This window comes from Arenibacter certesii DSM 19833 (genome assembly GCF_000429545.1).
Classification (GTDB): domain Bacteria; phylum Bacteroidota; class Bacteroidia; order Flavobacteriales; family Flavobacteriaceae; genus Arenibacter; species Arenibacter certesii.
In genome coordinates this window covers 1-115,343 of sequence record NZ_AUCB01000014.1, presented here as the reverse complement: position 1 = coordinate 115,343, position 115,343 = coordinate 1, and the positions used below count along the sequence as shown (strand labels likewise).

Genomic DNA, 115,343 nt, shown 5'->3' with positions numbered 1-115,343 from the left:
GCTTCAGAAAAGCTGTAAAACCGTTGAATATAGTGTCCTTGTCCTTCTGGTTTAATTTTAAACAAGAGATGTTGCCCAGGTTTAAAAGGGGCTAAGGACTCATTGTTTTCCGAACATAAGTACAATGAGGAGACAAGTTCGCTCTCCTGAACCTTTTTAAATAATTTATATTTTTTAAGCATTGGACCTAGTATTTTTTAAGCATTTTTTGATCTGCACGGGCATCTTCATAACTCACATTATATGCTAAAACTTTTGGGTCAGGTACAACACCCATTTTTCCACAGGTATCCGAGTATACTTTTGGCCACCAATTTTGGTGCTCTGTCAGGCCCTCCTCCTTCCATTTCCCCCAATCTTCATAAGCCTTGTCCCAGGCACAGCTACCGAATTCCATGGTTTGTTTTTGCCCCCCTATTTCGGGTACAATCCATTCCCTTCCTATTTTGGCATGTAACACTTCATCTGCCCAGTCGTAATCTTGAATCAATTTTGCCAACTGATTTTCCGTTGCCAACGCAACTTCCCATTCATATTGTTTTCCTGTTTTAGCAGGCATCAATCCTTGTTCTATAAAGAACAAAATGGCATGACGCTCTTTAGGAGTACATTTGGTATTTAATTGATAGGACCAATTCCAGGTAATGGGAATTTTGGTCCAATCGATTCCCAAAGATATAAAACCAAGTTCCCCCATCATGGCGTGTCTAGATTCATCCCATAACTGGCGAATCATATCTTTGTAATAGCTCCATGGTTTATCTTTGGTTTCTTCTATTATACTTGCCATCATTTCCGGCACATCTATCTCGCGTAACCTTTTAAAATACAGCATTATTAGCTTAGGGAAATGTGGTTGCTCTGTATCTAATAAAAATGCTTCTGCATTGACCCCCATGTTGTATTTATCAATGAACCGTTCATCGCGCTGTGGTATAGGGTCGTATTTATAAGGAGTTTTCGAGAAATAGGGTGATAACTCATGATTTACTCTAGTCTTTGTTCCATCTAGATCTCCACTTGCTTCTAAACATTGGTCTAAGAAAATCAACCAAGGTAATAATTCATTCTTGTGTGTTTCTTTTATCAAACTCTCCAATGTCTTTTTACCATAATTTTGAATGTCCATAATTTCCAATAAAGCAAACCTCAGAACCCTATAAGTTGGGTGTTCAAAAAGTTTATTAATTTGTTCTAAACTATTTTCAAGTCCTCTAACCAATGCAGGGATAACCTTCTCATACAGACCTAAAACCAAAGCTTCGGTTGATGGTGCGCATTGGATTTCATCTAATAACAAATCAAGGTATTCATCTGGAGTAGAATCCAGCCCATATGGAGGCTCTCTCATTTCACGTACCCTTTCATGGACAGAATTAACATGCTCTGCACATAAATGGGCATGAAGTCCAAAGGCCATTTTCAATTCATAAATTGGCATAGCGGTAATTCTATTCGTGAAAATACGCGATAATCGTTTTAAGGCCCAGTGATATCTTTTTAACTGATCAACACTTTCTTCAGTAGTTTGCCCTTTCTCCAAGGCATCTTCGACACTTAATAAATCGGCAAAAGGAGGCAGCCCCTTATACCCCAAATACGAACTATTGTCAAACTTTTTCATTACTGTTATTTATTCAAATTATTCGGTCAAAGATCTTAAATAGCCCTCTGTATTTGGTTTCCTACATTGAGCAATTATTCAACTATATTGCTAATCTCATGGTTTAATTCGAAAATTTGCGATAAATTTGATGACTATATAGTCCGTCTTTGAATAATCAAAATTAACTGGACGTTTATTCCCTTTGCTTAAAATAGAATTTTCCATATACTATGAAGCCTGTATTTCAGAAATTGACTCCATCCCATGAGACCCCTTTTTTATTAAACAAATTAGAATTACCACGTTTTGATGCGCCATATCATTTTCACCCAGAGATAGAGCTTACCTATATTCTGGAGAGCAACGGCAGACGATTTGTGGGTAATAATATTAGTAGTTACCAAGCCGGTGATCTGGTTCTATTAGGTAAAAACACACCTCACTCTTGGTTCGACTCCCCAGACAGCAAAGGGAAAAGAAGTGCAATCGTTATTCAGTTCGACGAGAATTTTCTTGGTCAAACATTTTTCAATAAAACTGGATTTACCCATTTAGATCAATTGATGAAAGACGCCCAACGAGGTGTCTTAATAATGGGAAAGTCACAAAAACAAATTGCCAAAAAGATAGATGAACTTTTTGAGTTAAATACCTTTGAAAGAGTCCTCTCCCTACTTACAATTTTAGACCAAATACAAAAAACCAACGAGAAGGAATTTCTAAACATAGAGGGATATACTGCTAATTTCAACAATAAAGACTGTAACAGAATCAATGCCATTTGTCAGTTTGTAGCACTGAACTATTCAACAGAAATTAACCTAGATTATGTAGCAAAAGAAATTGGCAATCTTACGGTTTCGGCATTTTGCAATTATTTTAAATCTAAAATGAATCGAACTTTTTCCGAGTTTGTAAATGAAATAAGGATTGACGAAGCGAAAAAAATGATTATTGAATCAAATAAGGATATTTCTGAAATAGCCTATAATTGTGGTTATCAGAGTAAATCAAATTTTTACAAACAATTTTTAAAATCCAACGGGATTTCACCACTTAATTACCGTAAGAAAGCGAGACTAGATTAATAATCTAAAAAAACAAATTCTGTATATCGCTAGAATAGCAAATTAATCAAACTTGTCAAATTTAATCCAAAATAAATATTCTATTGACAATTAACGTACCAGTTAAATTTCCGTCGCCATAGCCGGATCACTAACACTGTCTAAGCCGGTTTCTACCCTACCCGCAAATCTGTGTAAATATCCTTTCTCCGTAGTTACCGAAAAATCGTACCAATTGCCACTGTCTTTTAACAGCCAGCTCTTCTTCTTTGTTTTCCCTTGTGCTATTCTGAATGGCCATGGCCCTCCATAATTGTAAGCATTTGAAGTTATCATGGCCAAAATCGTGAAATTATCCGGGTTATATAAGTTAACTATAATCCCACCCCTTCTATTATCATACTTCAAAGAGATTTGAGGTTCTCCCGAATTATTTATATTTCCCATAAATTTATGGAAGTATCCATTAGGACCATAAACCTCAAGATCATAGTTTCCCTTATCCTGTGTTACGTCCCAGATGTCGTCCAGCGATTTACCCGACTCTACCGTATAGCGCATAGGAATTCGGTCTAAATGTTTTAGGTCATAGACATGGTATACCACTCCTGCATCACCTTCATTTTCAAAAACCAACTTAATTTCCTGACTCTTTAGCAGCTTGTTTAGTCGTACGTTCAGCCGATAGGGAAGTGCCCTCGAATACCGGGTTCCTCTTTCCTGATAAAGGGGTGATGGTACTGGTGGCGGAGCAGCGATAGGTAATTTTTTTGAGGCCGCATCCAAAGTTGCAAAATTGGCTGTTTCAGGCAGTGCAGGAAATACGGGGTCGTTTGGTTTCACAAAGTCAAAGGCTGAAACCAAATCACTACAGATAGATCGGTGCCATGGGCTAATCGCTGGAATCTCTATCCCAAAGCGCTTTTCAAGGAACTGCCCCACAGAAGTATGATCGGCTACTTGGGAATCCACCCATCCACCCCTGGTCCATGGTGAAATTATATACAACGGCACCCGCGGGCCTAGTCCCCATGGACGTATATTACCGGAAATTGTATCACGGGGATCATGATATTTGATTTTGTTTTTAAAGCCTTTTTGGGATTCTGAAGAAAAGTCGAAAGGATCTTTATCATTGTGAAAATACATACCCGCCAAATCTAGAGTTGACTTTCCCGCCAAAGTATTGTCCAAATTATACGACGGAACTGCCGGCGCAGGGACGTGATCAAAAAGGCCATCGTTCTCATCAAAGGTCAAAAAGAATACGGTCTTACTCCAAACCTCGGGATTGGATGTGAGCGCATCCAAAACCTTCTGTGTAAAATCGGCACCACGATATGGACTGGATGGGGCACCTGGATGCTCAGAATCGTCCTTTGAAGGTAATATCCAAGTTACTTGGGGAAGTGTATTATTTTTCACATCATCCTTCAAATCTTGCATAGACCAATGCCGCATACCGTTCTCGTATATTGAGGTTCCAGGTTTGGCAGTTCGGAAACTCTCAAATGCTAGTCCGCCATGCATAGCTCCTGTCCAATTATTATTTGGATCTTGATAAATGCGCCAACTGACTCCTTCTTTTTCCAGAACATCCGGAATAGTAGCCCATTTAAAGGAATCCCCCTGATATGTATATCCCGGATCGGGCATAGTACCCTTTATCCAACACCGAAGATTAACAGGTTCCGAATCTTTATCTGTGCAGTTTATACCCGCGGCCCGTAATTCAGGGTCAAAATTAGATCCAGACCAGAACATGATCCGATTAGGATCAGTACCCGTAGCAATAGAGCAATGATGGGCGTCCGAAATTGTAAAAGCTTCTGCAAGTGCATATTGGAAGGGTATTTCCTCCCTAGTATAGTAAGCCATGGAAAAAGGAGTCTTGAAGAGGGGCCATAAACCATACTTTCCTTGATTCCATGCAGCCTGCATGTCTGCTATATCATGTGGGGTGCCTTTAATCAGAGCTGCATTAGAGGATTTCCTGTCCGCACGATAGGGTGGAACAATTTTTTGTCCGTCTGATTGATAAAATGCTCGTTGGCCACTTTCCAAGGGAATCGGGAAGCGATCTCCAAAACCACGTACACCTTTCAAAGTTCCAAAATAATGATCAAAGGAACGATTCTCTTGCATAAGAATGACAATATGTTCCACATCATGGATAGACTGAGTAGCGTTGTGGGCTACTACTGCCAATGCTTTTTGAACAAGAGGAGGCCAGACAGTAGCTGCCAATCCAGCACCTGCAGATAATTTAATAAACTTTCTTCTATTGAGTTCCATCGTCAAAATTAAAATTTAAGCTTGCGTGTAGAATCCTCTGAATCAGCAATTCTATGTCGCACATAATACAATTATAAGGAGAAGTTCTGAAATGGCCAAAATAAATCAAATATTTCCTACAATTAAAGACCCTCAAGCAAGATCATAAAAGCATACCGCAACATGAAATAACACAGGTTAAGTTATTTATTTTTATTTAGGGAACAAAACGTTTTGAACCGTACTGATGAAATTTGTCATATCCAGAAATTAATACGTTTCCTTCCTCCTAAATGTCTATATGAATGTAATTCAAATCTATCCGAAAATGTATAGGTTAAAAATTAGCTTTTGATGGGTTTAAATCAATTTTGACATAACAATAACTTTATTGTCGTTATTATTAATATGAACTACATACTATAATAAATAAATTCTAAAACTCAATAAATCATTCCCAAATATGGCGCTGACAAAGTTCCTTATTGGTCACCTTCTAAAGGATTGACAAAATTATAAATATTTTGTTGCGTATTCTTAATAAATACACTATTTTCGCTTTATGTAATACATAATGCTAATAAATATGAAAGGACTTATAGCAGCGACCTATGCACCCATGCATCAGGACACTTCGCTAAATTTAGGGGTAATTCCAAAGTATGCGGAATTCTTAAAAGGAAATGGGGTTAAAGGCGCATTTATAAACGGATCCACAGGTGATTTTGCTTCTTTGTCAATAGCCGAAAGGAAACAGATTACGAGTGCTTGGGGTGAGAATAAAACGTCCGAACTATTTGTAATTGATCATGTGGGGCATACCAGCCTAGACGAGGCCAAGGAATTGGCCAGGCATGCTGCAGATAAGGTAGACGGTATAGCTGCTCTAGCGCCTTATTACTTTAGACTGTCCAATATCCATAAATTGGTGGAGTATTGTAAGGAAATTGCAGCATGTGCCCCTAATATCCCATTTTTCTATTACCATATTCCTGTATTGACAGGGGCAAATTTCAATATGGTCGAATTTCTGGAACTGGCCACCCCTCAGATTCCAAACTTGGCAGGTATTAAGTTTACCAATAATAATCTTATAGACTATAAGTACTCCAAGGAATTTAACAATGGTTCCGCCAATATCCTATTTGGATTTGATGAAGTTTTTCTTTCCAGTCTGCCTTTTGGCGCAGATGGTTGGGTAGGGAGTACCTATAATCACTTGGCTCCGTTGTACCTGGCAATAGTAGAGGCTTTTAATAACAACGATCATAAATTGGCCGCAGATCTTCAGCAAAAATCCATGAAATTTGTTGATGTGTTAAATGCCAAAGGCGGATTTAACGGCGCGGCAAAGTCATTTATGAAAGCATTGGGCGTAGATCTTGGGCCAAGTAGATTTCCACATACTACACTTACCGATGCTCAAATAGAGGAGGCCAAAACTGAATTGGATGCGTTGGAGGTAACGAGTTACTTAGGAAAAGTATAACAACTTTAAATTTCCTGATTGGTTTAGAGTTCGCCCCTTATTGAAGATGAATTATTTTAACGGTATTATGTTGAGAATTGTTTATTTGCTTATTCTTCTAGTTACTTTTTCTATGCAGAGTCAGAAGTTAAAGGTCGCCTGCGTGGGAAATAGTGTTACCTATGGTACACGGGTAGAGGAAAGGGAGCGAAATGCTTATCCTGAGCAATTGCAGGAATTATTGGGCAATGATTATGAAGTTGCCAATTTTGGTTATCCAGGGGCAACGGCACTAAAACAGGGTCATAAGCCCTATTGGGATAATCCTATATTTGAGGAGTCCAAGTCTTTTCAACCCAATCTAGTAGTTATTCATCTTGGTCTTAATGATCAAGGGAATAATAATTGGCCAGCGCATAAGGAAGAGTTTATCTCTGATTATTTAGACCTAATTCAAGAGTATAGAAATCTTCCTTCTTCACCTGAAGTTATTATCTGTAAAATGTCTCCTTCTTTTTCTGGTCATCACTGGTTTGAAGAAGGGATGCGGGAAAATTATCAGGAAATTCAAGCGAAAATCGACACTATAGGGAAGCAGGCGGGAGTGCCTATTGTCGATCTGCAAGACCCCTTATACCGTTTCCCCGAATACTATGCAGACGACCTTCATCCTGCAAAGGAAGGCGCTACCATTATCGCCAATAAAATATATCATTTTATTAGCGGAAATTACGGTGGATTGAAACTACCCTTGTTGTATGGGGAGAATATGGTATTCCAAAGAAATGTTCCCTTGGTAATTAATGGTACAGCTAACGCTCTTGACGATATAACGGTACGTTTTAATGGGGAGACATTACGAACAAAAGTATCGCAGCACGGTCAATGGAAGGTAACATATCCTGCAAAAGAAGCTGGCGGACCTTATCAGCTTTCCATAAAGTCCAAGAAATCGGGGGAAATAAGTATACCTAAAGTCTATATAGGGGAAGTCTGGCTGGCGTCCGGACAGTCTAACATGGATTTTACGCTAAGTAAGGAGCTACACGGATCTACCATTTTAAAAGACTCCACAAATTCTAATATCTTTCTATTTTCAATGGATGGGAAAGCCCACCCGTCAAACCATACTTTTTCAAAAGAAGAGTTGTTAAATTGTAATGCCAAGGATTATTTTAGGTCATCCGGTTGGAGTAATAACCCTGATTCAATAATGGAAAATTTTTCCGCTATTGCATATTCCTTTGCCTATAACCTTCAAAAAGAATTGAAAGTGCCCATAGGTATAGTGTGCAATGCGGTGGGTGGGGCTACGACCCAAAGCTGGATAAGTAGGGAAGCTATGGAGACAACCCATGAAACCATTGGTTTATTAAATGACACCCACCTAAATCCCTTAGTTCAACCATGGGTATCCGAGCGAAAAGCAAAAAACTTAAGCAACATGAAGGACTTTGGAATTAAAGCCAGACATCCCTTTGATCCAACCATGTTGTTTGATGCGGGTATTTATCCAATAAAAGATTTTCCCATAAAGGGAGTGCTTTGGTATCAAGGAGAATCAAACGCGGAGCGGGAGGAATTACATTCCAAATTGTTTAAAATGCTAGTTGCCGATTGGCGCAATCATTGGAACAACCCCGATCTTGCTTTTAACTTTGTCCAATTGAGTAGCATTGAAAGACCAAATTGGGGCATCTTTAGAGATTCTCAACGGAGATTGTTGTCCATTCCCAATACCGGAATGGCAGTGTCCTCGGATGTGGGCCATCCTACAGATGTGCATCCCAAAGAAAAGTGGATCTTGGGCAAGCGTTTGTCCAATATCGCCTTGGCAAAAAACTATGGAATTAATGTTCCGTACTCAGGACCTATGTTAGATTTTGTGAATGTGAGGAATAATGTTCTGGAGGTACATTTTTCACATACGGAGGGCTTACGGACCAGTGACGGGAAGGCTGTCCTAGATATTGAAATTGCCGGCACGGATAAAGTGTTTGTAAAAGCAGAAGCCCAAATTGATAACAACGTATTAAGGATTTGGAGCGAACAGATTAAGAATCCCAGATATGTTAGGTACGGATATAGCTCCTATACAAATGGAAACTTAATTAATAAGCATGGGTTCCCTGCATCAACATTTTCAAACTTAGGGATGGTAGATTAATTCTGCTGGCATTATATAAAGGATAAAAAAAATAAAATTGACATATAAGCTAATAATATTTTTTGGATTTTTCGCAATGGTATTTTCGGCTAATTGTCAAAAGTATTCTGACCATTACTATCAACGTAAGAATCAATTTGAAGCGACCCCCGACACCGAAGATGAAATAATCTTTTTAGGGAACAGTATTACCGAAGGTGGTGATTGGGGAGCGATGTTTCCTAATAAAAATGTATTGAATAGAGGCATAAGTGGAGATGTAACGGCGGGAATCCTTAATCGATTATCGGAAGTTACCTCCTCCCAACCGACCAAAATATTCCTGCTTATCGGGACCAATGATCTTGCAAGGGGGAAGACAGAATCGTATGTGATCGACCACGTGACATCAATATTGCTTGAAATAAAAAATGAATCGGAGACCACGAAAGTATTTTTGCAAAGTATCCTTCCGGTAAATCCGGCTGTGGGCGATAAATTTTCTGGACATAAGAAAAATCAAGAATTGATCGTCTCTGTGAATTGGGAATTAAAAGCGCTTTCTAAAAAAATGAATGTAGCTTTTATAGATCTTCATAAAAAATTCAGGAATTCCAAGGGAGCATTAAAACCAAAATACACAGCAGACGGATTGCACTTGAACATTAAGGGATACCGGAAATGGAAAAAAATAGTAGCCCCTTACATCAAATAGGAGTAATTACAGTACAATTAATTATCAAATCATTGAACAGTAGTAAATTTATAATCATGAAAAACAAAGTTAATTTATTTGTGGTCTATTCCATTATGGCAATAGTTCTATTGGCTTGTGGAGAAAAAAAGAATTTGGAGGTTTCGGATTTTTCCTATGAAGCTAGTCAACCGGTGCTTCCTGTACTTACCTTAAAAGATAAGAACAAGGTTGTCCAAATGAAATTGACCATCCCAAAAAATGTGTCCGACATTGTTGTTACTTCTATGGATTTTAATTTGGTAGGAACAACTGATTTGAAAAACATCACCAATATAGACATATATTCATCATTTAAAGAACCTCGATTTGAAACGGGAACCAAGTTTGGAAGTAGCGACGAAATCAATTTCAAGGTTCAAATTGATGGCCATCAACCTTTGCAAGCAGGGGACAATTATTTTTGGTTGTCAATGGCATTAAAGGATAGCGTTAATTTGACCAATAAAATTAGCGCAAACAGTGTTTCTATCACCTTGTCCAATGGGCAAGTCCTTAAACCAACTGTTACAGGCATCCAAACCGCACAAAGAATAGGTGTTGCATTAAGACAGCACAATCAGGACAATGTTGATACGTATCGAATTCCGGGCATGGCAACTACCAATAACGGAACTTTAATTACAGTTTACGATAATCGTTACGAAGGCAGTGTCGATCTTCAGGCGGACGCAGATGTTGGTATGAGCCGAAGTACGGACGGCGGGACTACCTGGGAACCTATGAAAGTAATCATGGATATGGGTGAATATGGAGGTAAACCACAAAACGAGAATGGCATTGGCGACCCTTCAATTCTTGTAGATAGAAATACTGGAACAATATGGGTTGCAGCCGTATGGGCTCACGGACATCCAGGAGAGCGTAATTGGCACGCCTCCAAACCAGGGATTTCCCCTGAAGAAACAAGTCAGTTTGTTTTAGTAAAAAGCGAAGACGACGGGCTTACATGGTCCGACCCTATAAATATCACCTCACAAATAAAAAAGCCAGAATGGCAATTATTATTGCAAGGACCTGGAAAAGGAATTACCCTTAAGGACGGAACATTAGTATTTCCTGCCCAATTTAAAGATAAGGATAGGATGCCACACTCCACCATTATCTATAGTAAAGATACAGGACTTACGTGGAAAATTGGCACAGGTGCGAGATCAAATACTACGGAAGCGCAGGTGGTGCAATTGGATGATGAAAGCTTAATGCTAAATATGCGTGATAATCGTGGAGGCTCCAGGGCAGTTGCCATTACAAAGGATTTAGGACAAACTTGGGAAGATCATGTTTCTTCACGAAAGGCCCTTATAGAACCAGTGTGTATGGCCAGTTTGATCAGTTTTGATCATTCAAAAAAGGGGAAGCTACTTTTCTTTTTCAACCCTAATAATGAAAAGCGTAGGGCAAACATGACCATAAAAACAAGTTTTGATCAAGGACTTACGTGGCCAACAGAAAATCAATTGGAACTTTACGAGGATTCCTGCTACGGCTATTCCTGTATGACCGTAATAGATGAAAATCATATCGGAATTCTGTACGAAGGGAATAAAGAACTGTACTTTGAAAAGGTAAACATAAACGAGTTGTTTTAAGATGAAAATATTACGAATAGCATCCTTCATATTTATATTGGTTTTTGGGTTCAATTCCTGTAAAACCGCAACTGAAAATGAACCTAAACAACCAGAGGAGTTACCAAATATCATATTGGTAATGGCCGATGATTTAGGTTGGGGCGATGTCGCTTACAACGGCAATAAAACGGTAAAAACACCTCATTTAGATCAAATGGCAGCTGAAGGTCTAAAATTGAACAGGTTTTATGCTGCTGCTCCGGTATGTTCCCCTACAAGAGCCAGTGCTCTTACGGGTAGACATCCATATAGGGTAAGGATACCTTGGGCCGGAGACGGCTTTATTCATCCAAATGAAGTGACCATCGCTGAAATGCTAAAAACAAAGGGATATGCTACTGGCCATTTTGGCAAATGGCATGTGGGCGGATTGAGCAAGAGTTTTAAACAGAGTTATTTCCCTGGCCCCATAACTACATACTCCCCACCTTGGGAAAACGGTTTTGATGTCTCATTTTCTACAGAATCCATGATGCCCACTTACAATCCATATTATCATGTTGGAGGAAACTATGGCGAAGAAGATTATAAAATGATTCAAACGGAGGCTGTAGGCCAAGGACAAGAAACTGGAGGACATAAGTGGAGGGACGTCTATTGGACCGGTCCTGGTCAATTTTTAGACAGTAATCCAGGGGGTGACGATGCCGAACTTGTAATGGACAAGGCATTGGAATTCATAAAAGAAAAAACGGAAACACAAGAAAATTTCCTATCCCTAATTTGGTTTCATAATGTTCATACCCCGGTGGTAGCAGGTAATAAGCATCGAGAACTATACGAGGACCTAACCACCGAAGAACAGCATTGGTATGGCGGAATATCCGCTATGGACGATCAAATAGGTCGGTTAAGGGCGGAATTGAAAATAATGGGTATCAGCGAAAATACCATCATTTGGTTCTGTAGTGACAATGGTCCTTCCTATGTACACGATCTAAACTCTGCGGGGCCTTATAGAGGAAAAAAGTCGGAATTATTGGAAGGAGGAATAATAGTACCCTCCATTGTAGAATGGCCTGCGAAATTTAAATCTCCTGCTTCAATAAACACACCAATGGTAACGAGCGATTTCTTTCCTACTTTATTGGAAATAAGCGGTGTAGATTGGAAAGGACAGGCACATATAGACGGAGAAGATGTCTTATCAATTTTAATGGGCGATAAAACACAAAGAGAACGCCCCATTGGATTTAGGTCCCCCCTTCCCTCTAGATTGAACCAGGAAAAAACGCTGAATGCCGAACAATGGGCCTATTTAGACCAAAATTATAAACTTATATCTATGGATAATGGCAAGTCTTATCAATTGTACGACCTATCCACGGATGTTCAGGAAAGCAAGGATCTCTCTGAACAACTACCAGATTATAAACAAAAGTTGTTAGAAGGGTTATTAACTTGGTCCCGTTCGATTGACACGGAATTGGAAATGCAAAATAGTACCTATGAAGAATAAGATAAGACCTTACGTTTTAGCAGAAAATAATTGGAAATCGGTAAAGGAAATAGAATACACCGTAGCGGTATTACCTTGGGGGGCTACTGAAGCACACAACTACCATTTACCTTACGCCACAGACAACATCTTGTCTGAGAATGCAGCAGTAGAAAGTGCGAAATTGGCTTGGGAAAATGGAGCAAAGGTGGTGGTCCTACCAACTATTCCATTTGGCGTAAACACAGGGCAAATGGATGTAAAACTATGCATAAACATGAATCCGAGTACCCAGTACGCTATTTTAAAGGATACGGTACAGGTATTGGACACGCACGGGATAAACAAATTAGTTATTGTAAATGGCCACGGGGGAAACGATTTTAAACAGATTATCAGAGAGTTAAGCTTACAGTTCCCTAAAGTGTTTGTGTGTGCTCTAAATTGGTGGGGCAGTCTGGATTCCAAAGCTTATTTTAAGGAACCTGGGGATCATGCTGGCGAATTAGAAACCGCAGCAATGATGCACTTGAACCCTGAATTGGTCTTACCACTTTCTGAAGCGGGACCAGGAACAGCCAAATCCTTTAAATTAAAAGGACTTAAACAAGGATGGGTCAAGGCACAACGCAAATGGACCAAAGTAACCGAGGATACGGGTGTTGGCAACCCTAAACATGCCAACAAAGAAAAGGGAAAGATATTTTTTAAACATTCCGTAAAGAACATAGGTGTGTTTTTGGAAGAACTTCATGAAACAGATTTAGAGGATATTTATGAATAACAAAAAATATGAATATTAAGCAATTAAATTATAAAACATGAAAAAAGCTATTATTGGACTATTTTTAATTACCGGGTCTTTCGCATTGGCCCAAAACAAGGCACATCAAATTGCCGAAGGCGTTAAGGTGCATCAAGACTTATTCAATTCATCCATGGCGGAAGGGGTAGCCTGTTACAGAATACCAGCAATTGTAACCGCCCCTAATGGAGATGTCATTGCGGCCATAGATGAAAGAGTGCCTTCCTGTGGCGATCTTAAATGGAGCAAGGATATCAATATCGTAATAAGAAGAAGTAGTGATAATGGTAACACATGGACACCAATAGAAACAGTAGTGGATTTACCATTTGGGCAATCGGTATCCGATCCCTCAATGATTGTTGATGAGACGACCAAAGAGATATTTATGTTTTACAATTATATGGATTTGGATAAAGAGCGTGATATCTATTACTTTCATGTCGTAAAAAGCTCGGACAATGGAAAAACCTGGAGTAAACCGCAAGACATTACAGATCAGATAGCTAAAGTGGATTGGCGAACTGATTTTAAATTCATAACGTCTGGGCGTGGAATTCAGACCAAGTCTGGGAAATTATTGCATACTATGGTAAATCTCAATAGTGGCCTACACCTCTTTGCAAGTGATGACCATGGAAAATCTTGGTATTTAATTGACACCCCTATACAACCTGCCAATGAATCTAAAGTAGTAGAATTAGTCGATGGACGCTGGATGATCAATTCTAGGGTTAATAAAAGTGGTATGCGTTATACTCATATTTCTAGCGACGAAGGAAAAACATGGACTTCTTCCCCAGAACCAGGACTAATAGATCCTGGTTGTAATGGCAGCATAATAAGGTACACCTCCATTGAGCAAGGGTTTAAAAAAAATAGATTACTCTTTTCGAATGCAAAGATGGCAAAAGGAAGAGAAAATATGACAGTTCGTATAAGCTATGATGAAGGTAAAACTTGGTCTGAAGGTAAAACTATCTACACTGGTGGTTCAGCCTATTCCTCTTTGACCGTTTTAGAGAATGGGGACATCGGATTGTTTTTTGAAAAAGATGGTTATAAGGAGAATCCTTTTATAAGTTTCTCTTTAAAATGGCTAACTGAAGGTGAGGATAAATGGAAAAAACCTTCTTCAAAACGGAAAGCAAAATCTTAAATACCATATTTGAATAGAATTAAACAATTACAAACTGGACTTGTAAGATGGCTATCAACCACTACAAGGCCAGTTTTTTTTTATCCTAGTTGTTTTATATACTCTCGAGGACTGCAGCCGACCACCACTTTAAATTGTTTATTAAAGTTGGAAATACTCTGAAAACCACTTCTAAAACCTACTTCGGTGATATTAAACTGACCTTCACTCAAAAGCTTACAAGCACAGCCCGTACGGTACTCGTTTAAATATACAAAAAACGTCCGTCTTGTAATTTTCTTGAAATACCTACAAAATCCCTGATTAGTCATATTTACAAGGCTAGCTACCTCAGTCAATGAAATCTCTCTATTAAAATTTAAATGAACGAAGTTATAGATCAAATTGATTTTCACGTAATCATTTTCCCTGTAGCCCGGCAAATAAGCAGGGCTAGCAATATATTCATAAGATTGACTTCTCCCCAATGACTCAAAAATGGATAAAATATCTATGACGTTTTGCATGGGTTTAGAACCCTTTGAAATTTGAAACATCTTCTCAGCAATAGCAAAATTGTTATTGCCTATAAATTTAAGACCTCGCAAGGATTTTTTAAAAAGCAGCTTCAACTCGCTAAGCTCTTCTCCTTCCAACCATTCTCCTTTCCACAAAGCACTGTTCAATTGTATCACCAAAGATTGGGAAGGTTGGCGAACTGAATATGTACTTTCCCATGAATGAGGAAGGTTAGGTCCTAAAAAGAAGAGATCTCCGCGACTAAATGTAACCATCCGATCACCAACAAAGCTTCGCCCGCTTCCCTGATGTATGTAGGTAAGCTCGAATTCGGGATGGAAATGAAAGAGGCCATCAAATTTTGGAACCTTATTATTTTTAATAACAAAAAGGCGTTCCTTATGAATTTCTATCTTTTGATATAATGGCTTCATAGTACCACAAAAATAACACAAAAAAACTAATACTCACGCCACTTAAGTTAATATAGTAGCAGTATCCTATCATATTGTTGTAGTATAATGCTCTTAATCTACCCAATTTTGTACGTATAATTTTAATCACAACTTTATGAAACGTATGGATGATTTAAATGATAAAGTCTTTTGTAACAAACTAAGACAAGATTTCTTAAGGGACGGATATATTCTATTCCCCAAATTCCTTCAGCAAGATGAAATTGACATGGTCAATAAAAAAATCCAAGAATTTATTGCTACCAAGGTCCAAGATATGCCCACCAAGCAAGTGTATTATGAGGATATTACTAATAAAGATACCCTTAAGCAATTACAGCAGCTGTTTGCATATGACCCTTTCTTTTTTGATATGATGTTTGGCAGTCGCTTTCAAAAATTGGCATCCATCCTTTTGGACGACAATGTTGTGGGCAAAAATATACAGTATTTCAATAAGCCAGCAAAGATTGGACAACCTACCCCTCCTCATCAAGACGGCTATTATTTTATGCTCTCCCCAAATGAAGCTGTTACAATGTGGATGGCATTGGAACCGGTAGACCAGGAAAACGGCTGTGTTAGATATGTAAAAGGGTCTCATAGATATGGCATCCGTAGTCATGGCAGAACGGGCACCTTAGGATTTTCACAGGGAATAACGGATTTTGGTTGCACAAATGACCTAGAAAATGAAGTTTTTTTCCCAACACAGGCTGGCGATTTACTTGTCCATCATTCATTGACTATCCATAGGGCCGACGGCAACCAAAGCGAACGTTCCAGAAAGGCCATGGGATTCATTTACTACGCTGAGAAAGCACAAGAGAATAAAGCAGCTCATGTAGAGTATGCCAAGAATTTAGCAATAGAATTAGCCAAGGATAAAAAAATTTAAAAGTCAATTTGTTTAATTTTTAATAAGCGTATGGAGTATAGAACATTTGGAAGGTCGGGTTGGAAGGTAAGTGAAATAGGCTTCGGTGGTTGGCAATTGGGAGGCACCTGGGGAAAAGTGGACGACAAAAATTCCATAGAGACTCTTTTGTATGCCTTTGAAAATGGGGTGAATTTTGTAGACACGGCCTTTGCCTACGGAAATGGCCATAGTGAAAAAGTTATAGGAAAAGCACTCGATAAATGGAGTTCAGGGAAGATATATGTGGCTACCAAGATCACCCCAATAATGGATAAAAGTAAATCCTTAAACCTAGATAATAATCCTTCTATTAAAGATTGCTATCCAAGTTGGTATATCCGAGAAATTATAGAAGGAAGCTTAAAAAGGTTAGGAACAGAACGGCTAGATTTGATACAACTTCACCTATGGTTTGAGGATGGAATTACAAATCTTGAATGGCTCAATACGCTAACTACCCTTAAAAAAGAAGGCAAAATAGATAAGATTGGGGTATCACTAGCCGATATTAGGCCTGAGCAGGGTTTGGAATTGGCGAAAAAAGGATTAGTAGACAGCATACAAGTCTTGTTCAATATGTTTGAACAAGAACCCGCTGACTTATTATTTCCTGAAAGTTCAAAAACAGGAACAGCCATCATCACAAGAGTACCATTGGATTCCGGTGCATTGACAGGTACTTGGACTGATAATACAATTATGGAATGGGACAAAAACGACAAGCGACGTTTAATGTATAGAGACAATAGATTTAAGGAAACTTTACAAAGGGTAGAAGACTTAAAGAAACTATGCAATCCATATTACCCCACACTGGCCGAAGCGGCCTTAAGGTATTCCTTATATCCAAAAGAAGTGGCAGTGGTTATTCCAGGTATGCGCAACAAACGCGAGGTGGACCTTAATCTGGCCATTTCTGACGGAAAAAAATTTGATAGTGAACTTGTTGAAATGTTAAGACCTTATAGGTGGAAACACGAATTTTACAATTAAAAAATATATGGCAACCAATTCTCTAAAACATTTACAAATTGAAAGGTTGAATCCCTTGGAAATTGACAAGGCTATACACCAAAAATCATTGGTATTCATTCCATTGGGAGCTATTGAATGGCATGGATTACATTTACCTATTGGACTAGATAGCTTAACTTCTCATGGGATATGCTTACAAGTGGCACATAAAAGCGGGGGACTTGTCATGCCTCCTTTCTATTACGGCATGTCCGGGAGTATATGGCATCACCCATATACAATACTTATAGAAGAAGAACTCGTATTCTTAAAAATAATAAAAACTACCTTGGTCCGTTTGGAAGCGAGCGGCGTACAAAAGGTTGTCATTTTTACAGGCCACTTTTCTTTAAAACAATTACAAGCATTAGACACCTTAAAACAAGACTGGCTAATTATTCGGAAATCTTTAGATTTGTCCATATTCTCCATTAGCGATTGTCCAACCGTAGAGATGGAAGCCGACCATGGTGCAATTTTTGAGACTTCAGTTTTAGCAGAAATACATCCAGAGTTAGTGAAATTGCAAAATTTACCTTCGAAAGAAATTTTCCCTTCAAATGATCCTAACGGAAATAGTAAAGGGGACCATAGACGTGACCCAGATAATGTGCTTTTTGGAATTTTTGGTGATGACCCTAGAAATTACAAGAAGCAGAGAGCAGAAATTATTATTCGCAAAATTATTGATTGGTTAGTTCAATCGGTATAAAGAATTAAATTATTTTCTAAATATTCTATCAAAATGTGGTTCAAGGTGTCTTCTCATAGCTGTCCTGAAAGTCTCTGGCGTACCCACCTTTAAATTATCCAACAACATTCGATGTGTAACAAACTGTCCACTGGAATATTCATATTCCTTTGACAATAAGTCCGAATGATTCATATAAACAAATTCAAAAACAGGAAGAAGAAGATCCTGAAATTTCTTTAAAGTATCATTGTTTGACATTTCATAGAGTTTACCATGGAATGCAATTTCCTTGTCCAACGAGAAGACCGCTTTATTGAAATGGGTCTCTTCTTCCAATACCACAATTTCTTCCAATTCCAACATATCTTTAGCCGTTTTGTGTTCAAAAAGAAAGTCGGCCATTCCCATTTCCATAATTAGGCGAAATTCAAATAAATTCTTGAGGGTATCGGACGCCAGAAGGGTAGGATCTAACATACGCTGAAAATTGTTCATAATATCAGGGTTCGTAAGAATCATTCCCCTATGCTTTTTAGATTCAATAATACCAAAAGTTCTTAATCTCAATATTGCTTCCCTAATCACAGTCCTACTTACCCCTAAGGATTGTGCAAAATCAAGCTCTTTCGGTATTGGATCTCCAGCTTTAAGCTTGTTTTGTTTAATATACTCCAGCAATCGGACCTCTACCTTATCTACCAATGACGATGTTTCAATGGGCTCAATTTTTGTGCGTGTTTTCATAAGCTTAATGCAAATATTCAATTATGGACTAAATTAACCAAACAACAAAAGTAATATTGTTATCCGTTATTTAACAATGAATTTTAAAGTAGATCATTTTTACGTAAAAATGTTCACTAATATAATAAAAAACCTCTAAATTAGCATTATGTATAACATATATTTTTTATTATGAAATATTCGGAAATCTATAAAAATACGCTTTTCAATGATATACTCCCTTTTTGGGAAAAGCATTCCCTAGACAATGAAAATGGCGGTTATTTTACTTGCTTGGACCTTAAAGGTAGCATTTATGATACGGATAAATTTATTTGGTTACAAGGCAGACAAGCTTGGACGTACTCCATGCTCTATAACAAGGTGGAAAAAAACAGTAAATGGTTAGAAATCTCAAAATTGGGAATAGATTTTATTAGAAATCATGGGATGGACAAGGACGGGAATTTCTATTTTGCCGTTACCAAGTCAGGTAAGCCTCTAGTACAACCCTATAATATTTTTTCCGACTGTTTTGCTGCAATGGCTTTCAGTCAATATGCAACGGCCACGGGAGATGAAGAAATAAAATCCCTAGCAAAAAAAACGTATTACAATATTCTAAGAAAAAAGGATAACCCAAAGGGCGGTTATGAGAAAAATACAGATACCCGCCCACTAAAAGGCTTTGCCCTTCCCATGATACTATCTAATTTAGTTTTGGAACTTGAAGATGTGTTGGATGCAGAGGAAGTGGAAAAAACCATCAATTTTAGTGTAAATGAGGTGATGGAGGTGTTTTGCCAAAAAGATTCTGGTATTATATATGAATTTGTAACACCGGACGGTAAGCTTGAAGATAGCTTTAATGGAAGATTATTAAATCCCGGCCATGGAATTGAAGCCATGTGGTTTATGATCGATATAGGAGTCAGAAATAATGATAATGTTCTCATAAAAAAAGCAACGCAGATTATCATTAATATTTTAGAATACAGCTGGGACAAAGAATATGGAGGCATTTTTTATTTTATGGACGCCATGAACAAACCCATGCAACAACTGGAATGGGACCAAAAGTTATGGTGGGTACATTTAGAAACCTTAGTTGCACTGTCAAAAGCCTACGAACATACCCAGAATGAAGAAACGTGGCAATGGTTCCAAAAGGTACACGAATATGCTTGGAGCAATTTCTCCGACCCTGAGAATGGAGAGTGGTTTGGATATCTAAATAGACAAGGAAAACCATTGAACAGCCTTAAAGGCGGTAAATGGAAGGGATGTTTTCACGTACCTAGGGCGATGTATCAATGTTGGAAAAGTTTGGAGCAAATTGAGCGTATTCATAATATAAAATAGTGCTTATGAATTTTCCAATGGTTGCAATAAAGTTCAAAAACCATACTAACTTTACTGGGTTGGCTATGAACAGTTCAAAATAAAAATACATATGTCTTACATAACATTTAAACTATAGTCTTGTAAGTAAAAAATATCATTAAATATTATATATGAAAATTTATAAATTCATACTCTCCTTAGTAGCCTTTCTGCTCTTTTACCCTTTCATGTTCTCACAGAACTCCAACAACATCAAAGTTTCCTATGAGTCGGACCTACCCTCTATGGGTAATTCAGAAGTTTCCTTGGGATACGCTGGTATGATGGGAGGTGTACAGAATAATATTGTGATAGCAGCAGGCGGGGCAAACTTTCCTAACGGAATGCCATGGAAAGGCGGGCAAAAAGAATGGTACGATTCTATATATTGGTTAGAGAATGGAAAATGGACCCTCTCTCAGAAAACCCTGCCCAGACCCCTGGCATATGGCGCCTCAGTTTCCACCACAAAGGGTGTATTGCTCATTGGAGGTAATAATAAGGAGCTAGTGAGTGACCAAGTTATACTTATTTCTTTTAATCCATCAAAGAAAGAAATTGAATTGGAACACTTTCCAAATTTGCCCGAACCTTTGGCCTACACTAATGCAGTATTGGCCGAAGGATTTGTTTATGTTGCTGGGGGAATGAACGAAAAGTCTAGCTCTAATTCCTTTTATCGAATACACTTAGAGAATAAAGATCATTGGGAAAAACTAAACGACTTCCCAGGAGAACCACGCGCCGTACATTCCATGGCGGTCCAAGAAACCTCTAAATCCAAAAGTATTTTCGTCATTGGGGGAAGAAATCAGAAAAAAGATCAGGTTTCAACCCATTTTACCAATTTTCTTTCCTACGACCTAGCAAAGCAAGAATGGAAAAATGAAGGCGAAATAATGCTTAATGGCTCCAAGAAAGTAATCATGGGTGCCTCGGCAGAGCCATCTGGATCAATGCATATTCTTGTATACGGCGGATCAGATGAGGTATTGTTCAAGCAATTGGAATCGCTGGCTATAGAAATTAAGATGGCAAAAAATGATAGTATCGCACAACATTTAACCGAAATAAAAAATGAAATACTCTTAAATCACCCAGGTTTCAGTAGTGAGGTCCTTGCTTATAACGCGATGACTAGTAAATGGTTTGTATTTGATTCCTTGGACATTAAATTACCTGTCACCACATTAGGCATTAAGCTTGAGGACAGTTTTTTACTCGTTTCAGGTGAAGTTTCCCCCGGAATCAGAACTCCAAACGTATTTAAATTTCAAGACGCAGAGGCGACCCATGTTTTTGGTTTCCTTAATTATGTTGTGTTAATTCTATACCTGTTGATTTCCCTATTCATAGGCGTATTTTTCGCGCGAAAACAGAAGTCAACGGATGATTATTTTTCAGGTGGCGGTAGAATTCCATGGTGGGCATCCGGATTAAGTGTCTTTGGAACCCTATTGAGTGCAATAACTTTTATGGCCATACCGGCGAAATCTTTCACAACGGACTGGTCCTTCTTTATGCTAAATATAGCCGCTATTGCAATTACCCCACTTATAGCATTTATTTTTATACCATTTTTTAATCAATTACATATTTCAACTGCATACGAATATTTAGAGAAAAGATTCAATTATTTAGCCCGGGCATTTGGCAGTATTTCTTTTATAATTTTTCAATTAGGAAGAATAGGAATTGTGCTTTTGTTGCCTTCATTGGCAATTTCGATAGTTACAGGCATCTCCGTTGAAACGTGTATCTTATTAATGGGACTATTATGTGTTCTATATACTACTTTTGGTGGTATCGAAGCAGTAATATGGACGGATGTGCTGCAAGTTATTGTACTAATGGGCGGAAGTATAGTCGCAATAGTCTGGATTCTTATGCATACGGATTCTTCTATCAGCGAAATAATAACCTATGCTTCTGAAAAGGAAAAGTTCAATATAATAAATTTCGACTTTAATTTTACGGAATCCACGTTTTGGGTAGTCTTTTTAGGAGGTTTGGCCTCTGCAATGGTCACCCAAGGAACCGATCAAACAGTGGTGCAACGATTTTTGACCAGCAGTAATGTAAAGGACTCCCAAAAGACACTTTACACCAATGCCATTCTTACGCTACCGGCCACAATCATTTTTTTCGGGATAGGAACATTATTGTTTATTTTTTACTCCGAAATGCCTGAAAAACTCTCTCCTGCCATTTCCAATAATGATTCTCTATTTCCATGGTACATTGTAAAAGAACTTCCAATGGGCGTATCGGGATTATTGATTGCAGGGATCTTTTCTGCAGCAATGTCCAGTATCAGCAGCAGTCTAAATTCAGTTTCCACAGCCTTTTGCAACGATTTGTACAAACGCTATAACCCTAATATACCGGATATAAAACTTCTTAGGGTCGCTAGAATAACAACAGTTTTTATAGGGATATTCGGAGTCTTGTTGGCTTTATGGATGGCAAACTCCAATATTAAATCCCTGTGGGACCAATTTTATAGGTTTTTAGGATTGTTTACTGGAGGATTGGGAGGGATGTTCTTATTGGGGATGCTTACCAAGCGTGCCAATTCTACAGGAACTATGATAGGTTTAGTGCTAAGTGCTATTTTATTATGGTATGTTAGTGTTTATACACCTATAAATTTTCTGATGTACTCACTGATAGGAGTCGGTTCCTGTTTTATTTTCGGTTATATATTCAGTTTAATCTTTAAGGACAAAAAGCAATAATCTACTAATTATATCAGGACATAAGATAATAAATCAAACTACAAATAAATCCCACCGGAAAAAACAATTGCCAATGATAGCCGATATAGTAGCAAATATTCCCGTTGAAAAAGGCCTTAACGGCTGCTATACTGGAATCCACAATGGTGTCATGCTAGTGGCAGGAGGAGCAAATTTCCCTAATAAAGAGCTTTGGGAGGGCGGAAAAAAAAAATGGTACAACTCCATATTTGTTCTCAAGAAGCCGAAAGGGGATGTGACCTACAAATGGGCTGCTGATTTAATCCTACAATTGCCTGAACCGCTAGCCTACGGAGCATCTGTTACAACAAAATTAGGTGTCCTATGCATAGGTGGGGAAAACGGGAAGAATGTAGTCAATAGCGTGTTTCTTTTGCAATGGGACAAGTCTACAAAGCAGGTATGTTTAAAGAAAATGCCCTTTCTCCCTATCCCCTTGTGTAATATGTCCGCTTGCGTAATAAATGATGTAGTTTATGTAGTTGGGGGGCAAACCTCTTTAGGAGGAGAAGCTACTAGTCATATTTTTACCTTAGATCTCAACTTAACACCGGAAAATCAAAAATGGGAATCCTTGGTAGGATTTCCTGGTCCAGGCAGAAACCAAGCTATTGTAACAGGCCAATACAAAGGTGCCAATATTCATTTATATGTCATGAGCGGCGTCTATTTTAACCGTGAGCAGTATCCAAACACAAAAATGTTGTCCGATGTATATGAGTTTGACATAATAAACCGAAAGTGGACACAAATGAAAGACGTTCCCAATAATAACACACCTTTATTTCCAGATGGGTTTATCGCTGCAGCCCCTGTATTACCAATAGAGAAGACCAACATAATAATTTTTGGAGGTGCAGGTGGTGAAAATCAACCTCTGGCCCAGAAACAAGAATTGGAACAAGAAATTGAAGTGATAAAAAGTAACAATTATGGTAACAAAGTAATTCTGCTAGAAAAAATAAAAACCTTAGAAAATGAGAGTATCTCACTTTTAAGGAGCACTACCTTCTCAAGAATTTTGTGGTCTTATAATACAGAAAAAGATAGTTGGATTAAATTGGGAACATTGCCTAAAAACCCACAAATTGTAACCAATGCATTGTATTGGGATAATGCCATTTTTATCCCAGGTGGAGAAATAAGCCCTGGTGTAAGAACTGCCGGGATTTTAAAAATATCGATCAATAATATAGCCTTAAATCAGAGTCTTCAAATATAATTATTGGACTGTCACTTATAATCTTCCTCCTTCATTAAAAATAAAGTGCTTTATAAAAATAACAGCCTCCAGACCTTCACCTTCGTCAGCAAAAAATGCTAAAGAAGGTGTGATAAGCTTAAAAGGTCTAGCAACACTGTTAAAGGAGCAGGTACTTTAATCTCAATTTGGAATGAAATATTCTGGATAACCCCATTTAAAATCCTTATTCTTGGAATAAGAATGGTTTGGAAAATGTTTATTTATGGAATCAATTTCCTTATTAAATCTTGCGAATTTTATGGGATCGGCCAAGGGATCATTAGTTTCGGCCTGCCAAGTTTCCAAGGCAGCAATCATTCGGCCCAAAATACCTTGATACTCCATATCTTCTGAAAGGTTATTGAATTCGTAGGGGTCGTTTTGCAAATCGTACAACTCATATTTTGGTGGATTTTTCCATATTTTATAGGCATTAATTATCTCTGTTGATGCATTATTAATTTCCGCCTCTTCTGTCCCAGCATCAAAATGACCATTTACATGTGTTTCATAAAAGGCATAATGTGGATTTTCCTTTCCATGCAGCATGTTTAATATTAGTTTATATCTATCACCCCTAACGCTTCTTCGCGGATAATACAATAGACTTGTGGAGCCGTTACCCCCAGCGAAAACATATTCCCTATAGTTTTTCATATGAGCTCCTTCCAATAAAGGCAATAATGACTTTCCTGGAAGAGTTTTTGGGGAATGGACTTTGGCTATATCCAAGAAGGTAGGAAGCAGATCGATCGAATTTACCAATTCGTTTTGTCGAACACCCTTTCCCTTTACGGTAGGATCTTTAATGATCAGGGGTATACGTAACCCCGCCTCATAGTTACTACATTTCCCTCGTGAGAATTGAGCTCCATGATCACCCAAATAGATGATTATGGTGTTATCTGCTTTCCCTGAATCCTGAAGCTCTTTCAGCAGCATCCCTACAGATTCATCCAGTCTGTTCATACTGTTATAATAATTAGCAGTATACTCCCTTAAGCGTTCACTATCAGCCCCTACAAATGGCAATGAACCCTCTAAATCGGCACCATCCATAGGATTTTTGGGCATCCCTTCAACTTGTTTTTGCAAAGGGAAATGGGCATCGGGATAATTCACCATTAGAAAGAAGGGCTTATCCGAACCTTTAATGAAATTAGATGCTTCCTCTGCATATTTCTTAAGATCCTTCTTCCCGAAATTACTCCCTGGAATTGCGTTAAAATCAAAAGGAAATTCCTTTTCGGGGTTTACATGAAGCTTACCGATGATACCCGTGGAATACCCCGCCTCATTCAAATATTTCGGTATGGTTTTAATGTTATTGTACATTGTGAACTTGTGTGTCGCCAAGCCTATCTGTCCGTTTTGATGCGGATATAATCCAGTAAAAATGACCGCTCTGGAAGGACTACATACACTATAAGGAACAAAAGCTCGCTCGAATAACACCCCTTCCCGCGCCAAATTATCCAGGTTTGGCGTGCTTACCTCTTTAACACCGTAGCAACCGAGGTCTGGACCATTATCCTCTGACACGATCAACAAAATATTCGGTCTGTTTATTTCTAATTTCTTTGATGAATTACACCCTAACAAAAACAAAGAAAATACAGAAAAGGTTATTAATTTAATTACTGAGATTTTCATAGACTTATCACTATTGGTTATTAATTTAATTACTGAGATTTTCATAGACTTATCACTATTGGTTATGAATATAAGGAGCTTCAAGCATCACATCCTTGTGCGAAGCAATCAACGCTTTTTTTAATTTTTTAAAAACTCTAGGTTCCATTTCTGAAATATCTTTTTCCTGATGAAGGTCATTTTTAATATTATATAATTTAAAATCTGTGAGTTTTGCACTTTTTATGATCGCTACCTCCTTTGGCTGGAACCTTCCATTTTTATGAAAATCCCCTACATTCCACTGGGCGCCTAAAATAAAATCGCCTTCTCTTAGTAAAGATTGCGGCCCTCCCCAGGGGTCATAAAAGTGCCAATGCAAAGCTTTCTTTCTATTAATCTTTTCATTATAAAAAATCGGACCTATGTCCGTTCCATCAAGTACTAAACTCTTAGGTAATTTAATTTCTGCTAACTTGGAGAGTGTAGGCAAAAGATCGGTGTTTGAAATAGGCGTTTCATTGATTTGTCTAGGAGCAATGGTTCCCTTCCACCTAAATATACCTGGGACTCTTAGGCCACCTTCAAACATATGGCGTTTGTAACCTTTATATGGACCCGCAGAACCATGGGATTTATTAAAATAACCGTTTGGAGTGTATTGGGCCGGGCCATGGTCTGACGTAAAAAATACCAATGTATTTTCTGATAAGTTTAATTCATCCAGTTTTTTAATTATTCGTCCAACGGCCTGATCTAAGTTGGCAACATTTGCATAATATTCAGCCTTCTTCCCGTGCTCCTTATATTCTTCTGTTAAACTGAGTGGAGAAAATATAGGTTCATGAGGCTCTAGAAATCCAATATACTGAAAAAATGGTAAGCCTGGATCCCTATGTTGTTCCAACCAATCTATTGCTTCATCTGCAACAATATCAGCTGCATAGCCGTTTGTTGTTACAGCTTCTCCATTTCTAAAGAATCCTTCAGGATCAAGATGTTTTAGGCTATATTGACAACCAAACCAATAATCAAATCCATGATCGTCTGGTTGTGGTTGATCTGGAACATTAAATTTTCCATTCAAATGCCACTTACCAATACTTGCTGTTTGATATCCTTTTGTTTTCAAAAGGGATGCTATGGTAACTTCTTCTTTTGGGAGATACATTGTTGAATCAGGAGCAATCCAATCATAAACACCTGTTCTGTAAGGTGCTCTTCCTGTTAACAACCCCGCTCTAGATGGGGAACACATCGGGGATGAGGCATAACAGTCAGTCATTTTTATGCCCTCTTCGGCCAACTTGTCGATATTAGGTGTTTTTATGAACTTGTGGCCATAACTTCCCACATCTCCATACCCTAAATCATCAGCAACAATAATTACAATGTTTGGTGGATTTATCGATTGTGCACCGAGCATTGGTGCTAACAAATAACTAATAATACACAATATTTTTAAATGGAATTGCATTAAGTGCTTTTTAAGGATTATTAAACTAAAAAAAAGGGAAGGCAACTACACCTTCCCTTTCAAACTAACTAACACAACTATTCAAACAGACCTCTTAATAGCCTGGATTTTGTTCGATCAACCCATTTAAACTTATAGTTTCTTGCGATATTGGGAATAGCTTTTTATGTTCCGGCTCTCCTACCAAAGTTGGCACCAATTCAAAGGCCTTACCAAATCTTAATAAATCATACCATCTTTTACCCTCGAAAGACAATTCGAACAAACGCTCTTGCAAAATCGCTGCATCATTGGCTTCTGGTGTTCCACTGACAAATTCATGACCCGGATAGTTTGCTCCATAAGCCCTTTGTCTTATAAGGGTCATTTCTGCTGTTGGATCTTGGCTCAAGGCGTTTTTGGCTTCAGCAATCATTAAAAGTACATCTGCATATCGGTATAGGACAATATCATCCATATATTTCCTGGTCCCTGCATCCACAAATCCTCTATACTTTATCACTGCAGAGGCATAAAACTGATCATAAACACCTGGGCTATTAGGATTTTCTGTGTTCATTAAAACATAAGTTGCATTTTTACGGGTATCATCATCGGTCCATTGATTCCTGAACACTTCTGACGGCGCCCACCTATTCAATCCACCACCTTCTCCCAATAAAGCTTTAGCAGCAGGGTCGCCATTGGATGGAATTTGGTCTCCACGGATATAAATGCCATCATTAAAATTATTACCAGATTCTAAATCCTCATAATGGATAGCCATAATAATTTCTTTGTTCTCTTTATTGTTATATCTAAAAATATCATCGTAATTAGCAAGTAAATCCACATCAGCAGTTCGAACACTTTCTAATGACGTCAAGGCCGTTGTGATATCAGAAGTACCACCTCCCATTAGCTTTCCAGTCCATAAATAGACATCTCCCTTAAGTGCATTTACTGCAGGTTTAGACCACTGAGATCTTCCGTTAGAAAATGTGTTGTTTGAAAACAACCCTAGCGCTGCTTCTATATCAGATTTAACTAAGCTTATTACCTCAGTAACATTATTACGTGCCTTAAAACTGTTCACTGGATCAAAACCCTCGGTAGGTTCTGTATTCACTGGAGCATCTCCCCATACCTTAGCAATAATAAAATAACAATACGCTCTCATGGCATGTGCTTGAGCTAAGGCAATATTTTTCTTGGTTTCAGAATCAAAATCAATAGCTGGCGCATATTTCAATATTAAATTTGCATCGTGAATTACTGTATACAGATTCTTCCAATCCGGTCCGGCAGCATCTTGATCTAAAGTATTCTCAAAATATCTTTCCCTGCCCTCAGATGCTTGTAAGCCGTAGCTCAAAACTTCTGATCGAGCTTCTCCCCATGAAAATAAATTATCATTGGCATCTGATCGGAACCTTACATACATCCCGTTCACATAAGACTCCACATCTCCTTGATTTTTCCAATAAGAATTGGCACCTATAACACTTTCAGGAGTCAGGTTCAGGTCTTTTTCGCATGATGTAGCCACCAAAATAAATGGGAGTACCAACATTGCTATTATTCTATATGTTTTCATAATATTTATGTTTTTGTTTTTGCTGTTCTCCATTATAATGATACATTTAATCCTAATAAAAAGGTTTGTGGATTTGGATATCTACCATTATCAATTCCACCGTCTTCAGGCAATAATCCCCTATAATTGGTGATATAACCCAAATTACTTCCCGTAGCATATAATCTAAGATTAGATATACCCAGTTTTGCAATTCCTGGCGTGATTGGCAAAGTATAACTCAATGTAATCTCCCTTAAGGCCAAATAGTCCCCTTTTTCATAGAAATCTGAGTTCATTGCCTGACTTTGACCTCCTCCAGTCCTAAAGTTATTATTTTGTGCCAATTGATCCGCCCAGTAGTATCGGGGAATGTCCGTAACGTCTCCTTCATTTTCCCATGACCTCAATACTTCTTTCGTTATGCCTATATCGCCTTGCCATTGTCCTAAATACACACCGTGCATTTGATTCACAATAGTATGACCAATAGAGAAATCGGTACGTACTGTAAGACTAAGGTTTTTATAATTGAACGTATTGGCAAACCCACCGGTCCAATCCGGAAATTCATTACCAACATACACCCTATCCAAGGTATTGATAATACCATCGTTATTTACATCCTTAAAAATGATGTCACCACCTTGCTTACGTTTGTCAGATCCAGCAACCAATTCATCAATGGGTCCTGCCTCAGCTTCCGCAGTGGTTGCATAAACGCCCATAACTTCATAAGTATAAAGTTGCCCCATTGTCTGACCCTCTTGTAATCCAGCAACCCATCTTGTCCCCCCATTTACTGGGTCAGCCACCTCATAACCACCAATCCTATTATTGTCATTGCTGTTTTCAGGTAATTTGGATATAGTATTTTTATTATGTGATAGATTAAGCGCGGAGACCCACCCAAAATTATCGTTTTCAATAATACGGGCATTTAGCTCCAATTCCACTCCTTCATTGTTTAAATCGCCCAAATTGGTCAGGATACTTGAAAATCCCGTCACTTTTGGCAAAGTAAAACTGGTTATCAAATTATGAGTGTCCCGATTGTAATAATCGAACAATAAAGTTACCCTATTGTTAAAAAGACCTAAGTCGAAACCTGCACCAATAGCTTCAGTTTGCTCCCACTGAAGTGCATCATTAGAAAGAGAGCTATTAAGTACCGCTGCTTTTCCATTATACTTGCTTCCAACCCCATAAACTCCTTGGTACTTATAATCTTCAAGTTCCCCTATATTACCTGTGATCCCGTAACTAGCCCTAAATTTCAAAGAACTAAAAGCATTGGCATTATCTCCCCAAAAATCCTCCCTGTGCACGTTCCATCCAGCAGAAATACCTGGAAAAGTTCCCCATTTGAAATCGGCTCCTAGATTAGATGCCCCATCATGTCTGATACTGGCCGTTAAGAGGTATTTTCTCTTATAGTCATAATTAACCCGCCCGAAAAATCCAATGATATTCCTAGAAGAAAAGGAACTAGTAACGTTTGTAGGTTCTGCAGAAGCGTTCAAAGTTGGTATCAGATCAGAAGACGCACCCCTGCCATCGGCTCCTAAAATATAAGCCTCTCTACTCACCCTAGAAAAACCGCCCTTCACATTTAAAGAATGGTCGTTCTTTATAATTTTGGCATATGTAAAAACACCTTCCAACTGTGTAGTTATATCCTGCTCAAAATCAGCACTTGCATTTCTAGAGTCATTAAATGACGTTGCCGAATTAAAATATGATTTCTGGAATGCATTATCCAAATCCTGCTCTTGAGAATAGGAAAAGAACGGGGAGAATGTTAAATCCGAAAAAATTTGATAATCCACACCGATAGAAAGTGACAATCTATAGTCTCGGCGCTCCTTATCAAATCTACCTAAGTGATATACAGGATTACCTATACCCCTATTTTGACCTGGAGCTAACGTACCATCCTCAAAAGCAAACTTAGCCGTTGGAGGCAAGCCTAACGAGCGTTGAAAAATCTGATTGGAACTAAAAACTTGATTATTATTTGCGGTACTGTAGTTAACACGACCCCATACCTTAAAGTTATCCCTTATATTGAAACCTCCATACATTTTTGCAGTATATCGCTCATAATCAGTCCTGAGCGCCACTCCTTCACTTTTAAGATACCCTACACTTACATCATATTCCGCATCTTCTGTGCTTCCTGAAAAGGAAAGATGATGATTGGAGGTTAAACCAGTTTTAAATAATTTTTCCTGCCAATCAGTACCTTGAAAAATAATTGTTTTGCTAGGGTTTAATGGATCTGGCATACTCTCCCAACCTTCATTCAATTTATGATCATTAACCCCAGGCTGTAAGTATTGTGTTGTAAAACTAGTATTGTTCGTCAAATCGTTTCCTATTCCTGCACCTACTGGCAAGTCTAACCTAGAAAGACGTTCGGGATGTTTCTCTCCCGTGGCTGCAAGGCCCAATCTCCCATAATAAATATAGTCTCTTGCAGAAACCAAATCATAGGTCTTCCCGATCTGCGATATACCCGTGGTCATATTGTAGCTGATTTTAGGCTCCCCCTTACCAGTCTTGGTAGTAACAATAATTACCCCATTAGAAGCTCGAGATCCATAAATAGATGCTGCAGCAGCATCTTTTAGGACCTGCACCGAAGCTATGTCAGCCGAGTTAAGGTCGTCCATATTACTCCTTATTACACCATCAATAATATATAATGGTCCTGCACCATCAGGGTTATTGATAGAGGTACCACCACGAATAATAATTCGCGTTCCTGCACCTGGTTGCCCAGACGTTTGTTGGGCCCTAATTCCCGCAATGGACCCTTGCAAAGCTTGTGTTGCATTAGCAAACGGTACGTTCTCCAAGACTTTCGTGTCTAATTTCGATATAGACGAAGTTAGTGTTTCCCTAGATTGAGACCCATACCCCACTACCACAACCTCATCCAATTGGGACGCATCTTCCTTAAGGGTAATGTTGATAACGGATTGGCTCCCTACCGTAATTTCTTTTTTGGAAAAACCGATATAACTGAAGACCAAAACATCTGCCGATGTTGCACTGATGGAAAAATTACCATCAAAATCACTTTGCACACCATTGGTAGTATTCTTCACCAAAACGTTGGCTCCTGGAAGAGGTTGATCAGAATCATCCGTGATAGTCCCCGTAATTGTTTTCTCTTGCCCATGAACCCCTGAGAACAGCAAAATAGCCGCTAAAGTGAGCACCCCATTTAAAAATTTGATTTTTCGTTTCATTTTAGCTAGTTGTTATGTATTACATAAGCCAATATTAAACATAAAATATTTTTTAACCAAATTTTAAGAACTTTTTTACTGTTAAATCTTTTACAGTAAATTCTACTGGAGCATCAAAACTTAAATAAAACAGCAACATAAATGGGGTGTTTAAATTATTAATATGCTAAACCGTATCCATGCTCATAAAAAGACCTGTTAAGTATATGATTTTAATAGATCTACAAAAAAGATTCTGGAGGGTGCTTTTATATTTAAGCTATTATAGGCCAAAAATGAAACTCATTAATAACATGACCTTGCTAATTACATCTATCTTAAATTTTTAGGAAAATTCAAATACTTTACGTAAGATTGCATTATGTATGACATTAAGATGGGTTATAGCTTGAGATCAACCTACTATGTTAAAAATGGAAACTAGGATCGGCAATGTTCGAAATTTAACATAATCATGAAAATCAACCTCTAGCGTATGATACAATTCTATATTATTCCTATATGGCAGATATTCATCTAAAATGATTCGGAAAAATAAAAATGCTTAAGGGAGTTTTATATATATTCTTATTCCTAGTTCTCGGGGAAGTATTAGTGTTCCTATGTAATGTTCCTTTTGCAGGAAACATTGTGGGAATGGTAGTAATATTCATAGCGCTAAAATTAAAATTGATAAAATTGAATGATGTAAAACCCGCTTCTGATCAGTTTATAAAGTATATGGTACTATTTTTCGTGCCTTATGGGGTAGGCCTTATGACCTTTTATGACATTCTAAAGATTCATTGGCTAGCAATTGTTGTCAGCACAGTTGTAAGCACTATACTGACACTATACATAACTGGTATCATATTACAAAAATTTGGGAAGGATGAATGAGATCTACCTACAACCACTTTTTGGAATTTTCATTACCCTAGCGGCATTTCAATTGTCACAGATAATCGGCGGTAAATGGAAGTTTGTTCTCTTTAATCCGGTCTTGCTTTCTGTAGTATTCATAATGTGCTTTTTGGTCCTTTTTAAAATTGATTTTGAGGCGTATAATGTTGGCGGGCAATATCTTGGATTTCTATTAGGGCCTACGGTCGTAGCCCTAGGAGTTCTATTTTATGAGAAATACGATAAAATAAGAGAAAATATAATACCATTTGTATCTGCCGTTGTTATTGGAGGGATAATGAGTGTTATTTCGGTTTGTACCATAGCTATTACATTAGGTGCTTCCGAACCAATTATAAGGTCAATTGCCCCTAAATCCGTCACCACCCCAATAGCTTTGGAAATCACTAAAATAATTGGCGGTGTACCCTACATATCCGCCGGTATAGTAATAGCAGTAGGAATCTTTGGAAATGCATTCGGCCCTGTAATTTTACGCGCTTTAGGAATTAAGAACAAAAATGCGATAGGAGCTGCTTTAGGAACCGCTGCCCATGGTATCGGCACCGCAAGAGCATTGGAAGAAGGAAAACTACCGGGGGCCTATGCCGGGTTGGCCATGTGTATAAACGGGCTATTGACTGCAATCATTACGCCACACATCGTAAACCTAGTCATATGACTATGTAACTAAAACAATTGATAATGAAAAAAACTATTTTATGGGGACTAATTCTCCTACTCTATTTAGGCCACGGCTCACTTTGGGGACAACAAAGCTCAGCATCAAAACAATCCCTACTTTTCAAAGTCAGCACTGTGTTTGATCCACAGACTGATAATATGGGATATCACAATTATAGAATCCCGTCTCTCCTAGTTACCAAAAAGGGGACTACTCTTGCAATTATGGAAGGTCGTGAAGACTTGAACCACGATCATGCAAAAAACGACATTGTTCTCAAACGAAGTACGGATAGTGGAAATTCATGGTCTTCACCCAAAGTTATCGTTTCGGAAGGTGACAATGTGGTGATGAATCCTGTGCTGGTACAAGCAGCAAACGGCACCATTATTTTAACTTATATATATTTTCCTGAGAAAAGACATAGCAGCAACCGATCGCATGGGGTAAAACAAGTGGAACCAGGATTGGAAGGTGATGCCATAGAAAAAGTATTTATGGTTAAAAGTAAGGATGAAGGGCTAAGCTGGTCCACCCCTGAAGAAATTACCCATATTGCAAAATCCAACAAGCATAGCCTACACGCTATAAGTGGCCCTGGAGTAGGTATTAGACTAGAGCATGGGAAGTTCAAAGACCGAATTATCATCCCGATGTCCGAAACATGTTTACGAAATGGAAAGAAAACTTCCAACAACTACGCGCTGTACTCCGATGATCATGGAAATAGCTGGAAACACGGGAAATCCATGCCAGCCTCCGTTCATGGAAAATCTGGGGGCAATGAAATTCAAATGGTAGAACTGGAAGAAGGAGTGGTCATGGCTTCCATTAGAGATAAAGGTCATCGACTGATATCCAAGAGTTATAATGAAGGAAAAACATGGAGTAGATTATCAGCACATCCAGAATTAATCGATACTGGCAGTATGTCACCCTTATTGCGATATCGATTTAAAAATAGCAACATTCCCGGAGTATTGATCCATGTTGGCGTTACAGGCAGGTTGGATGGCAATAAAAGAGGGAAAGCTGTAATTGCCTTGAGTTATGATGACGGAGAGACTTGGCCTGTTCAAAAGGCATTGTACAAAGGGAAATTTGACTATTCTTCCTTAGCCATTTTACCTGACGGAACAATTGGTATGTTGGCTGAATACGATTTTAACGGGGATCGGGCAAAAATTCAATTGGTAAAATTCAATTTAGAATGGATCGAAGATCCAAATGCTACCACATTATCATTGGATAAAAAAGTAATAAAACCACGTAACTTTTTTAAAACGCACCCAGATCATAAACTTCCTGATAATATGGTAATACAGAAATTCCAAGTACAAATGGAAGCTAAAGCCCATGGTTCACCTGACAACTTAACCTATCAATACGAATTGATAGAGGGTCAAGGAGAAGCTCGACTGTTAAACCAAAGCAACCTAGGTAAATTCTCCTCCTCCAACGAAAATGTTTTTCTAGCCGATTGGTATGGCCCAAATCTGATTAAAGTGACTGCGAAAAACAACAAAGGTGAGTTTGTTGCCTCACTTTTGGATACCGTTTTTGTACATTTTTCCCATACCCAAATGGCCGGTGGAGATATTAAAAACTTAGATAGGAAGTACAGCGGGAAAGAATATATAACTGGAAAAATTATAAATGACACTTTAGCCTATAAAGGAATGCGTTTTTCACCTTCCGATATCTCTAAAGGAGATTCCCGTTATGAAGGCACTAGGTATGGAGCCTACCAAACTAAGGAACCACGTGTACTTGCGCTAAAAAACGGTGTTTTGGTCGCCTCATATCATTATCAAGTTAAAGGCGCCAATGATGCCCCCCCCCTGGACTTACATTGGTGCTGACAAGAAGTTTAGACGGTGGAAAAACATGGATAGACGATCAGATCCTGATGCAGGATATAAAAGGGGTAGTTGCCTATACCTCCATGGTTCAATGGGGCGATGAGATTCATTGCCACCTTGCAGCTGGCCATAGAGCACATCCACACGCTAATAAGCACAAAGGTGTTAAAATTAGCATTCGCAAGGATCATGGTAGCCCTTAGCCCCAAAATTACCCCCTCCATAAGACAAGGTAAATTTATACCTTAGTTATTTATGTTACTATTTTTTTATAGCTATATCTTTGATATAGCAGCACTTTTCATATTTCCGTATGTCTTATTTGGCATTGTAGAGCTTGATACACCCCCTTACCGTTAGATGCAGGTCCAATCCCCCGTTGGGAGGGTCAAGGTAAATCTTTTCAAATTTGAGGGACTTCCAGAAACGTTCGATGTAAATGTTGTCCATAGCCCTTCCCTTTCCATCCTTTGATATCTGGGTGTTATGTTCTTTGAGCACGTCGATGTATTGATATTGGTATATTGCTACCCCTTGATCGGAATTATATATCTCCTGTGCCCCGTATCTGGCAATATTATCTTCTAGTAGTACTATACACCATTCCATGTCAATTGAATTTGAGATACTCCATAAGTATCTTTCTACTGTACATATTGATTATCGCATTTATGAACATAAAGCCTCTCGCCATAAGTACATAGGTGATATCGGTCTGCCAGACCTGGTTGGGGCGCATTATTTATAGATCCTTTAGCAGATAAGAATATTTATAGCTTAAGGCCCCTGACCGTAGTCCTGGGCTATTTAAAAATGGTTTGAAGTTCCATAGGACTTTACAGCCGTCTAGTCCTTTTTACAATTACGCAATACCCAAGGTCAAGGTTTAGATAATCGGTCATAGCTTCCACTCCTTAATAGGGATACTCCATAAAATACTCATCTATTATCGTCATAAGCGTAAGGTTCAAAGGACTCTCGTTCTTGGCTTCTAGTATAGCCACGAAAGATGGATGTTCAGGAGACTGCATTGCTCTACGAAAACTTAGCCTTGATTGAGACTTCAATACCACTTGCCTTCTCTCGGTAGTGCGCATTTGCCCAAGGATTTCATTAAAAAATCATTCTCCACCTGCAACTGGCCAATCTTGCTGTAGAGAGGGCCGGTCTCGGGTTCTAGATTTTCTTTTTCTGCTTTTGGGCCACAGACCAGATCTGCATTTTCCAATAGCTCGCGTTTCCAGTTTGAAATCTGGTTGGGATGCAGTACGAATTTTGCCGCAACCTCTTGCAGGCTACTTTGTTCGTTTATCGCCTCAATGGCCACTTTAGCGTTGAATGAAGAACTGAATTTTCCTCTAGGTCTCTTCATATTTGACAAGTTTAAATTACAACTTAATTTTCTGTCCAAAAAACGAAGAGGATTATACCCAATCAGAATCAATGAATGAAATGTCCACATTACTAACCTCCAAAATACACACTACAGCCCCGAACCTATCTCATTCTACTAATACGCTATTCAGTCCTATATATCATCTAGCAACTAATGATACAATTTCCCTGAAAACACACCAAACGATATCGAAGATAGAAAGCCGATTAATGACAATTTAAAATCAAGTATGCCATCTTCAGGATTACTTGTATAAATATTTTAACCAGCCGAATACTAACCCTATGAAAAATGATTTTCACAACAGAATGATAGCGATTATTAACACAACACTATGAAAATGAAAACTCTAAGGAGATAAATACTTTAAAATAATAAATTTTCAAGTATTTCATTTGCAATATTAAAAAATAATACTATGTTTGGATTATGTTAAACATAATACATTTATATGAAATCTGATCTATAGTTCGTAAACTACGCACACCTATTAAATAACCAAATTTTAATTTAATGATTAACTTTTTAAATACTTTTTTCTATGATTAAAGAATTAGTAATGTATGCTCTAATCTTTTTTTCCTGTTTGAGTTTATCAGCTCAACAAAAAAAAGTCAGTGGATTTGTATACGATTCACAAGGGCAGGAAATGGTTGGCGCCTCAGTAATAGAGACTGGAACAATCAATGGTGTAATGACTGATTTTGACGGGAAGTTTACCATAACGGTAAATTCAAAAGCCACATTAGAAATCACTTATGTTGGCTACGAAAAACAATCCATTTCCGTTGCTAATAAATCTTACTTTGAAATCACCTTACAAGAGAATCTTGAATTATTAGATGAAGTTGTGGTAACTGCTTATGGTGGAACACAATTACGTTCAAAATTAACTAGCTCTATCTCTAAAGTAGATGACAAAGTTTACTTGTATGGCGCTTATTCTAATCCCGCAAAAGCCCTAGCAGGAACAGTGTCTGGCCTAGAAGTGGTGACCGCTTCAGGGTCTCCAACGAGTAGCCCGCAAATTATTCTTCGTGGGGGCACCAACTTTAATGGAACAGGATCACCTCTTTACATTGTAGATGGCACACTACGTGAAAACATGCATGGCATCAATCCAGAAGACATTGAGTCCATCGAAGTAATGAAAGATGCTGGATCTACGGCTATTTATGGTGCACGTGCCAATAATGGAGTGGTTCTTATTACCACAAAAACGGGAGCGAAAGGAAAAGCAACGATTAATGTAAAGTCTAAATTATCAATAAATACGCATAATAACCCTTACAATTTTATGAATGCGCGTGATTACTTGCATTATTTCCGCAAAGCAGTCCATAACGCAGGTAATAGCTATCTAGATCCTAATGGAAATCCTCGAGGATGGCTTAATGATAAAGATTTAGCAGGTGCTACTCCTTTCGGTACAGGTAATGCTTATTTTGATGCTAATGGTAATCCTTTGAATGGAAATGAGCACACTACAGCAGTTTGGAGTACTATGAAGTACACACCAGAATTAGCCTTTTTATTAGATCAAGGCTGGCAAACCATGACTGATCCTATTTACGGAGATAAATTAATATTTTATGATTTTGACATGAAAAGTGTCAATATCAAATCTCCTTCTTATACTCAAGATTATGCCCTTAATATCTCTGGCGGTAATGATAAGGGAAGTTACTATTCTAGCTTAGGTTTCAATAATGACGATGGTCAGGCACCTGGAAATTATTATAAACGTTTAAATTTCACGTTTAACGGAGATTATAAAATCAAAGAATGGTTGAAGTCGATTTCGAGTTTTAAATTCGCAGATGAAAGTTGGAATGGACTTCCTGCTACACAAACCAACGAATCAAATTACTTTGGCCGGGTGCTTGGCGCACCTCCCACCATGCGTGGATATAATGATGCCGGAGACCCCATTTTAGGAATGAATTCTGGTGATGGAAATCAAAAATTTCAAATTGAAAAATTTCATCGTGATAATAAACGTAATCAATTTGACATCAATCAAACTTTGGAATTTGATATTATTGACGGCTTGAAAGCTAAAGCTTCTGCTAACCTGTACTTCTTCGATACATTTGCAGAAAGTTTTAATAAGGATTTTTTAACTAGACCAGGTAATATTAATTCAGCACGTAATACAAGTAATAGTTACGGTCGAAGATTATCTAAAACGTACACAGGTTTAATTACATATAAAAGGCAAATTAAAGATCACTTTATAAATGCCATGGCGGGCACAGAATATTTCTCAAAGCGTCAGTATGGATTCAGCGCTTCAGGTAGTGGTGCTCCAACAGATGATTTTCAAGATTTAGGATATACGTCATCAGAAGAAGGAAAACGCTCTATTGATTCATACCATAATGAAGAACGCATTTTATCTTTTTTTGGTCGTGCAAATTATGATTATCAATCTAAATATTTATTATCTACTGTATTACGAAAAGATGGTTATTCCAAATTGATTGGGTCCAACCGTTGGGGTGTTTTCCCGGGAGTGTCTGCAGGCTGGGTGTTTAGCAAAGAAGATTTCATGGAGTCTGTTAACGATATTATTTCATTTGCGAAAGTTCGTACCAGCTATGGTGTGAATGGAAACGTTTCTGATATTGGCCTTTATGAACTACAAGGTAGCTATGGTACAAATAAATATGATGGAAACATTGGTTATAGTTTGGGTGCTTTACCAAATCCTTATTTAGTTTGGGAAAAATCACATACGTTTGAAGTAGGTTTAGATTTGAGTTTTTTATCTAATCGTATTAATTCTAATTTTTCATATTATAATCGTCGTACTCAAGATAAATTCACCAATATCAGTTTGCCTGCATCCTCAGGCATGAACTCACTCCGTACTAACAATGGAGAAATCCAGAACTTAGGCTTAGAATTTGATTTAGGCTTTAAGGTGATTCAAAATGCTGACATTAGTTGGAATATCAATATAAATGGTGCATTTGCACAAAATAAAGTGACTAAACTTCCTGATAATGAAAACCAAAACAACCGTCAAGGTGGACAGCAAATTTGGGATCCTGAAAACACAACAGAATTGTTATGGGTAGGGGGCTATCAAGAAGGTCAACGTCCAGGTGATATGTATGCATTCAACTTCCAAGGCGTCTATCAAAATTATGATGAAATCCCTGGTGATTTAATAGATGAAATTGGTGGAAAGAAACTATATGGACCTGATGCGTGGGAAGCATTATCTGACATAGAGAAGAGGAACGGTTGGCCTATTCAGCCAGGTGATGCTATATGGCAAGATGTAAATGGTGATGGTATAATAGATAGATATGATTTAGTGTATCAGGGCAACAGAAATCCAGATTTATCTGGTGGTATCAGCTCGGCTTTATCATGGAAGGGTCTAACTTTTACAGCACGTATGAATTATGCTATTGGTCATACACTGTTTAATGAACGCGAAAAATGGATTATAGCTGGTGGCCAAGGCACATTTAACACTTTAAATAAGATGAAAGATGCTTGGACATCAGAAAATCAAAGTAATACATTGCCAGTTATGACACGCGCTGACAATTTAGGTAAGAATAATTATTTTCGTAATTCTTCAATGTTTTATAAAAATGGAACTTATTTAGGATTTAAAGAATTAGCTCTATCATATCAACTACCAGAAGTTATTCTATCTAAAATAAATGTCCAAGATATCACTTTGTCTGTAAGCGGTCAGAACTTAGGTTACTTGACTTCTGCAAAAGGTATTCATACGCCTGAAATGTATAAAAGCAATTCAAATGGTGGATATCCATTACCAATTAGTGTGATTTTTGGCGCAAGTATTACATTCTAATTCATCTAAAAAATCTCTTAAACAATGAAAACAATAAAAAAATATCTATATCAAAGCCTTGCAATAGTCATGCTGTGCGCTATTTTCTCTTGTGAATCTACTTTAGACTTAGCACCAGAAGATAGCTATGGTAGCGGTAATTTTTGGCAAAATGAAGCTCAAGTTAGGGGTTATGTAATAGGAATGCATGCCAGTTTACGGGGCGCCTATCAATTTGCCTTTAAATTAGGTGAAGCTCGTGGAGGCACACTTATTCCCTCATCAGGAAATTTCGGAACTTCCTTAAATTGGCCATCACCAATAAAGGATAATGATTTTACCAAAGATAAAACAGGAATTAGTTCGTGGGACGGTTCATATCCTCGAATTTTAGATATCAACTTGTTTATTCAAAAAGTGACAGAGGAATGTGATTTTCTTTCTGATGCGGATAGGAAATACTATTTAGCTCAAGCTCACGGCTTGCGTGCATTACAATACTTCTGGCTGTATAAAACATATGGTGGGGTACCATTAATCTCTACACCTACCCTATTAGAGGGAACAATAGATCCCGTAAATTTATATACACCGCGCTCTACCCCTGCACAGACTTTGAAGTTTATTAAAGAGGATGTAAATAAATCAGAAGAATTGTTTGAAGGCAGATACTTGAAAGGAGATCATAGCATGTGGTCTTTAGCTGCAACCCAAATGCTCAAAACTGACATATATATGTGGTCTGCAAAAGTAACTACAGGAGACCATCCTGCTAATAAAGATGACTTAAAAATTGCAAAATCAACTTTAGAAAATATAGTTGGTAATTTCTCTTTAATGGATGACTTCTCGAAAGTATTCACAGAAAAGAATAACAAAGAAGTAATCTTCTCTTTACGTTTTAAGGAAGGTGAATCTACTAACTTTATGAGCGAGTTTATAATGGCGGATAACCAAATATATGGTCTTATTCGCGATAGAAATGGTGAACTGGTGACTGAAGATATTTTAGACAAAAGAGGTACAGGTCTTTTACGCCATGAGTATAAATGGGAAATTTGGGATGTATTTGATAAAGAAGATACTCGTCGGGATGCTACCTTTGTTGATTTCTATGCAAAGGCTGACTCAGTATTTCAGGGTATTGTAACCATTAAAAACTTTGGCATCCTTAATTCTACAAATCAACGTATTTATGAAGGCGATATACATTTGTACCGTTACGCTGAAGCCTTATTAATGATGGCTGAAATTGAGAATACTTTAGGAAATGCTGTAGCACCATGGATTAATCAAGTGCGCGAACGTGCTTACAAAGATAATTATTCAGATTTTAAATACACAGATAGTACATTTGAAGATAATGAAAAAGCAATTCTTCGTGAACGTGATAAAGAATTTATAACTGAAGGTAAACGTTGGCATGACCTAGTACGTATGCAGGATGCTAATGGTCAACCCTTAGCTTTCTCGGCAGATTGTAATTATCGAGAGTTAGGAGAGCCTGAAAGGTATCCAGTATTAAATGCTGACGAGAGACATAAATTACTATGGCCCATTGACTTAACCACTATGATTAATGATCCTAAAGTAGAGCAAACTCCTGGATATGAATAAAAGATATAATCATAATTTATGGCTCTAATTTAGGAAGAATTTCTTACTGGTCATTTTTGAAATCATTTTTGATGTCTATAATGTTGGTGGGTAATACCTAGGATTTCTATTAGGCCCTACAGCGATAGCCCTAGGTGTTCTCTTTTATGAGAAATATAAGCAGATAAAATGAAATATAATGCCTTTTGTATCTACCGTTCGTATCGGGGGAATCATAAGTAGCATTTCTGTCTGTGCAATAGCTACCGCTTTAGGTGCTTTTTAACCAATTATAAGGTCTATAGCCCCAAAATCTATCACCATCCCCTAATAGCTTTGGAAATGGCCAAAAAAATTGTTGGAGTTCCATATATATCTGCTAGTATAGCAATAGCATCAGGCATCTTTGGAAATGCACTTGATCCTGCTATTTTACGTGCTTCGGGAATTAGGAACAAAAACGCCATAGTGGGGGCCCTAGGAACCGTCGCCCATAGTATTGGCACCGCCAGATCGCTGGATAAAGGAAAACAACCTATAGCTTATGGTGGACTGGCCATGTGTATTAATGGGCTAATGACTGCCGTCATTGCACCATACATTGTGAATTTAGTTTTATCACTATCTTATTAATTTATACAAACATGAAAGATTACATTTTAAATGGATTGATTTTCATTTTTTATTTTAGCTATACATCTATATGGAGTCAGCACAGTACATCATCAATAGAACTCCCCATTTTTGAAATCAGCACGGTATTTGATTCGCAGAACGACAATATGGGATATCACAATTATCGTATTCCTTCTATCTTGGTAACAAAAAAGGGGACCACACTAGCTCTTATGGAAGGCCGTAAAGACATGAATCACGATCATGCCAAAAATGACCTCGTCTTAAAGCTAAGTACAGATAGTGGAGTTACGTGGTCTTCTCCCAGGGTGATTGTTGAGGCTGGTGATAATGTGGTGATGAACCCTGTACTGGTACAAGCAGCAAACGGTACAATTATTTTAACCTATATTTATTTTCCCGAGAAAAGACATAGTAGCAACCGATCGCATGGGGTAAAACAAGTGGAGCCGGGATTGGAAGGTAATGCCATAGAAAAAGTATTTATGGTGAAAAGTAAGGATGAAGGGTTAAGCTGGTCTACTCCTGAAGAAATTACCCATATTGCTAAATCAAACAAACACAGTTTACACGCTATAAGTGGACCGGGAGTGGGCATCACCCTTAAAAATGGAAAATTTAAAGACCGAATTATTATCCCGATGTCTGAAACCATTTTAAAGAATGGCAAAAAAACTTCTGGAAACTACGCCCTGTACTCCGATGACCATGGTAATAGTTGGAAACATGGGAAGACCATGCCAGCATCAACCGACGGGAATTCTGGAGGTAATGAAATTCAGATGGTAGAGCTGGAAGATGGAGCGATAATGGCTTCCATTAGAGATAAAGGTCATCGACTGATATCCAAGAGTTATAATGGAGGAAAAACATGGAGTAGATTATCAGCACATCCAGAATTAATCGATACTGGCAGTATGTCACCCTTATTGCGATATCGATTTAAAAATGGCAACAATCCCGGAGTATTGATCCATGTAGGGGTTACAGGCAGGTTGGATGGTAATAAAAGAGGAAAAGCTATAATTGCTTTAAGTTATGATGATGGAGAGACTTGGCCAGTTCAAAAACCATTGTACAACGGGAAGTTTGACTATTCTTCCTTGGCCATTTTACCTGAGGGAAAAATAGGTATGTTAGCAGAATACGATTTTAACGGGGATCGGGCAAAAATTCAATTAGCAAAATTCAATTTAGAATGGATTGAAGATCCAAATACAGCCACCTTGTCATTGGATAAAACAATTATAAAACCTGATAACTATTTCAAAACCCATCCCGATCATATGCTTCCCAATGATATGGTAATTCAAAAGTTCCAAGTTCAAATGGAAGCTAAGGTCCATGGTTCGAAAGACAACCTAACCTACCAATACGAAATCATAGAAGCCCAAGGCGATGCAAAATTATTAAACCAAAAAAATTTAAATAGATTCTTTTCTTCCAATAAAAATATTTTTTTAGCGGATTGGTATGGTCCAAATATTATAAAAGTAACTGCAAAAAATAATACAGGTGATTTTATCACCTCAACTTTGGATACAATTTTCGTACATTTTTCACATACCCAAATGGCAGGAGGGGATATTAAAAACTTGGACAAAAAGTACACTGGCCATGAATATATTACCGGTAAAATTATTAACGACTCCTTAGTTTATAAAGGAATGCGTTTTTTGCCTTCTGATATTTCTAAAGGAGACCCCCGATATGAAGGAACTAAATTTGGTGCCTACCAAACCAAAGAACCACGTGTAATTGCACTAGATAATGGAGTATTGGTAGCTTCCTATCATTTTCAAATTAAAGGCGCCAATGATGCCCCTCCTGGTCTTACATTGGTAATGACAAGAAGCTTAGACGGTGGCAAAACCTGGATAGACGACCAGATCTTGATGCAGGATATTAATGGGGTAGTTGCCTATACATCCATGGTACAATGGGGCGATGAGATCCATTGCTATTTTTCAGGCGGTCATAGTTCGCATCCCCATGCAAATAAATACAAGGGTGTTTACAGAACCATTAGCACGGATCTGGGCAAAACGTGGTCCCAACCAGAATCAATGAATGAGATGACCAAACTTCTTACTTCAAAGATAGATACTATTGCCCCCAACCAATCCCCATCTACCAATGCGCTATTTATTCCAGATATGGAATGGAAAGGTAAAAAAGAAGATGCCTACATTGTACCTTTTTATGTTGATCCCGTAAAATTTCTAATTACTATGGATGGAGGCAAATCTTGGGATATATTCTATGATTCCCTAGAATATCCAGAGTATATGGGAGAGCTCAACGAAATTTCTTGGGCACTATTGGAAGATAGGACTATATATGTAGTCTCAAGGAGACAAAGTAAAACTGGTTATAAGAACGAAATGTTATTTGACCTCAAGGGAAATCCAACTTTTATTGGCCAAACCCGAAAAAATCATAAGGCCAGAAGATGTCACCAAGGGGCCGTTGCAGTGCCAGAAGGGCCTTTTAAGGGAAGGATTGCCGTAGCCAGTAATTTTAGTGGTGATCGGGAAGAAGCTACTATAGCTATTTCAAACACTTCTAATGCGGAAAAATTCACCACCAAATTTCTAACCACTAACGCCGGTTGGGGATACTGCCATATTGATTGGAATCCAAAACTTAAAGGTTTTGTCCTAGTAGGGGAATCAGAGCCCTTCGATGAAAATGAACAGGTGATTCATATGAATAACGGTCCAGACAGAAATGAAAGATTCTCACTTAAGTTTTTTGCATTTAGTCCAGAGTATTACGACACATTAATTGAAGCAGATATTCATTAGGGCGTTGTAATTCATATTAGTTCATTTTGCAAAATATATAAATATCACTAAAAAATCTTCATGGTTCCATTACTCTTAGATCATAGTAGATACTTGATTGGTCTCTAATAAAAGATAACATACAATTTTAAGTAAAAATGTTTATGGTTTTTACAAGAAATTAGTCTATATGAATTTTTCACCTGATGCTGAGTTAAATTGAGAATTTCCGAGTTTACTAAATTAAAAAAAAAAATATATGTGACGATGCGAGTAAATTGACACTAGATCATTGCATTGAAAAAATAGGGCTAAATTTGTAATACTCCTAAGGCTAGCACCTGTATGACATACTTTTCAATGAAAACCAGTGATTTACATAAGGAAATAAACTTCTTTGCTTAAGAGCACACGGTATTTTTTGTCCAACTACTCAATTGTTATCTAAGGGAACAAGGCCATTCCTATAACCTAAATTCTGAATTGGAGAAAATTCATTCGATGGGTATTTCTAGAGCAAAGTTGATTAATAATCTATTGCACAATACTGATATCACCACGAAAAGTAATAAACCTTTATCAAACTTCCAAGCAAACCTTGGAGGTATTGAAAAAGTAGATGTACATGCATAGTAAACTAATGAAACAATATATAGGACCATAAAAGCCCACTAACTAAACTAATTTAGCATAAGCACTTTAATTGACTATACTTAAAATTTTCAAGTTATAAGTGTAAATGATCGACTCGATTTTAATTTTTTATTATATTAATGTAGCCAAACTTTCCTGCTTTACAATTATTTATTAGCGTTTCTATTTCTTTGATACGATAATGGTTTATCAATTTATTCCAATCCTTTTAGGAAAAAACCTCCTGACAAGGGGTCAATCTTATTCTCATCGTTTTTTTGCCCTGGGAGATGTATAGTCTTGAAAAGATAAGTCATTTGAATATTCTTTTCTACCCTTTCTTGATGCAGTTCGGGCATTGACGACGCTAAGTTTACACGCTCTCTTTCGTCCGTAACTACATTGTATATTTCATATGGTGTACTATTATGACTTTCAATATTATAACGAACCCCCTTATAATCTCCGATACGAATAAATTGCATTTGCCCTCTTTTCCGTCCTCTTTTTGAAATTTCAAAATCAGCGTAGGAAGGTGTTTCAGAGTTGTTAAAATATTCCCCGTAAAGATATCGCTTGTCGTTTATTTTATTATCGCTTTGTTGTGTTAGGAATGGCATTAAGGAAACACCATCTGTATACACAGGAATTGCAGCTTTAGCTACATCGGCAAAGGTAGCTAGCCAATCCCATTGTCCTGAAGGATATGTAACAATAGAGCTTTCAGGAATTATCACACGGTACCTACATATGGTTGGTATTCTGATTCCACCTTCCCATATGTCCCGTTTAATTCCGTTTAAATTTGCGTAAGACTGGAATAATTCAGGATTTTGCGCAAATTGGCCTCCACTACCAACTTTATGATGAGGGCCATTGTCAGATGTAAAAATAATTAATGTTTCCTCATCTATATCTAAATATTTTAAAAGCTGTATAATATCTCCAGCAGCATTATATAATCTTCGTATCATACTAGCGTGCCTCTTATCTCCTTCACTCCAGTCTTTGTTAACATAACCTGGATGAATATAAGAATCTCTTGTGCCAGAAGCCGTATTTATCGAAGGGGTGGTGGACGATTGACCTGTCCATTGTAAACCACCGTTAATACCTCCTCCTTTTGGATATTCTTGTGTAGGTATTTGTAAAGCTGCATGGGGAGCATCATATGCTAAGTACAAAATAAATGGCTGATCCGGTCGAGTAGATACATGTTCAATGATCCATTTCTTAGATTTTGCGGTAAAAACGTCTGTAGAATAAGATTAATTCTGTATTCTCTAAGATATTGTCATAACCATTAGTAAAATAGGCCCTTTGTGGAGTAGTTCCATTTTGAGGATAATGCTGATGCCCTTGAATATGATATAAATAACCATAAAATTGATGAAACACTCTTTTTAAAGAATGAGCCTCCAAAGATTTAGGATCAGGTTCAGTAGATCCGCGCCTCCCAGCAAGTCCTGCTTTACCAACGTGCATAGTCCTATTCCCGACTTCCGAAGCATTGCAGGCATAGTCAATCCTTCTTTAATAGGTGCATCAAACTGATTGTCCCTAACACTAAAATGACCTTGGTGTGGTCCCTCAATCAAGGAAGCTCTAGCAGGAGCACAGACAGGGCCGCCGTATAATGGTGGGTCATCATAGCTCCTTCATTTGCCATTGCATCCAAATAAGGGGTAACCATTTTTCTATCTCCAGAAATTTGATTTTGCCAAAAGCTGCCTAAATCGCCATATCCTAAATCATCTACATAGATAAAGATAATGTTAGGCCCTCTATTGTTGCCTGGATTGTCTGTGTAATCTTTATTTCCATTTTGAGCACTTAAAAATAAGCTTGTTATATACAATAGTATAAAAGACTTTACTCTCTGATATCTCATATTTTTTTTAATTAGTTGGTTGTGCAAAAAAGTATCTGATTTAAATAAATTATATGATTATCCAAATGGTGTTTTAAATTATAAAATACGGTTCTGTAATTATTTAGTTTAATCAACTTATCCTCTCTAATATGAATCCAATCAATTTACATTTAAGGAAACATTTTATTTCACTACTTCAAACTTGAAATTCATTGTTTTACATTAATATCCATCCTAATAATATTAAAATGACTTAATAAAATTTCACTCCCGCTAATAAGTCGTCTAGACTAAACAGCTTAGGCTTATAGATTATGAATTTTATAATTATTCCACATTAAGATATATTGAATCTAATACGAGTGAATTTATTACAACCCTAATTTAATCGATGTCATCTTTCTGTATTTTCTAAAAATAACTACAAAATATAGGCTATATGTCCTACGATTGCAACTTACTCGAATGATTTAGCGTTCTTTATGAGTGAATATCAAAAAAAAGTATTGATAGCTTTAATATGGTGAAAGCAACAGGCAAGTATTCAAACTCTATCTTTACATTTAAGTCCGCTTATAATCCTCCTCAGAATAACAATCCGCTTCCACATCCCGTTCAGCACATTGCCACTTCATTGCGTTGCACTCCATTACGGGCAAAGAGCTTCTCTACGAAAGTCTTGGACACCGTCCCCATTTTCCTCTTTCCGTTCCGTTAGCCCTTCCCGCTCTGCCGGGAAGCACACTTCACTCCAAGTCGAAACCAGAAACGGAGTCCGCCTGATCGGAAATGCATTTTTGCAATTGGTCCCGGTTCCAAAATTTTCCTAGTTCACAAGAGCTTTAACACACACTTCCCGAACCGCCACTGACCCTACCTTTTTTTGACAGCAAAACAACAACATTCATTCTAGGACGGCGGCATAAACCGTTTCCCTCCGTTCCACTTCTTATACGCCTTACATAGCCTGAATATTGAACCTCCGAAAGCAACAAAAAAAGGTAACAGCAACGGCTCTATGGGAAGTAGATCTAAAACGAATCTTATGAAATCTTACGAAATCATCAACAAACTCGCAGAACCAAAGTTAAAAAGACAAAAAAAGGAAAACGCTCTGGATATAATAAGTAAATCAATTAAAAAAATATAAACGCAAACTATCCGAAGACCAGCCCAACAATATGTTCAGGCCGGTTTCAAGTAAATAGTTATTAATCCTGTCTGCCGACAAGGCAGACTTTAAATCTTGTATTATGAGTACTATCAGAAATCATGTTCAGTTAATCGGGAACCTTGGGGAAGACCCAAAAGTAACCATTTTGGAAAACGGGAGAAAAATAGCCCGTTTTTCGCTCGCCACCAATGAATTTTTCAAAAATGAAAAAGGTGAAAAAACCCAGAATACAGAATGGCATTCCATCGTGGCCTGGGGAAAGACCGCCGAGATCATTGAGAAGTATGCCGGTAAAGGGCAGGAATTGGTGTGGTAGGGAAATTAAAGACCCGTACATACACAACGGACGACGGAATCCAACGGTACATCACCGAAGTAGAAGCAAGGGAAATCCTGTTGTTGGGAACCAAGAACGGCAATGATGCCGGTTAGAATGTATTAAAGAGGGCGTATGTGCAGAAAGTTGCGTCCTTTTCTTCATTATCAACCTCTAAAACAAAATCACAATGAGAGCGCAAATCAATGAAATTTTAAGGGGATTGCAACATTTTCACGGTTCGGAAATGCTATACCATATCCCATTGACAGATACCAGATATACCGAAGGAATAAAATATCTTGCCAATGTTGCAGAATGCTATTGGCTGATCACCGATGCTTCGATTATGGCCAAAAGCTTAATGAAACAAAGCAGGTTTATTACCATAGACTTTAAAAGGCTATCCCAAGAAAAACAAGATTATACTGGCTATGAAGCAGAAGTTATCTATGGGGATGGCAATGACAATATCCTTCAATCCCATAGCTACCGAGTGACAGATTTTCCATTAAACGAACTTCGCTTGTTTTATGTAAACAATACGTTGATGCTACCGAGTGAATATTAGAGTTCGAGATTAATATCCGTACGCCAATCATACAGATTAGATTGGAAGATAAAATACACTTTTCTGCCAATTGTAATTAATCCATAAAGTGTATTATTGAAAAGGAAATTTACGACCGATTCAACTGATAATGTCCTTGACCTCTCAAGGGCATTTTTCACTAACGTATTGAAGTATTCGCAAAGATTTTATCATTTTAATACTGATTCAAGAGAGTTTTACTTTTTTAAATCTTAAATAATCCATTCTGCTTTCCGTATTCGAAAGGAGCCATTAAATTACTATTGAATGGTTCGAAAGTTTGTCCGCGTGGCGGACAAAAAGGAGAAGCAAGAGGGTAACGGGCAAAGCCACGTTACATATTTACAATCACTGCTAAACATCTAATAACTAGATACTTAAAAATGGTTGAGGAATTTGAGATTTTGCGATTTGCGTCAAATGCCCTCAAACAGCCCATAAACAGGGATGAATTTGCGTCAAATGTTCTTAAAATCTAAAAAAATGGACTCCTTTATAACAATCAGAATTAAGCGTAAAACCGCAAAGCGCTTCCAGTCGTTTTCGCGCACTCATTTCAAGTCCCATACAGAAGCCATGGCGACCATTCTAGATTTTTTCTTATATAATGAAATCTCCCCAAAACAAATTCTTGGACCTACCGGTAGAACCCTTGAACAGGTTTTTAAAAAACGTATAAGTGCAATCATTGCCATTTTACGTGATATGGAAAAGAACCAGACCAAACCCACACTGGCCATGATACATTCGTTATTTGAAATGGAGGAGCCAACAAAAAGGCCTTTAATTTTAGAAAAAAAAGAGATTGAGGAGGTTCAACCAAAGTTTCACGAACGTAAAAATCCAAATCAATAAAATGAATATTATGTATATCACTATTACAGCCCAAAAACTAGGAAGCACCTATTCCCCAAGTTCAGCTGATTTTGTGGATTACCTGGGAAAAGAAAATCAAGGTATGGAAGAAGGAAACGAAAACATGGAATATTTTTTCAATCAGTATCATGATCAAATTTCTGCGGAAGAAGTTGTAAGGGAAATCGATGACAATACTGCAAAGCTAGAAAAATCCGAACCAAGGTTTTATTCCATCACAATTAACCCTTCCAAATACGAACTTAAAGCATTGGATAATCCAAATCTCGATCTGAAACGATACACTCGAGAACTGATGAAAGATTATGTGGCATCCTTTAATCGGGAAATAAATGGACGGCCTGTGTCTATAGATGATATAAAGTACTATGCCAAAATTGAACATCAACGGACGTTTAAAGGAACGGATAAACAAATCCGAGAGAATCAACCTTATGCAACCAAAATACTTCAACTAAAACACAATATTGAAAAAATGGAAAACGGTACCCTAAAGGGAAATATAAAAAAAATGGAACGACGAATAAAAAAATTAGAACGACAGGCACCTCACCAACAAAATGGGCAACGGATTGTACAAGATATGGTTAAAGCTGGGAGTCAAAGCCACATACATATCGTAATGAGTAGAAAAGATGCATCCAATTCTTTCAGTTTGTCTCCAGGGAGCAAGTACAAAGCATCTGATATAGAGTTAAATGGACAGATAGTTAGAAGAGGTTTCAATAGAGACCTTTTTTTTGACAAGGCTGAAAAGACCTTTGATAGGACCTTTGGGTATCAAAGAAGCTTTACAGAAAAGTACAGTTCCCGAAAGGAGTTTATCAATAATCCAAGAATGTACTTTAATTCCTTAATGAGATTACCTACTAACGAAAAGACCATTGCCTTTAAATTGTTGCGAGAATCAGGCCTTCCAATAATGGGCAGTATTCCGTTTAATAAAGCCCAAGTAGCCTTGAAAGTATTCAATAAACTTCGACAAGGATTAGAAGTAGCCATCAAATCGAGTTCTATAGGAATTTAATTAATAGATATGGAAGTAGTGGATCCTTTTATGATAATTATGCCCATCGGATTGGCCAGCATTTTATTCTATATACTGTTCAAGATTACAAAGTATGCGTTTGCCCTTAACACCCTTTTTGTATTTTGGATGTTGGTCCAGGTCACCCAGTTAATGCAGTGGGCCCAAGAGATTTTGTTTCTAGCCTGTCCCCTACTCCTAATCAATACCGTATTGTATGTTTTTCTGCATGAAACGGATACATCGAACGCTATTCTTAACAAATACCAAGTCAGTTTTAAAACTGCTAATGGGAGATTTAAAATCAATAATATCAAACGGGGAGTTTCCATTATCGGATCTGCCGGAAGTGGAAAGACGGAAAGTGTGGTCTATGGATTTTTACAACACTTTAAAAAGTATGGGTTTTGTGGGGTTATTCATGATTATAAAGATTTTGAGATTACCGAAATGGCCTATCCCCTATTCACGGATTCAAAAATGACTTTTAAAATAATCTCCTTTGATAAAATCATTCACCGTGTGAATCCCATAGCACCCAGATATTTGGAGAGTCCAGAAAGTGTAAACGAAGTTTCAAGGGTTTTGATAGAAAACCTTTTGGAACAGAAAGATTCCGTTTCTGTTGGCGCAACCAAGTTTTTCCACGATGCAGCAGAAGGTTTAATAGGTGGATTAATCTGGAGACTTAAATCCTCCTATCCCAAATATTGTACTTTACCTCATGTAATCGCCATTTATCATTATCTGGATACAGAAAGTCTAATAAGATTTTTAAAATCCAATACAATCTCAAAGGGAATGGCAGATGCTTTTATTAGTGGAATGGATTCTGATAGGCAAACAGCAGGAGTGAAAGGCACACTTAGTAATGCATTAAAAAGAATAAGTACCCCAAGAATATTTATGGCCCTGTCCGCAGATGAAGTGCCACTTAACATTAACCATAAAGATAATCCTTCCGTTATTTCAGTGGTTAACAACCCTAGATATGAAACCTCCTACTCCCCCATAATTGCCACAATTATCCACACCATAACTAAACAGATGAGTATTAGACATTCAGAACCTTCTTTTCTATTGATGGAAGAAGCACCTACCATAAAACTATTGAATATGCACCGAATTCCGGCCACGCTGCGGAGTTACGACATCGCTACCGTCTATGTAATGCAGGATAAGATACAGAACGATATGATGTACGGCGATAAGGCCAGCAGGGCTATCTTATCCAACTTGTCCTATCAGTTCTTTGGTAAGGTCAATGATCCGGACACTGCTCAATACTACGAACGTTTCTTTGAAATTATTAAAGACCCAACAAAATCAATTAGCCGAGGCCATAATCTTAACTTTGACACTAAAGAAATAACTGGGGAACGGGAAATCTCAAAGATTAGGGCTAATTCATTCTTTAGGCTAAAGCAGGGAGAATTCGTAACCTATGCTGATGGAAAAGATAAAAAAGTGCAATTTAAATTACAAAAGATACAGAGAGGGCTACCTGAACCTTCCAAAGCATTTTCCATAGCTGATCTGGAAGCTAATTTTGAGAGGATTTATAATGAGGCTAAGTCCATTTTTAAGTGAGATTTAATGAAGTTTTCAATTAGCTTCTAAAGGATTTAAAAAATGTTATAGATCTATTTGGTATTTAACACTATCAATTTAATACACCTTTCCCCAAATTCACCTTAGACGGCATTTTTCAAGACGTTATTGTATATGGAAAAAATGCAATGTGCGGAAAATAAAAATTTATTAAAAAATCTTTCACTAATTGATTTTTAAAAATGTCCCCTAAATGGTAAAATAATATATAGGGCTGATTCCATCGATTTTAAGAATATAAAATTTTTGAAACATTTTTAAAGATAGTGAAAAAAAATCAAGAAGTTATGTAGTTAAATTCCTACTTTAAATGGTACATTTAACATTTCTTAAAGAATTCTCCACTACATAAGAATATTAATTGCTAGTTATTGATGAGGAACACTATTTTGATTTTATATTTTACCGGAGTACAATGTTTTTCTCAAAATGCTGTATATGATAGTTTGTACCACAATATAACAAAAGAATTATTGCCTTCACAACCATCAAAGGCATTAATAGCTACTAAATATTTAGAACAGATTACAAGTAACGACCTAGAGAAGGCAAAAGGATTAGGACTTAGAGCTTATATCTTAGGACAACAAGGTTTGAAACTTGAAGCCATTAAAGTTATAGAACAAGCAAATAATATAGTTTCTAAAACGGAAAATCATCTGTACAAAGCTCATATAAATGGATTACTTTCTAGTCTTTCTCGTGAAAGTGGAACATTATGGACAGGAAAAAAAGCATTAAACAAAGCTATTAAGGCTGGTAAGAAGATAACTTGTAAAAATGAGTCCTTTAAATTCCAGGGTAACCTACAGCAAGAATTGGCATATTATGCAATGGATGCCGGGGCATTTAATGAATCTATCGCTCATTTACAACTTGGGATATATTTTTTTAATTCTGTAGCGAAAGATAGTACCATTATGTTTCATTTAGCGAAGACTAACATGTTAATTGGAAAAAATTTCTTACAATTACAAAAAGTAGACTCAGCTTTTTTCTATTATCAAAAAGCAAAACATCAACTTCAAAGATCGCAATATTCTAATAGTTCCTTAAGAGGTTTTATATTTAATGGTTTAGGTGTAGCCTACATGAAAATGGGGGATTATGAGTGTGCACTTGTTAATTTAGAAAATACGCTGAATATTGCTGAAACCTCTAATTATTATAATCTTAAAATGGAAAGTTACAAAGCATTTCAAGAGTATTATAAAACTATAAAAGACATTGACAATTATATATACTACAGCGAAAAGAGTGAGAAATTATCTAAACTGGAAGCAGAGAATCGAAAAAAAATTACAAATGAATTGCTGATTAAATTAGAAAAAAGACAAGAGGGAATGCAGCTTATCTATAGAAAAAAATTAAGCTTTTATTGGCAGCAGCTCTACTGCCAATTTCAGTCGGAATAATTATTTTTCTATTTCGGAAAAAACAAAAACTAATTTACATTAAGAGTTTTTTAGTATCGATTAAAATACCACCCAAAAAAAGAAAAGGAGAGATTATTGAAACGGGGAATTATATGCCTAAGGAAACTGAAAGTAATTTATTAAAAAAATTAGATAGGTTCGAAAAAACTCAAGATTTTCTAGATAAGGGAATGTCGCTAACAAAACTTGCCGCTCAATTTGAAATAAACACACGATATCTGTCATATATTATTAAAAACCAAAAACAAAAAGATTTCGCAAGTTATATCAACGAATTAAGAATTAATTATATTATAGATTGCATGAAAAGTAATCCCGATTATTTACAGTATAAAATAAGCTATCTAGCCAACGTCTGTGGATTTTCCTCCCATACTAGATTTTCAGTTACTTTTAAAAAGGTCACAGGAAAAGCCCCTTCCGTATTTATGGAATATTTAAATAAACCGTGAAACTAGTAAACTACAATTGATTAAAATTAGGTTCCTAACCTACGGATTATAACTATAACTCTTAGCATTTTAATTAAATCACTGAGCCTCTGTCTATAATAAATCTAAATCTTTAAATCCAAAAATTGGGCCAGTATAGAAATTATGTGATATCTCCAATATTTGTTCTGTAAACAGTTCAAACAATTAAAACTTAACTTCAGAAACTATCCTTCCTACATGTTATTTATGGATAGAAATTTCAATAAAATCCATAAATTCTATTTTAAACCTTAATCTGTTAAACGTCGACATTCAGTGCCTGCAAATTTTATGCTTTATGATATCTGCTAAAGAAATTTAGCACATATTTTTCGAGCATAAAAGATACACATTGTTATGGTGTAATCAATTCATTATTATAACCTCAGGACAAAAAATTCATTGTCCATATTTCCAATTTCCTATTAATTCGATTTACAACTCTAGTTTAAGTCATACCCGACACAAAAGATGCAATAAACTGACCCACATTCAATTACACGCTACAGCAATGGTACATGAATTACGTAATTCATGGAGCAAACATCCCAATGAATTACGCATTCTATAAAGACATATTCGCTTCCAATTAAAATCATTGTTGCAATTTTGAACTTGTTAATTGACAATATATACCTTCAAAACGTGTAAGAAATAATCTTTATTGTATGAATGTATTTTTTTGCCAAAAGTGTTTAATAAAATAAATTATATCTAACCGTTTTTAATTAATAATACATTTATGAGGAAAATTACAATTATTGCTGTTACCATAATATTAGCAATGGCTAATAAAGTTAATGCACAGGTGGGGATAGGGACACCAACCCCGAGTAACGCAACTTTGCTGGATGTTGTGGCTATTGATAAAGGGGTTTTAATACCTAGGGTGAGTTTGTCAAATACAACTGTATATGCTCCTATCGTTGGAGACGAAGAAGAAAGTATATTGGTTTACAACACCACGCAGTCCGCTGATTTAGAGGCTATAAATTCTGTTTCGCCTGGTTTTTACTATTGGCAGAACAACCAATGGCAACGTATTGTAAGCAGAGAGGAATTAGATAAGGCTATTGCTAATTTAGGAAATACTTTTAATACTACTCTCGGGTCAATTAACAATCTTATCAACTATATAGCCCCAAGCAATCCAAACAATATAGATGAGAACGGAAATCCAATTATAACAGAAGATCATTCTACTGTGGTGTGGGATGGAAAGTCCTTCTCTGTGGTAACTTATGACAATGTTGCAGAAGAATATGTTAAAACGCTGGTTGACTTAGGCACATTAATTTCCGGGTTTGAAACAAATACCTTTATACGAGTCGAGGATAATGGAGTTTTGCCAAGTACTTATCATTACTTTTCTGAGATAGCAATTAAAAATTGGTTGTCGAATCCTGCAAATAATGGACTGGATCCTATGGTTGATATGCCTGTCAATGAGCCAGGAGTTTTGGCAATAAACGTAGTCGGTGATGTTGTTGCAAACTTTGAATATATTTTAGATCAAACAATTACCTATAAAGGAAAACAGCTAACAATTGAAAAAGTTATTCAAAGTATTTCTTCTCAAGTAGATGGGAATGTGATCTATACGGAAGTTGGTGGTGAAATGGTTTTTCAGTATTATAATGCTTCCACAGAGCAGTATGAAACCATATCCTTAGGAGAATTTGTACAAAATTTTGAAACAAAAACTTTTATAAAAAAAATAGATGCAATAATTGAAAATGATGGTACCGTTACCTCCCCTACCATTTATTATTATTTCTCGGAAGAAGCAATTAAAATATGGTTAGATCTTGATCCTGCCAATACTATTGCAAATATACCGAATGATGCTGATGGCGTTGTGGCAATAAATGTTGCTAATGACGTGGCATTTAATTTCGAACATATATTAAATCAAACGATTACTTACGAAGGGGAACAAATAACTATAGAGCAAATTATTCAGAATATTTCTTCTGAAATTGATGGAAACGTTATTTATACCGACGTTGGTGGGGAAATGGTATTTCAGTATTATGATGGTAGTGGTTATATTACTATAAACCTAGATCAAGTGGTTCAGGATTTAGAGAGTAATACATTTATCAAAAAAGTAGATGCAACTTACTATTATTTCTCGGAGGAGGCAATTAAAACTTGGTTAGCTTTAAATCCAGGAGGCGATTTGGATGCTATGGAAGTTACCGCACCTGGGGTTGTGGCGATTTCCGTCATTGGTGATGTGGTTGAGAACTTTGAGTATATATTAAACCAAGAAACAAATTATGGTGGGACCAATTACACAGTAGAAGAAATTATTCAAATGATTTCAACAGAAGTAAGTGGTAATGTAATTTATACAGAAATAAATTCAGGCGAATGGGTTTTTCAACACTTCGTTGAAGGTAGTGGTTATGTCACAATAAATCTGGAAGAGCTAGTTAAGGCATCTGAAACTCAAACATCAATTGCACGGGCAGTAATTAATACTAATGGTGAAACGCCTAGCTATGTTAATTCAACAGTAGAAACAACTCCTACAGAAGCTGGACAAATCCTTTATAAATACGAAGCAGAAGGTGGTAATATAAATTATTTAAACCTAACAGAAGACATGCTTCACTCGATCGAGAATAATGTGTCGATAAAAAATGCAATTACTGATATTCTTAATGCTGGTGGAAATGTGCTTTTCGGTGATGTAACAATAGATTCTAATAATTATACGGGCGTATTGCATTACTATGATGTTAATGGTGATCCACAACTAATAGATGTTTCTAAAACTTTAATTCAAAACCTAATCGACAACTCTACTCAAGTTCAGGAGTTGAAAAATGTATTAGGTAATAAGTATGTAGAGAATACATTGATCTATACCGGGGATAGTATAGATGGAAAGAAGGTGGCTGCATATAAAACTACCACTACAATTGGTGCGCATACTGCTATAACTTCCGGTGTCACTTTGCCGCAAGCTCCATCCGGAGTAGTCTCCATTTCATTGTTCCAAGGGGGTAACTTGGTTACAAAATCAACTACAGATCATACGATTTCAAGTAACAATGTGAATTTTAATATAGGGTTAGGGAATCACTATCAGGTGTTGTCAGAGGGATTATATGAAGTGATTATAACTTTTACTGTAACCCCATAAATTTTAAGAGTAATTAAATACAACTGCTCTCCGCTATTATGCAGAGAGCAGTTATAAATATTAACTCGTAAGGTTACAGTTGTGTCAAACTTGAAGGAAAAAAGAAGGAAAAAAAAGCCAAAAGTTAGAAACCACTTTACAATGAAGAGATCTTTACATAATTTATTTTTCTATAATAAAACAATTTGGGGTCTGGGGCTATTGTACTTTCTAATAGCAGGGATGCCAGAACAAAGTTTTGCGCAGACGAAGGTGATGGCCAATGAGGTGACATATACAAGCCCAAATGATAAAATGACTTCTCTATTGGGTTGTGGTTCTTTAGGTTTAGGCAGTTGCTATGCACCCACTGTTGAAAACTCCAAAAATGTCCTCGCAGATGATTATAGTTATGCTAGACTTTTAGCTTCTCCAGGTCTTCTTGCAGGTTTAGGATCTTATAAAGGTGTCATAGAACTGAAATTTGCTCAAACTCTACCTGCAGACACTTGGTCTTATGTGCGCATGGAAGGCGACTCTAATCTTTTTAAAGCGCTACTTGGTGGGAGTCTAGGAAATGTTTTAGGAGGCGTACTCGGGGCAGTTATAGCTGGAAATCAAGAAATTGTTATTGGTGCCAGAATGGGCAATAATTCTATATTATCTCATTCAAGCACATTAGGATTTGGAACAGATCGTGTAAAACTAATGCAGGACAGAGCAGGAAATAACTACCTCGCCATCCGTCCAGCTAGCGATTATGATAGACTTCACATTTCTAATCAGATTGGTTCGCTATTAGGAGTTGGAAATGAAAAGACTTTAAATATTTACAATGCTTTTTATTATGAAAGTAATGGCGGTGACTGTGGTCGTCCGTTTGCTACTTCGTTTGATGGAAGTGGTGGAATAGGATTAGAGGTTGCCGATTTAAACGACCAGCATCTTGGGGATGCCATTGATAACAATTTAAATACTTTTTCACGATTAAAGTCTTCTTCTGTCTTAGATGTGAATGTCGCAAAATCGCTTTCACAGTATTTTTACTTTCCTACTACTTCTGCAGAAACAACTACTGCAAATATTAAACTTGCTTTAGGTTCTGGAGGTTTGGTAAATACCGATTTGTTAGGAGCTATAGAGATTGTCTTTTATGACGATAATATAATAGTAAGTAGACGCTCATTACAAAGTAGCTTACTAAATAATACCAATGCCTTAGGTCTATTGGATAATGGAAATCCAGTTACTTTAACTTTTGCCCCTGGAAAATCTTTTGATCGAATAGCCATTAAATTAAACTCTCCGGTTGGAGTAAATGTATTAGGGAATGGCGTTAAAATCTACGACGTACAACGTTATAATGACGCTGCTAGTTGTGCTAACCCAGAAATAACTGCTCAACCTGCACCAACAAAAAATCCATTTGAAGATCCTACTTGTGCAAATGGTTTAATAGCTTTTGATAATGTAGACTTTGCACAGCGTGCAGTGGATGGCAATAATGAATCCTTTGCAACCTTATTTGCCGATTCAGGAAACTTATTGGTAAGTGAACCAACAGCCGGATTTATAGAAATGGATCTTGGCCAAACCGTTCCTGCTAATAAAACTACCTATGTGCGTATTAATTACGATGAAGATGTATTAAATAGATTGCTAGGTGGGAGTCTAGGAAAGTTAGTTGGAGATTTAGCTAATAATTTGTTATTAGGGAATCAGTATTTTGAAGTAGAAGCTAAAAATGATAATACAAATGTTCTAACCGCTATTAGTTCAGATGCTTTTGAAGGCACCTCTAATGGTGTGGTTACCTTAGTGCAAGATAATATTGGGCGTTACTATATTGCGATTACACCAAATGCAGCTTACAACCGTGTACGAATTACAAATCACGTAGGTGCTTTATTGGCTACAGGTAAAAAAGCATCTTTAGATGTATACAATGCTTGTTTTGAAACTGGAACAGATCCTTGTTTCCCAGCTAATTTTACTTCCTATAGAGGGGGTGGTGTTGGATTGAACGTTGGAAATATTTCCAGCGTAGGCGTAACAAACGCCTACCGGGCAATAAACGAAAATTCCTCTGACTATTCAGAGATTAATTTAGGGTTGGCTGGTTTATTAGCTCATGTGTATCAAACAGTTTACTTTAGTCAGCCTTCACAAGCTGGTGACAAAGTTAAAATCAAAATTGCTTTAGAACCATCTTCTGCATTAAGCTTGGATGTATTAGGAAGGTATCAAATTAAATTCTTTAATGGGAATACGCAAGTTGGGAATGATAAAACTTTAGAAAGTGGATTAATCAATAACTTAGATTTATTGGCTCTATTTGGATCTGGAGGAATTGTTGAGTTGGAGTATGAGCCTGGCGGTACTTTTGACCGAGTAGATATTGGGGCAGAGTCTATAGCAAGCGTAAACGTTGCTGCTGAACCATTACGCTTATATAGCGTAGAGCGGTATGGTGATGCTTGTCCGTTGACGCCCACGCCATTCCCTTTTGAAGAGCCTTCTTGTTCTACAACCTTAATTGACGCCCAAAACGCAGACAATGTTCAAAATTTATTTGATGATGATTTTGATAGTTATGCAACTTTAAAATCAGGTGCAGGTATTCTTTTTGGCCTGGGAAATAAATATGAAGGCTTTGTAGAGATGGGATACGACCAACCCATGCCCGCTGGAACTACTTCTTATATCCGTATAGATTTCGAAGAAACTATTTTAGATAGATTAGTAGGTGGAAGTCTTGGAAATGTTGTCTCTGGATTATTAGACAACCTAATTTTAGGCGATCATTTTTTTAGAGTAGACGTTAAAAATGTGAATAGAGACATTATTCATACAGCAAGTAGCAATCAAGCTTCTGCTGGTGGCAATGGTTCAATCCGTGTGGTGCAAGATGCTGCAGGTAGATATTATATAGCAGTAACCCCTATTGCTGACTATCAATCTGTTCGTGTTACAGATGCTACCAATAGTGCGCTAGGGTTACTAGCGCAACCCAATATAATGAATGTGTATGGGATGTGTACAGACATGGTTACAGATCCATGCCTTGGGCCATTTGCCACCTCTTACGAATATGAAGGACTTAGTCTAAGTGTTAATGATCTTGGTGAAGCAGGCGTAACCAATATGTCTTATGCTATCGATGATAACACAACCAATTATTCAGAAATTAGCAATGGAACATTAGGGATTGGAGCTTCTACCAAACAATGGATTTATTTCAACTCAGTTTCCAATGCAGATGAGGTTGCGATAATCAAATTTAAAACCGCGGGTGGTGGTGTAGACCTGGACCTAATAGGTGGCTTAGAAATCAAAGCCTATTTAGGAAATAACGAAGTAGCAAAAGTTGACTTCCAAAATGGCATTGTGAATGGGGTGAATGTATTGAATTTGCTTAACAATGGTGATTTGGTGGAGTTACCTCTCCAGCCTGGTAAATCTTTTGATAGAATTAGCGTAGGAATAAAAACCTTAGTTCAAGCTTCTGTATTTCCTCCATTGCAACTGTATGATGTAGAACGATGTGCAGACTCCTATTTAGCATGGAAGTCGTATAAAGTAAATGAGGATCAAAACATAACTTCGGTAAAAGGAGGGGAAGAAGTAACCTATACTGTTCATATAGAGAACAAAGGAACCAATGATATGATTGATTTTATCGTAGAAGATGGGCTTCCAGAGCACACTACATATGTTGCTAATTCTGGAGGTGTGTACGATGCCAATACTAATACAGTTCGTTTTGACAATGTTGATATAGCCGCTGGCACCGTTGCAAGCGTTTCTTTTAAGGTGTTGGTAGAGGAAGATTTAACCAGCGTTCAGAAACTGAGTAACATTGCAATTGTTAAGCAAGATGCTAACCATCCAGGGCAGCAAACATACCCACCTTTGGATAATACCAACCCAGCAGCGCCTAATACCAATACGGTTCCTGGAACTGATATTCCGGTAGATGCAGTATATGATTTTACTGTTGGCAAAACTGGAGAAAGTGACGGAGTGAATAGCAATCAAGCGGAAGTAGGAGATAATATTACCTATACCATTACTATTGATAACACAGGGAATAATGATTTAATTAATGTATCCGTTAGAGATGTTTTACAGAACATTGTTCCATCAGAAGTAACTATTGTGGATAATGGTGGAGGTACTGTAAATGGTAATGAAATCGATTTTACAATTCCAAAACTAAACGTAGGAGCCAAAGCTGTAATTATCGTAGTGACAAGTGTTGTAGACATTCCAGCTTCGGATATAATAGGGAATAAAGTAATGGTTGAGTTTACTACTCCTGATAATACCTTAGTAAATAAGGAAGTTGAATTTGAAATGGCCAGCGCTTGCATTGAAATAGATGCATCGGCAATCGAATTAACCTCGGATACAACAGAAGTATTTTGTCCTGGGACTCCAGTTACGCTTTCTGCAAATTTGAGTGCTACCGCACCATTATTGGATAATCCGGTGTTTAAGTGGTATGAAAATAGTGACTTAACAGACACACCACAAGTAGGCCAAAATATCACCGTTAGTCCAACATCATCAACAACTTTTTATGTTACAATAGAAGATGTAGGATATTGCTTCACAGGTGCCGCGGCAAAAGTAGAAGTATCTGTTTTGCCGATTGCTGTGGCAGACGACATAGTGCTTGATGCGCCTTCAGAGGTATGTCAAAATACAGAGGTAACTTTTAGTGCATCTTTAAGCCCTGCTGCCCCAGTAATTACCAATGCAGTTTTTAAATGGTACACAGACCAAGATTTAACCAACCTAGTACATGAAGGAGAAGCGTTTAATGTAATAGCAAGTTCAGATTTAGTGGGTACCCATACGTTATACGTGACGGTTGAAGGAGATAGTGTTTGTCCGAATACAATAGGTACTGCAACCGAACATACAATTACCGTAAACCTGACACCTGAACTGACCATTAATGGTAGTCAAGCTTTCTCGGTGGTAAAAGATATGCCTTTCCTTTTGCCTTCCGTTACCTCGAATAACTCAAACGCTACTCTACAATGGTATAATTACGAGAACAACACCATAAACGGAAGGGAACAGCAACAATTAAGTACACCAGGAGTTTACACGTACACGGTAATAGCTAAATTAGATGGATGTACCGTTGTAGAAAGCTTTATCGTAACTGTTTTCGACAAGGATTCTTGTCCACCTACCTTGCAACGCGTGTATGCTACAGAAGATGGTGGTTGGGGTTCCATTATAACTGGTGGAGTCAGTAAAACAGAAAACGCGGTTGATGGAAATCCGAAAACACATTCTACCATTACTACTGGTTTAGGGTTATTAGGAATTGGCACAACTTGGCAGAATATTGAATTTGACCATGTAGTACCTGCAGGAACTCCGGTCACAGTAAAACTAGGTAAAGAATACAGTGGACTAATGCTTGCTGGAGGTCTTTCTGTGGTAGGACTACATGAGAATGGAAATGCGATTGGGGTTATTAAAACCGTGGCCGGAGGTTTGCTAGACTTATTAGTAGCCGATAACGTATTGGAATTTACTTTTGTTCCTTCAACTAGTTCTGGTCCTAAACCATATAAAGGGGTTAGAATTTCACAAGGATCATTGATCGGAGTTGCTCAGATTTCAAAGGTATATGGAGCCTATTACTCAAAATCTGGAGCTTTAGAATGCGCACCAATAGCTACAGACACCAATAAAGACGTCTTGGATGTACTTCATGGTGTCGAAGACATAGGTCTAGGGGTCGCTAGTGCCACTGCTTCTGTGGTAAATCCATGGAATGCCGTAGACAATGACCTTGATACGTATGCTATGATATCTAGAGGAGTAGCAGTGGCAAACCGTGCGACTTTATCAGTAGTATTTAAGCAGCAGTCCATGTCAGGCGATGAATTGCACATCGTGACCGAAATACCTGGTAATCCAATATTGAGCTTAGAACTTATTAAAGGGTATAAAATACAACGCTATTTAGGTGATCAGCCCGTAGGGCCTGAATTAGACTATACCTCTGGACTATTGGAATTGAAACTCCTAGGTTTAGGGTACGGCGATAAACACAAGATAGTTGTTGCTCCATATGATGAACCATACGATAGGGTAAAAATTTCCTATGGAAGTGTGGTAGGAGTATTGGGAGATTTTACAAAAATATACGATGTAAGTTTAACTCCAAATATCAATATCCCAGAAGGCCCTATAGAACTGTGTGTGGGTGAGAATCTTGTACTGAACCCAGTAAATGCATGTACCATTTACGAGATATATACTACTGAAACGGGATTGGATAAATGGCAGACAGTTGGTGAATTCCAATTTGAAATGCCAATCGGGTTAACCGGGGGTATCCATATACTCTACGTCCAAGCTATTAGAAATGGCTGTACTATAGGTGAAAGACAAGATATTAAAGTGATTGTTAATGATACCCCAATGCTAGAAGAGGTATTAATAGATGGAACGGAATCCATTTTTGAAACAAATATTACTGCCTCTGCTGGAGATACTTTATCGGTAAAGCCTATGGTTGACTGGGGCAACTCAGCGGTGCGAAATGTAGTTTGGGAGATGGAGAACCCAAAGGTGTTCGGGGAATGGATAGCTATACCTTTTGCTCAGGAGGAAACAGATGGTACAATTAAGTTTACGATTCCTTCTTTTGGAGAAGTAACCTTACCGGATGGTTCTGTTGTAGATATTAGAAATAAGGAAATACAAATTAGACTTTCTTTAGAATCTAATAAAGGATGTAAAGCAATAGAAGAGGGAATGTTACTTAAGATTGATGGAAGTAGCAAACTTATTAACAACCCGAATATCACTAATAAATTAAGAAACTAAAAACTTAAACTAAGCCTAGAGCATGGTTTCAAGCCATAAAAAACATATATATATGAGAAATATAATTTTAACCCTTACACTCGCGTTATCTGGATTATGTGCAATTGCACAAACTGGAATCGGTACACCAAACCCAAATCAATCTACACAACTTCATATTGAAGCTGCTGATAAAGGGATTTTGATTCCGCAGGTTGAACTTCAAGGTTTAACCGATGCCACTTCTATAGATGGTGGAAATGTAAATAGCTTACTGGTGTTTAATCCTACTGATGCCAATGGTGTAGCGCCAGGTTATTACTATTGGTTTGAGACGAAGTGGAAGCGCTTAATGCCACAAGGAGATAGTTACGCTAACGTTAAGTATGATGGGAATAACTTTTTCTATATAAACGATTCTGGTGTTGAAACTCAAATCAGCTTAGAAGATTTAGTTCAGAATGCTGAGACCAATACTTTCGTTCGAAGAGTTGAAGCGTTATATGATGCTGATGGTAAAATTACTTCGCCAACGGTGTATTACTACTTCTCAGAAAATGCCATCAAGAATTGGTTAGCTAATTCTGTTAATACCGATATATCAACTATGCCAAATGATGCCTCTGGGGTTATTGCCATTGAAGTTGCTGATGATGTGGCGGCTAATTTTGAGCATATCTTAAATCAAACAATTACTTACCAAGGAGGCGATATTAGTATCGAGCAAATAATTAAGAATATTTCTACTGAAGTAGACGGAAATGTGATTTATAAAGAAGTTGGTGGAGATATGGTTTTTCAATATTTCAATGGTACAGAATATGTAACCATTAAATTAGAGGAGTGGTTAACCAATAACCAGCTTACCTATGAAGTGGTTGGTGTAGATGAATATGTTAATGTTACTATACAAGTAGACCCAAATAATCCTAAGCATACCACCTATGAAGTAGAAGTGAAAGCGGCTATGCCAAAGTTTTTCTATATGCCAACCATCTTATTTGATACTTCGACAAATGGCATTAAAACAAAGAATTTATATACTGAATATAAGAACCAGTTTACAGGGCAAAATACAGGTGTTTTTGTGAAAAATCCGGATGCACCTGCTGCAATACCACATCTTCCTATGGCAGATGATCTACATTATTATGTAACGGATTATGATGATGCTGTTATCAGTAATGTGAGCATTAGTAATATTGGCGAGATGAGCTATGAGGTGATAAATGCTGCTGGGCCATACTCTTATATTACAGTAATATTTGTTGTAAAATAAAATAAATTGAATTGGAAGTTTTATTCATTATTAAATCCTAATAACCAATATATGCGCTATCTATACTTATTAATATTGCTTAGTAGCTCTGCAATGGCTCAAAATGGCGATATGCATAATAAAGGAGAAGTATATGTTTTTCCTAATACATTGGTGAGTGTAATGTCTGACTTCTTTAATGAACCGACTGCAACCTTTGTAAATGATGGAGAGGTCTATTTGCATGGTGATCTGAAAAATGATGGAGTTTTAGATTATATTGACGCATCTGGTCTGGTTATATTTACAGGGATTAAGAAGCAAAAGATTCTGGGTGCCGAACCACTTTACTTTAGTAATATTCTTTTTCAAAATACTAGTGAAGCTACCCCTTTTCAACTTTATAATGAAATTAATGCAGATGGATTAGTCAGTTTTAATAATGGCATTGTTGATAGTGATAATTTTGGAGGAGCATTTATTTTTAGAGCGAATGCAAATCATGTTAATACATCAGACTTTAGTCATGTAGATGGTGGAGTTGAAAAAACAGGAGATAAAGATTTTAATTTTCCCATAGGTGATGGTGGCTATTATCGTTTTGCAGGATTGTCTGCCTTAGAAACGCCAAAGAATTATAAGGCTAAATATTTTTTAGAAAATTCAAATTTTCTATTTCCTCATCATCTTCGGTCAGATATAGTTGCTCAAATTAATAATAAGGAATACTGGACTCTGGAGCCAATAGCTAGTACGGAGGAAAATATTATGATAAGCCTCTCGTGGAGAGAGGAAACATCTCAAGAGGAAGTTATAGCGGCGCCACAGGAAGAAAGAATTCATATTGTGCGCTGGGATGAGGAAGCTAATAAGTGGATTGATGAAGGTGGTGTGGTTGATTTAAATGATAAGACTGTAAGTACATCTGTCAACAAATTTGGTGTTTTCACTTTAGCGAGAATTAAATCTAACATTAATTCGCCTTGTGAAATTCTTGTTTATAATGCAGTTACCCCCAATAATGATGGTATTAATGATTACTTCCGCATAGAAAGAACGGATAATACATGTGCCCAAAACTTAAAAGTTCAAATTTTTAATAGGTGGGGAATAAAGGTTTATGAATCTAACAATTACGGTTATGGGGGGAATGTTTTTAGAGGCTATTCTGAAGGAAGAGTTACTATAAATGATGATAAGCAATTGCCCTCAGGCACCTATTTTTATGTGATCAATTATGACTACAATACTAACGAAGGTGTGAATCACCACAAGCAAGCAGGCTACCTTTATCTTTCCGGAAACTAAACAACAGTTATGAAAAAATATATATTAAATATATGTGGTTTTCTTATCGTGCTGATAAGCAGTGTAGTCAACGCACAGCAAGATTCGCAGTATACGCAATACATGTATAATACCATTAGTTTTAACCCAGCTTATGCAGGAAATCGTGGTTCATTAACCGCAATGGCAACCTATCGCAATCAGTGGGTAGGTTTAGATGGTGCGCCTGAAACGCTAAGTTTCTCCCTTAGTACGCCAATAGGATTAGGTCCTGTAGGATTAGGATTAGGTGTAATAAGTGATAAAATAGGACCTTCTGCAGAAAATACAATAACTGCGGATTTCTCCTATACCTTAAGGCTCAATCGTTATGGCATGCGGTTGTCTTTTGGTCTAAAAGGGGGTGTAAACATGCTTGATATAGACGTTGATAAGTTGATGATATATGATCCCAATGATCAAAATTTAGTGAACAGAAGTATAGTATCACCAATAGTAGGCGCTGGTTTATATCTGCATGCAAATAAATGGTACGTGGGCTTGTCTTCACCTAATATGCTGGAAACTGAATATTATGACGATGTTAAAGTTTCTACAGCTACTGAAAAAATGCATGTTTACCTAACTGCAGGCTATGTTTTTGATCTTAATTATGATTTTAAGTTTAAGCCAGCTATCTTAACAAAAGGGGTTGTAGGAGCACCTATCAGTGTAGATGTGTCTGCCAATTTTCTTTTCCGAGAACGTATAACACTTGGAGCGGCCTATAGATGGGATGCTGCGGTAAGTGCCCTAGCAGGTTTTCAAGTCAATGATAATATCATGATAGGTTATTCATATGATTACGAAACAACAGAACTAAGTAATTATAATGATGGCTCGCATGAAATATTTTTGCGTTTTGAATTGGGGACACGTAGAAGAAATAAAGTTAATCCCCGTTTCTTTTAATTCCTTAAGTTGAATAAAATGAATATAAATAAACATCACATATTGTTCTTTTACATGCTTTTGATGATTAGTGGTACAGCCTTATCTCAAGCTCGTCACATAAGAAAAGCGGATGTTGCTTATTCAAATTACGGTTATCTTAATGCATTAAGCGTGTATCTTAAAGTTGTTGAGCGAGGCTATGAATCGCAAGAACTTTTTTCCAAAATTGCTAACTCCTATTACTTTAATGCAAAATATGATGAAGCGTTGATCTGGTACGAAAAAATCTTTAAACTAAAAGATCATCAGCCAGAAGCAGAAATTCTTTTGCGTTATGCGCAAAGCTTAAAAGCAACGGGCTTAGTGGAAAAATCTGAAGCCTATTATGACAAGTATGTAGAACTATCCAGGAAAAAATTAGAGGGAAAAAAGTTAACGGCTAAAGATTATTTAGCGTTAATAGAAAGCAATTCAGATCGTTATGAAATAAAGAGGCTTGAAGGAACAAACACCGATAATACTGAGTTTGGGAAAACAGTTTTTAATAGGAAGTTGTTCTTTGCATCTAACCGAGCTAATGGTGCTTTTTTTAACCGTAGGAGTTCATGGGATGGCATGTCCTTTCTTAATCTTTATCAGGTTGAAATCAATGATGAGAATGAAGTAATAGGCGAGCCAGGTTTGTTGGCGGGTGATATTAATGGAATGTATCATGAGTCCTCACCAGTTATTACTCGAGATGGTAAAACAATGTACTTTACACGTAGTAATAATAATCCTAAATGGAAAGATAATGATGAGCACCTAAAAATTTACCGGGCTCATTTTGGCGATGGTAAATGGACTAATATTGAAGATTTATCTATTAATAATGATGCATATTCAACCGCACACCCTGCCTTAAATACGCTAGGGACCACTCTTTATTTCACATCGGATAGGCCAGGAGGTTATGGGCAATCTGACATTTATATGGCTTCAATAGATGAAAATGGAGAAATTGGTGAGGCAAAGAATCTAGGTTCTAAAATTAATACACCTGGCAAAGAAACTTTTCCATTTGTATCAGATACCAATGAGCTTTATTTTTCCTCTGATGGTCATTTTGGTTTAGGTGGATTGGACATTTTTTATATTAAAATTGAAGATTCTGGGTTCCAAAATTTACTGAATTTAGGTAAGCCAATAAATTCTTATGCTGATGATTTCGATTTTGGGATAAATTCGGAAACACAAAAAGGTTTTTTTAGTAGTAATAGGAGCCAATCAATCTCATCAGATGATAACAATTTATCAGCGTTAGGCAAGCCAAACCAATTTATAAATGATAATATTTATAGCCTAAAAGAATTAAAGCCTATAGTAGATCCTTATAAAGCGAAAATAAATGGACATGTGACCGATATTGAGAATGGTGGGCCTATTACGAATGCTATGATCAAGGTTTTTAAAGAGGATGGAGAGATTTATGATTCCACTTATACCAACAATAAGGGCTATTATGAAATAGAAACAGATTCCTATTCTGTGTATCGCTTAAGAGCCTCCAAAGAGAATTATGATACTCATGAAGAGGTAAGTGTAGCGGATAAAACAGTGCAAACGATCGATTTTAATTTGCGAAGAAATAGATTGAAGCTAGCTCCGGGTGTTGATATTGCAAAGACGCTGAATATTCAGAATATATTCTTTGATTTTGATAAATCTGACATTACTGATGCTGCAAAAATTAAGTTAGAAAAGTTAATTGTTGTGCTGGAAGATTATTCAGACCTAAAGATAAATATTCGCTCTCATACAGATAGTAGAGGGAGTGATGCCTATAATTTAGCATTATCTAAGCGAAGAGCAGTATCAACAAAAGCTTATCTAGTTAAGAAAGGAATTGAATCAGAACGGTTGGTCGCAAACGGTTTTGGAGAAATACAATTGACGAACCATTGTTCTAATGGTGTGACTTGTAACGAAGAGAACCATCTAAGAAATAGGAGGTCGGAATTTGTAGTGGCCAATTAAGACATTGGCCTCTACTTTAAATTGCAATGGTTAATTATGTTCACTTAAGTGTGTCGTTGTTATTCTAACTCGTTCTTTCTGTATTATAGCTCGAATAGAAATGACATAAATCCAGTTACATGGCGATCTTCATTTCCTTGTGATCTGATACTAAGCAATAAGTATTTTGGATAAATTAAATTAAAAATTATTCTAAATGAAAGGAGTTTATTTTGTCAAAGCTAAAAAACTTGGTGGCTTTTTATTTAAAAATAGTTTTAGAATATATTTTTGGGTTTATACTGTCCTATTTATTATGATGGTAATATTCTTATTTATAAATTCCTTGAGTAGTATTTATATTTAAAATTACCCAATATTGGTCTGGGCTCTTATTGGTATAATTCGGACTTTCCGTAGAATTCCCATTTTGTATTCCATTAATAATATTCTCGCAATTGTAATCTTTTCCGCTAACTTACAAGTAATAAACAATATGCTTGAAGATGGCTTTAAGTCGGATAGATAAACTGCCATCCTTGGCAACTTAATATACATTGGATCTATAAATAGGCGTAATATTGAAAACCTAGTAAAGAAAATATTTTACATTACAAAAAATTAGATTTGATTGAATTGCTCGCAAAAAAGCATAGATTGTAACAGATGCATTAATAGGTGACTTCAATCGACAAAGGTTTAACTATTAATTCAAGTTGTATGATTATAAATAAACTAAATCTTTGGTGTATTTTAACAATACTTTTTACCATGGTTAGTTGCGAAAAGGAAGAGGAGTGCACAAGAATTGATTATATCGGAGGAGGATTATTACCTGAACAACAGATTGAGGTTCCATGTGATTTTCCAGAGCCTTTACCTATTGGTTAAAGTCAAAATTTTAAATATAATACTAGTATATAAGAAGAATAACATACCGCGGAACAAAATCAAAATTAAATAATTCAAATATAGGATAGTTATAATGGGTCTATTAAATAAAATACTAGGAAATGCCAGTGAAGTATCTTCCGAAAAACTAAATCAAAAGTACGCTAAGTTGCTTATAGATAATGAAGAAGTTGAACTTGGATTCACATTATTCAGGGATGTATTTATGTTTACTAATAAAAGATTGATTTTAGTAGATATTCAAGGTTTAACAGGAAGCAAAATCGAGTATAAATCGTTACCCTATAAAAATATATCCCGTTTCTCCCTAGAAACTTCAGGAACATTTGATCTGGATGCAGAACTTAAAATTTGGATTTCTAGTGAGGACACACCTAGTGTTAGTAAGAAATTCAATAAAAGTATAGATGTTTACGAAGTTCAAAAATATTTGGCCAATAAGGTGATGTAATCTACTGTTGGGAACAACAAATTTCAAAACCGAAATAAGCATGACAACGAGGTTTCGACGAGGAATTGTATAGAAGATATTCAACTCAACATCGGAAATGAATCTATACGCAAGTAAAATTAAATATTGAATTTAACCCCCCTCGTTCAATTGATATAGTCACACTCTGTCAAGTGACTAACTACAGGCGCCAAAGTCGGGAATTAGCTACCAAAATTAATTTACATTCTATCTGAAAATAAATCGCACATCCACTTAACAGAATTAATTATCCATTTTTTATCTATTGTTTTGCCAACAGGTTTAGCGTAAAAGTGCTGCCTTTACCTAATTCACTATCAACGTCAATTGAACCATTCATTGCTTCCACTTGAGTTTTTGCTAAATATAGCCCTAGACCTTTACCACTAGTACTACCACTTAATCTACCATACATCTCAAAGATTCTATTTTTCACATTGGCTGTTGTTAAATTCATACCTATCCCGTTATCAGAAACCATTACCTCCACTCTTTCACCGGAAATTGGTTCAGAACTTAAATTGATCTGGAGTGGCTTGTTTTTTGACTTATACTTCAAGGAATTCAAAATTAAATTATAAAAAATATTAATATAATAACTCCTAAAACCAAACACATATTTGGCATTCTTGAAGTTTATATTGATTATAGCGTTATGATTATTTAAATCATGTGAAAGCAATTCTAATACATCTTCAGCTATTTTTTTTAGGTCAACTTTTTCCATATCGCTTTCAGATATATTTTTTAAGGTTAGAGAATGGTTTATTTCTTGTATAGTCGAATCCAATTTCTCGACAGTAATTTTTATTAAATCAACAATTTCTTCTTTGCTTCTATCAGTGTTTTCATCATATAGAAGTAATAGGCTTAATAATGTAGAAATAGGACCTCTTATGTTATGGGAAACCAGATAAACAAAGTTTTGTAGCTCCTTATATTGATGAAGAATTTGCAGTTTAGATATTTCCATGAATGTAATATCTTGTGTTGTCCCAGTTATCCTGACTAATTTATCCTGATTATACTGGAGTTTTCCTAAATGACGCATATGTCTAATTCTTCCGTCTTTTAAAACCACTCTGCTTATAAAATCAATATATTCTTGGTTATTAAAATACTCCCTGAAATTATTTTCGATAAGATTCCTATCCTCTGGATGAGTTTGTAAAATAAAATTATCAAATGAAGGTTCAAATTTTTTTGGATTCTGGTTAAATATCTGATAAAGGTGTTCAGACCATATTATTTTGTCATTATTGATGTCCCACTCCCAACTTCCAATATTAGCTAGTCTTTGAGCCTCCCTTAGTGAGCTTTCACTTGATTTCAATTTGTTTAAAGTTCTAATCCGCTGGGTAACTTCGCTCTGATATACACTACAACCAGTAACTTGATTATTTTTATCTATAATTGGATTAAAAGAAACCTCATAATTAAAGGTTTTATCTTGAATCTCTTTTTCCATGTGAATTATAAATCTGTTCCCGGATATTGCTTCATCTATATAATTTCTAGTTTTTTGCTGATCTTTAAAATCCAAACCTAATTCATATATTGAATCACCTAATTTGGGAACTACTCCAAAGAATCGAGTTATGTAATTTGAGAATGATGAGTTAAATGAAATTAATTTATAGTATTTATTAACACTCCAAATCTGATGTTTGGTACTTTCTAAAATAGCCTCCATAATTTCGGTTTGTATTTCCTTATCTTCAAATATCATTTTTACCGATTCAATTATACCCTTAACATATAATTTATAAAGTGACCAGATGAATAATATGAAAAGAAAAGTTAGAAGCGAAATAATGTATTTTAACTTTGAAAGTCTTAACACAAATTCATTCTCTAAAGTTTTAATTAAAATATCCAATCCATTTATATATTGTATTTGCCAGCCTGCAATTAATTGAAGATCATGATTGTTTAAAGAATTTAAGTCCTTTTTATCTGTAAGTTGATAGATCCTATTTTTATAGATTGTAATATTCTTAAGAATGCTATCTACCCTAAAATTATTAGGTAGAGATCTTTTAAGGTTAAAATCTTCCGACTCGAAAGACTTGTGAACTTTGTTCCAACGATCAATTATTTCGGGTAATCCATCTTTAGTCTGCTTATGTATCTGCGTCAAGAATATTTGATTAACTAATTCTTGAGTGAGAGATTTTTGATTACTTACATCTCTTATAATACTTATATCATACGCTTCATGATTCATGGTGAAATTTATTCCAACAACCAGAGAAATAGCAAAAATGAAGGCTAAGGTAAAACTAGTGATTATGGATTTTCGAATATTTTTAAAGGATGGTTTCAAAATTGAATAAGAGCTATGGATTTTAAGAGTTTCATTGTACGCTGAATATCTGAGGTCAGCGAAATATCTTGGATACAGGTTTATCAGATTTTTTAACTGGCATAATCATATTGAGATCTTAATATGGATTATGTATAATATTATTAAGTTTGTCTATAGTGAGTGGTTTAATAATATAATCCCGCACAAGTGGATTATTAAGACTTTTTTCAATATCATTTTGGTCTATTGAAGAGGAAACAATTAGAATATCTAAAACTGCTACTTTGTTGGTCATACATGAAATTCTTTTTAAAAATTCAAAGCCAGTGATTTCCGGCATATTTAAATCTAATAGTATAAGAATTTTATTCTCCGCCTCTATCAGGATTGAATCTAGATCCTGTAGCGCTAGAAGGGGATTTAAATATGTCCTAACTTTTTTTGAAATCTTATTTTTCTTTATCGTATGCTCATTAACCAAATTTATTATACGATCATCATCAATAAGTATAGCATAGTCGTAAGCTGAGCTATTTTCCATTACAGAGAGAGATTTTAGGAGATTATTATCATAGATTTATAAATAAGGTTTAATGTACTTCTTCATCTATTTATAAGGTTTCCAATGATATGATTAAGTAAAAAATAAGATAGGTATTTCATGACACCTTTTATGTACTTTTATTTTCACCCTATCTGGAACCAACAAGAATAGTTTTCAACGGGCTTACAAACAAATGATTATATAAATTTTAAAATTTTATATTATGATTATTTATGATCTGCTATTAGGCAAATACAATTGGCAAATGCATTGTACAATCAGTTAAAGCTTTCCGTAAAAAAATTATAATTATATTCCACAGGGTTTTAAAAAAATTTGAAAGACAAAATGTAGGAATAATCTGTTGAATATGGAAATAACTGTAAGAATAATATTCAATCCATTGGTATTTTTTGATCAATCATCTTAATACGATGATTCATATTGGTTTTAGCGAAGATTGCCTGATTACAATTATTTTATAAAAAGGGAATACGCAAGAAATTTTCGATTTGTGAAGGTTGAAAAACTGCGAATAATAATCTCACTATTACTATTCGTTAATACTAGAGAGGATAAAAATGATTCACCAACAATTAAATACGAAGGAGGTACCTTTAAGATTGACCTAGGTGATTTCCGAACTTATGAATAAAAAACAAAATAGTGCTTATCCCTCTTAAAAAGGCACCTTTTCCCTAGGCCTTCTTTCTGTAACCTTCCATTGCTCATCTTCTTTTACTAACTTAAATATGCCCGGCTTTTCATCATAAGCAGTGGAATACTTAACCCAAGCTACACTCCCTTCTACAAATTCATCAATTACCTTAAAATCGGAAGCTGAATTTTCATCCTCAACAAACATTCCTTGCAGGCTAATAAAGTTGGTATAACTTTCAGGGGTGGTATGTTTTTCTAAGGTTATTTTATCGCCATGGTAAAAACTTTCTACAACGATTTTTGCTGTTTCGGTATGAGAAAAATCCTGCTTAGTAGTACAGCTAGTCAGCAAGAGTGCCATCAAAGGTATAATCAATGCTTTCATACTAGTTCAATTTGGATTATTAATAAATCGGTGTGATACCTTCAATTCTATGTCCCGTTCCCCGTTCTTTTCATTTAGGTTAAAGGTCATCCTGCGATCATTGCTCAATGAAAATTTAGGGACAACATAAACCAACCTTACCTTCCCTCCTTTTACAACTCTATTTGGTAAATTAAATTTAAAAACGGGCTCTTTAATTAATTTTTGCAATGATTTTCTTTTCCCCTTTTGCCTCGTTTCAAGTGATAGGGTCAAAAAATTTAAATCATAATCTAAAGAAGAGTTGTTTAATAACTTGAATACGAAATAAAGTTCTTCCTTGTTAAAGACAATATTATCCAAACTTAAAACAATTCCTTGGTTCCGCTTTTTAATCCTTCCCATTTTCTGCTTATGCTGAAGAATGTATTTACAAAAGTTTTGGTAATAGGAAACCTGGTTGTCAATCGTATCCAAAAATTGAGCCCTGTTTGAAACTACAGTGCCAATTTCATTTTCCTTACCAATGCTACTAGAGTCAGTTATGAAATAATTGAGTTTGATAAGCTCCTTTTTATACTTTACAATATACGAAAAAATTGAACCGTTTGAACTGACTACGAGCAAGTTGCTCTCTTCCCCCGGGGTTGCCTGTAGCAAACCATAATATTGTTCCCGTTCCCTGTTATAGGTAAAAATGTAGTTATTGGAACCAGTAATTCCTTGTCGAATTGCCTCAGGGAAGAATAGAGCCACATTTTTTTTATCGTTAGCATATATAGTGTCAAGTGCTATTTGCGGTTGTTCTGGCGTCTGTGCTGTACAAATTCGTAAAGCAGAAATAAATAGACAGGCAAAAATTATAGCATAGTTTTTCATGAGATTAGGTTTTAAATGCCCCTCCAATATTAGGGTTTGGGCTTTAGAATTAGTTTATAATTATTCAGCACAGTAACCTTTATGTTTTTGTTCTTACGCCGAAGCACCTTGGTCACACCACTCAATTGAGGCACGCTAGGGATATTAATGTCTTCAATAATATCGTCTAGTACCTCATTGGTTGCTTCTTCCCTAAAACTGTTTTCTACATAAATCCCCTCGCTCCCATCCTGAAGATCATAAGCCTTTAAGTTAGTGGGCTGATGACCGATGTTTTCAATTTCGATCAAGGCACGGTTCGGTCGAAATTTTATAAAACCGAAAACCGGGGTATGCATAGGGATTTCTTTACTATTTATGGTCGTTGTTTGGGCCAATCGCATCCGTAAACGGGAATTTACCTGAACCACTTGATCCCCATCTACAACCGCATAAATTATTGTCTCCGGTTTGCCAGGGATTGAAGAATCATTTTCTAGAGGATCCGAAGCATAAAAGAGCTGGTGTTCCAATCCCATTTCTTTGGCTTTTAGTTTTTGATCATTTATATATTCTGTTGAATCCTTTTCAACAGGTTCGTTAATTGTAACTTTATTACGTCCACCACGTGGAGTGGTCTTTTCTGAATATCTAATCCTTCCTGCGGCATAGATACTGTCCACAATCCGTTCCTTTTCCTTTTCCGGTAAATGGGGATCATAGTTGCCAAGGGAATCTATTAGTTTTTCATCATATATGCTGGGAGAGTTGGTTTCACGAACTTCTTTTAGATCGTTTATTGCATCCAATTTTGAATCGTACTCTTTTTGTTCTCCTGCCAGTTGAGGAACCATTGTCTGTTTTAGGTTCATATTATCCTCCTCTCCTTCGCCCATAATCAGTAGGGAATAGGAAATTAAGAATGCTAATATCATCGTGAGAACCGAGGCAAATACAATTTTGTTTTTTTCTATTTTCATTTCTATTGGTTTTGATATGTGTCACTATGGGCTCTCGCTTAACTTCCTTAAACTATTTTCAAAAAAGTTAGTGATTAACAAACCATGGGGGTTGTTCGGAAAGTTCCTGTCCACGTTGATCAGGTTTCCAGTAGAAACCAACTCATAAGTGTCGACGATCGTGCCCCTATTGATCTCGAAAATTGTGGTGGTCCTAAAACTATAAACACCATTCTCTTCCTGAATTTGAGAATCGATGCTCAACACCTTCTGTATAAGAGAATATTGTAATAGCCGGTTGTAAACGCCATCGGCTTTCTTCTGGCGATACAGATTATCCACCGAGCTATCCCCTACCCATAATGCTTTCTCTAAATTGCTCTTATAATTACTTGCATCAATATTGTAGAAATAGGTGTGGAACAATTCCAAGTGTGCAAGAACTTCAACTTTAAAATTCTCTTTTTGAGCCATCAACTTTAAAGGAATAATAGATCCATCCGTATTTATGGCGAATGTACTGTTCATTGATTTATTGTTGATGTGGAATGCCATCCACACGGAAAATACGCTCGAGATTGTAGTGCAAACGACTATAGCGAGCACGATAAATCGATTGATCTTAAGAACGGAGTATATGTCTTTATAAGGCGTTTTCATTAGGTGAATAATCTTAATGTGAACGAAGTAGCGCGTCTGTACAATTTAAACTTGAGAAATACGATAAAACCAATAGACCCTAAATCTACAATTGGAGCAAATAGAGAATTCCCTAGATTGGTCCCAAAGAGGTTAACCCAAAAAGTGGTATTGATCTCCGTATAAATTGCGTTAATAAATACATTGACCAAAAAGAAAGCTGGGACCAACATGTAGACTGCAGCATATAACTTAAAAAAGTTGTATGCCATGGATCGGAATTTTTCAAACACCGCTAAACTGATAATCAGTGGAAAAAATGCTTGCATAATTCCCAATAGAAAATAACGTTCTGCTAGGAACAACGGATAGATGAATAAATCTAAAATCCAAAGAAATAGGCTTATGACAAAAGCGAGTATTCTAAAGCTATACATCGGTGTAATCAAAGCTTCATATAATAGAACCATAGCCATCTTTGCTGAATCTAAAAGATTTATGTCCTCTTCAAGGGGGAAATCTTGCATTTGTAAGGGTAATAACGCTGGAGCAGTATTTCGGTATTGGCTTTCTACTGCGGTTAAAATCCCGTCGAAAAAACCAAGTATCTGAGTAGAAAAAATAACTAAGATTACCACTACAAAATTCTTGGCCAGTTCTCCTGGACTTAATCCCCAAGTATAGCCGTACCTGTCCGCGATACCTTCATTATATTTTTTAAGGATATTTATTAAAAAGAATAACACGGCAAGTACTTTTATCCCTGCAATTGTATACTGAGAAAAATCACTGTTCTGTATGGTTTGGAAGACGGCGTCTATGTATTCCAACCCTATCCCTAAAATAATATTTGAGTTCATAGCCTAATAATTGGTTCTCCTGTTATTTACTTTATCCTGCATAGTCCTAAATGATATGATGTCATTATAGCGTTTGGTTTTGTAGTGAATGTCTGTTACCATTACTTTGGACTGCACTTCCTTTTCTTTGAGAATTTCAGTTCGTTCGGAATCGCTCATTCTCAAATAATCATTTGACAGGATTTGCTCTATGAAATCCATGGTCTCCAAGGAGTTTTCGACAATACTGTTAAAAGACTCCGTTACCCTTGCTACTTCACCTGGTTTGATATAGGGGGAATTTAGAATGTCCTTTAAATCATTTTGCATCACATCAATTAACCGTTGATTGTTCCTTCCAATCTCACGAACCGCTCTCAAATCCCGAACTACCCCATTCACTTTTTCTAAGTTCTCTTTTTGTTCCTTTAAAAAATTGACGGTCTTAAGAAGGTTGGCCGTCTGCTTACCAGATTCCAATAGCTGTTTTACCAAACTGATGAAATTAGTGTTGTCATAAACGGGCAAGCCCTGGGCAGTCGCATTAAAACCAATTAGTAGCATCGCCATGTAGAATAGTATCAAAGCTTTTCTCATTATCTTAGTTTTTAGAAGTGTATCCAATAATTGCTTTTTCCATATCCTGATGCTGCTCGTATAGCTGCATTATTTCATCATTCTCCAACCCATCAGTGAGGTAGGCGGCATATACCTCTTTAGGAACCTCGAGGCGAAATATGTTGCTCTCTTTCCCTATCTTGATGAACATTTCGGTGTATTTATGGGGTCCTGTAAAATTGTTCTTTATTGATTTTAACTGGTTCAGGTCGTGGTCGGTTAGATTAAGCCGTTTAACCAAGTCATCATACCCTTTCTCATTATTTAGACTATAAATGACTTGGGTGTTTTCCAATAGACTAGCAGAGATTGAGTTGTTCGGAAGCTGATTGATAGTCTGCAGAATTATACCGATAGCACCATTCTGCTTTCGTATTGCCTGATAATAGAACTCTACACTTTCCAGTACGTTGTCGAACTTCAATTGTTTAGCAAACTCATCAAAAAGAATAATCCCTTTTTCAGAACGATTCTTCCATATTGTACGCTGGATGGCAGTCTTAATCAGCTTGAGCATTACGGAAAGGATTTCCTTATTGTCCCTTACCTCGTCCAGTTCAAAAACGATTAACCGCTTATCTTCTAATTTGTAGGATTGGTCCTGGCTCATTTCAAAAAGGAAGCTATAGAGCCCATTACCCACATATTCGGACATGATGTGAAGGAAATTATTAACGTTAAAATAATCTGGATGGATATTTAACTTACCCAAGAGTTCGTGCTTGTTATCCTCGATAAACCTATAGAAGCTATCTAAAGAGTGACCTTTGGAAATAGTATCATAATAGTACAGCAATATCTTTTTGACCGAAACCGATTGTGCCTTCGTAACCTTCCTGTCAGCCCCGAAGAGTTCAAAAAGAAACACCGACAAATCCTCCAAATGTTCTGGCAAAAGGTCCTTTTTATCGCTAATGTAAAAGGGGTTAATACCTAAACTCTTCCCGCTCTCATATCGCAAGATTGTATACTTACCAGGGTACAACTTGGCAAATTTGGTGTAAGAACCACCTAAATCAATGATGACCAAACGGACCCCACTTTCAAAATATTGACGTAGGATATTATTTGCCAAGAACGATTTACCCTCACCGGTTGGTGCGAATATCGCAAAGTTCCGTGCCTTGATACGTATTTTATGGTCATCCCAGACATCTTTAATTACCGGAATATTGTAAGATCGGTCGTTAAAGATGATTCCTGTTTCATCAGATTTATAATTAGTACTATTTAAAAACAGACAGAGCGCATGTTTCAAATCTGTTACATACAGATCGGCATTGGAAAAATTGGACGAAAAGCAACAGTAGCTGTTCAGTATATAATTTTTGCGTTCCTCCCCCCTTGGATAATAGGGAATGATATCCAGTTCCTTAAACGTTGTTTTTACCTTGGAAGTTATTTTCCTCAATTCCCTAGCCTCCTTGGCCCAAAAGATAATGTTCAAATGGCCACGGATGACCCGTGAACTATCATCTGAATTAATCTGTCCCAAAATATGCTGAATTTTCCCAAGGACAACCTTGTTCTGGGAACCAAAATTGGAGCTTTTGCTCAACTCCTCAACTTTGTAATCCAGCAACTTGCGCCACTTCTGCTTATCGTCCAAGTAGAGAATCTGGTTCACGATATGATTTTCATTAAGGCTCAAACCAAGACCATCAATAAAACCCTGATGGAAAACAAATTCATTGGAAGTAAACTGCTCGTTGTTCTTACTGCTCTGCACATAATCACCGAAACAGAGCTCGTTATTTACGGCCAAGACATCAAAGGAGTTTTCGCCAATAGTCACATGGGATTTATCTAGGAGAATATCAGTATCAAATCCTTCACTGAACCCATTAAAATAATCGGTGGTTAAATCTTCAATCTCATTAGGTTTAAGTGGAACGAATTCCATTTTTCGACTATTATTGATATACGAAATTGAATCTCTAACCACAGCAATAAAACCACTCGCTTGATCATCCAACTGTTGTAGCAAGTCCTTGGAAATTTTTCGGAAAGGATTTACATACTTTGAATTGTTCAAAGCCTTATTTTTAGTTAGGGTAAAAAACAAAAGACTACGGTGCTCCATATATTCACGACCTTTAAAATAATCATGGGTCACCTTTTCCAAGAAGGTTTTATTAGGTAATTTATTGGAAGAATAGGATTTCTTGAGATAGATGTCCTGTTTATGCACAACGCATCCAGTAGGCAAGGATTTTAGTGCCTGGAACCATTCTCCATGTATATCCTCATAATCTTTTTCGGAAAGAGAGTGAATCTCTGGCAATAATCCCTCATAGCACAACACTACATTACCATTATTGGCAAAGATGATATTATCCTGAATATCTGTAATAGGGCGATATGCTGACAGGTTAATCTTCTTCATAATCTATACCGGAGTTTCTTTTATTACTAATGATATCTGGGAATATTTTTATAATTGGCTGAAACCGAAAATTATTGGCCACACGGATCAAGGTGATGTATAGAAGGATATTGAAAATCAAAGCAACTATGATCAACCTAAAACTGAAAGAAAAAATAATGACCAAGAGAGAAACTATTATGGAAACCATTATCAAAGCAAATAGTGATATTGGAAGACCAAATATGACTGCCCGTTTTCTTATGTTTCTATACACATCAAATTTTTTCATACTTCTTTTGATAAAATTCTAACATCCAGATTTTTAAACTACAATCGTAATCAGGTAAGTAAATATTCCTACAACTGCTCCCGCAATTAGTACAAAGACAAGTACACGAGTAATTCCCTTTTTGAGATCGGAATTCTCCCCAAAGAAATGTCCTGCGTTAAATAAAAATCCCACTAGAAAAATTACTCCTAGAATTATTGGGAAGATGGTTCTAATGGTATCTGAAACATCGTTTACAGAATCTTCGATTCCACCAATCTGTCCAAAAGCGGGAGTTATCATGAGCAGTATTACTGTTAACATATAAAGTGATTTTTTCATAACTGGTTGTTTTTAGTTATTAATTCCCTAAGTAGCTAGCCATCTACACAGCCTATGTCGACTAAACTTTATGAAATCTATTGCATAATGTGGCTCAATATGAAAAATCCCTAAACTTTAACTCAAAAACCTGTTAAACTTTAAACAATCATCAAGAATAGAAGGAAAACATTGCATATTGTTTAAAAACAAGAATCAATGTTCAGACCTAACCTTACATTCTCATTTTTAATCACAATTCTAATTTTCGGGTATCCTTTCACCTTATATCCTCAAATAATACTACACAAGAAAAAGGTAATTATCATTGACCCAGGACATGGCGGAATCGATTCTGGTACTACTGGAGAAAATAGGATAGTGGAAAAGGATGTGGTATTTAAAATTGCCAAAAAGATGGTCTACTACAATCGATACTTCCCTAATAATGCTTTTGAAATATATCTCACTAGAAGTACCGACACCTTGATTTCCTTAGGCGATAGGGCAAAACTGGTAAAAAAACTAAATGCTGATCTATTTATATCCTTGCATTGCAATCATTCTGAAAACCCTAATGCCAAGGGGATTGAGGCCTATGTCTCTAAAAGCAATGGTCAAAATACTAAGGAAGCTATCTACCTGGCCTATTCCCTTCAGGAAGCCCTGAGTAAGGATCTAGGCTATATAGGTCGCGGTGTTAAGTTTGCCAACTTTAAAGTACTCAGGGAAACGAGCGAACATGTGCCTTCTGTTTTGATGGAGTTGGGGTATTTATCCAATCGAGATGAAGCCATGTACATGGACAAAGAAGTAAATATCCATGCGATAGCATTGACGATCCTTCAGAGTCTAAACCATTACAAAATGATTGAAATTAACCCGTAGCAACAATCTAGAATCTTAATTTAAAATTACATCGGACATTAATCTCCTAAACATAAAAAGATGAAAGAAATATTTACCGCCGTATTCCAGAATATTAAAGAAGTCCTAATTACTGTAGCTTTAGGGTTTCAAGTTGTCATTAAAAATTTTAAAAAATTTAAATTCTAATGTCTGCCCACAATGCAGGGTGCTCACTAGCCTGCAGTGTTTTGTCATAAACCGTGGAATAAACAGACCACATGGGTTTCATGGCGGGCCAAAGGGCTTTACGATTAAGTCCCCCTACATTAACTTTTTTAAATAGTTCTGGAGATAGCAGGAGATAATCTTTTTGCTTTATGTTCACCCCCATTCGGTAGGCTCCCATACGAAAATAAGTGGCATCTTTTCCCTGATCTATATCTACATTGAAAGAGGGATGTTTGACTATATCGGTTAGTTCAGTCCCACGAAGCAGTGGAGTGAGGCAATCGCTGTAAGGGACATCGTTTAAAGTTCCAGCGACGACAATATTGGAAATCCCTTTCTCTTGTAATTTTTGATAAACTTCTGCAACTTTTTTAGCCTGCTTCTTTCGAATTAAATCGCTTTTATCTATCTCTGCCGTACGTTCCTGAAAATAAGCAGAAATAAGGTGGCAATTACTGCCGGACGGGGTGATAATCTCGTATTCCAACAAATCTCTATTAAAGAGCCGATTCCAACGTCCGTGGTTATCGTAGATATGGCTTCGAATGGATTCCAGTTTAAAACCTCTCTTGGTGAGGATCGCCATTTCCAATCCACGGGCATCATTTCCTTGCACCACGAATATTTGATCAAATGGACTACAACCCATTTCCGGTAAAATCTCCTGATTAAACTCTTCCAGGGAGGCTCTGTCTTCAATCTCCTGCAGTAATAATATATCAGGATCCATATCGGCGATTACCTTCGCTTTATTTACTGTGGCCAGTCTTTGAATGGGAACGGTCTGGAGGGATACCCAGCCATTCCAATCAGTAATTTCATTGGCAGCCAGCTCCTTAGAGTAATTCTTACCCTTTAAAAAAAGAAATCCCGCCCGTCGGCGCATTACAGCATAGGGCTGGTGGAAGGTCTTATCGAACCCTAGCAAAAAGGTTAACTCTTGAATGCGCTCGGAATTCGAGCTGTTTGAAGTATTTTTAATTAAAAGATCATCGAGTTCTTTTACCCAATCGGACATACATTTCCCGAAGGCTTTTTTAGAATTGCTCCGATCCCTATGGAAAAGGTTTTGAATATTAAAAGTGGTAATTTTCATAATTACTTGCGTTTATCGTTTGTTTTCTTATCAAATGCGATCAGGTTAAAAAGGTCGCGCATACGGCTGCGGACCCGATTCCCGTAAACTTCTTCCAATTCCCCAGCATTCAGGTTGGTTGTGGCATAAGTCTTTACCTTTCCCTTAGTCTCTAGGAACAATTCGTATCGGGAAAGTAATACCTCGCCCAATACGTTGCAGTCATGGCCATAATAGCGACCCATTGGTTCTATCCCAAGGTCATCAAAACAGTAGGATTTACTGTTCCCAAAGTCCTCAATGGTTTTATAGCCTAAATAATTGAAACTAAAAGTTATGTTTCGTGATGGGATTACCACATATGGACGTTGCATTGGGACAATATAGCGTATCAGCTTCATCAAACTTGTCTTACCACAGCCCACAGGGCCAGTCAGCATCACTCCCTTTTGAATATCAATATGCTCTTTTTCACAATACGCCCTATCTTTAATAAAATAATTGCAGAGTTTAAATACGATATCTCGGTCTTGGTCGTAAATTTTAAACTGATTTCCAAAAAGCAGTTTCCCTTTCGCGTTCAGGTAGATAAGAATCTTATCAAAATCATAGAACACCTCATGACCGTCAAATACCCCAAGGGAATATTCAATACCATTCTCAATTATTTTAGAGGGGTTGTCCATAATCCTTATTTTTAGTTACTTTTAGGTTGTCTCGTTTTTGGGATGGTCCATTAGCCACATTTTCTTTATTTATTTCATCGGCTTTTAACATCCAATTCCTGGCGGTAGAATGCCAATCCTCTATCATGATTTTTCCTCCCAATTTCCAACTTATTGAAGTGTAATGGTTATAAAATTTTTTCCCTTCTATAGCAGGCCATTTTTCTTTTTTAAAAAAAATTAAAACTTCATTTTCACTTTTGGGTAGCTTAAGTTTATTAATGTTTTTATTTTGTTTATTAATGTTTATAGTAGGTACTAATGCTTGTCCCATTACTTGGTCTCCACCTGAACTATCGGTTGTCTTAGAACTAGTACCACTAGATCTATCAAAATTGAGCATGTGTACCCGACTTCCTTTGTACGGATTATGAGATGGTAAATACCGGATATATTTCCAACGATCCAATTCCTTAAGACAGCGATGATAAGTGTTCTTTGAGCCTACCTTCGCAATGCGCATTACTTCCTCTCGGTTCAAATAGAAAGTATCAGTAAAACGATTAATATTCCACAGTTGGAACAAAGCGATATAAGTACTAATGTGAGTAGGATTCAATCTTTGATCCTTGGTGAACAGGGCTAAAATGGAATTTAAATGTCTAATATAATTCATCTCTTTAATTTTAGTGAGACCAGCAGAATTGCATTAGTCTATGATTACAACACAAAAATGAAAAAGAGTTTTGGAATAAACAGCCAATTGACATTCCATTGACAAAACTGAAAATTGCATTAAATTAGAAGAATATTGTAGAATAAAAACCTAAATCAAGGTGGAAATTGGCATAATTTGGTTGATTCCTACGCAAAGTATAAAATGTCAATTGACATTGACTCTACATTTTTTTAATCGTCAAGATCGGCCACCCAATCCTGTAAGGAATCTCTAAGTTTATCCATGAATTTTGTGGGGTTGGAACGGTTTCTGATCCGGATTGCGGTATGATGATAATTTCCCAAATCCATCCCTGTTACCTCTTCCAAAAATTGCATTATAGATTTCAAACTAGCATTTCCATGATTTATAACACCGCTATAGAACAAGGCGAACCCTAATTCGATAAGGGCAGTCTTAGATTTTGTCCAGTTAATTTGAGGAATGGTAAAATCTGGATTGAGACTAGCAGAACCTAATTTCTGTTGTAAAAATTGAAGAAAACCCTGATAACCAAATATGTTAGCTAGAAGCACATCATGGGAGGAACTAAAGTCTGGGTCAAAACTAAATCCATTAGAACTGGGAGAAATACAAAATCCCCTATTTTTTCGTAAAAAATACTGTTGATCTAAACTATCATTTCCTAGTTCAACATAAAGCACTATGTCTCTATGATTGAACAGGTAGGTGTTTACTTCTAGAATCTTTTGGGGAATAATCCTCTCGTTAGCATCATAAGCAATTTTCGCATATTCGAGTTCAAAATTCAACTGATGTATATACCGTAAAAGTTGACCAAAAAGAAATGGTTTTTCTATTTTAAAAAATTGAATTTCAGATACTTCATCAGGGAAACCATTGGATACAACTACTGAGCGATATTGCTCCAAAATAAGTTGACAATAAGAAATGGCTTTATTGTAAGCTACAATCGTATTTAGGAACGATTGCTCTATCTGAATTAATTCTGATTCAATTTCTTCATGTGATATTAACCAATTCATTTTCTTTCTTTCCAATGAACCGTTTTTTTCAATTTAAAACCATCCATTTTTGTTGCCATTCTAAATATCATTAGAAAAAGAAAGAATAAAAAATCTGATAGGAAGTCATTTATAAATGATGGGTGCCGTTTATAAATGACGACCAAATGATTGGAGAGAATTGTATATAAATGGAGGTTAATATTAATATATGATAATTCTAGTGCTGCATATTCGTTTTTGCGAAGCTAAAGATACGTGCATAGGTTTCAATCTCCGCGTCGTAACCCGCTGAGTTCTCATGTCCTGATTCATAATCTATATCCATCAAAGCAGGAGTATTAGCAGTGTTATTAGCCTGAAGTTTAGCAATATATTTTGCGCTATCCCATAGAGGGATACGGTCATCACTGCTGCTAGGCATTATTAAAGTTGCTGGATATTCGGTATCTGATTTAAGATTTAAATAGGGGTCCATCTTTAAAAGTCCAAGAAATTCTAGACTATCTTTTATTGTACCATATTCCATATAGCTAGTACTGCTACTACTAGTTGAGGATTCAAGGCCCAACGGGTGCATTCTAGGCACCTCAGCTATAAAGGATGAAAATAGTTCTGGACGTTCATTAACAGCCATTCCTCCAGTAATTCCCCCCGCACTATTGGTATATAAGGACAATAATCCATTTTTAGCATATCCGTTTTCAATAAGGTATTCTGTACACGAGATTAGATCTTTCCATGAATTGCTTTTTAGGCCCTTCATTCCTTGCAGGTGCCATTCCCTTCCTTTTTCACCTCCCCCTCGTACATGTGGGAAAGCGAGTATCCCTCCTTGTTCTACCCAATCCAAAAATATGGGAGAAAAAAAGGGATTCATACTTACACCATAAGCGCCGTAAACATTTATAAAAACCTCATTATTGGAGTCCCACTCCAAATCATTTCGATAAATTAAAGAAAGTGGCACTTCTTCTCCATCATGTGAAACTACCATTACTTGCTTATAGACTAAATTTTCATAGTCGGGAATTGATGCTGTTTTATATAACCCCTCCTTAGCTATATTACCTATAGAGTCAATACAATATCTTACATAATCAGAAGTCCAACCATCCAAACCCAGGCCAATATCATTATGCGTTATAGACTCCCCAAAAAAGGAAGCATAACCAGGAACAAATGGAAGAGTAAGCTGACCCTCATTATTATTTTCATCAATTTTAAATAATGATATTTCAACTCCATATTTTTCTTTAACAAAGTATATATAATCCTTAGTTACTTCAAATTTAGTTATAGGATTTTCCCGACTTCCTTTCGCTAGAATCAATGGATTAGAAAAGTTAGCATCCTCGATATCAACTTGGCAAATTTCATTTCCATCGGGAGTAGCCCTTCTGTAAATAAAGTGCTTACCTCTAATTTCGCCTTGATTATAATATATCCTTTCGGTAGTAGTAAAAAAAGGTTTCCAATTGGGAATATCTGAAAGGACATCAATAGTATTAGCTATAAAACTATCATAAAAATCTCCAGATTTTGCAGCATATGCAATAATATAGTTATCTAAACTGGAACCAGTCTTTATCTTTGGATAAGAATCCGAAGTAATCTTATAGGATTCTTCCTTACCAAATATCGCTGTTCTTCTATTGGGATTATCCCCTAGAAAATGGATTACAGAATAGGAGTTTTGCTTATAATTAGGTTTGGTTAGATCTATGTTAGGAAAATACAGATATATAAACCCTGAACTATCTGGCAACCATTCAATTCCCCCAAAGTCTGGATTGATATTTGAAATTTCTTCTTTTAAAATAGTTTTCTCCTCTAAGTCATAAATAATCACTTTGGTAGTAAAGTCTTCCATAGAATCAAAGCCAATAGCTATCTTCTTTCCGTCATAAGAAGGCGCTAGATAAGAAATGATTGGATTATCAGGGTACCTTTTAGAAGGATCATAAATTTCCATCTCTTGCTCAGAAAAATTTTTCTTATAAAATAATACATCAGCTTCTTTCAGCTCATCATATTTCAAATAGAAATAACTACCTGATTCACTGATTCTCACCATACTAACATCACCTACAATTCTGTTTTGCAGGCCGTAAAAACGATCTCTATATTGTTCTAAAAGTTCATTATTCAAAAAGTAAGCTTCTGCCAACGAATCTTGCGCATTAAACCAATCCTGAACTGCTGTATCTTGTAAATTCGATAATTGATGGTAATCATCTAAAACCTTAGTCCCGAAATATTCTTTAATTTTAGGACTAGGGTCTAGTTTTGGATAGGTCCACACATCTTTTGTCTTATATTGATTACAAGATATAAGAGTGATAAGTGCACCACACACTAAGATTATGTTTTTTACCATAATGATAATCCGTATTTAATCAAAATCAACTCCAAATGATTGAACTTTTTAACCTGATTATTCTCTACGTCTTCGTTTTGGCCTTTTTATCTTATCCCTATCAATGGGTCCATCATCACCTCCACCTTTTATTTTGGTCAGGTCCTTTAAAGCTCTACTTTTAAACTCTTCCATTTTTTTCTTCATGATCGTATCTATTTAAGGTTTGCGATATTCTTAATAGTATAATTTAGCATTAATTGCTAAAACCTCCATTGACAATTAGGTCGTCATTTATAAATGACGGGCATTTTCTCTACTCTTTAGTTCTTTTAATAATTTGGAAGGATATATTCCAGTCCGATAATAGAATGCCTTAGAAAATGATTCTCCGGTTTTAAATCCAAAAGTTTCTGCTAACCCTTGATAGTTATATTTTAATAGATCTGGATCATTAGAAAGCCTTTCTATTGCTTTAGAAATTTTTAAATCTTTAATGTACCTAGGAAAACTCTTTTGTTTATAGTGATTAATAATAGTTGATAAATAGGAAGTATTAGTATCCATCTCTTGGGCCAACAGAGCCATATCCAAATCTTTTTGTAAATAGAGGTCTGACTTCTCAAATGTCTCTAATTTCATCAACACTTCATTTCGAATCCCTTCAGGTACGGACTCAGGATGAGTTCCCACCCCTCTGTTGGATTTTTTAAACGGAATGGAGCCATCCAACATTTGTTTTACTTTCATTTTAGTTTTCCGAGCTCTTATGTAGAAGTAAAATGCTATTAGTAAACCAATACCTGCTATAACACCAAAAATTACTATCCATATACTTTTAGATTTGAGCTCTTCCTCTACTTTCTTTTTTTGAAATTTAAGATATGGAATATCATAAGCAACAATCGCCTGTTTTATGACCCCTTTATTTTCCGTAGAAATTAAGCTATCATAAAAGATTAATTTTTCAATTGATTCTATTTCTCGTTCCTGATCTCCTTGGAGTCCATAATGCAAAACCAATTGCTGGTAAACGTCTTTAATATTTTCAAATGGTCTTTTTGTTTTCTCTACAATTAAATCTATCTGCTTAAAGTAGTCAATGGCCAAAGAGTTGTCCCCGGAATTTTGAGCAATTTTACCTAAATAATAATACTTGGTGGCTTTATTATTCTCCTCTAAGTCATCGGTATATTTCATAAGGGTATCCTTGGCGCTCTGAAACTTATTTTCATAATAATCTAACTGAGCACCAACTAATACTAAATCACGGTATTCTACTGTATCATTTACCGAAATAGCTTTAATTATACCTTTATTCAAATAGTACCGTGCAGAATCCATTTGGGATAACCTTAAATGTGCAAGAGAAAGATTGTACATCAACATTAAATAATCCCTATCGTATCTATTTTTATAATCTTTCTCCTTTTGCAATAGCTTTAATGATCTCGTATAAATATCTGCTGCTGCGTGCGGTTGCCCATTCAAATTTCTTATAGCAGCTATAGCCATAGAGCTCGTAAATTGATCTGTTAAATTCTTCTTTTCTACGGCCAGATTATATGCAACGATATAATTCTCTAACGCTTGCTGATAATCAGCCATATCATAGTAAATTATAGCCTTAAGAATATAGCCGAATGTTGGGTGCTCTGGGTGATTACTATCTTTAGTCGCTGAAATGATAGAGTCCGAATACGCAATAGCCATTTTAGGCTCTTCAATAATTGTTCTATAATAATACCCATTAACCATCTCTAAGGCATTGTCCTCTAGCTTAGCTTTATGGATATGTATATCGGTTAGTTTTCTAAGTTTATTATAATCGCTACTCTCATATGCTTCATCCTCTTGGTCCATTATAAACTCATAATCTTGATGAAGGAACTTTTCAAAATTAAATCTTAAACTATCTGTTAAAGGTTCAACTTTCTGTGCAACACCGCTCACTATTACAAAACAGAGAAATGAGGCCCTACTTATAAGCCTTATTGCCTTAACGCGATATTTAATTGAATAACATCCCACTACTCTTCAAATTCCCATATTTCCCGAAATTGATAAAATACACGTTTTAAAAGTGATACTTTAGCTAGTACAATTTTTGCATTCCCCTGCATTTCTTGTTTAAAAACTAATGTCTTCCCATAGGTAGTAATTAGATCCTCAACTTCTACTAAAACATCATAACCTCCATTATCTCCCGGATATGGAACCTCTGAAATAGTTTTTACGGTACCATTGAGAGCGCCCCATTCCCGGTAAGGATAATTATCTAGCTTTATAATAACACGCTGTCCATGCCTAATTTTACCCGAGTTACGAATAGGCACACGGCACCTCCCCAGGAGCTTTTGATTTCCAATTGGAACAACTGTAAATATTACTTGTCCCTTCTTTAAATTTTGATGCTTTGCCCAAATGTTGGAATAGGAAATGCGACCAGAGATAGGGCTTTTTAGAACGAACATCTCTTCCCACTCCTTTAAAAACGCCAATAGCTTTTGCTTTTCAAACTCTAACGTAGAGGCATGGGCATTTTTATTTCTTATCCCAGAGTTCTTAAATAACAAATCATTATTCTTAATCTTGAAAAGTTCAGTGTTTAACTCGTATAACTCTTTAGTTACATTGGAATACTGTCTTTGAATACTTAAATACCCCTTCTCTACTCTTTCCAATTCCTTTAAGGATACTACACCTTTTTCAAACAACTCCACATAACGATCATAATCAGTTTTATTTATTTCAAGATTACGTTGAAGTATTAAAATCTCATTCTTCGTATTTTGTATGGTAAGATTCTTCCCTACATATTGGCGTTTTAAGTCTACTTCTTTTAACTCTTTATCATTTAGATTATGATATAATATTAGGTTTCTATATGCATCTAAAAAACCATTATAAATAGGTCTAATTTTATTCCCCAATTCTAAATTACTGGGGTAGTGTTTATTGAGAATCGTTAAATCTGATAGCAAAGTGGTATTTAAAGTCAACTTATTTTTTAGTGACATAATATCTTGTAGGTTTCCAGTACTTTCCATTACCGCCAAAATATCTCCTGAAATAACAGTATCATTATGCAGATTATTAATATCTAGAATTCTACCGGTATGCTTAGACATAATATGTGCAGGTGGAGTTTCGGTAGTTAATACCAGAGAAGCATTTAAGTTCTCGTTGTAACTAAAAAATGAAGCAAACACCAAAACCATAACGAAAAACCCAAATAACAATATCACACCCCATCTTAGCATCCATGTCGGTTTTCTTTTTATATAAGCACTTTCATCATAAAGCCATATATCCTTGTCTTTCATTGCGCTTATAGTTGGTTTAAGATTAAGTCATAATAAAGTCCTTTATGATTCACCAAAACTTGATGGTTACCTTGCTCAACGATTTTACCTTTATCCATCACTATTATCTGATCTGCATTTCGGATTGTGGACAATCTATGAGCTACTTTAATTACGGTTTTTCCAGAATAAAAGGAAGTTAATTTTTGAGTTATCGACAATTCATTTTTAGCGTCCAGTGCACTGGTAGCTTCATCAAAGAAAAGGTACTGAGGATTTTTATAAATAACTCTTGCGATCAATAATCGCTGTTTTTCACCCCCACTAAGAATGTTTCCCCACTCCCCTATTCGTGTATTGTACCCCATTGGAAGCCTATCAACTAACTCCGTAAGATTCACCATTTCCACAGCCTCTCGTAACCAGCTCCTATTAGTGGGTTCATTAGAGTTTGATTCTGTTATATTTCGTTCAAGGGTATCATTAAATAACACACTATCTTGGAGAACAACGCCGCATCTCGCTCTCCACATTTTGGCATTTATATATTCTAATTCCTCACTTCCTAAAACTATTTTACCCTTACTAGGAGTATAAATTTTTAGTAGAATTTTTAATAAGGTGGTCTTTCCAGAACCGCTAGGACCAACTATTGCGGTAATCTTATTTTGAGGAATAATTATATTAATGTTTTCCAATACATTGTTTTTAGTGATTTCTCCATATCTAAAATTTAGATTAGATATTTTGATATCCCCAAACTCCATATCATTGCGTTGAACATTTATGTTATCTTCCTGTTCCTTAGAATGTATTTCAGAGAGCCGTTTTAAGGAAAGTCCAGCACGTTGTATCCCGACAATAAAATCCAAGATGTTGGAAATTGGAACAGAAAGGCTTCCCACAATGAATTGGATGGCCAACATAGCACCTAACGAAATATCACCATACACTACTGCTTTAGCAGACCAAAAAATTATAAATATATTGGTCATTTCATTAAAAAGAGAACCTCCTTTTAACTGTATCTGATCTGTACGCAAAAAAGTAGACTTTAGGCGATATAAATTTATTTGAACATTCTTCCATTCTAATTTACGACGTCGTTCCGATCCATTTAATCTTTTTTCTCGGATTGCAGTAATCATTTGAAGTAATAAGGATTGTTCTTTACGATTCAAATTAAAAAGCTGATGATCCAAGAAGGCTTTTCGTTTTAAAAAAAGTAATGTCCACCCCATAAAAAGTATAGTTCCAGTCAAAAAAATCATTAAAATTTCTGTGCTGAAATACCCTAGAACCAATGCAAATATTAAAATACTAAACAGGTCGAAAGCAATAGATAGTGAGCGTCCTCCTAAAAAATCTTCTATGCGTTGGTGATCATATATCCGTTGCATAAAATCTCCTGTAGATTTGGATTCAAAAAAAGCGATAGGTAACAAGAGTAATTTATCCAAAAAATCAGATATCATGGAAATATTTATTTGGGTAGACATGTGCATCAATAACCAATCCCGTATAACTTCTGACGCAATACGCGTTAAAAAAAGAAAAACCTGAGCTATCACTATTAGGTGAATAAAATTGAGGTCTTCATAGTCAATACCATAATCAACAAGGCTCTGGGTTAAGAAAGGAAGTAAGATTTGAATGATAGCAGCAAGAAAAACTCCTAAACATAATTGCCCCATATAATCCTTGAAAGGCAACAAGTAGTTATACAAAAACGATATGTTACTACTGGATCCTTCATTATCATCTAGTTCCTTAAATATGCGGGTGGGTTCGGCCAACAAAAGAATACCCATTCCATTTTTAGCTGCCCACTTTTCCATAAATTCATTACGCCTGTATTTCACTAGCCCTACTGCAGGATCTGATACATAAATAGACCTCTTAGTTGTTTTATAAACTACTAGGAAATGACTGTTGCCCCAGTGGGCAACAGCAGGTAGCGGAATATCATTTACTAGCTCACCCATATTGGATTTAATCCCAATTGAGCTTATACCTATTACATCCATAGCCTGGGATAAAGCACTCAATGATACTCCTCCATTAGTCAAAGAAGATATTTCTCTTAAATATTCTAGATTTAAATCTTTACCGTAATGTTTAGCAATGATTTTTAGACATGTGGGACCGCAATCCATTTGATCGAGCTGACGATAATTCGGAAATGTTATAGTTCCAAACATTTTCAATATTCTGTTTCACCCTACCAAAATACCTTAAAAATTTCCTGATGGATAATGGTTGTAACGACGGTTTATATATGGCAATCAATTGAATTTAAGACTAATATATTCAAAGCATTTATCTCATCAATCCACCGTTTAAAATAATATGGGAGAGAATGAAAATCGACTAAAACTGATTAAAATAAGACCTGTAACGATTTTTCAACGGGTCTTACATAACAGCTGTAAGAATCTTGAATTTATAATCATGATATCTTTTAAAGCCGTGTAATTGGTGTTTTTCTTGATAAAAAGATATAAAAAATATTTTGCATAATCACTATAAAACATCAATTTAAGCTCAAAACAAGATCTCATTATCAACTCATTAACAATACTTATTAATTAATAATGAGATCATGTAACAATGTAAATTCAGCTTTACAGTAAAATTAAATTTTGTATTTCTTGACAAGCGTTTTCTTATAGAAAGTATTCTTAGCCCCTCATTTTACTATAAAAAATTAAATATTCTTTTGTGTCTTTTGTTCTTCAGAATATCTAGGATCAGGAATAACGGGTACTTTATACATCTCCTCTGTAGTTAATGCAAAGTATCCCAAATCCTCTGTAACTATGCCTTTAATCCAATAAATTCCCATCCCATTTAGCGCGTATTTAGCCTTAATTTTGGGAAACTGAACGCTGTCAAAACATACTCCTTCTGAATCTAGAAATGTAGAAAATGCCATATAATCCCCTATTGATGTTTTGGTAGTTTTAGACGTAACTAGTTTTCCTAAGATGGTAATTCTTTTTCCCACATTAAACTTTAAGTCCTTTTCCAATGTCAAGGGATATTTTCCAGGTTGGATTAACGAAAACATATTTTGCATGGGAAATCCCATTAATTCCAAATTATCGTAGGCATCGATAATTGAATTACCTCTTAGAACTGGCAAGTTGTAATTTAATCTTTTCGCTTTAAATAATTGCGGTTGTGCAATTTTGCTTTTATGTGCATTTTCATCCATATGCGCGCTCCACATCAATCTTTGCTTATTGGGTTCAAATTGCCTGAATGCGTTTATTCGGATCAATAACATAAGCTGCTCCAAACCAATTTTACACCGGTCCAAAAAATCATTGAAATCTTTAAAATCCCCGTACAGCTGGCGCTCTGTTAGTAGGCGTTGAACACTTCTATGTTCAAGATTCTTAATCATTCCAAATCCTAAATAAACAGTTTTACCTTTAATGCAATTTCCGTGGTCACTGTTTTTAATACACGGATTTTCTACCAATCCCCCGCAGCGTATTATTTCATTAATATAGGTATCCAAGTTATAAAAACCGCCCCCGTTATTAAGGACAGCCGTCATAAATTCTAAGGGGAAATATTTTTTCAGATACAAACTTTGATAGCTTTCCACTGCATAGGATGCAGAATGCCCTTTTGCAAATGCATATCCTGCAAAGGCTTTTATCTGATCCCAAACCTCCTCGATCACCTTAGGCTGATAACCTTTATCTTTACAGTTTTCATAAAACTTTTTTTCCAAGGCATCAAATTGTTCCTTGCTTCGCCCTTTTCCACTCATCCCCCTCCGTAATACATCGGCTTCCGCCAGGCTGAGTCCAGCAAAATAATGCGCCACCTTCAGCACGTCTTCTTGATAGACCATTACACCATACGTATCCTGCATAATCTCTAAAAGTACCGGATGGGCCTCTGATCTTTTTTTAGGAAAACGATGTCTTTCTATATAAGCATTTTTCATCCCACCATTAGTTACTCCTGGCCTTATAATGGAACTAGCAGCAACAAGACCTAGATAATCTTGCGTTTGTAATCGCGTCATTAAAGTGCGCATAGCGGGGGATTCAACATAAAATACGCCCATGCAATCCCCTGTTTTTAATAATTCATTTATTGCAGGGTCGTTTTTAAAATGTGCTATATCATTAAGATCATGTAAATCTGCGTTTGGCTGATTTTCCCTCACAAGGGCTACGGCATCTTTAATTTTAGAAAGCCCCCGTTGTGCCAGAATATCAAATTTGAAAATCCCTACAGCCTCAGCTATGTGCATATCTATCTGTAAGGTCTGAAAACCTTTTGGAGGCATAAAAGTAGCACAATAGGCCTGTACTGGCTGTTTAGTGATTACAATTCCACCCGAATGCACACTCAGGTAATTAGGAAAATTATGAATTAATTTTGCATACTTTGTAACAAGATTAAAATAATGGTCATTTTTAGTATTGCTTTTAAAACCATTTAAGAAGTCATCTAACTCCGCTTTCGGCAAACCAAATACCTTGCCCAATTCACGAATTACGGCACGATATTGAAACGTAACATAAGTGCCCATTAGGGCGGTATGGGGGAAGCGTTCAAAAATGTATCGGGTAACATCGTCCCTGTCTTTCCAAGAAAAATCGATATCAAAGTCGGGAGGAGAAGAACGATATAAATTGATAAATCGTTCAAAATATAGATCCAATTCTATGGGGTCTACATTAGTGATGCCCAGTATATAGGCCACTACGCTATTAGCACCACTCCCCCTACCTATATATGGGTAATCGTTTTTTATCGCATATTGCAGAATATCATAATTGATAAGAAAATAAGAGACGAAATCCATCTGTTGTATTGCATCCATCTCTCGCTTTATACGGTCATTAATTTGCTTATTTAAAACCTTATATCTGTTATGTTTACGTTCATTTACTAGGGAAAGTAGTAAATTATAATCCTCTTCACGAGAATCGAGATAGGTTATTTGATTCTGATTTTCCCGCGCCTCATCAAAATTAAAAATGATGGAACATTCTCCCATCAATCGTTTCGTATTATCCAGTATACCTTCAAAACCTTCAAATGAATCACCTAGATGATTAAGGGAGTACATGAAATCTTTTTTACTTCCCTGTTCGGATTCTGGCAGCTTACTTAAGACAATGTTTAAATCTATACATCTTAAAAGTCTATGTATGTTAAAATGGTTCTGATTACAGAATGTAACGGGCTGTAGAAGAACTAAGTTATCCGTAAATTTCTTCAGACGTGAAAACTTCAGCTTATTAAGGTCCGCCACAGAAATTCCAATATACCAGTCGGGAGCAAAACTCTCCATTTCATATTCTAGGACTTTCTCAAAGGGAATAATACTAATTACATTCTTAAATGACGGAGGCACATCTGGAAAAGCAGCACCTTGGTGTAGCCGTTTGGTCAAAAATTGGTTGATTTCCAAAAAGCCCTGATTGTTCTTTGCCAGCAATACATAACATCGGTCATTCCCATTACGAACATCCGTACCCACTATAGGTTTTACTCCTTGCTTAGGTGCTTCTTTTATAAATTCTAAACACGCAGAAGTACTATTAATATCCGTTAATGCCATCTCAGGGAGACCATTTACCTTCGCAAGCTCCAGTAATTGGGAAACCGAAAGTACACCGTATCGTAAGGAATAGTATGAATGACAATTTATATACATTACTGATTTCTATGTGCTAAGAGTACTGGAGGTTCCCCATCAAAAGGATTTCTACCTGAAACAACAGATTTCACATCTAAGGTTGAAGCTTTCACAACACTACCGGCGCCAAAACGATTGCGTATTTTATCCAATGATTTATAGAGGTTTAGCGTTTTTTCATTATCATCAAAGAGATTAATTTGATAATGACCACCAACCAGGTGGGAAAATTTTACCCCTATCAATCGGACTAAAATTCTACGCTCATATAATTTATTGAATAGTTCCATTACCGCAGGCAACAATATATGATCAGCACTTGTATATGGAATCCGTATCTGCTTATTATAGGTCTGGAAATCAGAATATCGAATTTTTATAGCTACGCCTCCTGTCATTTTATTGCCCAATCTCAATTGATAGGATAAGGTTTCCACCATGGCGGTAATAGTATCACGCAGTTTTTGAACATCTATGGTATCCAAATTAAAGGTTCTTTCACTGCTTATTGATTTTCGTTCGCTATAAGGGATTACTGGACAATTATCTATACCATTGGCACGGTTCCATATAGTGTGTCCATTTTTCCCTAATACATTTACCAGCATTTCTACGGGCATTTCTTGTATCAACTTTACACGATCTATTCCCATATGAATCAGCGTTTGGGCAGAAGCCTTCCCTATCATAGGAATCTTTCTAATTGCTAAGGGCGCCAAAAAATCTTTTTCATATCCGTAATCAATTTTCAACTGATTGTTGGGTTTCGCTTCTCCTGTGGCTACTTTACTAACAATTTTGTTTTGTGACAATCCAAATGAGATAGGTAGGCCAGACTCTTTTATAATACGTTTTCGTAGCTCTATGGCGAACTTATAATTCCCGAAAAACCTATCCATTCCCGTTAAATCCACATAAAACTCATCTACACTTGTTTTTTCGAACAGCGGAACTGTATCGCGAATTATATCCGTTACTAAGGTGGAGTATTTCATATAGGTACTAGCGTTACCCCTAATGACAACTGCTTCTGGACATAATTGTTTTGCCATCTGCATGGACATACCAGAACGGACACCAAATCCTCTTGCCTCATAACTACAAGCAGCCACTACGCCCCTACTTCCTGTTCCACCTACTAATACAAGCTTTTTAAATAATTCATTATGTAGCAACCGTTCTACGGAAACAAAAAAGGTATCTAGATCCAAATGCAAAATTGACTTATTCATTGAACAAAAATATGGAATATATCCAATTTATTGGATATATTCCATGTATAAAGATATTAACAAGTGGTAATGGTGGTGATTGGGAAGGATATAAAAATCATAGTATAGAAATGCAATCACTTATCGAATTCAAGCAAAATAATTCTCAGATAAATTAAGAGTTTCCTGATGTATATACCTCGCCTTAAAAATAAGCGTAAATAAAAGCGCTTAATCAGAACTATAATTCTTATCGCAAGAATTTAAACTATAAAACGCAATGCACTAACTAAAATCGAAGCCAAAATCTAAGTCTATATTATTTGGTTTTTCGGTATCCCTTGGTTTTCTATATCCTCCTTGTGGTGTTTCTTGCACCACCAAATTTTCTGGCAATTCCTCTAAAAAATAAGCACTATTGATATCCATATTTTCATCTACCCTATCCGTATCACTATGGTATGCATTTAAAGAATCAGTGGTTCTAGTGATAATTAGTTCATTTTTAGCCCTGGTTAATGCCACATAAAGCACTCGCCTCTCTTCTTCAATTTCTTCATTGCTTCCCAAGCTATAGGAAGATGGATAGGTCTTGGGAGAAACATTCAAAACAAAACAAACATCTGCCTCTAAACCTTTCGCAGAATGTACGGTAGATATTATTACATGATCCCTTTTTTCGGTGGTCTTAATCTTGGAACCTTCTAACATATGGGTACCACCAAGACCAGTAGAATTATCTAAAATACCTTCGGTAATAAATTCTCCAAGAGTAGAATAATGCGCTGCTAACATTTCGAGCACAGGAAAATCTCCTTTTCTTTTTTCTATCCAATCCTTTGGATATTTTAATGCCAGGTCAAATTCCATCTCTTCGTAAAGCTTAGATACTGCCTGTTTTACATTGTGTTTATTACTAGAAACGGCATCATAATAAGATTTAATCTTTTCTCCCTCAGGCCCGGGAATTATACTGCTTAGAAAATCACCTGTAATGTCTTCCGGATCAATACTCAATATCTTGTGTAAATAATTACTAGCACGCACCTCCCCTATCCCATGTACAAATGTTAGATAACGCATCCACGCAATTTGATCCAATGGATTATTAATGACACGGAAAATTGCAACGACATCCTTTATATGGGCAGCTTCCAAAAACTTTCTACCTCCATAGGTTTCATAAGGAATCTTCTTCTGAAGAAATACAGCCTGTAACGGTTTCGTATAATATTGTGAACGGCTAAGAATTAAAAAATCAGAAAAGCGCTTACCTCCATCTCTAAAATCTTTGAGTATTTTCTCTGCAATATAGTTGGCTTCCTCAAATTGGTTGGTGGCATTTAAAATTACTGGTTTTTTGCCAGCACCACGATGGGAGCTAAGTTTCTTATTGTATATGATGGGAGACTTCTCTAACAGCCAATTGGAGAGATCCAAAATTTCTTGGGTAGAACGATAGTTTTTATCCAATTTCTTTATCTCAGAATTTACAACACGCTCTTTAAAAGAATGTACATTTTTAAAATCCGCCCCCCTAAATGAATAAATAGACTGTGCATCATCCCCCACACAAAATAGCTTAGCTATATTCTCAAAAGGTGCCAATAAAAACCATTGTAACGGATTAGTATCCTGCATCTCATCTACCAAGATATGCTCGTAGGCTTTTGAAAGGATTTTTCGTGCTTCCTCATCTTTGTTCAACCTATTTCCTACCACCAAAAGGAGATCGTCATAATCTAAATATTTCTGCTCAATCTTTAATTTTTGATATTCTCTTATCAATAACTCTAAGACTGGCCGTACCTCTTCAATCTCTTCATCCGTTTCTGAATCTACCTTACCTTTAAATAATTGCATCCTAATAGCCGCTGTCAGGTTTATCCGAGTATTTCGTGCGAATGAAAATAGATCTAGGATTTTTTGGGGCTTTATTCGTACTTTCCCGTAACCGGTATTCTTATTACCACATGCCATTTTCATTAAAGACAATTGATCATCGGCATCTATGAGCGTAAAATTAGCCGCACCAAATAGATTCGGGAAATTTGTGATTAACTGATTACACCAACTATGAAATGTAGAACCATTTAAAGCCTGGGCATTTTTTTCGGGAATTACAGCCTTTACTCGTTCTACAATTTCACTTGCAGACCTTTTAGTAAAAGTCAAGATTTGGATTTTCTCCGCCAATACCCCACTCTCTATCAAATGTGCAGCTCTCCCTACGATTGTTTTCGTTTTTCCAGTACCAGCGCCGGCCAAGAGTAAAAGGTGCTTTCCCTTAAAATTAATAGCTTCTTTTTGCTCCTTATTGTATTGCTCCAAAATAATATGTTTTCGGTATAAAGATAAAAAACAATATCCTGTTTATGGAAATATTCCATAATTTTGTATTTTTTCCAACAAAATCTATGTGAATGAGGTTATCTTTTATTTCAATAATCTGCTCAAGCAACAATTTAAAAATTTCAAAATTGCTGGGGCTAGCGATTCTTACCATTGAAGATGGGACTATTATTTCGGAATTTGAGAGCTTTGTAAAAGTGGTGCCTCATTTATCTAAGTCAGAAAGAGCAGCGCTTAACTTAGATTATTCAAAAATAAGATCCGCCCCAACATTAAGTGATATTGCTCCCGAAATTATTGAGATAATTGAAAATACTCATACTGTTTTCATAGACCAGTTTTCCTGCTCCATTTTTAAAAAGGCTTTTAGAGAAATAGGTTACCCAGCGGGGAGTGCAAACATCATACTAGAAAAAGCTTATAAAAATTATTTAAAGTCCACCACTCCTTTTAGCTTGTACAATGCTATGGAGCTCTTAAAAATACAACAGCCCTTACATTCCTTAAGGGACATTTGTTTGGCAATGGAGAAAATATTGGACACATTAAATACCATTAGCTCCGATAACAATCCCGTTTTAAGTAGCATGGAAAATGAACGTTCTGACGGGAATGAAATTGACTTCAGTCACCTACCAAAATCACCAGGGGTTTATTTTTTTAAAGATTATAATGACCAAACAATTTATATAGGAAAAGCTAAGAATATTTCTAAACGGGTTAGAAGTCATTTTACCAGCAGGTTGAAATTTGAACTGGAATTATGCCGACAGACCACGAGTATTGATTTTGAAGAAACGGGAAGTGAAGTTATCGCTCTACTTTTGGAAGCTCATTATATACATTCCCTTAAGCCAAAGTATAATACACTTCAAAAAGAAATTATTGACCCCTATATTATTACCTCCAAAATGGATTCCAAAGGGGTTCTGAGAATTCAACTGGTTCAGAAATCGTATTCCGATAATCAAAATGAATTCTATTACAACAGAACCTCGGTTTTGCAAAAAGTTAAGGAGGTACAGCAAAAGTTTAATTTATGTAATAGATATGCAGGTATAGAACGAACTTCTAATAAATGTAATGACCCTATTTTTTGTAAGGGAATTTGTGAGGGTAAGGAAGATAAACAATCTTATAATCAACGAGTTCATAAAGCGCTGGATTATATTTTTGCGCAACGACCAAGTTATATTTTAAAATTGAGAGGTCGCTCTGCATTCGAAGAAAGCCTTGTTCTGGTAAAAAATGGAATTTATCAAGGTTTCGGATTCATTGATAAAGAGGCAAATATAAATTCCATAGCGGATATTGAAAGTTTTATAAAGTATTATCCGCATAACTATTTTACCGCAAGAATATTAGATCAATACTTTAAAAATACTAGACCAAGCTTACAAAACGTAATACGACTAACATAAAAAGTCAACTTCTTTTGTTTTAATAGAAGTTTCACCAAATTAAGAAAGCCTCCTAATTTCAACTACCTTTGCATTGGAATATTTACAAACATGCAAAGCTCTTGGAACTCGTCAATAGTTTTGTGTCCAGCATGTGGAGTTGTTAAAAAATCCCCTAAAGATATCCTCGCTAGATCTTCGGTAGATCCTTCCAACACATCTATGCCATCCATTGCTTCTAAAACGTTCATTGCGCGGGTAGATAAGGGCAGTCGGTAAATTTTAGTGTCCTTATTGACTCCAATGAATTTCGGTAATGAACCCACCTCACCTTCCGTTTCTCTAAAGAGTTCGGAAACTTGCCTCCGGAACTGCTTTACAATTGCCAAGGCTTCTATAAATTCATGGTAAGTGATTTCATCCTCTTTATTAACTCTTCTCATAAGATGCTGTTTAAATTGGTTTTGTAGGTATTCACACTCCGCTACATGATTGAAAAAAATATTGCAAAAAAACTCACTACAAAATACAATTTTTGAAAAAAATCAATAAGGATGTTTTTAATTTTAAAGATTAGATGACGGCTCTAGCCATGACCAGCCAATTTAGCAATATCATCGTTTTGAAAACGCAAACAGCGACAAATATGCTATGCAAAAGTCTATATTCAGTTGATGTTGAACTCCTCAAAATAAAGCATTAATTCTTTATAAAGCTCACTTTCAACAGTGGTATAGAAAGGTAAAAACACTTCCAGATACGGATTATCAAAGAAAAGCAATTCTTTTGAGGAGTATTCACCCCATTTAAAGAACTTCATATAGGTGTTTACCTTATTAAGGGAAATATCCAGAGTAAGTATCTATCCCACGAACCACGTCTTGCAAGGCAGATTAATTCTTCTAAGCTCTTCCTCCTGTATTAGTTTTATGCTTTTTTAAGTTTTTAATAATTCTGTTGATAAAAGTCCCAGATATCCTTGTGGTTGATGGGCGTGATATTCTCCACTGGATTATTATCGATCTCCAGTATCCTGTCATAAAGATAGGCGCTGAGCTGGTCCCAACGATCCATGGTATAGCGGAAGGCGTCTCCTATGGGACTCTTGGGAGGGATTATCTGGTGCTTCACATGATCAAACATCCATCTCCCAAATTCATCGATTACCGGTAAAGACTCCTTCAGTCTTAGGGCCATTCTCTCCCGGGGAGTCAGTTTCCTTTCCCTGGCATCGGTTTCAACGGCATAGAGTTTCTGGATAAAGGTCATGCTTTTTTCCGCACGCTCTTTATTAATAATTACCTTCGGGCATAGGCCCAGCAGTTTAAGTGGGTCACCCCCTCGAGATTAGACTAACTATATTTGACTGGACACAAGGGTAAGAGCATATTTGCCATTTAATTTAACCTTGTAAAATGTCAAGAGTAAAAAGGAATTACACCGTAGAGTTTAAGCAAAAAGCAGTTGAACTAAGCTATGCCAGAGGAAGCGTTGTTGAAAGATACCGGGAACTGGACAAACCTTCATCGCTATTAAGGCGCTGGCGCAGGGAGTCCAAGGATCTTGGGGAAATTAGTTTTCCAGGAAAGGGAAACCCTAAATTAACGGACGAGCAACGGGAAATTGCAGAATTGAAGAAGAAGTTGAGGAATGCCGAACTAGAAAGGGGTATCTTAAAAAAGGAAAAAGCCATCTTCTCCTAGAGCGACAGGAAAAATATAGGTTTATAAAACCCCATAAATTTAAATTTCCAATTGGGAAGATGTGCGAAAAGTTCAAGGAAAGTAAAAGCGGGTATTACGACTGGTTGCGAAAGTCTCCTTTCAAAAGAGAGACGGATAACGAGGCTATATCATCTGCCATCCGAGATGTTTATGAGGATAGCTATGGAGTTACGGGGCACCGAGGATCAGGGCGGAGCTCCAGAAAAGGGGATATCGCATCTCAAGACCTAGGGTAGTTAGTATAATGACGGCGAATAACCTGTATGCCAAGAAAAAGTGTAAATTTCAAACCACGACTCACAGCAAGCACAACTATCCAATTTCACCCAATTTATTAGATCAGGACTTTACCGTCTCTAGTCGGAACCATGTTTGGGTGTCGGATATAACCTATATAAAGACCAAACAAGGCTGGATGTATATAACGGTAATTATAGATCTGTTCCACCGGAAGGTCTTCGGATGATTGATGGGCCAAACTTTAAGTACCGGCGTATCTATAGTCCCTGCATGGAATATGGCCATTAAATTGAATAATATCACAGAGGAACTTATATTCCATTCGGATAGGGGAGCTCAATACGCCAGTTCCACCTTTACCGATATCCCGAAAAAGAAATAATGGGTCGATAAGACAAAGTATGAGCAGAAAAGGTAATTGTTTGGACAATGCAGTAGCTGAATCATTTTTTAAGAGCCTAAAGGTAGAATGGATCTATGCACATAGCTATAGCCTAAGGTAAGAAGCCGAGCTTAACTGTCTTCCAATAGATAGAAACCTGGTATAACAGAAGGAGAATAGACTCCTCTATAGGGTTTAAGACTATAGAGGAAATAGTATTGTATAATCAAAGAATAGTAGCATGACTCTTATCTAATTTTCTACTTAATTGTTGTAAGTCCAAGCCAAAGTTTACCATAATCTTTGTAAAGATTAATCGATGAAAGAACCGCAATAGTTCCAAAAACGACAGCACCTACAATCAGTCCATAATTTCCTCGTCTCATAAAAGCATGTATGTTCTGATGGATTTTGTCTTTTATCACGTTCTAGGCGACCAACCAATTGGCGGTATTTTCGATTAACTTATTCATTTTTCCAAAAAACTGATTTCCAGATAATTAAAAGAATTTAGGCCTTTATACATTTTCAATGTTATAGCTCAAAATATGGATAGGGATTTACCAGGTTTTGTGGGTAGGTAGAAGAAAAGTCAAGCGGCCCTTCGCCGCATGCACTTTCGAAGGGTCGAGGGGGTCGAGAAAACCGGAACTTAGGGTCACCCTTGTGGACCGGCATAGCGTGTCCGCCGAGGAAGGATTAGAGCTGAAGAGTTTTTCGACTTCCGCAGGGGCTTGCAGTTATCGTGTTTAAGTACTTTTAGGCTCCTTCAATTTCTTAAAAGGCACTAACAATGAACCTATATACCGTTTAAGAATTACGTCCGGTACAAATTGCAAAAGCTCTTAGTTTTATTCATCAGTATGCTTACCTACAAAGCAATAAATAACAAAATCCCACTTTTGGCCTATTTTAATATTAAAAGAAGTCGTATTTTTCAACTTGAACACTTACATGAATCGAATGCGCTTTTCCATTATCCTGACACCAACCTCTAATAATGAGGTTATCCCGATTAATTACCAGTACCCCTTAAGTGCGGCAATTTATAAGGTATTGGCGGAAGCTGATGCTGAATATGCCACGTTTTTGCACGAAGAAGGCCATAAAGTGGATAATGGACTTAAAAACTTCAAGCTATTTACCTTTTCTGACCTCAGGGCAAGATTCAAGTTGACCGGCGATCGTATGAAACTGTCCTCTCCGGCAAAAGTATCAGTGTCATTCCATTTGCCCGAAACGGCTCAAAACTTTGTAAAAGGACTTTTTAAGGAAAGGCAAATAACCTTAGCCGACAAAAAAAGCAAGGCCACCTTTTTGGTGGAACAAATTACCTCATTACCGTCTTTTAATTTACCTGAGAGATTAATTTCAACAGTCTGTTTTGGACTTAGTTCGATGCTGATCTGCGGAAAAAAAAATACGAAGGGAAATTACGAATTTCTGTCACCCGAGCACCGCGACTGGGATGCCCTGATGTTACATAACTGGAAAGAAAAATGCAAAGCTGCTAAGCTACAGCAAACCCAAATAGAGCAAGATAGTATGTGTATCACCCCCATTTTTAAAATAGAAAAACCAAAGAGCCGTTTAATCGTTGTCAAGGCGAACACCAAAGCGCAGACAAGGATTAAAGGTTATTATGGCTTTGAAGTAGTGGCAACGGGAAGCAAAATGGCATTGCAACTGCTCCAAAATGCAGGTTGTGGGGTTCACAACAGCCTAGGGTGCGGCTTCTTGGAAGCTGTAGAAATAGAAAAAAGTACAGAATATAAAACTGACGCTTTTTAAACTATGGCAATTATTTTTAGAATAAAACTTGAGGGTTCTCCGAAACCGCAAATATGGTAAAAGTTAAAGATGAACGAATCATCGTCGTTTTTGAATTTGCTTTGGGTGATCCAAAGGAATTTTGGTTGGCATAGTTCGCACCTCTTTCCATTCTCGCCCAAGAAAAGAGAAATTGAGAAAGGAAATTATGGAAATGAAAAATAGATTTTTACATGCTTAAAGAATTAATAAATTTTACCAACAGCCTGCCCGACAACTTTAAAAGTCTCGGAGCGATGCCAAAAGAAGGACTTCATATTCTTTTACAAGTCGATGATAAAGGAAATTTGAATATTAAATCCGAAAATATTCAATTCGGATTTTACTCGAAAAAGTTAAAGGATGAATTGAGTGCCGTTCTTGAAAAGTGCAAACGACTTCAAGAAAATGCTTGGTGTGTGAACACCAACAAATGTTTTGATTTGCCCATGAAAGCAATTCAATCTTGTTCTCCTATCTGCGTTGCTTTTAAAAAGGAACACATACAAGGTGGGGTTAAATATAAGTCAAATTTGGATAAAGGAAAACCTCAAATACAAGAACGCTTTAGTGATTATTTTGACAAGGCAGAAAGCATGTTGACCGAAGACGAGATCCTCAAAAAAGCCTCTTTGAACTTCCAAACTTTTTTCTTGAACAAATCCTGGGAAATTGTTTTGAACGATATTAAAAATCAAAGAGATGCTCAATTTCAGATTTTATCCAATAAGGTAGAAGCACTAAAAGAACGCCAGAAGAGTGTGAGTGATAAAACAGAAAAGGATTCGTTAAAACAGCAAATAACCGATGCTCAAACCCAAATGACCCACTTCCAGCCTTTAACGGATAGTGACTATATATTGTTCTATTTGGATTTTCCTCTTGAAACCTATAAAACCACCCATGGTAAATATTTGGGCGATAAACTTTTCAATACAGATAAGTACAACACTGATCCAAATGAAGAGGGGTTGATTTATGGTACCAATGACTTTCAGAACGGGTACAACGCAAATATGCCATTTTTGATGCACCAGACAGCGACCTTTGATATCACGGGGCGCATTTCCAACTTAGAGGCGAAAGCTCTATATGAATTTAGCAATGTACTCCCTAGAAAAAACTTGCCCAACCCTCTGCCAATCTTTATTTTTAATGAGGAATTCAAAAAGAAAGTGATTGCCGCGTATTCGGAAAAGCGTATTTCGTTTACTGAAATTGTTAAAGAATTATACAATGTATATAAAGATGATTTTAGAAATTACTACCTCCTAAACTGGTCAAATACCCAAAACGGCATCGTTTTCAACGATTTTGATTTTGTCTCCCAATTTCAATTTGAAGTGGGCGGCACGAACAAGTGGCTTCATATTGAAAACCTTTTCAATTTATATGAAGATGGCAAACCAAAACACTATCCTATTATAACGGATATATTTCATTTAGAGGAAAAAGTCCTAAAATATCTAGTGCGGAACAAATACCATAAGGTCGATTATTTTTCGGATTTCAAGAAGGAAGATTATGCAAGCCGCGATTTTACCTTTCTCTCTTTTTGCAAGTACCGAAAAGCGATTTATGACTATGTCTATAAATCCAATAGGGCTACAATTCACGGAAAGCAGTTTGACGAACTTGTTTTTAATGGTATTAAAGATGACTTACATAACTCAAGTGAGCATGGAATAAAAAATAAATTAAATATATGGTACAGCCTGCACAATTATTTTCATAAGTCCAACACTAAAACAAACAATACCATGGCAAATAAATTAAAAGAGCATCAAAACTTTGTTGCTACACTCATCGAAGAAACCGCAGAAACGGCATTAGCAACAGATAATGATTTCGCCTTTGCTGCTGGCCAGGTCATCTATTATTTGATAAATAAAAGCAAATCTGAAGACAATAGCTTGCGCTTACTGGAACCCTATCTGCAAAAAAGTAATTGCAGAGAGTTTCAGCTAACGATTACTAAAGATTTGGAACGCTATAAACATGAAAAATTTTCTAGAAACTTTAGTAAAGTTGCGGCTTTTGTATTGGCGCACAATACCGAAGAAAACGTAAAGAATTTACATCCAGAATTATTATCCGGTCTTTTTTCAGACAATCAATTATATTCCAACAATAATAAAAACGATTAAAAATGGCACAACAATTCAATAACCGCGTGTACGGATTTGCAATGATTAAATCCATTAATTCCAACTACAATGCAGACTTTTCGGGTCAGCCGAGAAAGTTGCCAAACGGCAAGATTTACGCAACAGATAAGGCTCTTAAATATTCTATTCGTTACTATTGGAAACATGCTTTACAAGAGAACGTATTTTACTTCAAGTCGTTGACAGATGATATGTCGCCAAGAACGTTGGACGAAACTTATGAAAAGAATTTTGGAAAAATCACAAAGAAAGGCAACGAGTTAAGAAAAGAACTTCTTAAAAACATTCTTTCCGTTTTGGACGTGAAATTGTTCGGAGGAACCTACGCTGGAGCCACTAATATTTCCATTCATGGAACTTGTCAAATAACCCCTGGGTTAAATCGTTTTCCCGAAGATGTTATTTATTCCGAACAAATTATGTCTCCATTTAGAAACCCTGGCGAAAAGAGCAAAGAGAGTACCATGACCACCCTTGGCACACAGTCCAAATTGGAGGAGGGTCATTATGTTCACCATTTTTCTATCAACCCAAAAAACATTGAGGAAGATACAGAAAGAGTTGATGCGAAAGGACTTACACAATCGGATATAGATAAACTAAAGGAAGGTCTCAGAAAAGGTGCAAGCTTTTACGATAGTGCCGCTAAGGCAGGAACTGAAAACGAAATGCTTTTTTGGGTCAAACTTAAGGAAGGCTCAAAACTTGTAATGCCATCGTTTATTGAATTTGTAGATGTAGCCAAAGATGGCACCATAGATTTACGAAAGATTGCGACATACCTCAAAGATGATGCTGTAAAGCAAGAGATCGAGACCTTGGAAATTTATTATCACAAAGCAGTTACCAATGTTATCAACCTGCCAGAAAATGTAAATTTCCAAACTATTTAAAAAAATCTATGCAACTTATATCATTTGATTTGCAAAGTAATTTTGGCTTTTTTAGAAAACCCGAAACTAACAATACTCTGAATGTATCGTATAATATGATACATAAACCTGCCTTGCTAGGTATTTTAGGGGCAATTATTGGACTTGCAGGGTATCGAAAAAAAGGAGAGTTACCGGAGTATTATGAGAAACTGGCAGACTTGAAAATTGGCATTTCGCCCTTAGATCATGATAATGGTAATTTTTCAAAAACACCTATTAAATATTCCAATACGGTAGGCTATGCCAATAAAGGCACTAATTTTTTGACCGAAGAACTTACATTGATTTCACCGAAATATCGGGTATATCTCTTAATAGATGAGGCGATCGAAACACAGCGTCGTTTGTTGCGTAATTTGGAAACTGGAAACTCTGAGTTCATTCCGTATTTTGGTAAAAACGAATTTACGGCGTGGTGGGACAAACAATCGGTTTTGAAGTACAACTATACCCTTGCCGAGCTAAATAGACATAAAAGTGTTCCTATCCTTTCCTTATTCGTGAAAAATCAAAACATCACAAAAAATAGTGAAGTAGCCGAAGTTGATTTTCTAAGCGAATGGGAATCTGATGAAAATCCGTTTATGTATTTTGAGCGTTTGCCCGTGGGCTTTAACCTAGATTTAATGCAATACCAATTGGAAGAAATGGTTTTTAGCAATTACGAGATAAAGAACGCCCACACATTGCAAAACCTATATCATCTGACCACCGAAAATCGTTATGTGCAACTTCATTAATAGTATTTCGAACATATTGGCGGATTATAGGGAAAACGAAAGTATTGAAAAGCAATTATTAAATGCAGACGTCTATTATGCACATACCCCAAACAGAAATTCGTCGAAAAAACCGGAGACCTTGGCGGAGCATTTGGACTTGGTAAAAGATTATTTTGAAGCCACAGTGAAAATTCATAATCTGGACGAGCCGATAGACGGCCTTATTTTTGATTATTTGGCATCCTTTAGCGTTAATTCTAACCAACTGGCAAGCTATTTAAAGAAAGTATTCGTTCACTGTATTTGTTACCATGACCACGGGAAAGTCAACGAGAATTTTCAGGCGAGTCCTGAAAAGATGAACAATTCTTTTTTTTGGGGTAAGGAGAATTCTGGGAATACGATTGGAACACAACACTCTACCTTGAGTTCGTTTATTTTTCTTAGTCATAAAATCGATGAAGCCTTGATTTTATTCAAGGGAAAAGAACAGGTCATTGCAATGTCTTATATATTGATGTTTTCATATCCCATCTATAAACATCATGGTAAATATTTAGACGATGATTTTCTATCAAAATTGGTCAGGGAAAATCTATTGGCAGATAAATTAGAGGTTTATCTTTCTCTTTTTAAAAAAGAATGTAATTCAAAAATTGTATCACGAATTTTGCTAGGCCTTGAAAAAGCACTTCCAAGAATTGCATTTAGCGATTACGCCAGGTCATTTCATTTGTACCAATTGATACGATTGAACTTTTCCCTTTTGACCGCCTCGGATTATTTGGCTACCAACGAATATATGAACAAATCATCAATTACAGATTTTGGAGTATTGAGCAAAGAACGAATCGACGAAATTTTTGTAAAAGTAAGCACAAACGATTGGCTTGATGAACAGGAAACAAAACGAAACTTCAACGAAAAAACCTATCAGCAGCTAGCGGTTCTAAGTTTGAAAAAACCATCCAGAAAAAGCAACGAAAACCTTAACCTTCTGCGCCAGCAAATGGCAACCGAAGCAATACGAAACATACGGTTGAACCATGAAGAAAAACTATTTTATATCGAGGCACCTACGGGCGGTGGCAAAACGAACATTTCTATGCTGGTCACCTTAGAATTACTGAAGCTAAATCCCTATTTGAATAAAGTTTATTACGTTTTTCCATTTACCACCTTAATCGACCAAACCTACAAAAGCATCAAAGAAAACCTTGGATTAGGAGAAGATGAAATTGTCGCATTACATTCAAAAGCTGACTTTGGAAAAGAGGAGGATGAAGATGACGATTATGGTCAAAACCGTAAAAACTACATCAACCATTTGTTTTTGAACTATCCGTTCAGTTTACTATCTCACATCAAGTTTTTTGAGATTTTGAAGACCAATGCTAAAGAACAAAACTACATATTGCACCGGTTGGCTAATTCTGTCGTGGTTATTGATGAATTACAGACCTACGCCCCTCAACACTGGGACAAGGTTATTTATTTGGTTCAAAAGTATGCCAAATCATATAATATCAGGTTTGTGATCATGTCGGCTACTTTGCCAAAACTACATCGTCTTAATGTTGAAGCAGATACAGCTAACTTTGTTTATCTGTTGCCAAATGCTCGTTCAGATTATTTCCAAAATACCAACTTTAAGGATAGGGTCTCCTTTAATTTTGAACTTGCGGAAAAAAAGATTCATTTGACCGAATTAGCCGAAATATTACTCAAAGAATCCAAAAAATATTCATTATGTGACTATGGGCAGGTAAAACCAAAAGATAGCGTTTATACCATCATAGAATTCATTTTTAAAAAATCTTCCACCGAATTTTATAACGAAATCCAAAAAATAAATCATGGTTTTTTCGAAGAGGTTTTTGTGCTATCAGGCACAATATTGGAACATCGACGACGACATATCATCAACTTTTTAAAACGAAAAGAGAATCGTAATAAAAGAATTTTACTGATTACAACACAGGTGGTGGAAGCAGGGGTAGATATAGATATGGATCTTGGTTTTAAGGACAAATCGCTTTTGGACAGCGATGAACAATTGGCAGGAAGGATCAACCGTAACGTGGGCAAAGAAAACTGCCAACTGTTTCTGTTCAATTACGACAAAGAGGCACTAATCTACGGCGAGGACTACCGTTTACAAGTGACGAGAAATCTTTCAAAAAAAGAGCAACAACATATTTTGGAAAGCAAAGATTTCGATTTGCTCTATGATAAGGTTATCGCATACAAAAATAGTTCTAACCTTGAAGAACATAGAAAAGGATTCTATGATTATCTTCAATATATCGATAAGTTAAAATTTGAATCCGTACAGAAGCAATTCAAGCTTATTGAACAGGAGAATTTGGGTTGTTTTATTCCAATGAAAATTTCCATAGCTGTAAAGGGCGAAACAATCGATAACAATGAAGAAATCTTTACTACAAGCGATTTGCGGTTTTTATCCTCTTTTGAAGTTTTGCCAGATGTGAATTATAAGATATGTGGTGAAGAGGTATTTGACTTGTATATTGATTTGATATATTGCAAAAATGGATTCTTGGAAAAAAGAATACAACTCAAACGGATACAATCCATACTCTCCAAATTTGTATTCTCACTGTTTAAAACCTCCGCTATAGAGAGCCAATTAATTCATTTTTCAGATATGGAAAAAAGCATCTATGGTTATTATTATGTAGAAAATTGGAACGGTTTTTATAAGGAAGCATTTGGAATTGATGATAAGGAGTTTAATAGTGTTGATACCCAATTCCTATAGGTTTAGGCATGCAAAAACGATAATAATATCCTTTTTGTACATTCGAATGTGTAAAACATAATCAAAATAGCACATCTAGATGTACAAAAAAAGCTAAAAGGTGTCTTTTGGACAAGACAGAAATATAATAAAAGTGTGGATAGAAGTAGATAAAAAGCAAATTCTAGATAATATATTGGTAAATTGAAAGTAAACGCAACCCTCATAAATCTATATTGGATATACTGGAGCATGCTGACCCCTCTAAAGCCTAATCAATAAGTAACTGCCGTTCTGGCGGATGCTGACCCCCCTTTGAAAAATAAGATAGCTAGATTTTTAAATTATTCTGGAGCATGTTGACCCCTCTGGATGATTTATTTGGGAGCATGCTGACCCCCCTAGCTATTTTCTTTCTGGTTTTGGTTTATTTGATGAATACCATCAAAAAGATAACCAATGGCCGGAAAATCAAAACCAATGAGTCAAGTAAAACAAATACTTCGCCTGCACTGCCAGGGAAAAGGATTTAAAACCATTGCCAGGACCCTGTCGGTGAGTAAAAACACCGTG

The 115,343-nt window shown here is 36.4% G+C and carries 82 protein-coding genes and 3 pseudogenes (1 of these 85 running past the window's edge); 45 read left to right on the top strand and 40 right to left on the bottom strand.

Translation table 11 applies throughout. From position 1 onward, the window contains the following. Positions 1 to 182 carry the 5' portion of a 2Fe-2S iron-sulfur cluster-binding protein gene (locus G466_RS21705; RefSeq protein WP_051315587.1) on the bottom strand. It extends 874 nt beyond the left edge of the window, so only the first 182 of its 1,056 coding nucleotides appear in the window; the start codon lies at positions 180 to 182; the stop codon falls past the left edge of the window. A gap of 5 nt (positions 183 to 187) precedes the next feature. Then, entirely contained in the window at positions 188 to 1,624 is a 1,437-nt protein-coding gene (locus G466_RS0109105) for a hypothetical protein (protein ID WP_026813380.1), read from the bottom strand. Between the two features lie 212 nt (positions 1,625 to 1,836). On the opposite strand from G466_RS0109105, the gene G466_RS0109100 reads away from it, so the two are divergent. Further along, positions 1,837 to 2,694 carry an AraC family transcriptional regulator gene (locus tag G466_RS0109100; protein WP_026813379.1) on the top strand — a complete coding sequence of 286 codons (858 nt, stop codon included), beginning with the start codon at positions 1,837 to 1,839 and terminating at the stop codon, positions 2,692 to 2,694. A 102-nt stretch (positions 2,695 to 2,796) separates the two neighbouring features. Here the strand turns inward: G466_RS0109100 and G466_RS0109095 are convergent, their stop codons facing one another. Next, a complete protein-coding gene (locus G466_RS0109095) occupies positions 2,797 to 4,968 on the bottom strand; it encodes a phosphocholine-specific phospholipase C (protein ID WP_026813378.1) in 2,172 nt (723 codons plus the stop codon). Positions 4,969 to 5,533: 565 nt separating this feature from the next. Between G466_RS0109095 and G466_RS0109090 the strand changes: the two genes are divergently transcribed. The 7 genes from G466_RS0109090 to G466_RS0109060 all read left to right on the top strand — a co-directional run bounded on the left by G466_RS0109090 (position 5,534) and on the right by G466_RS0109060 (position 14,351). After that, entirely contained in the window at positions 5,534 to 6,436 is a 903-nt protein-coding gene (locus G466_RS0109090; protein WP_034235122.1) for a dihydrodipicolinate synthase family protein, read from the top strand. 112 nt (positions 6,437 to 6,548) lie between these two features. After that, on the top strand, positions 6,549 to 8,582 hold the full coding sequence (locus G466_RS0109085) for a GDSL-type esterase/lipase family protein (protein WP_169720747.1): 2,034 nt from the start codon (positions 6,549 to 6,551) through the stop codon (positions 8,580 to 8,582). A gap of 37 nt (positions 8,583 to 8,619) precedes the next feature. Continuing rightward, a complete protein-coding gene (locus tag G466_RS0109080) occupies positions 8,620 to 9,276 on the top strand; it encodes a GDSL-type esterase/lipase family protein (protein ID WP_157373846.1) in 657 nt (218 codons plus the stop codon). A 56-nt stretch (positions 9,277 to 9,332) separates the two neighbouring features. Next, positions 9,333 to 10,907 (top strand): sialidase family protein, encoded by a 1,575-nt coding sequence (locus G466_RS0109075; RefSeq protein ID WP_034235147.1) that lies wholly within the window; start codon positions 9,333 to 9,335, stop codon positions 10,905 to 10,907. Position 10,908: 1 nt separating this feature from the next. Next, positions 10,909 to 12,408: a sulfatase-like hydrolase/transferase gene (locus G466_RS0109070; RefSeq protein ID WP_084418785.1), complete on the top strand. Its 1,500-nt coding sequence runs from the start codon at positions 10,909 to 10,911 to the stop codon at positions 12,406 to 12,408. Then, a complete protein-coding gene (locus tag G466_RS0109065; RefSeq protein ID WP_189356668.1) occupies positions 12,398 to 13,171 on the top strand; it encodes a creatininase family protein in 774 nt (257 codons plus the stop codon). The genes G466_RS0109070 and G466_RS0109065 overlap by 11 nt, the downstream gene beginning before the upstream one ends. 37 nt (positions 13,172 to 13,208) lie before the next feature. Continuing rightward, the gene (locus G466_RS0109060; RefSeq protein ID WP_026813371.1) at positions 13,209 to 14,351 is read left to right on the top strand and encodes a sialidase family protein; all 1,143 of its coding nucleotides are present in this window, start codon (positions 13,209 to 13,211) and stop codon (positions 14,349 to 14,351) included. An 80-nt stretch (positions 14,352 to 14,431) separates the two neighbouring features. Here the strand turns inward: G466_RS0109060 and G466_RS0109055 are convergent, their stop codons facing one another. Next, entirely contained in the window at positions 14,432 to 15,283 is an 852-nt protein-coding gene (locus G466_RS0109055; protein ID WP_026813370.1) for an AraC family transcriptional regulator, read from the bottom strand. Between the two features lie 136 nt (positions 15,284 to 15,419). On the opposite strand from G466_RS0109055, the gene G466_RS0109050 reads away from it, so the two are divergent. The 3 genes from G466_RS0109050 to G466_RS21700 are packed head-to-tail and all read left to right on the top strand — an operon-like array spanning position 15,420 to position 17,949. Further along, on the top strand, positions 15,420 to 16,202 hold the full coding sequence (locus tag G466_RS0109050; protein ID WP_026813369.1) for a phytanoyl-CoA dioxygenase family protein: 783 nt from the start codon (positions 15,420 to 15,422) through the stop codon (positions 16,200 to 16,202). A 30-nt stretch (positions 16,203 to 16,232) separates the two neighbouring features. Beyond that, entirely contained in the window at positions 16,233 to 17,216 is a 984-nt protein-coding gene (locus G466_RS0109045; RefSeq protein ID WP_026813368.1) for an aldo/keto reductase, read from the top strand. Between the two features lie 7 nt (positions 17,217 to 17,223). Further along, a complete protein-coding gene (locus G466_RS21700) occupies positions 17,224 to 17,949 on the top strand; it encodes a creatininase family protein (RefSeq protein ID WP_051315584.1) in 726 nt (241 codons plus the stop codon). A 9-nt stretch (positions 17,950 to 17,958) separates the two neighbouring features. Here the strand turns inward: G466_RS21700 and G466_RS0109035 are convergent, their stop codons facing one another. Further along, positions 17,959 to 18,675 carry a FadR/GntR family transcriptional regulator gene (locus G466_RS0109035; protein WP_026813367.1) on the bottom strand — a complete coding sequence of 239 codons (717 nt, stop codon included), beginning with the start codon at positions 18,673 to 18,675 and terminating at the stop codon, positions 17,959 to 17,961. Between the two features lie 171 nt (positions 18,676 to 18,846). On the opposite strand from G466_RS0109035, the gene G466_RS0109030 reads away from it, so the two are divergent. From G466_RS0109030 to G466_RS0109020, 3 genes are all read left to right on the top strand, one after another. Beyond that, positions 18,847 to 20,016: an AGE family epimerase/isomerase gene (locus G466_RS0109030; RefSeq protein WP_026813366.1), complete on the top strand. Its 1,170-nt coding sequence runs from the start codon at positions 18,847 to 18,849 to the stop codon at positions 20,014 to 20,016. A 152-nt stretch (positions 20,017 to 20,168) separates the two neighbouring features. Beyond that, positions 20,169 to 22,775: a sodium:solute symporter family transporter gene (locus G466_RS0109025; protein WP_026813365.1), complete on the top strand. Its 2,607-nt coding sequence runs from the start codon at positions 20,169 to 20,171 to the stop codon at positions 22,773 to 22,775. Between the two features lie 7 nt (positions 22,776 to 22,782). Then, positions 22,783 to 24,018 carry a hypothetical protein gene (locus G466_RS0109020; protein WP_449371705.1) on the top strand — a complete coding sequence of 412 codons (1,236 nt, stop codon included), beginning with the start codon at positions 22,783 to 22,785 and terminating at the stop codon, positions 24,016 to 24,018. 162 nt (positions 24,019 to 24,180) lie between these two features. Here the strand turns inward: G466_RS0109020 and G466_RS0109015 are convergent, their stop codons facing one another. The 4 genes from G466_RS0109015 to G466_RS0109000 form a co-directional block, all read right to left on the bottom strand. Beyond that, the gene (locus G466_RS0109015; protein WP_026813363.1) at positions 24,181 to 25,737 is read right to left on the bottom strand and encodes a sulfatase family protein; all 1,557 of its coding nucleotides are present in this window, start codon (positions 25,735 to 25,737) and stop codon (positions 24,181 to 24,183) included. A gap of 10 nt (positions 25,738 to 25,747) precedes the next feature. Further along, on the bottom strand, positions 25,748 to 27,148 hold the full coding sequence (locus G466_RS0109010; protein WP_034235119.1) for a sulfatase-like hydrolase/transferase: 1,401 nt from the start codon (positions 27,146 to 27,148) through the stop codon (positions 25,748 to 25,750). Between the two features lie 94 nt (positions 27,149 to 27,242). Then, positions 27,243 to 28,724 carry a RagB/SusD family nutrient uptake outer membrane protein gene (locus G466_RS0109005; RefSeq protein ID WP_084418790.1) on the bottom strand — a complete coding sequence of 494 codons (1,482 nt, stop codon included), beginning with the start codon at positions 28,722 to 28,724 and terminating at the stop codon, positions 27,243 to 27,245. A 32-nt stretch (positions 28,725 to 28,756) separates the two neighbouring features. Next, on the bottom strand, positions 28,757 to 31,960 hold the full coding sequence (locus G466_RS0109000; RefSeq protein WP_026813360.1) for a SusC/RagA family TonB-linked outer membrane protein: 3,204 nt from the start codon (positions 31,958 to 31,960) through the stop codon (positions 28,757 to 28,759). 540 nt (positions 31,961 to 32,500) lie between these two features. Between G466_RS0109000 and G466_RS0108990 the strand changes: the two genes are divergently transcribed. From G466_RS0108990 to G466_RS23840, 4 genes are read left to right on the top strand one after another with little or no spacing between them, the layout of a single operon-like run. Continuing rightward, complete coding sequence (locus G466_RS0108990) at positions 32,501 to 32,839, top strand: CidA/LrgA family protein (RefSeq protein ID WP_026813359.1); 339 nt, start codon at positions 32,501 to 32,503, stop codon at positions 32,837 to 32,839. After that, on the top strand, positions 32,832 to 33,524 hold the full coding sequence (locus tag G466_RS0108985) for an LrgB family protein (protein ID WP_026813358.1): 693 nt from the start codon (positions 32,832 to 32,834) through the stop codon (positions 33,522 to 33,524). Before G466_RS0108990 ends, G466_RS0108985 begins: the two co-directional genes overlap by 8 nt. Before the next feature lie 23 nt (positions 33,525 to 33,547). Beyond that, positions 33,548 to 35,389 (top strand): sialidase family protein, encoded by a 1,842-nt coding sequence (locus G466_RS0108980; protein WP_026813357.1) that lies wholly within the window; start codon positions 33,548 to 33,550, stop codon positions 35,387 to 35,389. Then, positions 35,383 to 35,592 (top strand): hypothetical protein, encoded by a 210-nt coding sequence (locus tag G466_RS23840; RefSeq protein WP_157373845.1) that lies wholly within the window; start codon positions 35,383 to 35,385, stop codon positions 35,590 to 35,592. Before G466_RS0108980 ends, G466_RS23840 begins: the two co-directional genes overlap by 7 nt. 115 nt (positions 35,593 to 35,707) lie before the next feature. Here the strand turns inward: G466_RS23840 and G466_RS23105 are convergent, their stop codons facing one another. After that, positions 35,708 to 35,998: a hypothetical protein gene (locus G466_RS23105; RefSeq protein ID WP_051315583.1), complete on the bottom strand. Its 291-nt coding sequence runs from the start codon at positions 35,996 to 35,998 to the stop codon at positions 35,708 to 35,710. A 454-nt stretch (positions 35,999 to 36,452) separates the two neighbouring features. Further along, a complete protein-coding gene (locus tag G466_RS0108965) occupies positions 36,453 to 36,761 on the bottom strand; it encodes a transposase (RefSeq protein ID WP_034235116.1) in 309 nt (102 codons plus the stop codon). A 565-nt stretch (positions 36,762 to 37,326) separates the two neighbouring features. On the opposite strand from G466_RS0108965, the gene G466_RS0108960 reads away from it, so the two are divergent. The 4 genes from G466_RS0108960 (at position 37,327) to G466_RS0108945 (ending at position 45,641) form a co-directional block, all read left to right on the top strand. After that, complete coding sequence (locus G466_RS0108960) at positions 37,327 to 40,623, top strand: SusC/RagA family TonB-linked outer membrane protein (RefSeq protein ID WP_034235113.1); 3,297 nt, start codon at positions 37,327 to 37,329, stop codon at positions 40,621 to 40,623. Positions 40,624 to 40,647: 24 nt separating this feature from the next. Next, the gene (locus tag G466_RS0108955) at positions 40,648 to 42,219 is read left to right on the top strand and encodes a RagB/SusD family nutrient uptake outer membrane protein (RefSeq protein ID WP_034235111.1); all 1,572 of its coding nucleotides are present in this window, start codon (positions 40,648 to 40,650) and stop codon (positions 42,217 to 42,219) included. Positions 42,220 to 42,540: 321 nt separating this feature from the next. Then, positions 42,541 to 42,831: an LrgB family protein gene (locus tag G466_RS23100; protein WP_051315582.1), complete on the top strand. Its 291-nt coding sequence runs from the start codon at positions 42,541 to 42,543 to the stop codon at positions 42,829 to 42,831. Positions 42,832 to 42,842: 11 nt separating this feature from the next. Further along, positions 42,843 to 45,641: a sialidase family protein gene (locus tag G466_RS0108945; protein ID WP_026813353.1), complete on the top strand. Its 2,799-nt coding sequence runs from the start codon at positions 42,843 to 42,845 to the stop codon at positions 45,639 to 45,641. An 827-nt stretch (positions 45,642 to 46,468) separates the two neighbouring features. On the opposite strand, the gene G466_RS23095 is transcribed toward G466_RS0108945, so the two are convergent. The 3 genes from G466_RS23095 to G466_RS23085 form a co-directional block, all read right to left on the bottom strand. Beyond that, entirely contained in the window at positions 46,469 to 47,476 is a 1,008-nt protein-coding gene (locus tag G466_RS23095; protein ID WP_240488301.1) for a sulfatase-like hydrolase/transferase, read from the bottom strand. Between the two features lie 10 nt (positions 47,477 to 47,486). After that, positions 47,487 to 47,738 carry a hypothetical protein gene (locus G466_RS23090; RefSeq protein WP_051315580.1) on the bottom strand — a complete coding sequence of 84 codons (252 nt, stop codon included), beginning with the start codon at positions 47,736 to 47,738 and terminating at the stop codon, positions 47,487 to 47,489. Between the two features lie 109 nt (positions 47,739 to 47,847). Next, positions 47,848 to 48,144, bottom strand: coding sequence for a sulfatase-like hydrolase/transferase (locus G466_RS23085; RefSeq protein ID WP_051315579.1), 297 nt, complete (start codon positions 48,142 to 48,144; stop codon positions 47,848 to 47,850). A gap of 1,235 nt (positions 48,145 to 49,379) precedes the next feature. On the opposite strand from G466_RS23085, the pseudogene G466_RS21680 reads away from it, so the two are divergent. The 14 genes and pseudogenes from G466_RS21680 (at position 49,380) to G466_RS0108855 (ending at position 72,440) form a co-directional block, all read left to right on the top strand. Beyond that, positions 49,380 to 49,732: pseudogene (locus tag G466_RS21680) on the top strand (single-stranded DNA-binding protein). Between the two features lie 74 nt (positions 49,733 to 49,806). Then, complete coding sequence (locus tag G466_RS0108925) at positions 49,807 to 50,187, top strand: DUF6876 family protein (protein ID WP_026813352.1); 381 nt, start codon at positions 49,807 to 49,809, stop codon at positions 50,185 to 50,187. A 504-nt stretch (positions 50,188 to 50,691) separates the two neighbouring features. Continuing rightward, positions 50,692 to 51,063 (top strand): BfmA/BtgA family mobilization protein, encoded by a 372-nt coding sequence (locus G466_RS0108920; RefSeq protein WP_026813351.1) that lies wholly within the window; start codon positions 50,692 to 50,694, stop codon positions 51,061 to 51,063. 10 nt (positions 51,064 to 51,073) lie between these two features. Continuing rightward, positions 51,074 to 52,111 carry a MobB family relaxase gene (gene mobB, locus G466_RS0108915; protein WP_026813350.1) on the top strand — a complete coding sequence of 346 codons (1,038 nt, stop codon included), beginning with the start codon at positions 51,074 to 51,076 and terminating at the stop codon, positions 52,109 to 52,111. A 9-nt stretch (positions 52,112 to 52,120) separates the two neighbouring features. Further along, complete coding sequence (locus tag G466_RS0108910) at positions 52,121 to 53,701, top strand: type IV secretory system conjugative DNA transfer family protein (RefSeq protein WP_026813349.1); 1,581 nt, start codon at positions 52,121 to 52,123, stop codon at positions 53,699 to 53,701. Between the two features lie 395 nt (positions 53,702 to 54,096). Next, positions 54,097 to 55,137, top strand: a complete 1,041-nt coding sequence (locus tag G466_RS0108905) for a hypothetical protein (protein ID WP_026813348.1) — start codon at positions 54,097 to 54,099, stop codon at positions 55,135 to 55,137. 113 nt (positions 55,138 to 55,250) lie between these two features. Further along, on the top strand, positions 55,251 to 55,610 hold the full coding sequence (locus G466_RS21675) for a helix-turn-helix domain-containing protein (protein ID WP_051315578.1): 360 nt from the start codon (positions 55,251 to 55,253) through the stop codon (positions 55,608 to 55,610). A gap of 763 nt (positions 55,611 to 56,373) precedes the next feature. Beyond that, a complete protein-coding gene (locus G466_RS0108895) occupies positions 56,374 to 58,785 on the top strand; it encodes a hypothetical protein (protein WP_026813347.1) in 2,412 nt (803 codons plus the stop codon). A gap of 141 nt (positions 58,786 to 58,926) precedes the next feature. Then, entirely contained in the window at positions 58,927 to 65,625 is a 6,699-nt protein-coding gene (locus tag G466_RS23080; RefSeq protein ID WP_157373844.1) for a DUF11 domain-containing protein, read from the top strand. Between the two features lie 52 nt (positions 65,626 to 65,677). Further along, positions 65,678 to 66,883: a hypothetical protein gene (locus G466_RS0108885; RefSeq protein ID WP_157373843.1), complete on the top strand. Its 1,206-nt coding sequence runs from the start codon at positions 65,678 to 65,680 to the stop codon at positions 66,881 to 66,883. 6 nt (positions 66,884 to 66,889) lie between these two features. After that, the gene (locus tag G466_RS0108880; protein ID WP_157373842.1) at positions 66,890 to 68,170 is read left to right on the top strand and encodes a gliding motility-associated C-terminal domain-containing protein; all 1,281 of its coding nucleotides are present in this window, start codon (positions 66,890 to 66,892) and stop codon (positions 68,168 to 68,170) included. Between the two features lie 9 nt (positions 68,171 to 68,179). Beyond that, the gene (locus G466_RS0108875) at positions 68,180 to 69,100 is read left to right on the top strand and encodes a PorP/SprF family type IX secretion system membrane protein (protein ID WP_026813344.1); all 921 of its coding nucleotides are present in this window, start codon (positions 68,180 to 68,182) and stop codon (positions 69,098 to 69,100) included. Positions 69,101 to 69,118: 18 nt separating this feature from the next. Then, complete coding sequence (locus G466_RS0108870; RefSeq protein WP_026813343.1) at positions 69,119 to 71,098, top strand: OmpA family protein; 1,980 nt, start codon at positions 69,119 to 69,121, stop codon at positions 71,096 to 71,098. A gap of 964 nt (positions 71,099 to 72,062) precedes the next feature. Further along, on the top strand, positions 72,063 to 72,440 hold the full coding sequence (locus tag G466_RS0108855) for a PH domain-containing protein (RefSeq protein WP_026813342.1): 378 nt from the start codon (positions 72,063 to 72,065) through the stop codon (positions 72,438 to 72,440). A 283-nt stretch (positions 72,441 to 72,723) separates the two neighbouring features. On the opposite strand, the gene G466_RS0108850 is transcribed toward G466_RS0108855, so the two are convergent. From G466_RS0108850 to G466_RS0108795, 11 genes are all read right to left on the bottom strand, one after another. Then, positions 72,724 to 74,688 (bottom strand): sensor histidine kinase, encoded by a 1,965-nt coding sequence (locus tag G466_RS0108850; protein WP_026813341.1) that lies wholly within the window; start codon positions 74,686 to 74,688, stop codon positions 72,724 to 72,726. Positions 74,689 to 74,905: 217 nt separating this feature from the next. Continuing rightward, a complete protein-coding gene (locus G466_RS21660; protein WP_051315575.1) occupies positions 74,906 to 75,310 on the bottom strand; it encodes a response regulator in 405 nt (134 codons plus the stop codon). Positions 75,311 to 75,992: 682 nt separating this feature from the next. Next, positions 75,993 to 76,358, bottom strand: a complete 366-nt coding sequence (locus G466_RS0108835; protein WP_026813340.1) for a hypothetical protein — start codon at positions 76,356 to 76,358, stop codon at positions 75,993 to 75,995. 6 nt (positions 76,359 to 76,364) lie between these two features. After that, the gene (locus G466_RS0108830; protein WP_026813339.1) at positions 76,365 to 77,216 is read right to left on the bottom strand and encodes a DUF4138 domain-containing protein; all 852 of its coding nucleotides are present in this window, start codon (positions 77,214 to 77,216) and stop codon (positions 76,365 to 76,367) included. Positions 77,217 to 77,245: 29 nt separating this feature from the next. After that, positions 77,246 to 78,175 carry a conjugative transposon protein TraM gene (gene traM, locus G466_RS0108825; protein WP_026813338.1) on the bottom strand — a complete coding sequence of 310 codons (930 nt, stop codon included), beginning with the start codon at positions 78,173 to 78,175 and terminating at the stop codon, positions 77,246 to 77,248. A gap of 24 nt (positions 78,176 to 78,199) precedes the next feature. Continuing rightward, complete coding sequence (locus G466_RS0108820; RefSeq protein WP_026813337.1) at positions 78,200 to 78,814, bottom strand: conjugal transfer protein TraK; 615 nt, start codon at positions 78,812 to 78,814, stop codon at positions 78,200 to 78,202. After that, positions 78,814 to 79,653 carry a hypothetical protein gene (locus G466_RS0108815; protein WP_026813336.1) on the bottom strand — a complete coding sequence of 280 codons (840 nt, stop codon included), beginning with the start codon at positions 79,651 to 79,653 and terminating at the stop codon, positions 78,814 to 78,816. The genes G466_RS0108820 and G466_RS0108815 overlap by 1 nt, the downstream gene beginning before the upstream one ends. Before the next feature lie 3 nt (positions 79,654 to 79,656). Next, entirely contained in the window at positions 79,657 to 80,229 is a 573-nt protein-coding gene (locus tag G466_RS0108810; protein WP_026813335.1) for a hypothetical protein, read from the bottom strand. Between the two features lie 4 nt (positions 80,230 to 80,233). Continuing rightward, entirely contained in the window at positions 80,234 to 82,636 is a 2,403-nt protein-coding gene (locus G466_RS0108805; RefSeq protein WP_026813334.1) for a TraG family conjugative transposon ATPase, read from the bottom strand. Continuing rightward, entirely contained in the window at positions 82,623 to 82,907 is a 285-nt protein-coding gene (locus G466_RS0108800; RefSeq protein WP_026813333.1) for a hypothetical protein, read from the bottom strand. The genes G466_RS0108805 and G466_RS0108800 overlap by 14 nt, the downstream gene beginning before the upstream one ends. Positions 82,908 to 82,940: 33 nt before the next feature. After that, complete coding sequence (locus tag G466_RS0108795; protein WP_026809914.1) at positions 82,941 to 83,228, bottom strand: hypothetical protein; 288 nt, start codon at positions 83,226 to 83,228, stop codon at positions 82,941 to 82,943. A 198-nt stretch (positions 83,229 to 83,426) separates the two neighbouring features. On the opposite strand from G466_RS0108795, the gene G466_RS21655 reads away from it, so the two are divergent. Then, entirely contained in the window at positions 83,427 to 84,095 is a 669-nt protein-coding gene (locus G466_RS21655; protein WP_034235096.1) for an N-acetylmuramoyl-L-alanine amidase family protein, read from the top strand. A gap of 157 nt (positions 84,096 to 84,252) precedes the next feature. On the opposite strand, the gene G466_RS0108780 is transcribed toward G466_RS21655, so the two are convergent. The 12 genes from G466_RS0108780 to G466_RS0108720 all read right to left on the bottom strand — a co-directional run bounded on the left by G466_RS0108780 (position 84,253) and on the right by G466_RS0108720 (position 102,608). Continuing rightward, positions 84,253 to 85,380, bottom strand: a complete 1,128-nt coding sequence (locus G466_RS0108780; RefSeq protein ID WP_026813332.1) for an endonuclease/exonuclease/phosphatase family protein — start codon at positions 85,378 to 85,380, stop codon at positions 84,253 to 84,255. 2 nt (positions 85,381 to 85,382) lie between these two features. Continuing rightward, complete coding sequence (locus G466_RS0108775; protein ID WP_026813331.1) at positions 85,383 to 86,045, bottom strand: ATP-binding protein; 663 nt, start codon at positions 86,043 to 86,045, stop codon at positions 85,383 to 85,385. Continuing rightward, positions 86,029 to 86,700 carry a hypothetical protein gene (locus tag G466_RS0108770; RefSeq protein ID WP_026813330.1) on the bottom strand — a complete coding sequence of 224 codons (672 nt, stop codon included), beginning with the start codon at positions 86,698 to 86,700 and terminating at the stop codon, positions 86,029 to 86,031. The genes G466_RS0108775 and G466_RS0108770 overlap by 17 nt, the downstream gene beginning before the upstream one ends. Before the next feature lie 233 nt (positions 86,701 to 86,933). Further along, complete coding sequence (locus G466_RS0108765) at positions 86,934 to 87,764, bottom strand: RteC domain-containing protein (RefSeq protein WP_157373841.1); 831 nt, start codon at positions 87,762 to 87,764, stop codon at positions 86,934 to 86,936. A 184-nt stretch (positions 87,765 to 87,948) separates the two neighbouring features. Then, positions 87,949 to 90,108 (bottom strand): prolyl oligopeptidase family serine peptidase, encoded by a 2,160-nt coding sequence (locus tag G466_RS0108760; protein ID WP_026813328.1) that lies wholly within the window; start codon positions 90,106 to 90,108, stop codon positions 87,949 to 87,951. A gap of 57 nt (positions 90,109 to 90,165) precedes the next feature. Beyond that, positions 90,166 to 90,294 (bottom strand): hypothetical protein, encoded by a 129-nt coding sequence (locus G466_RS24595; protein ID WP_262482277.1) that lies wholly within the window; start codon positions 90,292 to 90,294, stop codon positions 90,166 to 90,168. Positions 90,295 to 90,381: 87 nt separating this feature from the next. Beyond that, complete coding sequence (locus tag G466_RS0108750; RefSeq protein WP_026813327.1) at positions 90,382 to 92,040, bottom strand: helix-turn-helix domain-containing protein; 1,659 nt, start codon at positions 92,038 to 92,040, stop codon at positions 90,382 to 90,384. Between the two features lie 77 nt (positions 92,041 to 92,117). Next, a complete protein-coding gene (locus tag G466_RS0108745) occupies positions 92,118 to 93,413 on the bottom strand; it encodes an HlyD family secretion protein (protein WP_026813326.1) in 1,296 nt (431 codons plus the stop codon). Between the two features lie 5 nt (positions 93,414 to 93,418). After that, positions 93,419 to 95,593 (bottom strand): peptidase domain-containing ABC transporter, encoded by a 2,175-nt coding sequence (locus G466_RS0108740; protein WP_026813325.1) that lies wholly within the window; start codon positions 95,591 to 95,593, stop codon positions 93,419 to 93,421. Positions 95,594 to 96,099: 506 nt separating this feature from the next. Beyond that, positions 96,100 to 99,084 (bottom strand): DNA polymerase III subunit alpha, encoded by a 2,985-nt coding sequence (locus G466_RS0108735; protein ID WP_026813324.1) that lies wholly within the window; start codon positions 99,082 to 99,084, stop codon positions 96,100 to 96,102. Next, on the bottom strand, positions 99,084 to 100,298 hold the full coding sequence (gene dinB / locus G466_RS0108730; protein ID WP_026813323.1) for a DNA polymerase IV: 1,215 nt from the start codon (positions 100,296 to 100,298) through the stop codon (positions 99,084 to 99,086). The genes G466_RS0108735 and dinB overlap by 1 nt, the downstream gene beginning before the upstream one ends. Before the next feature lie 264 nt (positions 100,299 to 100,562). Beyond that, positions 100,563 to 102,608 carry an ATP-dependent helicase gene (locus G466_RS0108720; RefSeq protein WP_229797192.1) on the bottom strand — a complete coding sequence of 682 codons (2,046 nt, stop codon included), beginning with the start codon at positions 102,606 to 102,608 and terminating at the stop codon, positions 100,563 to 100,565. 92 nt (positions 102,609 to 102,700) lie between these two features. Between G466_RS0108720 and G466_RS0108715 the strand changes: the two genes are divergently transcribed. Continuing rightward, on the top strand, positions 102,701 to 104,050 hold the full coding sequence (locus tag G466_RS0108715) for a GIY-YIG nuclease family protein (protein WP_026813321.1): 1,350 nt from the start codon (positions 102,701 to 102,703) through the stop codon (positions 104,048 to 104,050). Positions 104,051 to 104,112: 62 nt separating this feature from the next. On the opposite strand, the gene G466_RS0108710 is transcribed toward G466_RS0108715, so the two are convergent. The 3 genes and pseudogenes from G466_RS0108710 to G466_RS0108700 all read right to left on the bottom strand — a co-directional run. Further along, positions 104,113 to 104,472, bottom strand: coding sequence for a hypothetical protein (locus G466_RS0108710; protein ID WP_026813320.1), 360 nt, complete (start codon positions 104,470 to 104,472; stop codon positions 104,113 to 104,115). Between the two features lie 224 nt (positions 104,473 to 104,696). Further along, entirely contained in the window at positions 104,697 to 104,849 is a 153-nt protein-coding gene (locus G466_RS23835) for a hypothetical protein (RefSeq protein WP_157373840.1), read from the bottom strand. 179 nt (positions 104,850 to 105,028) lie between these two features. Further along, positions 105,029 to 105,372: pseudogene (locus tag G466_RS0108700) on the bottom strand (IS66 family transposase); the annotation flags it as partial. A gap of 72 nt (positions 105,373 to 105,444) precedes the next feature. On the opposite strand from G466_RS0108700, the pseudogene G466_RS21650 reads away from it, so the two are divergent. The 7 genes and pseudogenes from G466_RS21650 to G466_RS24700 all read left to right on the top strand — a co-directional run. Beyond that, positions 105,445 to 106,620: pseudogene (locus tag G466_RS21650) on the top strand (IS3 family transposase). Positions 106,621 to 107,329: 709 nt separating this feature from the next. Beyond that, positions 107,330 to 108,166 carry a CRISPR-associated endoribonuclease Cas6 gene (locus G466_RS0108675; protein ID WP_084418781.1) on the top strand — a complete coding sequence of 279 codons (837 nt, stop codon included), beginning with the start codon at positions 107,330 to 107,332 and terminating at the stop codon, positions 108,164 to 108,166. A 212-nt stretch (positions 108,167 to 108,378) separates the two neighbouring features. Continuing rightward, positions 108,379 to 110,331: a hypothetical protein gene (locus G466_RS0108670; protein ID WP_026813315.1), complete on the top strand. Its 1,953-nt coding sequence runs from the start codon at positions 108,379 to 108,381 to the stop codon at positions 110,329 to 110,331. Positions 110,332 to 110,333: 2 nt separating this feature from the next. Next, positions 110,334 to 111,245 (top strand): type I CRISPR-associated protein Cas7, encoded by a 912-nt coding sequence (locus G466_RS0108665; RefSeq protein WP_026813314.1) that lies wholly within the window; start codon positions 110,334 to 110,336, stop codon positions 111,243 to 111,245. A gap of 8 nt (positions 111,246 to 111,253) precedes the next feature. Beyond that, entirely contained in the window at positions 111,254 to 112,027 is a 774-nt protein-coding gene (gene cas5b / locus G466_RS0108660; protein ID WP_026813313.1) for a type I-B CRISPR-associated protein Cas5b, read from the top strand. Beyond that, on the top strand, positions 112,011 to 114,791 hold the full coding sequence (locus G466_RS0108655) for a CRISPR-associated helicase/endonuclease Cas3 (RefSeq protein WP_026813312.1): 2,781 nt from the start codon (positions 112,011 to 112,013) through the stop codon (positions 114,789 to 114,791). Before cas5b ends, G466_RS0108655 begins: the two co-directional genes overlap by 17 nt. 438 nt (positions 114,792 to 115,229) lie before the next feature. Then, a partial coding sequence (locus tag G466_RS24700; RefSeq protein ID WP_157373839.1) for a helix-turn-helix domain-containing protein occupies positions 115,230 to 115,343 on the top strand: 114 nt, incomplete at its 3' end.

What these genes read in the sequence shown, in the direction of transcription:
- G466_RS0109055 (WP_026813370.1), bottom strand. Translation starts at nt 15,283, where the DNA reads ATGAAGCCATTATATCAAAAGATAGAAATTCATAAGGAACGCCTTTTT.
- G466_RS23105 (WP_051315583.1), bottom strand. Translation starts at nt 35,998, where the DNA reads ATGGAATGGTGTATAGTACTACTAGAAGATAATATTGCCAGATACGGG.
- G466_RS0109085 (WP_169720747.1), top strand. Translation starts at nt 6,549, where the DNA reads ATGCAGAGTCAGAAGTTAAAGGTCGCCTGCGTGGGAAATAGTGTTACC.
- G466_RS0108960 (WP_034235113.1), top strand. Translation starts at nt 37,327, where the DNA reads ATGATTAAAGAATTAGTAATGTATGCTCTAATCTTTTTTTCCTGTTTG.
- G466_RS0108835 (WP_026813340.1), bottom strand. Translation starts at nt 76,358, where the DNA reads ATGAAAGCATTGATTATACCTTTGATGGCACTCTTGCTGACTAGCTGT.
- G466_RS0109075 (WP_034235147.1), top strand. Translation starts at nt 9,333, where the DNA reads ATGAAAAACAAAGTTAATTTATTTGTGGTCTATTCCATTATGGCAATA.
- mobB (WP_026813350.1), top strand. Translation starts at nt 51,074, where the DNA reads ATGTATATCACTATTACAGCCCAAAAACTAGGAAGCACCTATTCCCCA.
- G466_RS0108870 (WP_026813343.1), top strand. Translation starts at nt 69,119, where the DNA reads ATGAATATAAATAAACATCACATATTGTTCTTTTACATGCTTTTGATG.
- G466_RS0108875 (WP_026813344.1), top strand. Translation starts at nt 68,180, where the DNA reads ATGAAAAAATATATATTAAATATATGTGGTTTTCTTATCGTGCTGATA.
- G466_RS0108850 (WP_026813341.1), bottom strand. Translation starts at nt 74,688, where the DNA reads ATGAATCATGAAGCGTATGATATAAGTATTATAAGAGATGTAAGTAAT.
- G466_RS21655 (WP_034235096.1), top strand. Translation starts at nt 83,427, where the DNA reads ATGTTCAGACCTAACCTTACATTCTCATTTTTAATCACAATTCTAATT.
- G466_RS0108855 (WP_026813342.1), top strand. Translation starts at nt 72,063, where the DNA reads ATGGGTCTATTAAATAAAATACTAGGAAATGCCAGTGAAGTATCTTCC.
- cas5b (WP_026813313.1), top strand. Translation starts at nt 111,254, where the DNA reads ATGCAACTTATATCATTTGATTTGCAAAGTAATTTTGGCTTTTTTAGA.
- G466_RS0109000 (WP_026813360.1), bottom strand. Translation starts at nt 31,960, where the DNA reads ATGAAACGAAAAATCAAATTTTTAAATGGGGTGCTCACTTTAGCGGCT.
- G466_RS0109090 (WP_034235122.1), top strand. Translation starts at nt 5,534, where the DNA reads ATGAAAGGACTTATAGCAGCGACCTATGCACCCATGCATCAGGACACT.
- G466_RS0108985 (WP_026813358.1), top strand. Translation starts at nt 32,832, where the DNA reads ATGAATGAGATCTACCTACAACCACTTTTTGGAATTTTCATTACCCTA.
- G466_RS0108735 (WP_026813324.1), bottom strand. Translation starts at nt 99,084, where the DNA reads ATGTATATAAATTGTCATTCATACTATTCCTTACGATACGGTGTACTT.
- G466_RS0109070 (WP_084418785.1), top strand. Translation starts at nt 10,909, where the DNA reads ATGAAAATATTACGAATAGCATCCTTCATATTTATATTGGTTTTTGGG.
- G466_RS21700 (WP_051315584.1), top strand. Translation starts at nt 17,224, where the DNA reads ATGGCAACCAATTCTCTAAAACATTTACAAATTGAAAGGTTGAATCCC.
- G466_RS0109050 (WP_026813369.1), top strand. Translation starts at nt 15,420, where the DNA reads ATGAAACGTATGGATGATTTAAATGATAAAGTCTTTTGTAACAAACTA.
- G466_RS0108965 (WP_034235116.1), bottom strand. Translation starts at nt 36,761, where the DNA reads ATGAAGAGACCTAGAGGAAAATTCAGTTCTTCATTCAACGCTAAAGTG.
- G466_RS0108795 (WP_026809914.1), bottom strand. Translation starts at nt 83,228, where the DNA reads ATGAAAAAATCACTTTATATGTTAACAGTAATACTGCTCATGATAACT.
- G466_RS0108745 (WP_026813326.1), bottom strand. Translation starts at nt 93,413, where the DNA reads ATGAAAGACAAGGATATATGGCTTTATGATGAAAGTGCTTATATAAAA.
- G466_RS0109015 (WP_026813363.1), bottom strand. Translation starts at nt 25,737, where the DNA reads ATGAAAATCTCAGTAATTAAATTAATAACCAATAGTGATAAGTCTATG.
- G466_RS0108770 (WP_026813330.1), bottom strand. Translation starts at nt 86,700, where the DNA reads ATGAATTATATTAGACATTTAAATTCCATTTTAGCCCTGTTCACCAAG.
- G466_RS23835 (WP_157373840.1), bottom strand. Translation starts at nt 104,849, where the DNA reads ATGAAGTTCTTTAAATGGGGTGAATACTCCTCAAAAGAATTGCTTTTC.
- G466_RS0109045 (WP_026813368.1), top strand. Translation starts at nt 16,233, where the DNA reads ATGGAGTATAGAACATTTGGAAGGTCGGGTTGGAAGGTAAGTGAAATA.
- G466_RS0108775 (WP_026813331.1), bottom strand. Translation starts at nt 86,045, where the DNA reads ATGGACAACCCCTCTAAAATAATTGAGAATGGTATTGAATATTCCCTT.
- G466_RS0108805 (WP_026813334.1), bottom strand. Translation starts at nt 82,636, where the DNA reads ATGAAGAAGATTAACCTGTCAGCATATCGCCCTATTACAGATATTCAG.
- G466_RS0108990 (WP_026813359.1), top strand. Translation starts at nt 32,501, where the DNA reads ATGCTTAAGGGAGTTTTATATATATTCTTATTCCTAGTTCTCGGGGAA.
- G466_RS0108800 (WP_026813333.1), bottom strand. Translation starts at nt 82,907, where the DNA reads ATGAAAAAATTTGATGTGTATAGAAACATAAGAAAACGGGCAGTCATA.
- G466_RS0108810 (WP_026813335.1), bottom strand. Translation starts at nt 80,229, where the DNA reads ATGAGAAAAGCTTTGATACTATTCTACATGGCGATGCTACTAATTGGT.
- G466_RS0108955 (WP_034235111.1), top strand. Translation starts at nt 40,648, where the DNA reads ATGAAAACAATAAAAAAATATCTATATCAAAGCCTTGCAATAGTCATG.
- G466_RS0109095 (WP_026813378.1), bottom strand. Translation starts at nt 4,968, where the DNA reads ATGGAACTCAATAGAAGAAAGTTTATTAAATTATCTGCAGGTGCTGGA.
- traM (WP_026813338.1), bottom strand. Translation starts at nt 78,175, where the DNA reads ATGAAAATAGAAAAAAACAAAATTGTATTTGCCTCGGTTCTCACGATG.
- G466_RS23080 (WP_157373844.1), top strand. Translation starts at nt 58,927, where the DNA reads ATGAAGAGATCTTTACATAATTTATTTTTCTATAATAAAACAATTTGG.
- G466_RS0109060 (WP_026813371.1), top strand. Translation starts at nt 13,209, where the DNA reads ATGAAAAAAGCTATTATTGGACTATTTTTAATTACCGGGTCTTTCGCA.
- G466_RS0108655 (WP_026813312.1), top strand. Translation starts at nt 112,011, where the DNA reads ATGTGCAACTTCATTAATAGTATTTCGAACATATTGGCGGATTATAGG.
- G466_RS0109005 (WP_084418790.1), bottom strand. Translation starts at nt 28,724, where the DNA reads ATGAAAACATATAGAATAATAGCAATGTTGGTACTCCCATTTATTTTG.
- G466_RS23085 (WP_051315579.1), bottom strand. Translation starts at nt 48,144, where the DNA reads ATGAGATATCAGAGAGTAAAGTCTTTTATACTATTGTATATAACAAGC.
- G466_RS23090 (WP_051315580.1), bottom strand. Translation starts at nt 47,738, where the DNA reads ATGCACGTTGGTAAAGCAGGACTTGCTGGGAGGCGCGGATCTACTGAA.
- G466_RS0108670 (WP_026813315.1), top strand. Translation starts at nt 108,379, where the DNA reads ATGCTTAAAGAATTAATAAATTTTACCAACAGCCTGCCCGACAACTTT.
- G466_RS0108830 (WP_026813339.1), bottom strand. Translation starts at nt 77,216, where the DNA reads ATGAAAAACTATGCTATAATTTTTGCCTGTCTATTTATTTCTGCTTTA.
- G466_RS0108715 (WP_026813321.1), top strand. Translation starts at nt 102,701, where the DNA reads ATGAGGTTATCTTTTATTTCAATAATCTGCTCAAGCAACAATTTAAAA.
- G466_RS0108920 (WP_026813351.1), top strand. Translation starts at nt 50,692, where the DNA reads ATGGACTCCTTTATAACAATCAGAATTAAGCGTAAAACCGCAAAGCGC.
- G466_RS0108925 (WP_026813352.1), top strand. Translation starts at nt 49,807, where the DNA reads ATGAGAGCGCAAATCAATGAAATTTTAAGGGGATTGCAACATTTTCAC.
- G466_RS0109065 (WP_189356668.1), top strand. Translation starts at nt 12,398, where the DNA reads ATGAAGAATAAGATAAGACCTTACGTTTTAGCAGAAAATAATTGGAAA.
- G466_RS0108815 (WP_026813336.1), bottom strand. Translation starts at nt 79,653, where the DNA reads ATGAACTCAAATATTATTTTAGGGATAGGGTTGGAATACATAGACGCC.
- G466_RS0109030 (WP_026813366.1), top strand. Translation starts at nt 18,847, where the DNA reads ATGAAATATTCGGAAATCTATAAAAATACGCTTTTCAATGATATACTC.
- G466_RS0109100 (WP_026813379.1), top strand. Translation starts at nt 1,837, where the DNA reads ATGAAGCCTGTATTTCAGAAATTGACTCCATCCCATGAGACCCCTTTT.
- G466_RS0108945 (WP_026813353.1), top strand. Translation starts at nt 42,843, where the DNA reads ATGAAAGATTACATTTTAAATGGATTGATTTTCATTTTTTATTTTAGC.
- G466_RS0108675 (WP_084418781.1), top strand. Translation starts at nt 107,330, where the DNA reads ATGAATCGAATGCGCTTTTCCATTATCCTGACACCAACCTCTAATAAT.
- G466_RS21675 (WP_051315578.1), top strand. Translation starts at nt 55,251, where the DNA reads ATGCCTAAGGAAACTGAAAGTAATTTATTAAAAAAATTAGATAGGTTC.
- G466_RS0108980 (WP_026813357.1), top strand. Translation starts at nt 33,548, where the DNA reads ATGAAAAAAACTATTTTATGGGGACTAATTCTCCTACTCTATTTAGGC.
- dinB (WP_026813323.1), bottom strand. Translation starts at nt 100,298, where the DNA reads ATGAATAAGTCAATTTTGCATTTGGATCTAGATACCTTTTTTGTTTCC.
- G466_RS0108665 (WP_026813314.1), top strand. Translation starts at nt 110,334, where the DNA reads ATGGCACAACAATTCAATAACCGCGTGTACGGATTTGCAATGATTAAA.
- G466_RS0109025 (WP_026813365.1), top strand. Translation starts at nt 20,169, where the DNA reads ATGAAAATTTATAAATTCATACTCTCCTTAGTAGCCTTTCTGCTCTTT.
- G466_RS0109010 (WP_034235119.1), bottom strand. Translation starts at nt 27,148, where the DNA reads ATGCAATTCCATTTAAAAATATTGTGTATTATTAGTTATTTGTTAGCA.
- G466_RS0108760 (WP_026813328.1), bottom strand. Translation starts at nt 90,108, where the DNA reads ATGGTAAAAAACATAATCTTAGTGTGTGGTGCACTTATCACTCTTATA.
- G466_RS0108895 (WP_026813347.1), top strand. Translation starts at nt 56,374, where the DNA reads ATGAGGAAAATTACAATTATTGCTGTTACCATAATATTAGCAATGGCT.
- G466_RS0109105 (WP_026813380.1), bottom strand. Translation starts at nt 1,624, where the DNA reads ATGAAAAAGTTTGACAATAGTTCGTATTTGGGGTATAAGGGGCTGCCT.
- G466_RS0109035 (WP_026813367.1), bottom strand. Translation starts at nt 18,675, where the DNA reads ATGAAAACACGCACAAAAATTGAGCCCATTGAAACATCGTCATTGGTA.
- G466_RS0108885 (WP_157373843.1), top strand. Translation starts at nt 65,678, where the DNA reads ATGAGAAATATAATTTTAACCCTTACACTCGCGTTATCTGGATTATGT.
- G466_RS0108710 (WP_026813320.1), bottom strand. Translation starts at nt 104,472, where the DNA reads ATGAGAAGAGTTAATAAAGAGGATGAAATCACTTACCATGAATTTATA.
- G466_RS23100 (WP_051315582.1), top strand. Translation starts at nt 42,541, where the DNA reads ATGGCCAAAAAAATTGTTGGAGTTCCATATATATCTGCTAGTATAGCA.
- G466_RS24595 (WP_262482277.1), bottom strand. Translation starts at nt 90,294, where the DNA reads ATGAAGAAAAAAATGGAAGAGTTTAAAAGTAGAGCTTTAAAGGACCTG.
- G466_RS0108740 (WP_026813325.1), bottom strand. Translation starts at nt 95,593, where the DNA reads ATGTTTGGAACTATAACATTTCCGAATTATCGTCAGCTCGATCAAATG.
- G466_RS0108820 (WP_026813337.1), bottom strand. Translation starts at nt 78,814, where the DNA reads ATGAAAACGCCTTATAAAGACATATACTCCGTTCTTAAGATCAATCGA.
- G466_RS0108905 (WP_026813348.1), top strand. Translation starts at nt 54,097, where the DNA reads ATGAGGAACACTATTTTGATTTTATATTTTACCGGAGTACAATGTTTT.
- G466_RS21660 (WP_051315575.1), bottom strand. Translation starts at nt 75,310, where the DNA reads ATGGAAAATAGCTCAGCTTACGACTATGCTATACTTATTGATGATGAT.
- G466_RS0108910 (WP_026813349.1), top strand. Translation starts at nt 52,121, where the DNA reads ATGGAAGTAGTGGATCCTTTTATGATAATTATGCCCATCGGATTGGCC.
- G466_RS0108780 (WP_026813332.1), bottom strand. Translation starts at nt 85,380, where the DNA reads ATGAAAATTACCACTTTTAATATTCAAAACCTTTTCCATAGGGATCGG.